The sequence below is a fragment of the Anaerofustis stercorihominis DSM 17244 genome, assembly GCF_000154825.1.
GTDB lineage: Bacteria > Bacillota > Clostridia > Eubacteriales > Anaerofustaceae > Anaerofustis > Anaerofustis stercorihominis.
In genome coordinates this window covers 345,844-461,186 of record NZ_DS560019.1, presented here as the reverse complement: position 1 = coordinate 461,186, position 115,343 = coordinate 345,844, and the positions used below count along the sequence as shown (strand labels likewise).

The 115,343-nt window shown below is 32.1% G+C and carries 124 protein-coding genes, 2 tRNA genes and 1 pseudogene (2 of these 127 only partly in view); 81 read left to right on the top strand and 46 right to left on the bottom strand.

The annotated features are described in order from the left end of the window. Both ANASTE_RS06930 and ANASTE_RS06925 read left to right on the top strand, forming a co-directional pair. Nucleotides 1-124, top strand: partial view of a PTS sugar transporter subunit IIA gene (locus ANASTE_RS06930; RefSeq protein ID WP_007050273.1) — the end only. The gene continues 356 nt to the left of window position 1, outside the view; the window shows 124 of its 480 coding nt (coding positions 357-480); its start codon lies off the left edge, out of view; the stop codon is at nt 122-124. A 55-nt stretch (nt 125-179) separates the two neighbouring features. After that, entirely contained in the window at nt 180-620 is a 441-nt protein-coding gene (locus ANASTE_RS06925) for a hypothetical protein (protein WP_007050272.1), read from the top strand. 152 nt (nt 621-772) lie between these two features. On the opposite strand, the gene ANASTE_RS06920 is transcribed toward ANASTE_RS06925, so the two are convergent. From ANASTE_RS06920 to ANASTE_RS06885, 8 genes are all read right to left on the bottom strand, one after another. Beyond that, nucleotides 773-1,570, bottom strand: coding sequence for a Cof-type HAD-IIB family hydrolase (locus ANASTE_RS06920; protein ID WP_007050271.1), 798 nt, complete (start codon nt 1,568-1,570; stop codon nt 773-775). Nucleotides 1,571-1,612: 42 nt separating this feature from the next. After that, nucleotides 1,613-1,897 (bottom strand): cupin domain-containing protein, encoded by a 285-nt coding sequence (locus ANASTE_RS06915; protein ID WP_007050270.1) that lies wholly within the window; start codon nt 1,895-1,897, stop codon nt 1,613-1,615. Between the two features lie 95 nt (nt 1,898-1,992). Further along, the gene (locus ANASTE_RS06910; protein ID WP_007050269.1) at nt 1,993-2,445 is read right to left on the bottom strand and encodes a PTS sugar transporter subunit IIA; all 453 of its coding nucleotides are present in this window, start codon (nt 2,443-2,445) and stop codon (nt 1,993-1,995) included. Between the two features lie 29 nt (nt 2,446-2,474). Next, nucleotides 2,475-3,110 (bottom strand): class II aldolase/adducin family protein, encoded by a 636-nt coding sequence (locus tag ANASTE_RS06905; protein WP_007050268.1) that lies wholly within the window; start codon nt 3,108-3,110, stop codon nt 2,475-2,477. A 35-nt stretch (nt 3,111-3,145) separates the two neighbouring features. Further along, complete coding sequence (locus ANASTE_RS06900) at nt 3,146-4,438, bottom strand: PTS transporter subunit IIC (RefSeq protein WP_007050267.1); 1,293 nt, start codon at nt 4,436-4,438, stop codon at nt 3,146-3,148. Between the two features lie 33 nt (nt 4,439-4,471). Beyond that, complete coding sequence (locus ANASTE_RS06895; RefSeq protein WP_007050266.1) at nt 4,472-4,789, bottom strand: PTS sugar transporter subunit IIB; 318 nt, start codon at nt 4,787-4,789, stop codon at nt 4,472-4,474. Nucleotides 4,790-4,808: 19 nt separating this feature from the next. Then, nucleotides 4,809-5,855: a zinc-dependent alcohol dehydrogenase gene (locus tag ANASTE_RS06890; RefSeq protein ID WP_007050265.1), complete on the bottom strand. Its 1,047-nt coding sequence runs from the start codon at nt 5,853-5,855 to the stop codon at nt 4,809-4,811. 35 nt (nt 5,856-5,890) lie between these two features. Next, nucleotides 5,891-8,041 (bottom strand): BglG family transcription antiterminator, encoded by a 2,151-nt coding sequence (locus ANASTE_RS06885; protein ID WP_007050264.1) that lies wholly within the window; start codon nt 8,039-8,041, stop codon nt 5,891-5,893. Nucleotides 8,042-8,339: 298 nt separating this feature from the next. Between ANASTE_RS06885 and ANASTE_RS06880 the strand changes: the two genes are divergently transcribed. After that, nucleotides 8,340-8,951: a KpsF/GutQ family sugar-phosphate isomerase gene (locus ANASTE_RS06880; protein ID WP_007050263.1), complete on the top strand. Its 612-nt coding sequence runs from the start codon at nt 8,340-8,342 to the stop codon at nt 8,949-8,951. A 70-nt stretch (nt 8,952-9,021) separates the two neighbouring features. Here ANASTE_RS06880 and mnmL read toward each other — a convergent pair whose 3' ends face one another. Further along, nucleotides 9,022-9,951 carry a tRNA modification radical SAM protein MnmL/YtqA gene (mnmL, locus tag ANASTE_RS06875; RefSeq protein ID WP_007050262.1) on the bottom strand — a complete coding sequence of 310 codons (930 nt, stop codon included), beginning with the start codon at nt 9,949-9,951 and terminating at the stop codon, nt 9,022-9,024. 345 nt (nt 9,952-10,296) lie between these two features. Here mnmL and rpe (ANASTE_RS06870) point away from each other — a divergent pair, with 345 nt between their 5' ends. The 12 genes from rpe (ANASTE_RS06870) (at nt 10,297) to ANASTE_RS12345 (ending at nt 20,124) form a co-directional block, all read left to right on the top strand. Further along, the gene (gene rpe / locus ANASTE_RS06870; RefSeq protein WP_007050261.1) at nt 10,297-10,944 is read left to right on the top strand and encodes a ribulose-phosphate 3-epimerase; all 648 of its coding nucleotides are present in this window, start codon (nt 10,297-10,299) and stop codon (nt 10,942-10,944) included. Nucleotides 10,945-10,997: 53 nt separating this feature from the next. Then, complete coding sequence (locus ANASTE_RS06865; protein WP_007050260.1) at nt 10,998-12,071, top strand: galactitol-1-phosphate 5-dehydrogenase; 1,074 nt, start codon at nt 10,998-11,000, stop codon at nt 12,069-12,071. Beyond that, nucleotides 12,071-12,550, top strand: coding sequence for an RpiB/LacA/LacB family sugar-phosphate isomerase (locus ANASTE_RS06860; protein ID WP_007050259.1), 480 nt, complete (start codon nt 12,071-12,073; stop codon nt 12,548-12,550). Before ANASTE_RS06865 ends, ANASTE_RS06860 begins: the two co-directional genes overlap by 1 nt. Before the next feature lie 124 nt (nt 12,551-12,674). After that, nucleotides 12,675-13,358, top strand: coding sequence for a ribulose-phosphate 3-epimerase (rpe, locus tag ANASTE_RS06855; RefSeq protein WP_007050258.1), 684 nt, complete (start codon nt 12,675-12,677; stop codon nt 13,356-13,358). A 1-nt stretch (nt 13,359) separates the two neighbouring features. Further along, nucleotides 13,360-14,034, top strand: a complete 675-nt coding sequence (gene rpe / locus ANASTE_RS06850; RefSeq protein WP_007050257.1) for a ribulose-phosphate 3-epimerase — start codon at nt 13,360-13,362, stop codon at nt 14,032-14,034. 19 nt (nt 14,035-14,053) lie between these two features. Further along, a complete protein-coding gene (locus ANASTE_RS06845) occupies nt 14,054-15,106 on the top strand; it encodes a zinc-dependent alcohol dehydrogenase (protein WP_007050256.1) in 1,053 nt (350 codons plus the stop codon). 219 nt (nt 15,107-15,325) lie between these two features. Next, entirely contained in the window at nt 15,326-16,087 is a 762-nt protein-coding gene (locus ANASTE_RS06840) for an SDR family NAD(P)-dependent oxidoreductase (protein WP_007050255.1), read from the top strand. A gap of 1 nt (nt 16,088) precedes the next feature. Beyond that, entirely contained in the window at nt 16,089-16,517 is a 429-nt protein-coding gene (locus ANASTE_RS06835) for a hypothetical protein (protein ID WP_007050254.1), read from the top strand. A gap of 324 nt (nt 16,518-16,841) precedes the next feature. Then, on the top strand, nt 16,842-17,126 hold the full coding sequence (locus tag ANASTE_RS06830) for a PTS sugar transporter subunit IIB (RefSeq protein WP_007050253.1): 285 nt from the start codon (nt 16,842-16,844) through the stop codon (nt 17,124-17,126). Nucleotides 17,127-17,216: 90 nt separating this feature from the next. Further along, the gene (locus tag ANASTE_RS06825; RefSeq protein ID WP_007050252.1) at nt 17,217-18,521 is read left to right on the top strand and encodes a PTS galactitol transporter subunit IIC; all 1,305 of its coding nucleotides are present in this window, start codon (nt 17,217-17,219) and stop codon (nt 18,519-18,521) included. A 197-nt stretch (nt 18,522-18,718) separates the two neighbouring features. Continuing rightward, nucleotides 18,719-18,795, top strand: a tRNA-Arg gene (locus ANASTE_RS06820). Nucleotides 18,796-18,933: 138 nt separating this feature from the next. After that, the gene (locus tag ANASTE_RS12345; RefSeq protein WP_007050251.1) at nt 18,934-20,124 is read left to right on the top strand and encodes a CHAP domain-containing protein; all 1,191 of its coding nucleotides are present in this window, start codon (nt 18,934-18,936) and stop codon (nt 20,122-20,124) included. A gap of 74 nt (nt 20,125-20,198) precedes the next feature. Here the strand turns inward: ANASTE_RS12345 and ANASTE_RS06810 are convergent, their stop codons facing one another. The 5 genes from ANASTE_RS06810 to ANASTE_RS06790 all read right to left on the bottom strand — a co-directional run bounded on the left by ANASTE_RS06810 (nt 20,199) and on the right by ANASTE_RS06790 (nt 23,242). After that, entirely contained in the window at nt 20,199-20,474 is a 276-nt protein-coding gene (locus tag ANASTE_RS06810; protein ID WP_007050250.1) for a hypothetical protein, read from the bottom strand. Between the two features lie 77 nt (nt 20,475-20,551). After that, entirely contained in the window at nt 20,552-21,370 is an 819-nt protein-coding gene (locus tag ANASTE_RS06805) for an SDR family NAD(P)-dependent oxidoreductase (RefSeq protein WP_007050249.1), read from the bottom strand. A gap of 17 nt (nt 21,371-21,387) precedes the next feature. Continuing rightward, nucleotides 21,388-22,140 (bottom strand): SDR family NAD(P)-dependent oxidoreductase, encoded by a 753-nt coding sequence (locus tag ANASTE_RS06800; RefSeq protein ID WP_007050248.1) that lies wholly within the window; start codon nt 22,138-22,140, stop codon nt 21,388-21,390. A 394-nt stretch (nt 22,141-22,534) separates the two neighbouring features. Continuing rightward, nucleotides 22,535-22,819, bottom strand: coding sequence for a PTS sugar transporter subunit IIB (locus tag ANASTE_RS06795; protein WP_007050247.1), 285 nt, complete (start codon nt 22,817-22,819; stop codon nt 22,535-22,537). A gap of 102 nt (nt 22,820-22,921) precedes the next feature. Beyond that, on the bottom strand, nt 22,922-23,242 hold the full coding sequence (locus ANASTE_RS06790) for a PTS sugar transporter subunit IIB (protein WP_007050246.1): 321 nt from the start codon (nt 23,240-23,242) through the stop codon (nt 22,922-22,924). 378 nt (nt 23,243-23,620) lie between these two features. Between ANASTE_RS06790 and ANASTE_RS06785 the strand changes: the two genes are divergently transcribed. From ANASTE_RS06785 to ANASTE_RS06725, 13 genes are all read left to right on the top strand, one after another. After that, nucleotides 23,621-23,695 (top strand) — tRNA-Arg (locus ANASTE_RS06785). An 18-nt stretch (nt 23,696-23,713) separates the two neighbouring features. After that, on the top strand, nt 23,714-24,556 hold the full coding sequence (locus ANASTE_RS11745; RefSeq protein WP_083781757.1) for a PIG-L family deacetylase: 843 nt from the start codon (nt 23,714-23,716) through the stop codon (nt 24,554-24,556). Between the two features lie 376 nt (nt 24,557-24,932). Further along, nucleotides 24,933-25,820 (top strand): hypothetical protein, encoded by an 888-nt coding sequence (locus ANASTE_RS06775; protein ID WP_039945302.1) that lies wholly within the window; start codon nt 24,933-24,935, stop codon nt 25,818-25,820. A gap of 378 nt (nt 25,821-26,198) precedes the next feature. After that, nucleotides 26,199-27,338, top strand: a complete 1,140-nt coding sequence (locus ANASTE_RS06770) for an ATP phosphoribosyltransferase regulatory subunit (protein WP_007050243.1) — start codon at nt 26,199-26,201, stop codon at nt 27,336-27,338. A 1-nt stretch (nt 27,339) separates the two neighbouring features. After that, nucleotides 27,340-27,966, top strand: a complete 627-nt coding sequence (gene hisG / locus ANASTE_RS06765; protein ID WP_007050242.1) for an ATP phosphoribosyltransferase — start codon at nt 27,340-27,342, stop codon at nt 27,964-27,966. Nucleotides 27,967-27,968: 2 nt separating this feature from the next. Further along, entirely contained in the window at nt 27,969-29,252 is a 1,284-nt protein-coding gene (hisD, locus tag ANASTE_RS06760) for a histidinol dehydrogenase (protein ID WP_007050241.1), read from the top strand. Beyond that, on the top strand, nt 29,252-30,310 hold the full coding sequence (gene hisC / locus ANASTE_RS06755) for a histidinol-phosphate transaminase (RefSeq protein WP_007050240.1): 1,059 nt from the start codon (nt 29,252-29,254) through the stop codon (nt 30,308-30,310). Before hisD ends, hisC begins: the two co-directional genes overlap by 1 nt. Beyond that, nucleotides 30,311-30,889: an imidazoleglycerol-phosphate dehydratase HisB gene (gene hisB, locus ANASTE_RS06750; protein WP_007050239.1), complete on the top strand. Its 579-nt coding sequence runs from the start codon at nt 30,311-30,313 to the stop codon at nt 30,887-30,889. It begins immediately after the preceding gene. Then, nucleotides 30,886-31,491, top strand: a complete 606-nt coding sequence (gene hisH, locus ANASTE_RS06745) for an imidazole glycerol phosphate synthase subunit HisH (protein ID WP_007050238.1) — start codon at nt 30,886-30,888, stop codon at nt 31,489-31,491. The genes hisB and hisH overlap by 4 nt, the downstream gene beginning before the upstream one ends. Nucleotides 31,492-31,494: 3 nt before the next feature. Next, nucleotides 31,495-32,199, top strand: coding sequence for a 1-(5-phosphoribosyl)-5-[(5-phosphoribosylamino)methylideneamino]imidazole-4-carboxamide isomerase (gene hisA / locus ANASTE_RS06740; protein ID WP_007050237.1), 705 nt, complete (start codon nt 31,495-31,497; stop codon nt 32,197-32,199). Then, nucleotides 32,193-32,948, top strand: coding sequence for an imidazole glycerol phosphate synthase subunit HisF (hisF, locus tag ANASTE_RS06735; RefSeq protein WP_007050236.1), 756 nt, complete (start codon nt 32,193-32,195; stop codon nt 32,946-32,948). Before hisA ends, hisF begins: the two co-directional genes overlap by 7 nt. Before the next feature lies 1 nt (nt 32,949). Continuing rightward, a complete protein-coding gene (hisIE, locus tag ANASTE_RS06730) occupies nt 32,950-33,591 on the top strand; it encodes a bifunctional phosphoribosyl-AMP cyclohydrolase/phosphoribosyl-ATP diphosphatase HisIE (RefSeq protein ID WP_007050235.1) in 642 nt (213 codons plus the stop codon). A 34-nt stretch (nt 33,592-33,625) separates the two neighbouring features. After that, complete coding sequence (locus ANASTE_RS06725; RefSeq protein ID WP_007050234.1) at nt 33,626-35,005, top strand: citrate/2-methylcitrate synthase; 1,380 nt, start codon at nt 33,626-33,628, stop codon at nt 35,003-35,005. Between the two features lie 78 nt (nt 35,006-35,083). Here the strand turns inward: ANASTE_RS06725 and ANASTE_RS06720 are convergent, their stop codons facing one another. Beyond that, entirely contained in the window at nt 35,084-37,003 is a 1,920-nt protein-coding gene (locus ANASTE_RS06720) for an ABC-F family ATP-binding cassette domain-containing protein (protein WP_039945714.1), read from the bottom strand. Nucleotides 37,004-37,007: 4 nt separating this feature from the next. After that, a complete protein-coding gene (locus ANASTE_RS06715) occupies nt 37,008-38,108 on the bottom strand; it encodes an LCP family protein (protein WP_007050232.1) in 1,101 nt (366 codons plus the stop codon). Nucleotides 38,109-38,274: 166 nt separating this feature from the next. On the opposite strand from ANASTE_RS06715, the gene ANASTE_RS06710 reads away from it, so the two are divergent. From ANASTE_RS06710 to ANASTE_RS06635, 16 genes are all read left to right on the top strand, one after another. Further along, nucleotides 38,275-38,898: a sugar transferase gene (locus ANASTE_RS06710; RefSeq protein ID WP_007050231.1), complete on the top strand. Its 624-nt coding sequence runs from the start codon at nt 38,275-38,277 to the stop codon at nt 38,896-38,898. A 13-nt stretch (nt 38,899-38,911) separates the two neighbouring features. Next, nucleotides 38,912-40,264 (top strand): HlyD family efflux transporter periplasmic adaptor subunit, encoded by a 1,353-nt coding sequence (locus tag ANASTE_RS06705; RefSeq protein WP_007050230.1) that lies wholly within the window; start codon nt 38,912-38,914, stop codon nt 40,262-40,264. An 11-nt stretch (nt 40,265-40,275) separates the two neighbouring features. After that, on the top strand, nt 40,276-40,965 hold the full coding sequence (locus ANASTE_RS06700) for a YggS family pyridoxal phosphate-dependent enzyme (RefSeq protein WP_039945296.1): 690 nt from the start codon (nt 40,276-40,278) through the stop codon (nt 40,963-40,965). A gap of 1 nt (nt 40,966) precedes the next feature. Next, on the top strand, nt 40,967-41,443 hold the full coding sequence (locus ANASTE_RS06695; protein WP_052294603.1) for a cell division protein SepF: 477 nt from the start codon (nt 40,967-40,969) through the stop codon (nt 41,441-41,443). Nucleotides 41,444-41,445: 2 nt separating this feature from the next. Then, the gene (locus ANASTE_RS06690; protein ID WP_007050227.1) at nt 41,446-42,189 is read left to right on the top strand and encodes a YlmH family RNA-binding protein; all 744 of its coding nucleotides are present in this window, start codon (nt 41,446-41,448) and stop codon (nt 42,187-42,189) included. A 10-nt stretch (nt 42,190-42,199) separates the two neighbouring features. After that, entirely contained in the window at nt 42,200-43,105 is a 906-nt protein-coding gene (locus ANASTE_RS06685; RefSeq protein ID WP_007050226.1) for an RluA family pseudouridine synthase, read from the top strand. Between the two features lie 81 nt (nt 43,106-43,186). Next, complete coding sequence (locus ANASTE_RS06680; RefSeq protein WP_007050225.1) at nt 43,187-44,080, top strand: tocopherol cyclase family protein; 894 nt, start codon at nt 43,187-43,189, stop codon at nt 44,078-44,080. A 151-nt stretch (nt 44,081-44,231) separates the two neighbouring features. Continuing rightward, complete coding sequence (gene spoIIIAA, locus ANASTE_RS06675) at nt 44,232-45,146, top strand: stage III sporulation protein AA (protein WP_007050224.1); 915 nt, start codon at nt 44,232-44,234, stop codon at nt 45,144-45,146. Then, on the top strand, nt 45,146-45,661 hold the full coding sequence (locus tag ANASTE_RS06670) for a stage III sporulation protein AB (protein WP_007050223.1): 516 nt from the start codon (nt 45,146-45,148) through the stop codon (nt 45,659-45,661). Before spoIIIAA ends, ANASTE_RS06670 begins: the two co-directional genes overlap by 1 nt. Nucleotides 45,662-45,673: 12 nt before the next feature. Next, nucleotides 45,674-45,871: a stage III sporulation protein AC gene (gene spoIIIAC / locus ANASTE_RS06665; protein WP_007050222.1), complete on the top strand. Its 198-nt coding sequence runs from the start codon at nt 45,674-45,676 to the stop codon at nt 45,869-45,871. Between the two features lies 1 nt (nt 45,872). Beyond that, nucleotides 45,873-46,256 carry a SpoIIIAC/SpoIIIAD family protein gene (locus tag ANASTE_RS06660; protein ID WP_007050221.1) on the top strand — a complete coding sequence of 128 codons (384 nt, stop codon included), beginning with the start codon at nt 45,873-45,875 and terminating at the stop codon, nt 46,254-46,256. Next, nucleotides 46,256-47,425 (top strand): stage III sporulation protein AE, encoded by a 1,170-nt coding sequence (locus ANASTE_RS06655; RefSeq protein ID WP_007050220.1) that lies wholly within the window; start codon nt 46,256-46,258, stop codon nt 47,423-47,425. Before ANASTE_RS06660 ends, ANASTE_RS06655 begins: the two co-directional genes overlap by 1 nt. Nucleotide 47,426: 1 nt before the next feature. Continuing rightward, entirely contained in the window at nt 47,427-47,933 is a 507-nt protein-coding gene (locus ANASTE_RS06650) for a stage III sporulation protein AF (protein WP_007050219.1), read from the top strand. After that, nucleotides 47,933-48,499 (top strand): hypothetical protein, encoded by a 567-nt coding sequence (locus ANASTE_RS06645; RefSeq protein WP_007050218.1) that lies wholly within the window; start codon nt 47,933-47,935, stop codon nt 48,497-48,499. The genes ANASTE_RS06650 and ANASTE_RS06645 overlap by 1 nt, the downstream gene beginning before the upstream one ends. A gap of 13 nt (nt 48,500-48,512) precedes the next feature. Then, nucleotides 48,513-49,154 carry a SpoIIIAH-like family protein gene (locus ANASTE_RS11425; protein ID WP_007050217.1) on the top strand — a complete coding sequence of 214 codons (642 nt, stop codon included), beginning with the start codon at nt 48,513-48,515 and terminating at the stop codon, nt 49,152-49,154. Between the two features lie 154 nt (nt 49,155-49,308). Then, nucleotides 49,309-49,473 (top strand): hypothetical protein, encoded by a 165-nt coding sequence (locus ANASTE_RS06635; RefSeq protein ID WP_007050216.1) that lies wholly within the window; start codon nt 49,309-49,311, stop codon nt 49,471-49,473. A 21-nt stretch (nt 49,474-49,494) separates the two neighbouring features. Here the strand turns inward: ANASTE_RS06635 and ANASTE_RS06630 are convergent, their stop codons facing one another. From ANASTE_RS06630 to ANASTE_RS06620, 3 genes are read right to left on the bottom strand one after another with little or no spacing between them, the layout of a single operon-like run. Then, nucleotides 49,495-50,418 carry a DMT family transporter gene (locus tag ANASTE_RS06630; protein ID WP_007050215.1) on the bottom strand — a complete coding sequence of 308 codons (924 nt, stop codon included), beginning with the start codon at nt 50,416-50,418 and terminating at the stop codon, nt 49,495-49,497. A 38-nt stretch (nt 50,419-50,456) separates the two neighbouring features. Further along, nucleotides 50,457-51,281: a 16S rRNA (cytidine(1402)-2'-O)-methyltransferase gene (rsmI, locus tag ANASTE_RS06625; protein WP_007050214.1), complete on the bottom strand. Its 825-nt coding sequence runs from the start codon at nt 51,279-51,281 to the stop codon at nt 50,457-50,459. 1 nt (nt 51,282) lies between these two features. Then, nucleotides 51,283-52,563: an adenylosuccinate synthase gene (locus ANASTE_RS06620; RefSeq protein ID WP_039945289.1), complete on the bottom strand. Its 1,281-nt coding sequence runs from the start codon at nt 52,561-52,563 to the stop codon at nt 51,283-51,285. A gap of 224 nt (nt 52,564-52,787) precedes the next feature. Between ANASTE_RS06620 and ANASTE_RS06615 the strand changes: the two genes are divergently transcribed. Next, nucleotides 52,788-53,576 carry an MBL fold metallo-hydrolase gene (locus ANASTE_RS06615; protein WP_198004106.1) on the top strand — a complete coding sequence of 263 codons (789 nt, stop codon included), beginning with the start codon at nt 52,788-52,790 and terminating at the stop codon, nt 53,574-53,576. 103 nt (nt 53,577-53,679) lie between these two features. On the opposite strand, the gene ANASTE_RS06610 is transcribed toward ANASTE_RS06615, so the two are convergent. The 5 genes and pseudogenes from ANASTE_RS06610 to ANASTE_RS06595 all read right to left on the bottom strand — a co-directional run bounded on the left by ANASTE_RS06610 (nt 53,680) and on the right by ANASTE_RS06595 (nt 56,113). Beyond that, entirely contained in the window at nt 53,680-54,219 is a 540-nt protein-coding gene (locus ANASTE_RS06610; RefSeq protein WP_007050211.1) for an acyltransferase, read from the bottom strand. Between the two features lie 38 nt (nt 54,220-54,257). Continuing rightward, nucleotides 54,258-54,635, bottom strand: a complete 378-nt coding sequence (locus ANASTE_RS06605; RefSeq protein WP_007050210.1) for an SdpI family protein — start codon at nt 54,633-54,635, stop codon at nt 54,258-54,260. A 54-nt stretch (nt 54,636-54,689) separates the two neighbouring features. After that, on the bottom strand, nt 54,690-55,337 hold the full coding sequence (locus ANASTE_RS12230; protein WP_007050209.1) for a VOC family protein: 648 nt from the start codon (nt 55,335-55,337) through the stop codon (nt 54,690-54,692). 111 nt (nt 55,338-55,448) lie between these two features. Then, a pseudogene (locus ANASTE_RS12400) lies at nt 55,449-55,748 on the bottom strand (Terminase-like family protein); the annotation flags it as partial. Nucleotides 55,749-55,780: 32 nt separating this feature from the next. After that, nucleotides 55,781-56,113, bottom strand: coding sequence for a hypothetical protein (locus ANASTE_RS06595; protein ID WP_007050208.1), 333 nt, complete (start codon nt 56,111-56,113; stop codon nt 55,781-55,783). Nucleotides 56,114-56,516: 403 nt separating this feature from the next. Between ANASTE_RS06595 and ANASTE_RS06590 the strand changes: the two genes are divergently transcribed. From ANASTE_RS06590 to ANASTE_RS06580, 3 genes are all read left to right on the top strand, one after another. Then, entirely contained in the window at nt 56,517-57,236 is a 720-nt protein-coding gene (locus ANASTE_RS06590) for an ABC transporter ATP-binding protein (RefSeq protein ID WP_007050207.1), read from the top strand. Between the two features lie 3 nt (nt 57,237-57,239). After that, entirely contained in the window at nt 57,240-58,157 is a 918-nt protein-coding gene (locus ANASTE_RS06585) for a SufB/SufD family protein (protein ID WP_007050206.1), read from the top strand. A 204-nt stretch (nt 58,158-58,361) separates the two neighbouring features. Beyond that, the gene (locus tag ANASTE_RS06580) at nt 58,362-59,285 is read left to right on the top strand and encodes a helix-turn-helix transcriptional regulator (protein WP_039945283.1); all 924 of its coding nucleotides are present in this window, start codon (nt 58,362-58,364) and stop codon (nt 59,283-59,285) included. A 47-nt stretch (nt 59,286-59,332) separates the two neighbouring features. On the opposite strand, the gene ANASTE_RS06575 is transcribed toward ANASTE_RS06580, so the two are convergent. Continuing rightward, entirely contained in the window at nt 59,333-59,821 is a 489-nt protein-coding gene (locus ANASTE_RS06575) for a phosphatase PAP2 family protein (protein ID WP_007050203.1), read from the bottom strand. Nucleotides 59,822-59,830: 9 nt separating this feature from the next. Further along, a complete protein-coding gene (uvrC, locus tag ANASTE_RS06570; RefSeq protein WP_007050202.1) occupies nt 59,831-61,699 on the bottom strand; it encodes an excinuclease ABC subunit UvrC in 1,869 nt (622 codons plus the stop codon). Between the two features lie 85 nt (nt 61,700-61,784). On the opposite strand from uvrC, the gene ANASTE_RS06565 reads away from it, so the two are divergent. Both ANASTE_RS06565 and ANASTE_RS06560 read left to right on the top strand, forming a co-directional pair. Then, the gene (locus ANASTE_RS06565) at nt 61,785-61,979 is read left to right on the top strand and encodes a hypothetical protein (RefSeq protein ID WP_007050201.1); all 195 of its coding nucleotides are present in this window, start codon (nt 61,785-61,787) and stop codon (nt 61,977-61,979) included. 58 nt (nt 61,980-62,037) lie between these two features. Beyond that, nucleotides 62,038-62,937: a DMT family transporter gene (locus ANASTE_RS06560; protein WP_148344972.1), complete on the top strand. Its 900-nt coding sequence runs from the start codon at nt 62,038-62,040 to the stop codon at nt 62,935-62,937. Between the two features lie 9 nt (nt 62,938-62,946). Here the strand turns inward: ANASTE_RS06560 and ANASTE_RS06555 are convergent, their stop codons facing one another. From ANASTE_RS06555 to hslO, 6 genes are read right to left on the bottom strand one after another with little or no spacing between them, the layout of a single operon-like run. Beyond that, nucleotides 62,947-63,774 (bottom strand): hypothetical protein, encoded by an 828-nt coding sequence (locus ANASTE_RS06555; RefSeq protein WP_007050199.1) that lies wholly within the window; start codon nt 63,772-63,774, stop codon nt 62,947-62,949. A gap of 30 nt (nt 63,775-63,804) precedes the next feature. Continuing rightward, nucleotides 63,805-64,374: a thymidine kinase gene (locus ANASTE_RS06550; RefSeq protein ID WP_007050198.1), complete on the bottom strand. Its 570-nt coding sequence runs from the start codon at nt 64,372-64,374 to the stop codon at nt 63,805-63,807. Between the two features lie 14 nt (nt 64,375-64,388). Beyond that, a complete protein-coding gene (locus tag ANASTE_RS06545) occupies nt 64,389-65,204 on the bottom strand; it encodes a hypothetical protein (RefSeq protein WP_007050197.1) in 816 nt (271 codons plus the stop codon). 13 nt (nt 65,205-65,217) lie between these two features. Beyond that, nucleotides 65,218-65,805 (bottom strand): hypothetical protein, encoded by a 588-nt coding sequence (locus ANASTE_RS06540; RefSeq protein WP_007050196.1) that lies wholly within the window; start codon nt 65,803-65,805, stop codon nt 65,218-65,220. 48 nt (nt 65,806-65,853) lie between these two features. Further along, a complete protein-coding gene (locus ANASTE_RS06535; RefSeq protein ID WP_007050195.1) occupies nt 65,854-66,678 on the bottom strand; it encodes a PHP domain-containing protein in 825 nt (274 codons plus the stop codon). 1 nt (nt 66,679) lies between these two features. Continuing rightward, complete coding sequence (hslO, locus tag ANASTE_RS06530) at nt 66,680-67,555, bottom strand: Hsp33 family molecular chaperone HslO (RefSeq protein WP_007050194.1); 876 nt, start codon at nt 67,553-67,555, stop codon at nt 66,680-66,682. A 156-nt stretch (nt 67,556-67,711) separates the two neighbouring features. On the opposite strand from hslO, the gene ANASTE_RS06525 reads away from it, so the two are divergent. Continuing rightward, nucleotides 67,712-68,713, top strand: a complete 1,002-nt coding sequence (locus ANASTE_RS06525) for a dipeptidase (protein WP_007050193.1) — start codon at nt 67,712-67,714, stop codon at nt 68,711-68,713. A 75-nt stretch (nt 68,714-68,788) separates the two neighbouring features. Here the strand turns inward: ANASTE_RS06525 and ANASTE_RS11420 are convergent, their stop codons facing one another. Genes ANASTE_RS11420 through ftsE form a run of 4 tightly spaced genes read right to left on the bottom strand, consistent with a single transcriptional unit; the run spans nt 68,789 to nt 72,832 of the window. Further along, nucleotides 68,789-69,937 (bottom strand): murein hydrolase activator EnvC family protein, encoded by a 1,149-nt coding sequence (locus ANASTE_RS11420; RefSeq protein ID WP_007050192.1) that lies wholly within the window; start codon nt 69,935-69,937, stop codon nt 68,789-68,791. A gap of 41 nt (nt 69,938-69,978) precedes the next feature. Further along, nucleotides 69,979-71,244, bottom strand: a complete 1,266-nt coding sequence (locus ANASTE_RS11415) for a murein hydrolase activator EnvC family protein (protein ID WP_007050191.1) — start codon at nt 71,242-71,244, stop codon at nt 69,979-69,981. A 9-nt stretch (nt 71,245-71,253) separates the two neighbouring features. Beyond that, nucleotides 71,254-72,135, bottom strand: a complete 882-nt coding sequence (gene ftsX, locus ANASTE_RS06510; RefSeq protein ID WP_052294602.1) for a permease-like cell division protein FtsX — start codon at nt 72,133-72,135, stop codon at nt 71,254-71,256. A 16-nt stretch (nt 72,136-72,151) separates the two neighbouring features. Further along, nucleotides 72,152-72,832 (bottom strand): cell division ATP-binding protein FtsE, encoded by a 681-nt coding sequence (gene ftsE / locus ANASTE_RS06505; protein WP_007050189.1) that lies wholly within the window; start codon nt 72,830-72,832, stop codon nt 72,152-72,154. Between the two features lie 383 nt (nt 72,833-73,215). Between ftsE and ANASTE_RS06500 the strand changes: the two genes are divergently transcribed. The 3 genes from ANASTE_RS06500 to ANASTE_RS06490 all read left to right on the top strand — a co-directional run bounded on the left by ANASTE_RS06500 (nt 73,216) and on the right by ANASTE_RS06490 (nt 76,429). Continuing rightward, nucleotides 73,216-73,917: a response regulator transcription factor gene (locus tag ANASTE_RS06500; RefSeq protein WP_007050187.1), complete on the top strand. Its 702-nt coding sequence runs from the start codon at nt 73,216-73,218 to the stop codon at nt 73,915-73,917. Next, a complete protein-coding gene (locus tag ANASTE_RS06495) occupies nt 73,892-75,910 on the top strand; it encodes a HAMP domain-containing sensor histidine kinase (protein WP_007050186.1) in 2,019 nt (672 codons plus the stop codon). Before ANASTE_RS06500 ends, ANASTE_RS06495 begins: the two co-directional genes overlap by 26 nt. A 129-nt stretch (nt 75,911-76,039) precedes the next feature. Next, a complete protein-coding gene (locus ANASTE_RS06490; protein WP_007050185.1) occupies nt 76,040-76,429 on the top strand; it encodes a hypothetical protein in 390 nt (129 codons plus the stop codon). Between the two features lie 48 nt (nt 76,430-76,477). Here ANASTE_RS06490 and ANASTE_RS06485 read toward each other — a convergent pair whose 3' ends face one another. Further along, complete coding sequence (locus ANASTE_RS06485) at nt 76,478-77,239, bottom strand: SDR family NAD(P)-dependent oxidoreductase (protein ID WP_007050184.1); 762 nt, start codon at nt 77,237-77,239, stop codon at nt 76,478-76,480. 145 nt (nt 77,240-77,384) lie between these two features. Beyond that, nucleotides 77,385-78,050 carry a Crp/Fnr family transcriptional regulator gene (locus tag ANASTE_RS06480; RefSeq protein ID WP_007050183.1) on the bottom strand — a complete coding sequence of 222 codons (666 nt, stop codon included), beginning with the start codon at nt 78,048-78,050 and terminating at the stop codon, nt 77,385-77,387. A gap of 147 nt (nt 78,051-78,197) precedes the next feature. Here ANASTE_RS06480 and trxA point away from each other — a divergent pair, with 147 nt between their 5' ends. From trxA to recA, 6 genes are all read left to right on the top strand, one after another. Next, on the top strand, nt 78,198-78,512 hold the full coding sequence (gene trxA, locus ANASTE_RS06475) for a thioredoxin (RefSeq protein WP_007050182.1): 315 nt from the start codon (nt 78,198-78,200) through the stop codon (nt 78,510-78,512). 374 nt (nt 78,513-78,886) lie between these two features. Beyond that, nucleotides 78,887-81,697, top strand: coding sequence for an excinuclease ABC subunit UvrA (gene uvrA / locus ANASTE_RS06470; RefSeq protein WP_039945274.1), 2,811 nt, complete (start codon nt 78,887-78,889; stop codon nt 81,695-81,697). Between the two features lie 526 nt (nt 81,698-82,223). After that, on the top strand, nt 82,224-84,071 hold the full coding sequence (locus tag ANASTE_RS06465) for a hypothetical protein (RefSeq protein ID WP_007050180.1): 1,848 nt from the start codon (nt 82,224-82,226) through the stop codon (nt 84,069-84,071). A gap of 123 nt (nt 84,072-84,194) precedes the next feature. After that, nucleotides 84,195-84,698 (top strand): DUF7601 domain-containing protein, encoded by a 504-nt coding sequence (locus ANASTE_RS06460; RefSeq protein ID WP_007050179.1) that lies wholly within the window; start codon nt 84,195-84,197, stop codon nt 84,696-84,698. 167 nt (nt 84,699-84,865) lie between these two features. Then, on the top strand, nt 84,866-86,101 hold the full coding sequence (locus ANASTE_RS06455) for a competence/damage-inducible protein A (protein WP_007050178.1): 1,236 nt from the start codon (nt 84,866-84,868) through the stop codon (nt 86,099-86,101). Nucleotides 86,102-86,171: 70 nt separating this feature from the next. Then, nucleotides 86,172-87,209: a recombinase RecA gene (gene recA, locus ANASTE_RS06450; RefSeq protein WP_039945271.1), complete on the top strand. Its 1,038-nt coding sequence runs from the start codon at nt 86,172-86,174 to the stop codon at nt 87,207-87,209. A gap of 30 nt (nt 87,210-87,239) precedes the next feature. Here recA and ANASTE_RS06445 read toward each other — a convergent pair whose 3' ends face one another. The 3 genes from ANASTE_RS06445 to ANASTE_RS06435 form a co-directional block, all read right to left on the bottom strand. Continuing rightward, a complete protein-coding gene (locus ANASTE_RS06445; protein WP_007050176.1) occupies nt 87,240-88,721 on the bottom strand; it encodes a hypothetical protein in 1,482 nt (493 codons plus the stop codon). 113 nt (nt 88,722-88,834) lie between these two features. Further along, the gene (argF, locus tag ANASTE_RS06440; RefSeq protein ID WP_007050175.1) at nt 88,835-89,842 is read right to left on the bottom strand and encodes an ornithine carbamoyltransferase; all 1,008 of its coding nucleotides are present in this window, start codon (nt 89,840-89,842) and stop codon (nt 88,835-88,837) included. Nucleotides 89,843-89,851: 9 nt separating this feature from the next. Further along, nucleotides 89,852-91,069: an arginine deiminase gene (locus tag ANASTE_RS06435; protein WP_007050174.1), complete on the bottom strand. Its 1,218-nt coding sequence runs from the start codon at nt 91,067-91,069 to the stop codon at nt 89,852-89,854. Between the two features lie 152 nt (nt 91,070-91,221). On the opposite strand from ANASTE_RS06435, the gene orr reads away from it, so the two are divergent. Together orr and ANASTE_RS06425 are read left to right on the top strand one after the other, a co-directional pair. Continuing rightward, nucleotides 91,222-92,286: an ornithine racemase Orr gene (orr, locus tag ANASTE_RS06430; RefSeq protein ID WP_007050173.1), complete on the top strand. Its 1,065-nt coding sequence runs from the start codon at nt 91,222-91,224 to the stop codon at nt 92,284-92,286. Between the two features lie 30 nt (nt 92,287-92,316). Then, on the top strand, nt 92,317-92,820 hold the full coding sequence (locus ANASTE_RS06425; protein ID WP_007050172.1) for a hypothetical protein: 504 nt from the start codon (nt 92,317-92,319) through the stop codon (nt 92,818-92,820). A gap of 28 nt (nt 92,821-92,848) precedes the next feature. On the opposite strand, the gene hemW is transcribed toward ANASTE_RS06425, so the two are convergent. Beyond that, on the bottom strand, nt 92,849-93,979 hold the full coding sequence (gene hemW, locus ANASTE_RS06420; RefSeq protein ID WP_007050171.1) for a radical SAM family heme chaperone HemW: 1,131 nt from the start codon (nt 93,977-93,979) through the stop codon (nt 92,849-92,851). Further along, entirely contained in the window at nt 93,972-95,777 is a 1,806-nt protein-coding gene (gene lepA / locus ANASTE_RS06415; protein ID WP_007050170.1) for a translation elongation factor 4, read from the bottom strand. The genes hemW and lepA overlap by 8 nt, the downstream gene beginning before the upstream one ends. A 457-nt stretch (nt 95,778-96,234) precedes the next feature. On the opposite strand from lepA, the gene ANASTE_RS06410 reads away from it, so the two are divergent. The 10 genes from ANASTE_RS06410 (at nt 96,235) to ANASTE_RS06365 (ending at nt 101,133) form a co-directional block, all read left to right on the top strand. After that, nucleotides 96,235-96,609, top strand: a complete 375-nt coding sequence (locus ANASTE_RS06410) for a GNAT family N-acetyltransferase (protein WP_007050169.1) — start codon at nt 96,235-96,237, stop codon at nt 96,607-96,609. Nucleotides 96,610-97,058: 449 nt separating this feature from the next. Next, entirely contained in the window at nt 97,059-97,529 is a 471-nt protein-coding gene (locus tag ANASTE_RS06405; RefSeq protein ID WP_039945268.1) for a cupin domain-containing protein, read from the top strand. A 3-nt stretch (nt 97,530-97,532) separates the two neighbouring features. After that, nucleotides 97,533-97,967: an OsmC family protein gene (locus ANASTE_RS06400; RefSeq protein WP_007050167.1), complete on the top strand. Its 435-nt coding sequence runs from the start codon at nt 97,533-97,535 to the stop codon at nt 97,965-97,967. A 227-nt stretch (nt 97,968-98,194) separates the two neighbouring features. Then, a complete protein-coding gene (gene rpmE / locus ANASTE_RS06395; protein WP_039945265.1) occupies nt 98,195-98,395 on the top strand; it encodes a 50S ribosomal protein L31 in 201 nt (66 codons plus the stop codon). 27 nt (nt 98,396-98,422) lie between these two features. Next, nucleotides 98,423-98,557 (top strand): 50S ribosomal protein L34, encoded by a 135-nt coding sequence (gene rpmH / locus ANASTE_RS06390; RefSeq protein WP_007050165.1) that lies wholly within the window; start codon nt 98,423-98,425, stop codon nt 98,555-98,557. 58 nt (nt 98,558-98,615) lie between these two features. Beyond that, nucleotides 98,616-98,981, top strand: a complete 366-nt coding sequence (rnpA, locus tag ANASTE_RS06385; protein ID WP_007050164.1) for a ribonuclease P protein component — start codon at nt 98,616-98,618, stop codon at nt 98,979-98,981. Continuing rightward, complete coding sequence (yidD, locus tag ANASTE_RS06380) at nt 98,953-99,174, top strand: membrane protein insertion efficiency factor YidD (protein WP_039945262.1); 222 nt, start codon at nt 98,953-98,955, stop codon at nt 99,172-99,174. Before rnpA ends, yidD begins: the two co-directional genes overlap by 29 nt. Nucleotides 99,175-99,191: 17 nt before the next feature. Next, nucleotides 99,192-99,956, top strand: a complete 765-nt coding sequence (locus ANASTE_RS06375; RefSeq protein WP_083781754.1) for a YidC/Oxa1 family membrane protein insertase — start codon at nt 99,192-99,194, stop codon at nt 99,954-99,956. After that, on the top strand, nt 99,956-100,567 hold the full coding sequence (jag, locus tag ANASTE_RS06370; protein WP_039945260.1) for an RNA-binding cell elongation regulator Jag/EloR: 612 nt from the start codon (nt 99,956-99,958) through the stop codon (nt 100,565-100,567). Before ANASTE_RS06375 ends, jag begins: the two co-directional genes overlap by 1 nt. Before the next feature lie 176 nt (nt 100,568-100,743). Continuing rightward, nucleotides 100,744-101,133 carry a hypothetical protein gene (locus ANASTE_RS06365; protein WP_039945257.1) on the top strand — a complete coding sequence of 130 codons (390 nt, stop codon included), beginning with the start codon at nt 100,744-100,746 and terminating at the stop codon, nt 101,131-101,133. Between the two features lie 18 nt (nt 101,134-101,151). Here ANASTE_RS06365 and rho read toward each other — a convergent pair whose 3' ends face one another. Then, the gene (gene rho, locus ANASTE_RS06360; protein WP_007050160.1) at nt 101,152-102,726 is read right to left on the bottom strand and encodes a transcription termination factor Rho; all 1,575 of its coding nucleotides are present in this window, start codon (nt 102,724-102,726) and stop codon (nt 101,152-101,154) included. Nucleotides 102,727-104,071: 1,345 nt separating this feature from the next. On the opposite strand from rho, the gene ANASTE_RS06355 reads away from it, so the two are divergent. Then, nucleotides 104,072-104,581 carry a hypothetical protein gene (locus ANASTE_RS06355; RefSeq protein WP_007050159.1) on the top strand — a complete coding sequence of 170 codons (510 nt, stop codon included), beginning with the start codon at nt 104,072-104,074 and terminating at the stop codon, nt 104,579-104,581. Continuing rightward, the gene (locus ANASTE_RS06350) at nt 104,553-106,526 is read left to right on the top strand and encodes a hypothetical protein (RefSeq protein ID WP_007050158.1); all 1,974 of its coding nucleotides are present in this window, start codon (nt 104,553-104,555) and stop codon (nt 106,524-106,526) included. The genes ANASTE_RS06355 and ANASTE_RS06350 overlap by 29 nt, the downstream gene beginning before the upstream one ends. 54 nt (nt 106,527-106,580) lie before the next feature. Here the strand turns inward: ANASTE_RS06350 and ANASTE_RS06345 are convergent, their stop codons facing one another. Both ANASTE_RS06345 and ANASTE_RS06340 read right to left on the bottom strand, forming a co-directional pair. Further along, entirely contained in the window at nt 106,581-107,129 is a 549-nt protein-coding gene (locus ANASTE_RS06345; RefSeq protein ID WP_007050157.1) for a Fe-S-containing hydro-lyase, read from the bottom strand. 1 nt (nt 107,130) lies between these two features. Next, nucleotides 107,131-107,973, bottom strand: a complete 843-nt coding sequence (locus tag ANASTE_RS06340; protein ID WP_007050156.1) for a fumarate hydratase — start codon at nt 107,971-107,973, stop codon at nt 107,131-107,133. Between the two features lie 136 nt (nt 107,974-108,109). Here ANASTE_RS06340 and ANASTE_RS06335 point away from each other — a divergent pair, with 136 nt between their 5' ends. The 7 genes from ANASTE_RS06335 to dnaK all read left to right on the top strand — a co-directional run. Next, the gene (locus tag ANASTE_RS06335; protein WP_007050155.1) at nt 108,110-108,823 is read left to right on the top strand and encodes a DNA alkylation repair protein; all 714 of its coding nucleotides are present in this window, start codon (nt 108,110-108,112) and stop codon (nt 108,821-108,823) included. A gap of 77 nt (nt 108,824-108,900) precedes the next feature. Continuing rightward, nucleotides 108,901-109,605, top strand: a complete 705-nt coding sequence (locus tag ANASTE_RS06330; protein ID WP_007050154.1) for an ABC transporter ATP-binding protein — start codon at nt 108,901-108,903, stop codon at nt 109,603-109,605. A gap of 254 nt (nt 109,606-109,859) precedes the next feature. Beyond that, nucleotides 109,860-111,263 (top strand): coiled-coil domain-containing protein, encoded by a 1,404-nt coding sequence (locus ANASTE_RS06325; protein ID WP_007050152.1) that lies wholly within the window; start codon nt 109,860-109,862, stop codon nt 111,261-111,263. Nucleotides 111,264-111,310: 47 nt separating this feature from the next. Then, nucleotides 111,311-112,972 carry an ABC transporter permease gene (locus ANASTE_RS06320; RefSeq protein ID WP_039945254.1) on the top strand — a complete coding sequence of 554 codons (1,662 nt, stop codon included), beginning with the start codon at nt 111,311-111,313 and terminating at the stop codon, nt 112,970-112,972. 312 nt (nt 112,973-113,284) lie between these two features. Beyond that, the gene (gene hrcA, locus ANASTE_RS06315) at nt 113,285-114,322 is read left to right on the top strand and encodes a heat-inducible transcriptional repressor HrcA (RefSeq protein ID WP_007050150.1); all 1,038 of its coding nucleotides are present in this window, start codon (nt 113,285-113,287) and stop codon (nt 114,320-114,322) included. Nucleotides 114,323-114,331: 9 nt separating this feature from the next. Further along, on the top strand, nt 114,332-114,958 hold the full coding sequence (gene grpE, locus ANASTE_RS06310; protein ID WP_007050149.1) for a nucleotide exchange factor GrpE: 627 nt from the start codon (nt 114,332-114,334) through the stop codon (nt 114,956-114,958). Between the two features lie 22 nt (nt 114,959-114,980). Beyond that, nucleotides 114,981-115,343, top strand: the beginning of a protein-coding gene (gene dnaK / locus ANASTE_RS06305) for a molecular chaperone DnaK (protein ID WP_007050148.1). Its footprint extends 1,494 nt past the window's final position; 363 of the gene's 1,857 nt are visible here — the first part of the coding sequence; the start codon lies at nt 114,981-114,983; its stop codon lies beyond the right edge, outside the window.

The window sequence follows — 115,343 nt, the reverse complement described above, 5'->3', positions numbered from 1 at the left end:
ACAAACAGTTATTTCTCTTATCCAACAAGAAGATAAACTAAAAGCGATTTACGAATCAAAAGATAAAGATTTGATTTTAAAAATTGTTGAAGAAGAATTAGCTAAACAAGCAGAAGAAGCGTAAGAAATTAATATAGTTAATTAGAGATTTTCTCTAGAAAAAAGGAGTTAGACGTATAATGTATTTAATAATAGTTGATTTTATGATGCACATGTCATTCGGTAAACATTTATATTTTATATATGAATGGCTGATTGAACATTTATATTTAGTAGGATTTGTAGGATTTTTATATGGGTGTGTACTGTTTTACGGTACCGTTTGTGCGAAAAAATACATACCTAAAGATTTTAATGATTTTGTATTTAGTGAAAGTGCAAAAATATTAAAACTTGATTCATCAATAAGTATAGATGATCTTTCAAAACAAATTTACACTAAGTGGGTTGAACATGTTCCAAATTTACCTAAGAAATATAAAGTTCCGACCAAAAAGGGTTTTTGGATTGAAACACCTACGGTAAAGACTTTGGAAGAAGATTTGAATATTAACAGACAAGCAATTGTTACGATGTTTAAATCCAATAAAAAAGAAGGCGAAGTAGCTGAAAGTAAATAAGTATTTATATTTATACTTTAAAATTTTTAATTTAATATCAACTACGAATACTTAATATGTTTTGATTGCTTTTTTATTATTAGTTAATAAGTATTTAATTTAAAAGAGAAAAATAAAATTTTATTTTTCTCTTTTTGTGTAAATATATTTAATTAAATGGAGCATTTAAGTATTTCTTTTATTATATGATAAACAGCATTTTGGTTATTCGAATATGGACTTATCATATCAGATACGTCTTTTAAATCTTTGCATGCATTCTTTACACATATACCAAGTCCCGCATTTTTCACCATTTCAATATCGTTTGTTTGATCTCCTATTGCAATAATATTCTTTTTGTCTATATTGTAACTATCCGCAATTATTTTTAATGCATTATATTTATTTACGCCTTTGGGGAAAATTTCTATCCAGTTCTTTTCTGATTGTGTAATGTTTATATCATATTTTTTAATTATATCAAAAATTTCATCATATTGTTTTTTATTGTTTATATAGCATGTAATTAAAATAGGTTCCTTTACATTTTTTAAGTTTATTTTTATTAAATCTTTGTCAGAATAAAAAACTTTTTCCTTCAGCATATCTGCATTAGTATTTATTTCATAGTAAAAGCCATCAGGACTTTGTACCCCTACAGAAGCATTTATATACCTAAGGTCATCAATAATATTATTAAAATCATTTTGATTTAATGTTTTTATTATTTTATGATCTTCTTTATAAGTATTGAAAATCAATCCTCCGTTACAGCATATATGATAATCATTGAAAGAACTGATCTTTTTCGCTATACTCCTTGTTGCACTCAGTCCTCTTCCGCTTGCTAATACAGTGATGATATTTTGTTTTTTGCACCAATTTAATGCTTTTAGATTTTCTTTTGTTATATTCTTATCATCATCCAATAAAGTTCCATCTAAATCAATCGCAATCAATTCATACATGATATTGCCCCAATTTGATAAATAAAAATATTTAAAATAATATTATGAATTGAAGTCATAGTCGAATATATAATACTTTTTCATATCTTCAGTGATTTTCCACTGACAGTCCCAATTCGTAGGGAATGTAACCAGGTCACCTTCTTTAAAAAAATATTCTGCAGATTCGTTTTTCCCTTTTACCGAAGCACTGCCTTTAATTATGAGACATGTTTCTTGTTTGTCTTTATATTCCCAATCGAATACGCCTTTTTTATGTTCCCATATTTCGCACTTTTTCATTATCTTTTTTTCTTTATCATTGGGTCTTCTTATCAATACTTTCATAAGTAATCTCCTTTTTAAAATATAAGCCCCAAGCAACAAACAAACTCAGGGCTTGATGCAAGCTGTAAATATAAAATATTTAGTAGATAAATATCTTATTCAACTTCTGTTATCCATTTTTTATAAAATAAATTTTTGACTTCATTTAAGTTTAGTTTTTTAGCTTTTTCAAGGAATGTTTTATCCTGAACGATATTTATAACAGCCTTTAATAAAGTCAACTGGTCTTCATTTCTTTTCAGTGCCATATTAAAAATAAACTGGGCATCTACTTTTTTTGTTGCATCTTCAATACTGTAAAACGATACCGGCTCTTTGAGCCTGAGAACACAAATAGCTTGTTTGTTTACATGGATCGCATCGGTATGCGGTATCGCAACCGGGATATGGCTATTAAGCCCTGTGGGAAATTTTATTTCCCTTTCTATACAAGCCTCATAAAAAGATGGTTTTACATAACCCTTTTTGTATAATTCATTAAAAGTTAAATTTATTGCATCTTTCCAGTTTTTTGCTTCTCCATCTATCACTATAACGTCATTAAGCATAATAACCACCTTTCCTTTAAAGTAATATATTATAGATTGTGGATCGCTTTTTCTTTTTGTTTTATCAGTTCATCCCAAATAGGGATATCAACGACTTTTCCGTTACCGATTTGCATAGCAAGTACCCAGGCTCTGAGAGTATTATCAACTGCTTCCAATACTTTAAAGGCTTTTTCAAGATCAGAACCGACGCAAAGGGCACCATGATTGCCAAGTAAAACTATATCATGGTATTTTATCTGCTCTTCAAGACCTTTGTAAATATCAGATGTCCCGCCTTTTCCCCAAGGCAGGCAAGGAATACCTCTCGTTAGAAGGAACTCTTCGTGACATTTGGGGTCGACTGTTTCTCCGAGCATTGAAAATGCGGTTAAATATACGCTGTGGCAGTGGATAACAGCGGTGCAGTCAGGGCGATATTGCAGTGCAGCCAAGTGCATTTTATATTCTGACGATTTCTTTACCGTTCCTTCCAACTGCTTTCCGTCCATATCCAAAACAGCGACTTCTTCTTCCGTCAGTGTAAGTTTTCTTGTTCCTGAAGGAGTAATAAATAATTTTCCCAAATTTCTGTCAATAATTGAAATGTTTCCTTGAAATGCATTTGTAAATCCTTTTTGTTCCAATAATTTTGAAATCCTGATTAATTCCTGTTTAGTATTCATTTTCTATACCTCTTTATTTAATATTATAATTCAAATTAAAATCCGCCGAATAATTTACCTATCAATCCAACCAGTACTACTTGTGTCTGTTGGAATCCTCCGCCTGTTATTAGAGGAGTCATCGAGTCGATTACGCCTACATCATGTGCTAATCGAGTTGCTATAGGAGCCATGAAGTTCAGACATAAGATAGTCCATGCCAAAAGGAATGTTCCCGCAAATATAGCTTTAGGTAAGTTCCCTTTTGATACGAATGCAGCTGCATGTCCGGACCATATCATTCCCCCAAATAAACCTATAGGGAAAAAGGTTATGTTAGGAAGTATGAATGCCAGTAAAATAGTTATAGGCATTAGAAACATAGTTACTATCATTCCGCATTTATCTCCAAGACCGATTGATACATCCATACCGATAAGAATATCAGCGTCTTCGCCTAGTTTCTTTTTCATAAATGACCTTGCTGCATTCGATAAAGGAACCAATCCGTCCATTAATAATGAAACCATTTTAGGCATTAATACGATTACGCTTGCTACACCTATTGCCATTGTAAGTATCGTTCCAAAACTTTGTTTTGTGATCAGTCCAAGCAGTCCTCCTACGAAGAAGCCGACTATTGATGGGGCTGTCCACGCAGTATATTTTTCATTTACATTGTTTATATCAAAATATAGTTTATTTAGACCGGGTATGAGGTCATATAATTTAGCACCGAGCCATGAAATAGGGTAGTGGGTGAGCTGAGTATCCAGTGTGGAGCAGGTGATACCTTTAGGCATATTGAAGTATCCCTGCCATGAAGTTGCGAGCTTGTCTCCGATTTTGCAGGCTACGACAGTTAAGAACAATCCTATGACTATGCCTAAAATATTTGCAACAAGAATTGAAGCTCCGAGTGATAATGCAACGTAGTATGTAACGGCAGAAGTCAATATCGCATTATAAAAATTCCATATATCTACATTTAGAGTTTTTACTACCTTAAATCTGACTAATATAAAGTTTAGTATAAAGCCTAATGGTATAAGCCATAATGCAAAGCTTGTAGACCACACCATGGATGCTATGCTGTCCCATCCTAAGTTGACGGTGGTAAATCCGGTACCCAGTTTTGTATAATAATCCGTCGAAGGTTGTACCGTCGTAACAAGCAAGTTTACCATTAAGTTGATACCTGCAAATCCAACACCTATCATCAATCCATTCTTAAATGAATCAACAAACTTCAATCCAAATATTATTCCTAAAATCGTTACAAAGAATGGCAGAATGATTGAACCGCCCATATCGAGTAAGAATTGAACCGCGTTTAATATAATATCCATTGTTTTCCTCCTTATTGAATTTTTAAGATGTTATTAATCTTCACTACTGATTTTTTTTAATATTTCTGTTAATTTTTCCTTTGTTTCTTCTTCTTCAAATCCTGTTATCAATGAAGCTACGGATAATGCCGGACAGCTTATATTTTCTTCATGGATAAAATTATTCCAGTTGCTTGATGTGAACAGTACTATATCAAAGGCATTTGATTTTGTTTCCGCTTCTTGTATCGTGCTTTTTGAAATGTCTATTGATACTCCCGCATTCTTAGCAATATCTTTAACTGCTGCTTCTGCATAAGATGATGTAGCTATTCCGCTTCCGCAGGCTACCAATATTTTTACTTTTTTCATTTTATATTCCTCCTTTCTTTTATAGAGTTTCGTCTGCTATTTTGATTAAATTTTTGATACCTATTTGATTTGAATGGTCTTCGAGAGATTGTATACAATTATCCAGTGTATAATTCCCAGTTATCATCACATCTCTTGGGATAAGTCCGTTCACGATAGAATCAAATGCCATTTGTATTTGTTGTAGTGTCGTATGGAACAGACCCTTGATTGTAAGTTCGGAGTAATGAAGTAGGGCGGTGTCTACTGTTATACTCGTTCCCGGAGCACATCCCGCAAATTCAAGTACCAATCCTCCTTTTCGTGCCATAGGTATTGTTAGTTCCCATGTCTTTGGGAGCCCTACCGCTTCAATCGCAACATCACAGCCTCTTTCGTTCGGTGTTAATGCTCTTACTGCCTTGATTTGATCCAGTTCTTCCGTAACATGGACAGTCCATTTAGCTCCCATTTTTTTTGCCATTTCTAATCTGAATTCGCTCATGTCACAGGCTATTACCTGTGCACCCATTGCTGATACATATCTTATTATCCCAAGCCCCAACGGTCCCGCTCCGTTTACGACTACATAGTCACCGAGTCTTACATTAGCCGCTTCTGCGCAGTGCATGGCACATGCCATAGGTTCCACTGCCGGCGCAAGTTCCAACGGAACATTGTTTGGAACTTTAAAAGTATTTTTTTCTAATATCTTTTTATCCACAGCTATGTATTCAGTCCATGTCCCTCCAAGCCTTGTCATGTTCGGACATATATTGCTTAAACCTTTTTTGCACCAGTAACAATTCCCGCAGGCTGTTGCGTCATGGGCTACTATTCTGTCTCCAACTTTAAAATCTTTACATTCTTCATCTACTTTGTAAACAAGTCCGCTTGCTTCATGGCCGAATATCGGATACTCTCCTTGACCTCTGTCTATTGCATAAGGTCGCTTATACCTCTTTACGTCCGTACCGCAGGTAGTAACGTAGCAAACTTTCATGATAAGTCCGCCTTTAGGGCATTTTGGCATTTCTCTCTCTTCGATCCTGATGTCATTTAGTCCGTAAAATATTGCCGCTTTCAAAATAATTCCTCCTTTATTTTTTATATTTTTATTGGCTATGATGAATATTGTTTTATTAAGTCCAGTATTTCATTTTTGTTCGTTGCATTTATTAGCACGCTTCTTGTGTTTTTGTTTTGTAATATATTGAATAACTGCATAAGAGCCTTCTTATAGGTATTCTCATTTACCAGAGACAGTGTTATCACAACTTTTACGGGGTCGTGTCTGGGAAATCCGAATATAACGGGTTTCTTCAGCGTCGTAATGGAAAACCCCAGCTTTTTACAGTATTTCCCCGGTGCTAAATGAGCGAGGACTATTCCCGGTACTATTACCATTTGAGGACCCATTTCCTCTATGCTTTTGATTATTGCGACTTTATACGCATCTGTTATAAAGTTTTTTTCTTCAAGTATTTTAGTTCCTTTGATTATTGCTTCCTGCCAGGTACCGCAGAGTTCATTAAGTCTTATAAATGACGGTGTGATCAAATCTTTTAAATTTATTTCACTTTCGTTCGTATATTCCGGTGCATTATTTCTGTTTTGATTTATAAGTTCCAATAATATTTCATACTGGAGCTGAAGTTTATTTACTTTGGGTCTGTACTTCATTGATATTTCTGCAATTTTTCCGGCAAGCTCCAATTGGCTATAATCGATTTTACTTTTGATAAATTTTGCCCTTAAATGTTTATTGATTTCTAAAAAGTCATTGTGGTTAAACATAGGACTTATTTTTATATATTCGTCTTTGCTTAAATTAGCAATTTCAACGGTACTTATTATGTAGTCAAAATTTTGGTTGTTTTTATCCAAATTTATTATTTCTCTTTGAGAAACGATTGCTTTTATTTCAACGCTAAACAATGAAGAAAGCTGCATTGCCACTACTTGTGCTGTTCCGTATCCGGATCCGCATACTACGATTGCCTTTGGCATATCCGTTTTTTCGTTTAGCTTACTGTGAAGTGCGGCTAAAAAGTGCATTGCTATATACGAAACTTCCTGCTCGTTGATTTCTTCCTTGCAGTACTCACTTAAATGTCTGCATACGATTTTTGTATTTCCCAGAAGGTCGGAATATTTCTGCTCCATTTCGGGATAAATGGGATTTAATATCCTTTTTTTATATTTGATTCTGTACACTGTAGGTATTAAATGCGTTATTAGACCGTCTATTACGTCCTCTTTCTTTTCTTTAAAATCCACTGCGTATAAATTGCCTATTTCTTCGACCATTTTTGTAGCAATATTTCTGATTATTATCGCTTCTGTCTCATTGAATTTGTATTTTGTGTTTTTTGTGATTACTTTTGCTCCAAGCAGATGTACTGTAAAGTAATAGATTTCTTCGCTTGGTATGGTTATAGTAAAACGAGTATTTATATTCTCTATGATTTGAGAAGTAAGTGTGTATTCAATGCTGTTATTTAAAGTTGTTTCTCCTGTGATTTCTTTTAATGAACAGTTCCTTGATACTCTGTACACGATTATTGATAAATGTATTAGGAGTGAAGAAAATGTTTCATCTGAAAATATTTCTCCCAGCTCTTTTTCAAGGTGTTGTATTTGTCCGATTAGGAATTCTCTGTCAAGATCTTTGAATAAATCATCAAGCAGTATCGTGTTTGCTCTTTCCTTTAAAGATATATTGCTTATGTAATTGATTACGTATGAAGGTGTTAATACTTCATCTGTCAGTTCTCTGTATAAAGCACGTCTTTTTATTTCATCGATTTGTATTGAAATTCCTTTTCCCGCTTTTTTTATAAGTTTTGTATTTTTATCTTCAAGCCATTTTTCTGCATTTTCCAAATCTTTCGTTATCGTACTTATTGAAGTCGATAATTCGTTTGATAATTTTTCTATAGATATATATCCGTTTCTCTTTAATAAATATCCGATTATGAACGAACACCTTTCTTCCGCCGAATACTTATATTCGTAAGGGTGTGATATATTCAAATAGTTATTATAAAAATCTTGAGATTGTTTGTTTTTTATGACTAATAATCCTTTTTTATAATCTCTGTAAAGAAATGAATATTTTTTATTTCTCAAATATTCTTCGATTTTATTTACGTTGTATCTGATTATTCTTTCGGAGCAGTCAAGTTCTTTGCTTAGACTCTTTACGGAGACATAATCGTCTTTCTCAAAAAGTGTTCTTAAAATTTTGAAACATCTGTTATTTAGTTCCATGTTTCCCACCTCTTATCTTTAAATTATCAAACACGTCTTTTCTGTTCAATCAAGTGCTGCATGTATTATTGTCAATTGTGATTTACAAAAATGAAGTTATATAAAGAATAAAATATTTATTGAAGTTAAGTAGGATAAAATAAGATTTATGTTTGTAAAATGTATTTTAATGAGGATAAATATACAAGTAATAAATATTATCGGTTATTTTTAGTATCGAAACGAAAGTTATTGAAAAAAGGTGTAATCATGAATATAATAAAGATGTATAAATAAATTAAACAAAGGATATATAATCATGGAAAAAAACGAGATTTTACAAAAAGGTAAAAAAGTTATTGAAATGGAAAGATATGAACTTGGAAGACTAATGGACAGTTTAGACGATAATTTCGTCAAAGCTGTGGATATGATAACCGAGTGCAAGGGCAAAATAATATTGACGGGTACAGGAAAATCGGGACTTATAAGCCGAAAGATAGCGGCTACTCTTTGCTGTACAGGAAAGCCTGCTTTTTTCCTAAGTGCATATAACTGTGAGAACGGGGATATCGGTGCTATACAGCCCAATGATTTGATTATTGCAATATCTAACAGCGGGGAAACAACTATTTTAAAAGAATTGGTAATCCCTTCGGCTAAGACTATAGGTGCAAAGGCTATCTGTTTAACGGGTAATACGGAATCCACACTTGCTAAATTATGTGATGTGGCGTTATACATAGGAGTAGAAAAAGAAGCTTGTCCTACAGGAGTAAATGCTACGACTTCAACAACGAACACTCTTGCTATGGGTGACGCTCTTGCTATGGTTAGTGAAGAAATAAGAGGTGTTACAAGAGAACAAGTACTTTTCTATCATCAAGGCGGAGCTTGGGGAGAAAAATTAAAAGACGAGTTTGAAAAATAGATACAAATGTATAATCAGTATTTTAAAAGCTGTTCACAAATTTGTGAGCAGCTTTTTTATTAAGAATAGTTTATTTTTGTTTGCATTTCTTCCCTTGATAAGCTTGTCTTACTTTAAATTCATGGTGAAGAGAGTTTAATACTGATTTCTTGTTTCCGCTCCATAAAGGAGCAATCAAGATCTTTTTTGGACCGTCTCCCGTAATCCTATGGATAACGATATTGTTTGATAAATGCTCAACGCAGTCTATCACAGTGTCTATATATTCTTCCATTGTATAGACTTCAAATTTATTCAATTCATACTCTTTTGCCAGATCAGTATCTTTTAAAACATGTAGGAGCTGAAGTTTGATTCCCTGGATGTCTTTATTGTTTAAATAATGTATAGTTTCAAGGATATCTTTTCTGGTTTCTCCCGGCAGACCGAGTATAGTATGAACTATTACTTCAATACCGCGTTTTCTCAGTTCTTTTACGGCACTATCAAAGCATGATAGCGGATATCCTCTTCTTATATACTCTGCAGTTTTCTCATTTATCGTTTGAAGTCCCAATTCTATCCAAATCGGTTTTATATTATTAAGCTCCTCTAATAGATCTAATGCCTCTTTATCGAGACAGTCGGGTCTTGTTGCTATGGAGAGTGCTACTATATTGGGGTGAGAAAGTGCTTCGGTATAAATCTTTCTTAAATAATCTGTCGGAGCATATGTATTCGTGTATGCCTGAAAATAAGCAATGAAATTTGACGCATTTGTTTTTTCCCTTAGTATTTCTGCCTGATTATTTATTTGGGTCGTTATATCATCAATACCCTTTCCCGCAAAATCTCCAGAACCTCCTTTGCTGCAAAAGATACATCCCCTTGTATCTATCTTTCCGTCTCTATTCGGACAAGTCATTCCTCCGTTTAAGGCTACTTTATATATTTTTTTGTTATATCGTTCTTTTAACATATAATCCAATGAATAATAAGGTTTTCCGTTCCAGTTTTTCATAATAAAATCCTCCTTGGATTTGTCTTAAAATATCATATCACTTCATATTTTTTATTACAATTATTTATTTGTTAAAAATGATAACGGTTTACAATTAAAAATTATATAAAATAGATAAAATTAAAATAAATTTTATTTATATATTGTAATTTTTTACTTATTTTTATAAAAAATAAGTAAAAGAAGCTTAGAAAAGTTATAGAAAATAGGCTTTTTATTTATAACGAAAGGCTTGTTTTATTTTTTTTAGTTTCTTTTGGAAAATAATGAAAAGTGCTTGAAAAATTTTCAGCAATGCTTATAATAAAGAGAAGAAACAAATAGAACAAAAGGAGAGAAGAAAAAATGGTAAAATTATCACCTTCAATATTCGGAGCTGATTTTGGAAGACTTAATGAACAAATCAAAGCAGTTGAAGACTGCAATGTAGAAATGTTACATATTGACGTAATGGATGGGAATTACGTTCCTAACATCGCTTTTGGTCCTGACCAAATTGCTATGCTCAGACCTCATACAGACTTATTCTTTGATGTACACATGATGGTTACAGAACCTGACAGATACATTGAAAGAATTGTTAAAGCAGGAGCACAGATGATAACTGTACATGCCGAAGCTACTACACATTTACACAGAAGTTTGATGCTTATTAAATCATTTGGCGTTAAATGCGGTGTTGTTCTTAACCCTGCAACTCCACCTGATGTACTTAAATATGTATTAGACGATATAGATATGGTTCTAGTTATGACAGTTAACCCAGGTGGCGGCGGTGGAGCTTTCAATCCGACTATGATTGAAAAAGTCAGAGAAATTAAAGAAATGATCGGCGACAGAGATATTGATATCCAAGTTGACGGAGGCGTAAACGCTGATAACGTTAAGTCACTTGTTGATGCCGGTGCGAACGTAATAGTAGCAGGTTCTTTTGCTTTTACAGGAGATGTTGCTAAGAACTTAGACGATTTAAGAAAAGCTGCAGATGCATAAATTTGATGTGTCAAGTTGTATTAATTTAAATATATAAGGAGAAAAGAAATAAAATGAAAGCTGCAAGATTATATGGAAAACAAGATTTAAGACTTGAAGAAGTTCCAATGCCTGAAGTTAAACCGGGCGAAGTTTTAATTAAAGTTAAAGCTGTTGGTATTTGTGGATCTGACCTTTCAAGATATACAAAATTAGGACCTAAATTCCCTGAAAAGGGTCCATTGGTATGGGGACATGAATTTAGCGGTGAAGTTGCCGAAGTTGGTGAAGGCGTAACAAGTTATAAAGCAGGAGATCATGTAACTGCATGTCCTGCACTTCCTTGTTTCGAATGCGAATACTGTAAAAAAGGTGAATATGCAAGATGTATGACTCTTGAAGTTATCGGTGCTGTTAGAGACGGTGCTTTTGCTGAGTACATCGCACTTCCTGAAAGAAACTTGGTTCCACTTCCTAAAAGTGTAAGTTTTGAACAAGCTGCTTTAATTGAACCAACTTGTGTATGTTTCCACGGTTTATATAAACTTAACATGCAACCCGGAGATGATGTAGCGGTTATGGGCTGCGGACCTATCGGTTTACTTGCTATTCAATCTGCAAAGGTATTTGGAGCTAAAAGAATAATTGCTATAGATATCATGGAAGAAAAACTTGAATGGGCTAAAGCTTGCGGAGCAACTGATGTGGTTCTTTCAAAAATCGATGATTACGATTCAGCTAGAAACGGTGTGCTTGATGTAACAAACGGCAGAGGCGTTGATGTTGTTATCGAATCAGGCGGTACTCCTGTAACATCCGCTCAAGTATTGGGTCTTGGATGTAAAGGTGCCAAAGTATTATACTTAGGTATCCCATACGGCGATATTACTATTCCAAGAGAATATTTTGAAAAAATCGGAAGAAGCGAACTTACAATCTACGGTGCTTGGAATGCTATTCAACAAGGTTTCCCTGGAAAACCATGGACAAGCGTAGTTGCTTTCCTTGAAAAAGGTATGCTAGACTTTTCTCCAATAATCACTCATAGATATCCTTTAGACGAAATTGAAGAAGTATTTAAGGCTAATTATGAAAGAAAAACATTATTTGGTAAGATTTTATTCTTCCCAGAAGGAGTAGAAAAATAATGGAAGGTCAATTTAAAACAATTGCGATCGGTTCTGATCATGCTGCAATAGAAGAAAGAAAATTACTTATTAAAGAATTGGAATCTTGGGGAATCAAGGTTATCGATAAAGGACCTGATGCGCCAAAACCTCCTGTTCAATTTTCTCAAATCGCTGAAGCGGTTGCTTTAGATGTAGTTAATGATGAAAAAGGTGAAACAGGCGGTATCTTAATGTGCGGCAACGGTGTTGGTATGTCTGTAGCTGCCAATAAAGTTCCCGGTGCAAGAGCTGCTGTTTGTAACGAATTATTCACAGCAAAATTTGCTAAGAGCGATACAAAATTAAACATCCTTACAATGGGTGCCAGAGTTATTGCGCCTAGACTAATGGCTGAAATAGCTAAAGTTTGGATCGAAACTGAATATTCAAAAGAACCAAGATTTACTGAAAGACTTGGCGTTATGGCTGAAATGGAAGCTAAATACAGAACTAAATAATTAATAAAAAATCGAAATCCTTCAGAAAGCAGCCTTTTCTTTGGGATTTCGTTTTTGTATTGACCTAAATATTAAATAATTGTATAATAAGACATGGTAAAAAATTAAGAAAGGACGTACTTATATGGATAAAATAGCAGCTTCGATAATGTGTGGAAATGCATTGGAATACGGTGATGAATTAGATGCACTAAAAGCCGCCGGAGTAGATATGATCCACTTTGACGTGATGGACGGAGAGTTTGTTAATAATATCGGTATGGGACTTTATATGCTTGAAGGTATGAAGAAACATAGCGATATGATTTTCGATGTTCATTTAATGGTTGTAGAACCTGATGTATACTATGAAAGAATTGCAGAAGCCGGTGCTGAATATATTTGTATTCACGCAGAAGCAGTAAAGCATTTACATAGAAGTATTTTAAGAATAAAAAAAGCAGGAGCTAAAGCAGGTGTTGTTTTAAATCCTTCAACTAATTTAAATGTTTTGAAAGAAGTAATAAAAGAAATCGATTTGGTATGCCTGATGACTGTTAACCCGGGCGGTTCGGGAGAAAAATTCATACAAAATCAATATAAAAAAATTGCAGATTTGAAAGAAATGAAGGAAAAATATAATCCTGATTTATTAATAGAAGTTGACGGTAATATCGGACCTGAAACTATTCCGGGATGTGCAAAAGCCGGTGCAGACGTTTATGTTTGCGGAACCAGTGCCATTTTTAAAGGTGACAGAGATTTATATAAACCTTTAACAAAAGAGATGAAAGATATTATACATAAAGCAGTAGGGGAGGACAAATAAGATGAATGATTTAAAAGTATCAGCTTCGATTATGTGCGGTAACCCTATGAAGTTTGGATGGGAATTAGACAAACTTGAAAAAGCCGGCGCCGATTTGATCCATTTTGACATGATGGACGGACATTATGTTGAAAATATTGCAATGGGTATTTATATGCTCGAACAAATGAAAAAAAGAACTTCAATACCTTTCGATGTTCATTTGGCAATGTTCCACCCTGAAAAACACATTGAAAAAATTGCAAGTATTTTAGATGAAAATGATTGTATTCACGTTCATCCGGAAAGTACAGTTCATATCCATAGAGTTTTAAGAGATATAAAGAGAATGGGAGTTAAAGCGGGAGTTGCCATAAATCCTGCAACTAACGAAGATTGTTTGGAATATCTTATCGATGATATAGACATGGTTTTGGCAATGACGGTTTCTCCCGGATTTGCGGGACAAAAGTTCATTAAGCAAACCCTTGGCAAAATAGAAAATATAAGAAAAATGGCTGATGACAGAAATCCCGATTTAATGATAGCAGTAGACGGGAATATAAACGCTGAAACCATTCCGGGATGTGTAAAAGCCGGAGCGGATGTATTGGTGGCAGGAACATCATCAATCTTTAAAGGTGATGATGCTGATTATAAAGAGCTTATTCAAAAAATGAAAGACTCTGTAAAATAAAAGAAAGAGGTAAATAATAATGAGTGAAATGATGAGAGGCTTATGCCTTAATGAGGACAGACAACTTGAACTTAGAGAGTTCCCTGTTCCTGAACCTAAAAGAGGATATGTTAGAGTTAAAGTAAAAAGAGGCGGTATCTGTGCTACAGATTTAGCATATTGGAAATTCGGTTCTGACAGATTAGGTGAATTACCTGTTATTATCGGACATGAAGGTTGTGGTGTCGTAGATAAATTAGGTGAAGATGCAGAAGGTGTTAAAGTAGGTGACAGAGTTGTTGTTATGACTACATATAAAGTATGTGGTAAATGCAGAAACTGTGCGGTAGGTAACACAAATGTATGTATTGAAAGATTGGGTATCGGTTCTAAAAAGAACGGTGTATTCGCTGAATATGTAGAAGTTCCTGCAACAAGCTGTATTCCAATGCCTGATAGTATGAGCTTTGAAGAAGGTGCGTTGATCGAAGTACTTGCTTGCGGTATCCATGCTGTTAGAGAAACAACTACTACACATGCTGATGAAGTTGTTGTAGTTTGCGGACCTGGTCCAATCGGTACACTTGCTGCTTTAGCTGCTAAAGCAAACAACTCGACAGTTATTTTAACAGGTATCAACCAAGATAAACATAGATTGGAAATCGCTAAAACATTAGGTATCGATTATTGTGTAAACCAACAAGAAGAAGATTTAAAAGCTCTTGTTATGGATTTAACAGACGGTTATGGTGCTGATGTTGTTGTTGAAGCATCAGGTGCTTATCCATCATTAAATACATGTCTTGATATCGTTAAGAAAACCGGTACAATTTCTCAAATGGGCGTATTCCACGGTCCATCTCCTGACTACTTAGATTTAGGTAGAATTCAAGAAAAAGAAATCAGAATCCAAGGTACACTTTCTCAAAAACCAACTGCTTGGAGAAGAGCTGTTGATTTAGTTGCTGCAGGTAAAATCAATATTAAACCATTAGTATCTGATGTTATGAAACTTGAAGATTGGGAAGAAGCTTTCAATAAAGCTGCTAACGTAACAGGATTTAAAGTATTATTCGATCCTGAAATGAAATAGTTTATAATAAACTAAATAATGTATTCAAGATAAGGTGGTTTATAACCACCTTATTTTTTAAAAATACAATAAAATAATCAAGAAAAGCCTAAGCAAAATTACTGTGTTACATATGTAATGATAAAAATAAAAAAATTACATAAGTAATTGACAACGGGAATATTATGTTATATAATACGTGATAGATAAAATTTTGTTATTTAGGAGAGTGAAATAAACATGGCTAAAAAAAATGTAGTTATTACAGGCGGAGCCAAAGGTATTGGTAAAGCTATTTGTGAAAAATTTGCTAAAGAAGGATATGATATCATAATTGTAGATTTTGATGAAGCTGGTATGCTTGAAACTAAGAAAGAATTAGAATCAAACGGAACAGTTGCTCATGCAGTTAAATGTGATATTTCAAATCTTGATAATGTTAAAGAAGTTGCTAAATTAGTTGAAAAAGAATATGGTTATTTAACTACTTTAGTTAACAACGCTGCAATTGCACCGGGCGGAGATCCAAAAGAAATCAGTTTAGATCCTGCAGTATTTGCCAGAACTATGAATATTAACGTAAACGGACCTTATAATATGATAATTTCTTTAATAGATCTATTATTAAAAGCTAAAGATAAAGATCAAGTTCCATCAGTAGTTAATGTTGCTTCAACAGCTGCATTCTCAGGCGGCGGCGGAAGTGTTGCTTACGCTGCAAGTAAAGGTGCTGTAGTTTCTATGACAAGAAGTATAGCTAGATTCTTTGGTGATACAGGTTTAAGAATCAATGCCGTAGCTCCGACTTTAATCATGACACCGCTTATGGCAGAAAGATTTAAAGATGATCCTCAAGGACTCGAAGACAGAAAGAAAACTGTTCCACTAGGAAGATTTATGGATGTTACGGAAGTAGCTGATATTGTTTATTTCTTAAATACACCATCATTTATTCACGGCGAAGTTGTTATTGCTGACGGCGGTAGGAGTTTAAGCGTTTAGTATGAGTGAAGAAAATAAAACATTAACTAATGATGAAGTTAATGTTACTGAAGAAGAAAATGATAATCTTCTCAGTGAAGACACAGTAGAAACAGTAGAAGAAGAAAAGGAATTTCATCTTGACCCTACCAGTGGTGAAGATAGAAGAAAAATACTTGCAAGTTATAAAAAAAGTCTAAGAAAAAGAGCGTTTTCTCCTTTAATAGGCGGAAATGTCGGCATTAATCCCATTGATTTGATGAAAGAGGAAGAGGCTCAAAAAGCTGCCAATAATCAAACTCTTGATATTTATGATCTGACGGAAAAAAGAATAGCCGATATGGAAAAAAAAGTATCTCAGGCTACTTTTATGGCAAGGCTTGCATTCGGTGTTGCTGTTTTCTCTCTTTTGATGCTGTTATTCTTATTAAGTGTTACAAAATTTGCTTAAAGAAGCTTAATTATAAGCTTCTTTTTTAGTTTATTAAAATTATATTAGAACTTTACTTTAACTTTAGTAATAAATTATAATAAACGTAATATATATTTACTATAGCTTTAATTAAGGAATTTAAGCCTATATAAAGGTTGACAAATTTTAGTTAAAGTATTATACTTAATACGTAACAAAGTTTCATTTGTGTGTAAATGTAACAGTTACATAATTTAAATTAATGAGATTTTAATAATCCATTGTGATGATTGACAATTTCATACTTAAAAACGGTTAGAATATTTTTTGAATGCTTACAACTTCAACCGGGGGTGATTAGAGATGAAAACAATATTAGTAGCCTGTGGAACAGCTATTGCTACATCTACAGTAGTTGCTAAAAAAGTTGAGAGACTTTGCGAACAAAACGATATTGAAGTAAAGACTGTTCAGTGTAAAGCTGCAGACGCTGCTTCAAGAGCAAATGAAATATTACCAGATTTGGTAATTGGTACATGTGATTTACCTGGCAACTTCCCTTGCAAGACACTCAATGGAAGAGCATTTTTAACAGGTATTAAACTTAAAGAATGTATCGATGAATTATTAGAAGTATTAAAAAATTAACTTCATTAGGTATTATACGAATTTTAAAAGTAAGCGAAAAAAATATTTAACATAGAAAACAAACAATTTTAATTTTAAAGGAGAAAAACAATGCAAGTTGTAACAAACGCGTTTAGTTATATTATAGACATGGGCGCATCAGTAATGATGCCAATCATCTTCACAATTTTAGGCTTAGTAATGGGTGCTAAATTCGGTGAAGCTTTAAGAGCTGGTATGACTTTCGGTGTTGGTTTCATCGGACTTAATGCTGTTATCGGTATTATGTCTTCTACAATTACACCGGTTGCACAAGCACTAGTAGATAACTTAAACTTCCCACTAACAACTATCGATGTTGGTTGGGCTGCAGGTTCTGCTATCGCATGGTCAACAGAAGCCGTACCTTTCGTATTCCTAGCAGTTATCATAACAAATATTATTATGATCGCTTTAGGTTGGACAAAAACAATGGACGTTGATATCTGGAATTACTGGCACGTATTATTCTCAGCATCAGCTATCCTTCTTGTATGTAAAGGAACAGCTTTAGCATGGGTATTCGCTATAGGTCAAGCAGTATTAATGATGGGTATAATCTTTATCGTAGCTGACTGGACACAAGCTGACTGTGTTGAAGTATTCGGTCTTGATGGTATCTCACTTCCACATATCCAATCAATGTGTAACTGTATCGTAACATATCCATTGGATAAATTATTAGGAATGATCCCTGGCGTAAAAGACATTCACTGGACAAGTGAAGGTATCGTAGAAAAGCTTGGTTTACTAGGTGAACCAATCATGATGGGCTTCATCATCGGTGGTTTCTTATCAGCATTATCTCAATTTACAGCTCCTGAAGTAAATGTAGGAACTGCAATTCAACAAATTCTAATCGTTGGTATGAATATCGCTGCTGTATTAGTTCTTATCCCTAGAATGGTTGCTCTATTAATGGAAGGTTTAATGCCAATCTCAGAAATGACACAAGCATTCCTTGAAAAGAGATTCCCAGGAAGAGAATTATACATCGGTCTTGATGCTGCCGTAGCTACAGGTCATCCATTCGTTATTTCATTAGGTCTATTAGCTATTCCTATTATCTTAGTAGAAGCAGTTATATTACCTTGGAATACAGTATTACCATTAGCTGACTTAGCTGCACTTCCATTCTACGTAATTTGTGCCGTATTACCTAACAAAGGTAACTTATTCAGAGGTTTAATAGAAGTAATTATTATGTGTATTATCTATCTAACATTCTCTACATATGCAGGTACAGTTATGACAAACTTAGCAGGTGCTGCTAACTTAACAGTTCCTGAAGGTGCTGCTCAATTATCAAACATCGCTCTTGGTGCTCAATGGATTACATGGTTCCCATTCATGTTAGCTAAAATGGTTTGTCTATAAAATATAATTTTATAGTATTACATTTATAACATTAAGAACTTAAAGTAAATTTTATTAAAATCTGATCACACCCATGAACCCTTACAATAGTAAGGGTTCTTTTTTATATTTGAAATATATATAATTTGTATTTTAACGGACCATTAAAATATTGCAATTTATATTAGTTTATGGTATATTATTTAAGTATTAAATATGCGCCCTTAGCTCAGCTGGATAGAGCGTTTGACTACGGATCAAAAGGCCGGGGGTTCGAATCTTCCAGGGCGCGCCATTTTGTAAAATTAACACCTTTAAGGGTGTTTTTATTTTTAGATTTTAAGTAGAATTAAGTCATAATTTGACAAAATACCAATAGTAGTATAATATAAATAAATAGAAACTATATGTAGTAATATATTTTGGAGAAAATATGAAGAAAAAAATTATTTCAACTGTTTTAACTATAATTTGTTTGATGACTTTTTTATGGACACCTGCGACAGTGAGTGCGAATAAGTCTACACAGCAAAAACTCAATGAAACACAAAAACAAATTAAAAATAAAAACTCTGATTTAAAAAGTGCTTCAAATGAAGCTGATAAGCTTTCAAAAGAAATCAAAAGTTTTGACAGTAAGATTTCTAAATTAAATCAGAATATTGAAGAGCAGGAAGATAAACGAAGCAAAGTAGAAAAATCTCTTTCAAAAGCTAAAGAAGAGTTAGAAAAAGCAAAGAAAGAAAAAGAAAAGTATAAAACAGTCTTTGATGAGAGAATGAAAGTAATGTATATGTATGGAGATACTGGCTACTTGGATATCATTTTTTCATCTGAAGGTATTTCTGATTTATTAAATAATATATCAAATTATAAAGACCTTGTAACTTATGACCAAAATATAATCAATAGACTTCAAAAGGCTGAAAATAAAATTTCTGCTGAAACTGCAAAAATTTCTGCAAATAAAAAAGAATTAGATGATTTGATTAAAAAACTTAAAACAAATAAAGAAGATTTGGATGTTTTGAAGGCTGCTAAAGATCGTCAATTAACTGATACGAATGAAGATCTAAGAGGCGTTAAGGAACAGCTTGATATATTGCAGAAAGAAGCTGATGAACTTAATGATAAGCTATATGAAGAAAATATGAAGAAGCAAAGTAATTACTCTAAAGGTGATCCGGGTACTTATGGTACCGGCAGAAAAGCCATATTAAATGTTGCAAGAGCGCAAATAGGGAATTACGGCGGACAGAAGTTTTGGAGTTGGTATGGCTTTAATTATAGAGTATCATGGTGTGCTTGTTTTGTCTCATGGTGTGCTAACCAAGCGGGGTATTTAAGATCGGGTACAATACCTAAGTTTTCTTATGTGGATAATGGCGCAAATTGGTTTAGATCCAGAGGAAGATGGCAGGGAAGGAATTATACTCCGAGAGGAGGAGATATTATTTTCTTTGACTGGGACGGTAATGGCGTCGGAAATCATGTCGGAATAGTTGAGAGTGTTAGCGGAGGAGTTGTGAATACAATAGAAGGTAATAGCTCTGATGCCTGCAGAAGAAGATCTTATTCTATTGGGTCATGGAATATAATGGGATATGGTGTTCCTAATTATTAATAGTGAATTTAATTGAATATTAAAATAAATATAAAAAAGCTCTGCTTATGCAGAGTCTTTTTTTGTTCATTTAATTATTTTAAGGCATTAATAGCATCAAAAAGTTTTTTTGCTCCCATTTGTGGGTAATTAAGAGCTAGTCCGTCTATTACAGGAATATCTGTATCAGGAACCTTTACACCTACTTTTACGATTGCTGCAGGATTTTCTGATGCGATTAATTCTTCGATGTTGTCTGTAATTACATTACATTTTACTACTTCTACGTCTTTTCCGCAATTTTTTTGAATTAAATCTTCAAATTTAGCAAATTTTGCATCTTTCATGCTTGCTGCTACTATAATTTTCATATTTTACTCTCCTTACGATTTTATCCTTTAATATTATAAATTAAATTTCATTTGATTTCAAGTGTTCTGATGTAAAATTAATATAAGTTGACTTTTGATGAAGACGGATTAAGTGTTTTTAGTCCTCCGTCAATATAAAGCACTTGTCCTGTCATATAATCAGATAAATCAGTTGCTAAAAATTCGATTACTTTCGCACAGTCTTCTGTAGTTCCAAGTCTTCCCATAGGTACTTTTTCAGTTAATTCTTTAAATTGTTCTTCAAAGTGTGCATCCCATTTAACCGTGTGTATGTAGCCCGGTGCAACCGCATTTACATTTACTCCGTAAGGCGCAAGTTCAAGAGCAAACATTCTTGTCAGAGCATCTACTCCGGCTTTTCCTGCAGAGTAATGTGCCTGAGTGATAAATAGTGGAACAGAACCTCCTACAGATGAAATATTTATTATTTTGCCGCTCTTTTGTGCTTTCATTTGCTTACCCGCATATTTGCAGAAAATAAAAGCAGATAAAAGATTTATATGTAGTGCGTGTACAAATTTGTCTGTTTCCATTTCTGTTGCAAGAGCAGGACCGGCTCCTCCCGTTCCGCCTACATTATTAATGAGAATATCAATATGTCCGAATTCTTTTATTACTTCTTCAATTACCATTTTTCCGAATTCATCATCTGTTGCATCACCTTCAAATGCCATTGACTTTCTTCCCAGTACTTCAATCTCTTCTTTTACTGTAGGAGCCAATACATCTTCTTCTTTGAATTTAGAGGCTTTTATGTCTAAATCCGTAATTACTACATCTGCTCCGAGCTTAGCAAGTCTTAAAGCGTATTCTCTTCCTATTCCTCTTGCTGCCCCTGTTATTAAGGCAACTTTTCCTAAAAGTTTCTCTTCCATTTTTTCTCCTTTTATAATTATCTTATTGTTCTGCCACCGTCAACGTGGATTTTTTGACCTGTTACATTACTTGACATATCACTGGCAAAGAATAGTACTGCTTGAGCAATTTCTGCTGGTTCTGAAAATTTTCTTAGAGGGATTTCGTTTGTAACTCTTTTTCTCTTTTCTTCGCTGAAAAATTCTCTGACCATATCTGTTTCTGTAGGTCCCGGAGCAACTATATTGCATCTTATTTTATTGATACCATGATTTTGTGCAACTGAGCGCATTAATAATTCAACACCAGCTTTACTCATTGCATAAGCGCCGTTTCCGCTGCTTGGCTGTTCTACTGCAGATGAAGAAATACTTACAATACTTCCGCCTGTTTTTTGTTCTTCCATTTGTTTTAATACCAGGGTTGTCATGTAATATGTTCCGTCCATATTTATTTGCATAAGTTTATGATATTCTTCGTTAGTTATATCCAGTATGCTGTTCTTAGAAAGACCCATACCCGAGTTATTTACCAAAATATCTATATGTCCAAATTCTTCTATTGTTTTATTAACCAAATTAACACAATCTTCATAGTTTGAAATATCCGCTTTTATTGTAATTGCTTTTGAGCCCATTTTTTCAATGGTTTCTTTTACTTCATTAGCTGATTTTTCACTTGAGCGATAATTAATAACCACATCTGCACGGTTTTTGCCAAAAAGCTCTGCTATTGCTTTTCCTATTCCTGTTCCCGCACCTGTTACAATTGCTACTTTTCCTTTTAACATTTTACTCTCCTTTGTGTCTTTTAAAGATTTTTAATTTGTAATAAATATAAATCCTTACATTTGTAACATATTATTATAAAAGTAATAATATGTCATGACTTTTTTTATATTCTATCATACTTAATATTGACATGTCAATAAACATAATTACCTTTATTAAATTTTTTAAATGATAATAACCTTTATATAATTATTTTACGAATTTTATAATTTTTAAAGATCAAAAACATAACTAAGATTAAAAGAAAAAGAGTGGATAATTTCTTATCCACTCTCAGTCTTAACATTTTAATAAAGTTACTTTTTTTATTTTTGGTTTATAGAATTGTTTTTCGTTCTTTTAAATAAATCTTTTTTTGTTCTCGTAATAAATACTTAAAAATAAAATAAAAAATTATTTAACAGCGTTTACTAAATCTTCTTTGAATTGTTTTAGGCCAACACCTGTAAGTAAGCATCTACCGTTAAGAAGTGGAGTATCACCGATGTCTCCAGGAATATCAGTAGTACCAACGATTACGTCTGGTTTGATAACTTTAACTTTTGAAGCAGTTTCAGCAGCTTTACATTGAACTGTTTTAACTTGAATACCAGCTTCTTTACAAATTCCTTCACATTTTTTTGCAGCTACTGTAGATGTAGCAATACCTGTTCCACATGCAACTAAAATAGTTTTCATATAATAAAATCCTCCGTTTAATTAAATAAATAATATAATTCTAACCTGCCCAAAATATGTACTTTTAAAGATTTATTTAAAGCAACTTTTATTACAAACGGTTTAACCGTTTTGTACCGAACTTGATTTAGAGCCCAATAATTTTACCATAGCTTCAAAGAATTCAAGTTTAAATTCTTTAATGCCAACCTCTGAAATCAACGCTTTTCCGTTAATGACGGGTATATCAAACTCCTCATTCATATTTGTAGTAGTAACTATAATATCAGGATCAATCATTTTTTTTCTGGCTTTTGCATCAGAGGTCTTGCATTGATATGTATCAATTTCTATGTTCTCATCTTTACATAACGACTTTAATTTTTCAGATGCTAAAGTCGATGTTGCGACACCGCTTCCGCATACAACTAATACAGTAATCATAATTATCCTTTCATACTACTTTTGCACAAAACTATTATATCATAAATACTTTTATTTGAAACAATAAAATTAGGATTTTTTGAAAAAAAGTTTCGTTATGTTACAATTGCTCACAAATAAAATTTATCATTATAATATTGTAAATATTTAATTTTATGCTCGTTCCTACACTTTGAATTTTAATATTATATTTACTTTTTTTCAATATGTTTTTAAAAGTTTTACTGTTATTTTAATGGTATTTTTGTTATATAAATTATATTGAAAATATAAAATAATTAATTTAATATAAAAAATACTTTTCTTAAATTTTTCTTAAAAATTCAATGTTCAGTTGATAGAATCCCTTATAAATGTTAGAATAAATAAGGTATCGGTGTGCCTGTAGCTTAATGGATAGAGCAAGCGGCTTCGGACCGTTTAGTGGGGGTTCGACTCCTCTCAGGTGCGCCATTGAAAGAAGAGGGAAAAATGAAACATAGTATTATCAAAAAAATAGGTATAATTATTTTTTCTTATATCCTCATTATTTGTGTTGCTTTTTATTTTTGCGATAGTATCAAGGAAAATCCGACAGTCAGATATTCCTTAAAATCAATCAGTGCAGGACTTGATTATGAACAAAGAATGTTTAAGGGGCATAGCGGTAAAAAAAGTGTAGAAAGAATAACCAAACCTTTTTTAACGAAAAAAGACCTTGATAAAATAGACTTAAAAAATGTAAATAAACTTATGATCGTGGCTCATCCAGATGACGAAACTTTATGGGGAGGCGTTCATCTCATAAAAGATAATTATTTGGTATTGTGTCTGACTAACGGAAAAGCGACAGGAAACGTAAGATATGATGAGATAAACAAAGTATTAAATAAAACTCACGATAAAGGAATTATACTATCTTATCCCGATGCTTATAAATTAGAAAGAGTCGATTGGGGTAAAGCCGGATTTATTCCTTATATAACCGAAGATATTAAAACAGTTCTTACATATAAAAAATGGGATGAAATAGTAACTCATAATCCTGAGGGTGAATATGGACATATACATCATATTTATACCAATAATATAACAACAAAAGTATATAAAAAATATATAAATAAAAATAACTTATATTATTTTACAAGATATTATAAAAAAGGTGATTTATTCAAAGTAGAAGATAAACTAAAAAAGCTTCCTCAGGCTGAAGTAGATGAAAAAATGGACTTGCTTGATTTATATGCTTCGCAGCCGGGTGCATTCGTTAAGTACGGCCAAATGATTAAATATGAGAAATTCATAAATGCAAAAGACTTTAAGAATTCAATATAGATATTGTTAAATAGTAAAATTATGTTATAATTATTAAAAATAAGATTTGCTTATGGAGGATAATATGAACGCTAAAAAAGCCATGGTTATTGTTGAAGGATTATTGGTAGTAGCATTAGCAATATGGGTATTTTTCTTAAAATAATATACAACTAAGAGGGTAATATGCTGATTTGCATATTACTTTTTTATAATATAACTTAATAATATAAACTTATAAAAATTTATATTAGATTAAGAGTATTTAAGAAATATCATAATAAAAATATACTTTATAATATATAATTTGATAATAACATGATATTAGATTAAATTGATGTGAATATATATTTATGTTTTAAAACAATATAGGATTTATTTAATGTGGGAGGAAATTATGATTAGTTTAAAAGAGATAAAAAGTCGTGCCGCCGAACTTCTTAAAAAGAATTTATGGCGACTTCTCGGTTGTGTGTTATTAGTATCTTTGGTTTCAATGGCTATATCTTATATAGGGACCAATATTTTCAGTGAGGTTCCATTGATGCAAATATTGATATACTTGATTAACTTATATGTGTCCACAGCCCTTGGGATAGGACTTTATAAGATTTTATTTAAGATAGATGACGAAAAGGATTTTAGTGTAACCGACTTGTTTTCATTTTTACCTAATGTAAAGGAATGCGTGCTTGTATATTTACTTCAGCTTTTACTTATTATTATAATAATAGCAATATCTATTTTACTGGGAATGATATTCTTTACAAGTGATTTTGTGAACATCTATAACTCATATCCTTTTATTTCCCGTAATATGATGGCAAATATAATTTTATCTATTTTTCCGAAGATATTGTTTTACGTTTTGATTGTTTCTGGAGTATCATTGGTATGTGATATTTTTCCGGCACTGTCTATGGGTATTGTTGCAAAAGAAGATGAAGGTTTAAAGAAAAATCTATTCAGTAATACTTTTTCTATTGGGTTTAAAAATATTAAAAACTATGTTTTATTGAATTTATGGTTTTTGTTATTGATCATTATTACTTGTATTCCTTTCTTTATTGCCCTTTTTGTAGGTGTAGGCAGTGAGAGTGGTTTTGGTGTTATACTTGTGATTTTGATTACGATACTTTGGGTAATATGCATTATAGGTCTGTCTTTATATTTTTCTTTAGCAATCGCTATTTTATTTAATAGGATCCTTAAAAATAATAATGACAACGATAATTTAATCGAATCTAAATCAGATTATGAGAATGATATAAATGAAAATTTATAAAAGATTTTAATAAATAAAAATAAAAGGACTTAAAAAGTCCTTTTTTATTTTTTATATGGAATTATTTATATTTAAATAATAATTTTAAAGGTAGTAAATTAAGTGAAATTCTTTATAAAAATAAGTGAATATTTATATTTTTAAGGAAAAATAAAGTTTTGTTTGCTAGAATTAAAATGAATAATTATAATATTTTGTTTATAAAAATTTTAAACCAAGTGTAATAATCAATCATAATTATATCTATAGTTGAATAATTATTTAAAATTAAAAAATAGATTTAATTTTCAGAATTTTTTTAATTCTTATTTTCCTAAGTGGGTAAATATGGTATAATAAATTAATTATACTTATTAGTCTTTGACTGGGAGGTTTAGTATGTTACATAGAGAAGATAACACACAAAAAAAATACGCATTTTTAAAAGATACGCTAAGTATGTTTTATAAAAAATATGGTTATGAGCAGATAACTATACCTATGTTTATGCCATATGAATTATATAAAAAATTTAATTTTTCACATCAGAATGAGGAATTGAAATTAATAGACGGAAACGGAAATATTTTGGTGATAAGAGCTGATGCTACTTTCCATGTTTTAAAGACAGTCTCAACACTTAAAAGCAAGGAAAATGAAAAATATTTTTATGAAGCAAAAGTATTCAGAAATATGAATAAAGATTATACTTTAGATGAAATCAATCAAACCGGAGTAGAATGTTTTTTAAAGGAAAGCGATATCGTGGACAGCGATATCATAGCGCTTGCAATAAACAGCCTTTTTGCCCTTGGTATTAAAGATATAAGACTTGATTTATCACATGCCGATTTTGTATATGCATTGATTGAGGAAATCGACGAAATCAAAAAAGATGAGGTAGAGATAGTCCATAAATTTATTGAACAAAAAAACAGAGATGATTTAATAAGTTATCTCGACAAGAAAAATGTTGATATAAAATATAAAGATAAGTTAATTGATATTTGTATGCTTTTCGGAGATTTTGAAGAAGTCATAAATAAAGCAAGAACCATAGCAATAAATGATAAGATGAACGATGCACTTGATAAAATAGAGGGCGTTTATAATATTTTAAAACTTTATGATTTGGATAAATATGTTTATCTTGATTTGGGCTTTACAAATGCTATGAATTATTACAGCGGTATCATGTTTAAAGTGTATTCCATAGATGCCGGAGGAGAAATCATAAACGGTGGAAGATATGACAGACTTGCAAGGAAAATTGCGGGAAGAAGCGGAGCCTGCGGGTTCAGTCAAAATCTTGATTTGACAGCTCAGATTTTATCTGATAACAATGATGATTTCTTCAGTGTCGATTATTTGATTTACTCTATCAAAGAAGACATAAAAAAAGGAATCGATATGTCAAAACAGTTAAGAGCTAAGGGATATAACGTTTCTTTAATGGAAGGTAAAAATTTCAAAGTTGTCGACAGAAAAAAGAACAGGAATTTAAAAAGAGAAGAAATCGTGAATTTGATAGGAGAATAAAATGATTAAAATAGCAGTAGCAAAAGGAAGAGTAGCTAAACAAGCTATTAAATTATTTAAAGAGTTTGGTATTACTTTTTCCGAATTTGATTTAAACAGAAAATTGATTTTAAACAGTGATGACGGAAGTGTCCAAATGGTTCTTGTTAAACCGAGCGATACGCCTATATATGTTGAAACCGGAGTTTGTGATTGCGGTATTGTAGGTAAAGATATTTTACTTGAAGATAACCCTGATGTATATAGATTGTTTCCTTTAAATATAGGTAGATGTAAGATGTGTGTGGCAGGATTTAAAGGCACCGATATAAGAAATATGAAACAGATCGTTGCGGCTTCAAAGTTTGTAAATACAGCTAAAGAATACTTTGACGGTCTTGGAATCAAGGCAAAGATCATAAAGATAAACGGTTCTGTTGAACTTGCCCCTCTGCTTAATATGTCGGATGTAATAGTTGATATAGTTGAAAGCGGGGTAACTTTAAAGGAAAACGGGCTTAATGTGCTTGAAGAAATTTTTGATATATATTCTGTTTTTATAGTTAATAAGGCCAGCCTTAAAATGAAACATTCATCTTTAAAGCCTTTTATAGAGAACTTGCAGAAGGCAAGCGATAGGATGGTGTAGAGATGAATATAGTAGATTTAAGAAACGAAAAAAATATTTTAAGTGTTGTCAAAGAAAAGCTTCAAAGACATGGGAATAAGTTAAACGAAGTAGAAAAGTTAGTTGAAAATATAATAATAGATGTAAAAGAAAATAAAGATAAAGCCTTACTTAGAATGATGAAAGACTTTGATAAAGTAGAAGTTGAAAGTCTTAAAGTAGATAAAGAAGACATAAAAAAGGCTTATGAAAATGTTGATAAGGATTTTCTTGAAGTATTAAAAGAGAGTAAGGATAATATAGAAAAGTATCATAAAAATCAAAAGTATTCTCATTTTGATATGGATGAGGGAAGAAAAAGACTTACGCAAAAAGTCACACCTATCGAAAGAGTAGGGCTTTACATACCCGGAGGCAAAAGCCCTTATCCTTCCACCGTACTGATGAATGCGGTTCCCGCAAAAGTAGCGGGAGTAAAAGAAATAGCTTTGATAACGCCTCCTAATAAAGAAGGCAAAGTCAATGAAAACATATTGGCAGCAGCGTATCTTTGCGGTGTGGATGAAATTTATTTGTCGGGAGGTGCGGGTGCCATAGCCGCTCTTGCCTACGGTACCGAAACCATTAAACCTGTCTATAAAATATGCGGACCGGGAAATTTATTTGTTGCAGAGGCAAAGAGAAAAGTTTACGGAGATGTTGATATAGACATGTTGGCAGGCCCAAGTGAAGTCCTTGTTATTGCCGATGAAAAATCTGATCCGAAATTTGTAGCGGCTGATTTATTATCTCAGGCAGAACACGATGAAAATGCGGCTTGTATTCTTGTTACGACGTCAGAGGATTTAGCAGGTAAAGTAAAAGAAGAAGTTAATAACCAGCTTAAAGAATTATCTAAAGTTGATATCGCAACTAAATCGGTTGAAAATTATGGAATAATATTTGTCGTTGATAATATTGATGAAGCTTTCGAAGTTTCCAATGAAATTGCTCCGGAACATTTAGAATTATCTTTGGAAGAACCTTTTGATTATATAGATAAAGTACAAAATGCCGGAACAGTATTCATGGGAGAATATACTCCCGAGCCTGTAGGGGATTATTTTGCAGGTTCCAATCATACTATCCCTACATCTGGAAAAGCAAAATTTTATTCTCCGCTTTCAACATATGACTTTTTAAAAAGGACGAGCATAGTATACTATTCAAAAGAAGAGCTTACAAAACAAAAGGATAAGATAATAAAATTTGCAAATAAAGAGGGGCTAACCGCTCATGCAAAAGCCATTGAAAGGAGATTTGAATAATGAGCATTAAGGACTTGGTAGTGCCGGCTTTAAAAGATTATGAGTATTATAAAGCTGCGGGACAGGACTATAGAATAATTTTAAATGCTAATGAACATTATCAAAATTTCCTCGGAACAAAACTTCAGGATGATTTTATCGACAGAATGAAGAGTATAGATATAAACAGATATCCTGACCCTTATGCCAATAGACTCAGAGAAAAGTATGCTAGCCTTATTGGTGTAGCTTCGGAGAATTTGATTGCTACATCGGGTTCCGATGAAGGAATAACAATAATAAATAATACTTTTATGGATAAAGATGATATTGCCATAAGTTATGAGCCTACATTTTCCATGTATAAACAAGCTGCTATTTTAGCCAAAGGTAAATATATAGGTCTTAATAGTGATAAAGAAGATTTATCTCCCGATATAGATAAATTGATTGAAGAAGCAAATAAAAATAATGCAAAGATAGTTTACATATGTACTCCGAATAATCCAACGGGATATTTATATTCAAAAGACGAAATAAAAAAAGTAATAGATAATACCAAAGGGCTTGTGATTATTGATGAAGCATATATTCACTTTGCGGAAGATGACAATATGGATTTGCTTAATTACAGTGACAGAGTCATTATTTTAAGGACTTTGTCAAAGGCATTCAGCGGAGCGGGGCTTAGAGTAGGTTTTATTGTTGCAAATAAGGAAATAATAAACTTTTTATTTGCCGCAAAGGCACCTTATAATCTATCCGTTACCTCGCAGACAGCGGGAGAAGTTCTCGTAGATAATCATGAACTTATAGAAGAAGAATTAAAGGTTATAAAAAAAGAAAGAGACAGAATAGTAAATGTTCTGAAAAATTATAAAGATATCCTTATACTTCCACTTAATGCAAATTTTATAACGATAAAAACCGAAAAAGCAAAAAAACTGTATGAAGAATGTGAAAAAAGAAGTATCTCCATAAGGTCTTACGGAGATGAACTTGAAAATGTAGTAAGAATCACTGTAGGAAGTAAAGAAGAAAATAATGAAGTAATAGATGTGATAAAGGAGGTTTTCTAAATGAGGTCAAGTTTTGAACACAGAGTAACCAAAGAAACAGATATTGAAGTAAATCTTAATTTAGACGGAAGCGGTGTCGTTTATTCCGATACGGGTGTGGGATTTTTTAATCATATGATAGATTTACTTGCAAGTCACTCTAAATTCGATATTGATATTAAAGCAAAAGGTGACTTTGAAGTTGATAATCATCATACCGTAGAGGATATTGGGATTGTTCTTGGGAAATGTTTTAAAGAAGCGATTTCGGATAAGAGAGGCATCAACAGGTATTCGACCTTCTTTGTTCCTATGGATGAAGTCTTGGCAAGAGTATGTGTGGATGTGAGCGGAAGAGGCTATCTTGTTTATGAAAATCCATTTACGGTCGAAAGAATAGGTGATTTTGAGACAGAAATACTTGAAGACTTTTTATATGCATTTTGTATAAATGCGGGTATCAATTTAAATATCAAAGTACTGGACAAGGGAAATAATCATCATATGTGTGAAGCTATTTTTAAAGCTTTGGCAAGAGCTTTAAGAGAGGCAACTGCAATTGTCGGTGATGATATCCCTTCAAGCAAAGGTGTATTATGATAGGAATAATCGATTACGGTGCGGGTAACCTCAGAAATGTATATAACACTTTAAGCAGGCTTGGTTATGAAAGTGTAATCACTAATGATACAGAAGTTTTAAAAAACTGTGAAAAGCTGATTATACCCGGAGTAGGCGCTTTTGAAGACGGGATGAAGGGGCTTAGAGAAAATAATCTTATTTCATTCTTGAACGATTGGGTAAAGGACGGTAAATATCTTCTCGGTATATGTCTCGGAATGCAGCTTCTGTTTGATAAAAGCTATGAAATGGGCGAACATGACGGTCTTGGTTTTATAAAAGGCGATGTCGTACCCTTTGATATCCCAAAGAGTTATAAAGTTCCTCATATGGGGTGGAACGAGCTTATTATAAATCAAACTGACAATATCGTAAAAGATGTAAATAATGGCGAATATGTATATTTTGTTCATTCTTACCATGCGGATAAGATGAATGATGAAGATTTGATTGCTTACAGCGAATACCATTATAACGTTCCGGCAGTAGTAAGACACGGAAACGTAATAGGAATGCAGTTTCATCCGGAAAAAAGCGATAAAACAGGTACAAAATTACTTTTAAATTACTTAGGAGAATAATATATGATAATATTTCCTGCAATAGATATAAGAGACAATAAATGTGTAAGACTTTCTCAGGGGGATTATGATAAACAAACCGTTTACTTTGATAACCCTTTTACCGTAGCGGAGGATTTTGAAAAAAGAGGTGTAAAGTATCTTCATATCGTAGACCTTGATGCTGCGTTGATAGGGAAGCTTACTAATTTCGATATTATAAAAAAGATTATCACGGATACAAATATGCTCATCGAAGTCGGCGGCGGTATAAGAGGAGAAGAACAAATCAAGAAATATGTTGATATAGGTGTGGACAGAGTATCTATAGGAACAAAAGCAGTCAAAGATTTTGCATTCCTAAAAGAAATGTCTGAAAAGTACCCATATAAAATAAGTCTGTCTTTAGATGTAAAAGACGAATATGTCTATATAAAAGGCTGGAGTGAAAACAGCGGGATTTTGATTTGGGATTATCTTGATAAAATAAAGGATTTGCCTCTTACCGGTATAGTTGTGACTGATATTAAAAAGGACGGTATGCTTAGCGGGCCGAGCTTTGAATTGTATAGAAAGCTTAAAAAAGCAACGAAGCATAATATAGTTGTATCGGGCGGCGTATCTTCACTTGATGATATCAATAAATTAAAAGAAGATGATACTTACGGAGTGATAGTAGGTAAAGCTTTATATGAAAATAAGTTTAGTGTAGAGGATATAATATGTTAGCAAAAAGAATTATACCATGCCTTGATGTTGACCACGGCAGAGTGGTAAAGGGTAAACAATTTGCGAATATAAAAGATGTGGATGACCCCGTTAAATTAGGTAAAAGATATTCCGAGCTGGGTGCAGACGAACTGGTATTTTACGATATTACCGCTTCAAGCGATGAAAGAGATATATTTATACATACCGTAGAGGATATAGCAAAAGAAGTCTCCATTCCTTTTACTATCGGAGGCGGAATAAGAACAGTCGAAGACTTTAGAAAAGTACTGCTTGCCGGTGCGGATAAAGTAAGCGTCAATTCCAGTGCCGTTACTAATCCAAGTATAATTTCCGACGGCGCCAAAAGATTTGGTTCTCAGTGTGTTGTTTTATCTATAGATGCAAAGAGAAATGATAAAAACAGCTGGGATGTTTATGTAAAAGGCGGAAGAGAAAATACATATATAGACGCTGTTGAGTGGGCTAAAAAAGGCGAAGATTTGGGCGCCGGAGAAATTTGTATCAATTCCATAGATACCGACGGAGTGAAAAATGGTTTTGACCTTGAACTTATAGAAAAATTAAATAGTATTTTATCCATTCCTATCATTGCCTCAGGCGGAGCAGGAAGAATGGAGCATTTTCTTGAGGTATTAAAATCTGGTGCAGACGCTGCTTTGGCAGCCAGTGTATTTCATTTTGGGGAAATAGATATTATGGAGCTTAAAGAGTATTTAAAAGATAATAGTATAGAAATGAGGTTGTGAAATGGATTTTAAAGATTTTAAACTTGATGATAGCGGACTTCTGCCTGTTATCGTTCAGAATTATAAAACGGGGAAAGTATTGATGCTCGGATATATGAATGAAGAAGCTTATAATAACACTCTTAAGACGGGTAAGGTAAACTTTTATTCAAGGAGTAGAAAGACACAGTGGCTTAAAGGTGAGACAAGCGGGAACTTTTTAAATGTCGTTAGCATAAAATCCGACTGTGATAACGATACTTTGCTTGTTAATGCTGATCCTGTGGGACCTACCTGTCATACCGGCAGTGAAAGCTGTTTCTTTAACGATATAGTAAAATCAGATAAAGAAGAGAGTGCACAAATTTTATTTACGCTTCAGGATACTATCAATCAAAGAAAAGAAGATATAAAGAAATTAGAAAAAATGCCTACCAAATATGAAGGTTCATATACACAGTATTTACTTATAGAAGGAACCGATAAGATTTGCAAAAAAATAGGCGAAGAGAGTGCGGAAACTATAATTGCCGCGAAGAATGATGATAAAGAAGAAATCATATGTGAAGCCAGTGATTTGATATATCACTTATTAGTATTATTAAATGACAGAGGAGTAAAAATAGAGGATATTTTTAGTAAACTTAACAACAGACATAAATAAATTTAAATTTAGAGAATAACAAAGGAGGGTGTAAATGAAACATAAAGATACAGAAATCAACTTTTCGGATATAACACCTGAAATCAAAGATTTAAGCAAGACGTGCTTGAATAATTGTTATATAGAAAAAGATCTATATGCAATTCACAATGTAAACAGAGGACTTAGAGATGTTAACGGTGTAGGTGTATTAACAGGGCTTACGGAGATTTCCGATGTTTGCGGAAGTGAGATTGTAGACGGAAAAAAAGTTTCGGTCGAGGGATATTTAAGATATAGAGGTATTCCTATCGAATCATTGGTTGACGGATTTTTGGAAGATAACAGATTTGGTTTTGAAGAAGTTACATATTTGCTTTTGGCAGGCAAACAGCCAAACAAAAAAGAACTTGAGGCTTTTACCAGTCAGATTGCAAAATATAGATCATTGCCGCCTTCTTTTGTAAGAGATATAATCATGAAGGCTCCCAGTATAGATGTAATGAATACAATGGCAAGGAGCGTCCTTACATTATATTCTTATGACGAAAATCCGGATGATATATCGATACAAAATGTGTTGAGGCAGTGTATGCATCTTATATCCATATTCCCAATGATAGCTGTTTACGGTTATCAATCAAGCATACATTATCATCAAGGTGAAAGCTTATACATTCATCCACCTAAACCGGAGTTATCAACTGCCGAAAATATACTCCATATGCTTAGACCGGATTCTAAATATACTACTCTTGAAGCAAGGATTTTAGACCTTGCACTTGTACTTCATGCGGAGCATGGCGGAGGTAATAACTCGTCATTTACCATGCATGTCGTTTCATCTTCCGGAACAGATACATATTCTGCCGTTGGTGCGGCTTTAGCGTCACTTAAAGGACCTAAACACGGCGGTGCAAATGTTAAGGTAGTAAATATGTTTGAAGAAATAAAAGCTAATGTAAAAGATTGGGAAGATGATGAGGAAGTAAGTTCTTATTTAAATAAGATACTTGACAAGAAAGCTTTCGATAAACAGGGACTTATCTACGGTGTTGGTCATGGTATTTATTCTACTTCCGATCCGAGAGCTCTTATATTTAAGTATTTCGTTGAAAGGTTATCTGAAGAAAAAGGGCTTACCGATGAATTTAAGTTGTATGAAAGAGTCGAAAGACTTGCTCCCGATATAATCAAAGGCAAATTTAAAACATACAAAGATATTTGTGCAAATATTGACTTTTACAGTGGATTTGTTTATAAAATGCTTGGGATACCAAAGGAATTGTTCACGCCTTTGTTTGCAATAGCGAGAATTTCCGGCTGGTCTGCTCATAGGCTTGAAGAACTTATTAATGCGGGAAAAATCATAAGACCTGCTTATATGAATGTTCAGCCTAAGACAGAATATATCCCTTTGGATAAAAGGAAATAAATAATTAATTCAACGGTTTAGATGATAGCATATAAAATTAAATAATTATAAATAAAAAAGAGCAGAAATCTGCTCTTTTTATTCTTTGTCATTTTCGAGTATTTCCGTAATCTCAAGCCATCTTAGTTCTTTTTCCTCGAGTAGATTTTGGATATCATTTAATCTTAAAGATACTTTTTCGACTTTTCCTTCATTGCTGAAGAAGTCGGGATCGTTCATTTTTACCGCAATTTCTTCTTTGTCGCTTTCCAGTTTATCCATTAAAAGTTCTATATCTTTAAGTTCTTTTTCATATGCTGTTCTTTTATTGTTGCTGAGCTTTGAAGTATTTCTATTATCTTTATTCTCTTCTTTTTTTACTTCTAAAGTTTTTTCTTTTATTTTTGTATTGATTATACTTTCTTTTTCCATTGCATAATCATAATTTCCGTCGTATACTTTGATGTCTTTTCCCGTCAAATACATTATTCTGTTACAAATTTTATTTAGATAATATCTGTCATGAGATACGCTTATCACTGCACCGTTATAAGATAGAAGCGCGTCTTCCAATATTTCTTTTGTTTCTATATCCAAGTGATTTGTGGGTTCATCGAGTATTAAAACATTTGATTCTTTCATCATCAGTTTTGCTATGGCTACTCTGCTTTTCTCTCCGCCGGATAATGTGGAAATCTTTTTATTTATATCGTCTCCCGAGAACATCATACATCCCAAAATGTTCCTTATTTCTCCGTCATCTGCTCCGGTTGATCTTCTCAGCTCTTCTATTATTGTCAAACTGCCGTCTAAGTCGTTATGTTCCTGTTCGAAATATAATACTTGGCATTTTGGATTTTTCTTTATAAGTCCGTTATTTTCTTTGAGTATTCCCGTAATCAGCTTTAAAAAGGTCGATTTCCCCGTTGCATTTCTGCCGCAAATCCCAAGTCTGTCTGTACTGCCTATTGTGATATTAAAATCATTAAATAACTTTTTATTTTCGGTATAGCCAAATTTCAACCCCTCTACAGTTATGGCTTTTTTACTGACCATTGGCGTATATCTAAATCTTATGTGAGAGTTTTTTGAGGTATATGGTTTATCTACTTTTTCTATTTTATCGAGCATTTTCTCTCTGCTTCTTGCTCTTTTTACGCTTTTTTCTCTGTTAAATTGTTTTAATGTCTTTATTACTTCTTCTTGTTTTTTAATTTCTGCCTGTTGTTTTTTATAGGCATGTTCTTCGCTTATAAGTCTTTGTTTCTTCTTATAAATGTAATCTGAATAATTCCCGCTATATATATAGCATTCTTTGTTTTCTATTTCCACTATTTTATTTGTAAATCTATCTAAAAAATATCTGTCGTGACTTACAACTATGACTGTGGATTTAACTGAAGATAAAAAATTTTCCAGCCATGTAATACTGCTTGTGTCGAGATAATTTGTAGGCTCATCGAGTATCAAGACTTCCGGAGAAGAAACGAGTAGTTTTGCAAGAGCTACTCTCATCTTTTGTCCGCCGGATAAAGTAGATATTTTTTTATTAAAGTCACTTTCACTGTAACCAAGTCCTTTAATAATTCCTACCATTAAACTTTTATACTTATATCCGTCCATATCTTCGAATTCTGTTATAAGTTCATGGTATTGCTCATTTAACTTATTAAGTTTTTCTTTATCTTTTTCAAAATCTATAAGCATAGAAATATTTTCTATTTCTTCTTCTTTTTTTGTGTATTTTTCTGCTCCTAATAGTACTTCATTATAAATATTATTATCTAAGTTTAGGTTTAAGTCCTGTCTTAAAAAGCCTATCTTATCTTTGTCTATTTTGGATAGATGTCCTGTATAATCCTCATCCAAACCCATTATAATATTAAGTAAGGTGGTCTTGCCGGCTCCGTTACGACCGACAATGCCCACCTTATCTTTATCGTTTATCATAAGTGAATTAATAGTAAATAAGTGTTCGCTTCCAAAGCTTTTATTTAAACTATTTATATTAATCTGCATTTTATTATTTATCACTCCTTGGATCCTGTGATAGTTGTTCAGCATCTATATTAAATAGATCCTTTATAAATGTGACTCTTTCAGGTTGATTTACTATCCAGTATGATACTCCTCCGAGATTTCCGAAGTTCCCCGGTAATGTAAAAGTCTGTAGGTCATCTATGTTGAAGTCTTTAAATGAGAAGCCTAAAGACGCTATCTGTGCAAATTTTAAATCTGTTTCGACCATATCCTGAACGAGGTTGTAAATTTGCGGGATTTTTGAAAAACTTTTTTGTCTCTTGAATTCATTGAAAATAGCCTTCATTATTTTTTGCTGGATGGCTACTCTTCCTATATCTCCGTCGGGATATGCACGGTATCTGCTGTAATATAAAAGCTGCTCCCCGTTTAACTTTTGTTTGCCTTCTTTGATTTTAATACTTGAATAATCATGTCCGTTTTTTGCATATAGATTTTGATGAACATCGATGGTCACACCGCCCATTACATCTGCGATTTTAGGGAGTGCATCCATATCGATACCGAGGTAATAATCTATTTGAACTCCTCCAAGTACGTCACTGACTGTATTTTCTAAATATGTAACACCGGTATTAAACATTTTTGTTTGATCCTGTTTTTCCGATTCGCTCAGACCTAAACTGGCATAGTAAAAACATGAGTTAACTTTATCTCTTCCCGATGTGTTATATATATTTACTCTGCTGTCTCTGGGAACGGAAACCAGTTTGATTGTTTTTTTGTTTGTGTTTATGCTTGCAAGCATTATTGTATCCGGTCTGAATATCGTTTCTTTTTTGCTTCTGCTTTCGTTTTTATCTATACCGAATATGAGGATATTCATCGTATCCGCTAGTTTTTCTGAGTTGTTTAGCTTTGTTTTATCACTAAATCTTGTATATTTTGCACTTTGCATAGGATTTTCGTTCAATATATCATATCCCAAGGTCTTTGCAAATCCAAGTCCGCTGGAGGTTAAAATTATGGCTAATGCCAAGATTACGACTATTATATTTTTCTTTCCCTGATTGCTTAGCCCTTTAGTTTTTTTCTTAGTTCTTTTTAATGTTTTTTTTGGTTTTATTGCTTTATTTTGCTTCATTTTATTCTCCAAAAAAGATTTTATAATTTATTATTATAGCATAAAATACGACGTTATCTATTATAATTTTAATGTTTTTGTAAGCATTTAATAAATATTTGTAAAAAGTATAAGAAAATGATATAATAAATAATCAGCTAATTATTACTTTTGTAAAGGAATAACTATGGAAAAAGTAAGTAAAGAAAAAATTAAAAAATATAAAAATTCCATATTTATTAAAAGGCTCATAGATATAATATGCGCTTTACTGCTTAGTGTAGCTTTTATTGTTCCGGGAGTAGTAATTGCTATTATTGTTAAAATATCCGATGGTGGAAGTGTTTTTTTCGTTCAAGAAAGAGTTGGCAGAAACGGGAGGCATTTTAATATAATAAAATTCAGGACTATGAGAGAAGGCAGTGACAAAGAAGAAGCCAAATTACTTAAAAAATCGAGGAACGGTTTTGTTCAGATAAAACAAGATCCCAGAGTTACGGAGTTTGGAAGATTTTTAAGAAAGACAAGCTTTGATGAAATCCCTCAGCTTATAAATGTTTTAAAGGGAGATATGAGTTTGATAGGTCCCAGACCTTTTATCCCTATCGAAACGGATTTACTGGATGAAAATGAAAAACAAAGATGTATAGCATATCCCGGACTTACCGGACTTGCTCAATTAAAAGGAAGAAGCAAGCTTAATATACATGATGTCGTAAAGTTGGATATTGAATATATTAATAATTACTCTATATTTTTAGACCTTAAAATTCTTTTTTCCACTATTTTTGTAGTGCTAAAAGGAATATAAGGAGGTATTTAAAGTGCAAAATAAAAACATAAACAGAAATAGATTACCCCAAAATAATAAACCAATAAAAAAAGAACGAAAAAAAAGTTTTATCAGAAAACGATATAAAGAAATAATAATCATATCAGCTATTTTAGTCTTTTTTTTATTTTCCGTTTTTCATACAGAGGATACTGTAATACTTAATTCACAGAAACATATTACGACGGAAACTGCCGAAAGCTACATCTTTACAAATTCTGAATATGTGGACTTAAAGGAGACCACGCCCATAAAATTTACGGTTAAAGAGGGACAGAAGGTAGGCTCAAATACGAAGCTTTCTTCAAGTTATAAAATAAAAACCAATAAATATATAAATGATGCGATAAAAGTAATAGACTGGAGGCTTAAAAATAAGTCATATGAAAGCAGGGAAGTTTTTTTTAGAGACCTTAGCGAGCTAGAGGAAAAAATAACAAGTACTCAGGATAAATACGACAATGCCAAGAGTTCAAATAATACTACCAGTATAAATAAATATGGAGCTTCCTTAACAAAATTAAAAGATAAGAAGAATATGATGCAGAAATCCATGAAATATATTTTTGCAGATTCTGCCACTCTTAAAAAAATAAAGAGTGAACTCAAGAGTAAAAAATCTTCAAAGAATAAATCCCTTACTATTTCAAATTTGAATTTTTCATTTACGGGAAATATATATTTTTCCAGAACGGGATATGAAGAAGTCCTTAATACCAATGTAATGGGAGCTTTAAGTAAGGATTATTTTGATTATTTAAAGGGATTTAAACCACCAAGTACTAAAGATGATAAATCTATTATAAAAATCGTAAACAATCAATGTGCTTATGTATGTGCGGTCGTTAATAAAGATACATATGTCGAAGGGGAAAAAGAGGCAAAAAAATATAATAAATCCGTGAAGAAAAATCATGATTTAAAAACAGACGGAGAATATTATGATTATCTTTTAACGAGAGTTGATATGCTTATTACTTATCCTACAATCAAATTTGAAGATAACGATGAAGTCTTGGATGAAGGTTACCTTATTAATTCTATGGATTACGGAGATGATAAAAAAGTTTTGGTTATATGTTTAAAAGATGCTTTTGATCATTTGATAAACGTAGATAAAACAAAACTTAATATTCATACGAATGAAGTAAATGTTTTTACAATACCGAAAAGTGCTATAATTGAAGATGGAAGTAAAAAGTATGTTTATGCACTTACAAGCGGAAATTTTAAGGAGCTTGTGGAGGTTAAAGTATATGAAGAAGGTTTTAAAAACGTACTTTTAAAACCTAGTGAAAATCCGAGACTAAGTAATAATATGGAAGTTATAACTAATCCTGATTAGGAGGTATGAAAATGAGTATAAAAGATAATTTGGATAAGATATTAAATAACATAAAAACATCCGGTGATAACAGTGCTTTTAACGAGAATGTAAAATTACTTGCGGTAACAAAATTTAGGACTAATGAAGAGATCAAAGAAGTTATCGATTACGGAATAAAAGACCTTGGTGAAAATAAAGTAAAAGAATTTTTGGGAAAATATGAATATTTTAAAGGACAGAATATAAATTGGCATTTTATAGGTCATTTGCAAAGAAACAAAGTAAAAGATATTGTCGGTAAAGTTCATCTCATACATTCTGTCGATTCCATTCGTTTAATGGAAGAGATAAATAAGCAAAGTGAGAAAAAAGATATTATTACAAATATTTTGATAGAATTCAATATAGGCAAAGAAGAAAATAAATATGGGTTTGATGAAAGTGAAGTAGAAGAAGCTTTCAATAAATCCATTGAGTTTAAAAATATAAATGTTATGGGGGTTATGTGCATGGCTCCGTTTACAAAAGATAAAGATGTTTTAGTGAATGTTTTTAGAAAGTTAAGAAAAATTTATGATAATTGTAGAAATATGTATAATAAATGTGATAATATAAACTTATCTGTAATATCTATGGGGATGTCAAATGATTATCAAGTCGCCATAGATGAAGGTAGTAATATTGTCCGTATAGGGACAAGTATATTTGAAGGAGAATAAAATGGGATTTAACGATTTTATAGGTGAATTAGGCGAAAAGATTGTAGGGAAAGATGAATATTACGAAGACGAATACTATGAAGAAGATGATTACTATGATGATGAACCTAGAAAAGGCGGATTATTTGGTAAAAAATCTTCAGTAAGAACTGAAAGCGCACCTGTTGCGACACATGCTGCTTCAACGGTTATGCTTGTTGAACCGAGAACTTTTAATGACGCACCATTGGTTTGCGATAAATTAAAAGGCGGGATTACTGTTGTAGTAAATATGGATAAAGTAGAAAATGAAGATGCTAAAAAAATATTTGACTTCTTAAGCGGTGCCGTTTATGTACTTGGCGCAAGTATGAAGAGAATTGCTCAAAATGTGTTTATTTTAGCTCCTTACGGCGTTGAAGTAGAAACACAGGAAAGACCAAACGATTCTTATAATACATCAACACGTTCCAGAGATTTATGGGAGTATGAAGACTAAATATGGGCGAATATGAATTTTTCATATCCAGAATAGAAGATATGGCACTTTTATCCGATAAAAAAGGTGGAAGTGTCTTTTCTAGTTTCTTGGATCCTTCCGACCAAATGGTTGGCGGAAGAGAAATCGGCAGATATAAAGGTAAAGACTGTTCATTCTTTGGCGGTCACATATATACTGAAAGAAAGATAATGAGTATATTTAAGGAAGGACATGAGCCTGAGGAAAGTGAATATCCGATTAAAGTATTAAAATCAAAGGAAGCTCTTGATGTAAGACATCAGGACGTCTTGGGTTCTATACTTTCTTTAAGTGTAGATAGGTCTAAAGTGGGAGATATTAATATACTTGATGATCATATAGAGATTTTTGTTTATGATACAATAAGTGAATTTTTAGTAAGTGAACTGACTAAAATAGGCGGGAACAATGTAACCTTCTATGAATGTGATATAAATGAAGCCAGTGTGATAGAACCTAAATTTAAAGAGCTTAATATTATAGTTCCTTCCATGAGGCTTGACGCTGTTATAGGTAATATATTTAAGCTATCCAGAAATGAAGCTAATATGTTTGTAAAGGGCGGCAAAGTCAAAATAAATCATAATCAGGTTTCTAAACCTGCCATGACTGTAAAGGTTGGGGATATGATATCAGTAAGGACGAAAGGCAGAGCTATTGTAGACAGCGAGAGCGGTCAGACTAAAAAAGGCAATACTAAATTGCTGGTTAAAAAATTTGTATAAGCAGGTTTAAATGGAAATAAAAGAATTTATTGTGACAGAAGAAAAACAGAATATAAGATGCGATAAATTTTTATCCGATAAATTGGAAGACTTTTCAAGGGAAAGTTTAAAAAAACTTTTCAAGGAAGGAGAGGTCTTTCTTAATGATGAAAAAGTCAAGCCGTCAAGAAAATTGATTGCCGGTGAAAGGGTTAAAGTCAATTTGCCTGAACCTGAAGTTTTAGATGTTATAGCTGAAAATATACCTATAAATATAGTATATGAAGACGAAGATGTGGTGATAGTGGATAAGCCTCAGGGAATGGTCGTACATCCCGCTAACGGAAATCACTCGGGAACACTCGTGAATGCTTTAATGTATCATGTGAAAGATTTATCTTCTATTAACGGAGTTATAAGACCCGGAATAGTTCATAGGATAGATAAAGATACTTCGGGGCTACTTATAATTGCGAAGAACGATAATGCTCATAATCATTTGGCGGTACAGTTTAAGGAGCATTCTATCAATAGAAGGTATAAAACCATATGTCATGGGATAATACATGAAAATTCAGGGACGATAGACGCACCTATCGGAAGAGATAAGATAAAAAGAAAAGAGATGTGTGTAACGCAGAGTAATTCCAAGAGAGCAGTAACTCATTTTGACGTAATTAAGCGATATGATAAATATACGTTTTTAGATGTTCATTTGGAAACCGGACGTACTCATCAAATAAGAGTTCATCTTAAATATATTTCTCATCCCGTTATAGGGGACAAAGTATATGGATTTAATAGTCAAATAGACAGACCTTTTAAAGGACAGCTGCTCCATGCCTATAAACTAGGATTTATTCATCCCAAAACGAATGAATATATGGAGTTTAACAGTGAGCTGCCGGATTATTTTTATGAATTACTTGACAGATGATTATAAGAAGCTCAAATTGAGCTTCTTTTTTTATGTTTAAAATACCAATAAGCCGTTAATAATTTCACAAAGGAGATAATTATGGGAACATACATTAATTTTCATGGTGAATATAAAACTAGATCTTATTTTGAAGGATGGTATTTAAAACATCAGACAGATGATTTTATGATAAGTTTCATACCCTCTTTTCATATTGATGGTGACGGGAATAAATTTGCAATGATTCAGGTAATAACAGAGGATAAAACCTATAAAGTAAAATATGATATAACTGAGTTTAAGACATATAAAAGAGACTTCTACGTCAAAGTCGGGAAAAGTGAATTTTCGAGGGAAGGTATAATATTAGATATTGATGCTGAGGATTTGAAGATAAAAGGAGGTATATCTTACGGAGAGTTTTCGCCTCTTATTTATAATATAATGGGACCTTTTAAATATGTTCCTTTTATGCAGTGCTCACATGATGTTTTAAGTATGCATCATTCGATAAAAGGCAATTTAAATATAAACGGAAAAGTCATAAATTTTGACGGCGGCAGAGGTTATATAGAAAAAGATTTTGGTTCATCTTTTCCCGAGAGATATATTTGGACTCAATGCGGTTTTGATTACGGCGGAAATAATTCAATTATGTTTTCCGTAGCCGATATACCAATACTTAATTACGGTTTTGAAGGACTTATAGGTGTCATTCATTATAAAGACAGGGAATATCGGTTTGCTACCTATTTAGGTGCTAAAGTGGTTTATAAGACAAATGACAGCTTGATTGTAAAACAAGGAAAATACAAGTTTTATATGAAAGTTTTAAATTTCCCTAATTTGGATTTGGATGCTCCGGTGTCGGGTAAAATGGACAGGATAATAAGGGAAGGGCTCAAGTGCAAAGTAAATTATAAATTGATAGGTCCTGAGAAGTTAATATTCGATGTTATAAATGAAAATGCAAGCGTTGAATGGGAATTATAAAAGCTATAGTTTTTCTATAGCTTTTTTTATATTCACTTAAAGTAAAAATATACTTAAAACTTAAAAAAGTTAAAGTAAACCTCCAGCTTTTCTCAAATACGACAACACAAAGAAGTATAGTAATACTAAATTAAAGTAAAGGACAAGTTATATGAATACTAATAAACTTCCAAAGGAAATTATAGATATTCTGCCTGATGAAATACTTAAAGTTATTGATGAAGTAAATATTCATGATGAAATAGAAGAAATAAGATTAAGACTTAACAGAAATATACATATAGTCGGTTCAAAAGAGGATATTTTAATTCCCTACGATGTTAAAAAAGAAGATATAGAAGGTATATTAAATTTAGCTACAAATTATTCTTTTTATGCCAATGAAGATAGTTTGCTCAAAGGGTTTATTACAATCAAAGGCGGGCACAGGATAGGTTTTTCAGGAAGCGTGATAATGGAGGATAACAAAGTCATAGGGCTTAGGAATATAAATTCACTCAATATAAGGATTTCTAGGCAAATAATAGGTGCCAGTAATTTAGTTTTAAACTATATTTTAAATAAAGGAGAAGTCTACAATACTTTGATAATATCTCCTCCTAAAGTCGGTAAAACGACATTACTTCGCGATATTTCCAGGGTAATATCCACTAATAAGGGAGATTTTGTCGGAAAAAGAGTATGTATCGTGGATGAGAGAAAAGAAATTGCAAGTCTTCATGATGGAGTAAATGAACTTAATATCGGGGATAAGACTGATGTACTTGAAGGGATAAATAAAAGTGACGGCATGAATATGTTAGTAAGAGCCATGTCCCCCGAAGTTATAATAACCGATGAAATAGGAAAAATAGATGATATTTCTGCGCTTGAAAATTCTGTTTTAAGCGGGGTCAAAGTAATCTCTTCCGCGCACGGTAAAGATATGAAAGATATTTTAAGGAAGGATAATTTCGTTTCCATAATAAAAAAGAAAATTTTTAACAGATATATATTCTTATCCATAGAACATGGAGAGAGATATATTAAAGAAATCTATAACGAAAAGCTAGAGAGGTTGATGTGATGTATATTAAATTACCGGGTATGGTTTGTTTGTTTATATTCAGTGTTTTATTTTCAAGAAGTATAACCAGGAAAATAAAAAACAGACTTCTTGAACTTGAAGAAATAAATAGGATCTTAAATGATTTTATAGTAAGTATAAATGTCGGATTATATGATGTTAACTTTCTTATTACTGAGGCAATTAAAATCACAAAGACTACATATCATGATTTTTTGAGAGACGTAAAAACTACTATGATCAAAAAAGATTTGAGTGATTTTTCTGCGATTTGGTTTGAATGTTTAAATAATCATAAGTTCAACATTTCCAGAGAAGAAATGATTTTGCTTGAAAATATCGGAGTCAGTTTATCTTTTAATGATAAAAACAGAATGGTAAAACAGCTTACTTTAATTCAGTCCGGTTTGACGGAAGCAATAAAAAAAGCTAGAGAAGACAGGGACAGCAAAGTAAGTTTATACGAAAAAATGGGGGTGTTGTTCGGTAGTTTTTTGGTAGTAATTTTTATTTAAGGAGAAGCAGATATGCAGATAGATATTATTTTTAAAATAGCGGGAATAGGTTTTATAGTTGCGGTTTTAAGTATAATCTTAAAGAAAAGTGACAGGGATGATATGGCTACCATGGTAGCTTTAGCGGGAATTATAGTTGTTCTTATGCTGGTAGTAAATATGGTAAATGACTTTTTCGGTACGGTAAAAACGATGTTCGGGTTGTACTGATATGGATATTGTAAAAATAGCTATGATAGGGATATTGGGATCTGTTATAAGCTTATTTTTCATAAAAGATAATAAAGAATATGCACTGTTTATTTCAATAATTGCGGGAATTATAATCTTAGGTTTTGCCATAAAATATCTTTATGCGGTAATAGATGTTGTAAATACATATTCTGTTAAAGCAAATGTGGACATGCTTAATATAAAAGCCATATTTAAGATAATTGCCATAGCTTATATAGGTCAGTTTTCAAGTGAACTCTGTCTGGATAGCGGAAATAAGACTTTAAGTACCAAGATAGGTTTCTTTACAAAAATAATGATACTATACTTTTCTCTTCCTTTGATTATAAGTTTATTTTCTTATATTGAGGAAGTGATTTGATGAAAAGGTTATTTGCTTTAATATGTTGCTTTGTTGTTTTTATATCTATCCCAGCTTTAGGATACTGTGAAAACAGTAACGGCAGAAATAGCGAGCAGGATTACGGAGCCTTAGTAGATAGTGTCTATGAAAAGGGACAGCTTTATAAATTGGATCTATATACCAATGACAATAATTTTTATGAACTTTTTAACTACGGGAATATAAAAAATTTTATAAGTGATGTTGTAAGCGGTAATTATTCCTTTGATTATAATGACTTTATAAATGCTTTAAAAGATTTATTTTTTATGACATTAAGAGAAAGCATATCCATACTTCTAACTTTTATAGCACTGTCTATATTTTTAAGTCTTATCAACCTTCTCAATACTTCTTTTATGAATAAGGAGATAAGTGATGTAGCATTTTTTGGTATCTACTTGGTTCTGGTCGCACTTATAGTAAAGACTTTTTTCAATATAGTTACCATAGCTTACTCTCTTATAAAAGCAATCACAGGTTTTATGAACGTACTTCTTCCCATAATAATAATCCTTATGAATTTGAGCGGGAATGTATTTTCGGGAAATATAATAAGTATCAGTTTGGTATTTATAATCAACTTTTTTGCATCGGCGATGACTTATTTTGTAATACCGACTTTAAGTTTTGGTTTTATCCTTAGCATAATGGACAACCTCTTGACAGATATAAATATTTCATATTTGGTATCGTTCATTAAACAAGGTGTACTTTTTATAATGGGATTGTTCTCGGTACTTTTTGTAGGTATCTTGAGCATTCAAGGCAGCTTGTTTTCATCTCTTGACAGTCTTTCCGTTAAGACTGCGAAGTTTGCTGTGAGTAAGTTAGTTCCGGTTCTCGGTTCTCTTATATCCGACAGTGCGGATACGGTAATAGGATTTGTAAAGGTGATTAAAAATTCCGTAGGACTGATTGGCGTTTTGATACTTATATCGCTTTTGCTGATACCTTTTATGCACATGTTGTGTTCCATAGTCACATTGAAAATATCTGCATTTTTAAGTGAGCCTTTGACCGATCCTAGGGTAAGTAAAGCCTTGAATGATGCTTCAACTTTTTTAAGTTTGATATTTGCATGCTTCTTGGTTGTAGCGGTACTTTTTATAATGCTTATTGGAATAATAGCAATGCTGGGAGGGTAAGATGGCTGATTTTGCAAAGAATTTTTTATATTTGATAATGGTAATAAGCATATTAAGGCTGCTTTCTCCTTCAAAAGAATATGACAAATATATTAAGTTTTTTATATCTTTACTTCTCGTGGTATCCATTTTGGCTCCCATATTGACCATAGTTAAAAAAGGTGAGTTTTCTTCTCTCTTAAACGATAGTTATGTGAGGATAGATACGTTTGAAAGTCAGATCAATGAAGGGGTAATTGATACTGACAGCTTAATAATAGATGAATATAAAAATAAGCTGAACGATAGTATAAATGGAATAATAAAGAAGAAATATTATATAGATTCTAAAGTAAGTGTAAGGATAAATGAGGATCAAAACAGTGATATGTACGGGGATATTAAAGAAATTGATATTACTTTAAATGAAAATGACATAAAAAAGAAAGATAAGATAAAAAGTTATTTAAGTAAAACATATTTAGTGGACTTAAATAATATAAATATTAAGACAGGAAGTGTAGGGTAATGGATAAAGATAAACTAAGCGGTATCATTAATAATTTTATTAAGGGTGAAGATAAAAATAAATCTTTACTCATAATACTTCTGGTAATCGGACTTTGTTTAATATTATTTTCTTCTTTATTCTCGTCTTCCGATAATAAAGATAAAAAAGAGACTTCTAAGGAATTATCTTCAAGTGAATATAAATTGAGCTTGGAAAAGAGTATTGAAGAAACTTTAAGTAAAGTAAGCGGGGTAGGGAATGTAAAAGTCACTATAACTCTCGACGGAGAAATAGAAAAGAATATTGCTTATAATGAAAGCAACTCTACAAGTACTTCCGGAAGCGGTGATGCAAATACTAATGACAGCAGTAATTCTTCAAAGGATGCCGTTATGGTAAGAGATGGTTCCAATGAAAGTCCATTTACGACTAAGGATAAATATCCCGAAGTTGTGGGAGTTGTTATTGTGGCAAGCGGAGCGGGCAATAAGACGGTTCAGTATTACATAACCAAAAGTGTAGAGGCGTTACTTAGCTTGCCTAGTTATAAAGTGGTAGTTTTACCAAGTAAAGAAAATATATAAGGAGAATGGGGTTATGAATAAAATCAAGAAAAAAAATGCAGTTTTGGTGGGGCTGGTTACGTGTTTACTGGTTATCAGCATTGCCAACTATACATTGTTTTATAAGGGGGACAGTTCATCTGTAGCTAATGTAAATAATAATGAACCAAGCAATGCTACACTTGTTTCTAATATAAGCGAGGATGATGTACTCAGCGGTAATGCAGAATTGTCGGATGAATTTTTCAGTGAATATAGACTCAACAGAGATAAGATAAGAAGTCAGAATTTGGAAGCTCTTCAAAATATCGCAAAGGATTCTTCGGCTGATAAGAACATAGTTAAGGAAGCGGTTGAAGAAAGTGTAGCGATTTCAAAGTTGTCGGAAACCGAGCTTGTAGTGGAAAATTTAATCAAATCTAAAGGGTTTGATGATGCTATAGTAATTATCCATGAAGGGTATGCTAATGTAATTGTGGACGCAGATGAACTGAGTCCCGCAGATGCTTCCAAAGTTCAAAATATAGTAAATAAAGAATGTAAAATAGATATTTCCAAAATAACCATTGCAACAAGCAATACAAAAAAGGACGATAAAGATGATAAGACAGATACAAATGAAAAAACAAAAGAAAATACTGGTGAAAGCAGTGCAAGTATGAATAAAAGTATATAAAAGGAGAGAAAATCTCCTTTTTTAATATATTTCTACATAATACGACAAAATACGACTATATATTATTTTATCATATTTACGAGATAATGGTAAAATTTGGTAGTATAATATATTATAAGATATCGGAGTTTAGTATGTGCATGGGAGGATAGTTATGAAACCATTAAAAGCAAAAGTTAGTATTACTCTGGATGAACAAATTATTAAAGATATTAAGAAGTTAGCAGAGTTAGACGACAGGTCATTTTCTCAGTATATTAACATTGTTTTAAACAAGCATTTACTGGAACGAAACATGGGTAAAAAGAAGAAGTCATAAAAAACGCCTTAAGGCGTTTTTTTATTCCCTGTTTACCATATATATCCCTATACAAACCAATATCAAAGAAATCATACCAAGGATATTGAATACATTTCCTTCTTTTAATAATACTGCAGATAGTATTACACCGCATACCGGGTTTAAAAATCCAAAGACCGCAACTTTTCCTACGGGATTATATTTAAGGAGTATTGACCATAGTGAATAAGCAACAGCTGATATAAGAGCCATATATATCAAAAGAAGCGTAGAATTCAAATTAAAACCGCTTACTTTCCCTCCCGTAAATATTCCTATCAATATCATTACTATTCCGCCCAAAATAAATTGATATCCGCTTAAAACCACAGGCTGTTCATTTTTTGAATATTCTTTTACGAGTATGGAAGATAATGCATACATTACCGCGGACATGAATATAAGACCTTCTCCGCTTAATTTCATGTTTATGTCTAAACTCGCTCCATTTAAATTTATTATAACGACTCCCATAAACCCTATAATACAACCAAGCATTTTTTTGATCGTAAGATTTTCATGTTTTAACATCAAGGAAGGGATTAGTATAGCTAAAAAAACATTTGAAGCTTCTATTATGGAAGCCTTGACTCCCGTTGTATTTGCGAGCCCTACGTAAAAACAAACATACTGAAGGACTGTTTGGACCATTGATAGTTTAAATATAGATTTGTAAGATTCTTTTTTAGGAATTAAAAGCTTTTTGGAAATGATACTTCCAATTATAATAGTGATGATTCCCGCAAGTGTGAACCTTAATCCCGCAAAAAGCATTTGGCTTGCCGTATCGGCTGAGGCGATATTAAAAAGCTTATATCCAATCTTGATTGACGGAAATGCGCTTCCCCATAAAATGCAGCATATGGATGCCAGTAAACATATTACAATCGGTTTTGTTAAAAAGGTTTCTTTTGTCTTATTCATATTTTCCTCTCGATATAAAAAAGCCCTATATTTGGGCTTTATTTTTTCATTAAATAATTATATAACTCTCTTTTGTTTAAATTGTTTTCTTTCGCTAATTTCTTTATTAAATCTTTAGGATGTTCACCCTTTTGAATTTCCATATCAAATATTTGTTTTGCTTCCTCTTTTGTAAGTAATTTTTTTTCTTCCTTATTTCCTTCCACCACAATGACAAATTCGCCTTTGATTTCCATATCATTTAACATGGCAATCAATTCTTTCGGCGTTCCTCTGTACGTAGTTTCGTGAAGTTTTGTGATTTCTTTTGATATAGCGGTTTTCCTGTCACCTAAAACATTGTCAATAGCTTTTATCATATCAATCAATTCGTAAGGAGAAGAATAAAAAATCAAAGTTTTATCAAAATCTTTTAATGTGTTTAATTTTTCTTCTTTTTTATTATTCTTTTTAGGTAAAAATCCTATAAATAAAAATTCTTCACTGTTAAATCCGGATAATATGAGAGCCGGCAGAAGTGCATTTGCTCCCGGAACAACGGTAAATTTAATATCGTTTTCTATCAATTCTTTTACGAGTATGTTTCCCGGATCCGAGATTAAAGGTGTTCCCGCGTCTGAAATCAAAGCCAAAGTTTTGTTTTCATTTATCAAGGAAAGAATATAATCTATTCTTTCCTTTTCGTTAAATTTATGATAGCTAATCAGCTTATTTTTAATTTCAAAATGATTTAATAATTTTATTGAATGTCTTGTATCTTCACATAAGATAACATCTACTTCTTTTAAGACCTTTATAGCTCTGAAGGTCATATCTTCGAGATTACCGATCGGTGTTGATACTATATATACTTTATCTTCCATATTATAAATATTGTTGTCTTATAATTGTATCTTCTCTGTCAGGTCCCACCGATACTATACCAATCGGAACTTCACAAAGTTCTTCAACTCTGTTTACATATTTTTTTGCATTTTCAGGCAGTTTGTCAAAATCTCTGATTTGTGAAATATCTTCATTCCATCCTTCAAATTCTTCATAAACAGGCTCACATTCTCCCAGAACGGTAAGTTCTGCAGGGAAGTCCGTGATTATTTCATCTTTGTATTTATATCCAACACAAAGTTTTATTTTTTCCATTCCCGTAAGAGTATCGAGTTTTGTGAATACTATGCTTGTAAGAGAATTTACTCTTACGGCAAATTTAAGTATTACCGCGTCGAGCCAGCCGCATCTTCTCGGTCTTCCCGTTGTAGTACCGTATTCATAGCCTTTTTCTCTTAGATAGTCTCCGTCTTCATCAAATAATTCAGTAGGGAACGGTCCTTTTCCTACTCTTGTTGTATAAGCCTTAGCGATACCGCATACATCATCGATATAAGCAGGGCCTATGCCCGAACCGATACATGCTCCGGCTGCTGTTGGATGAGATGATGTAACATAAGGATATGTTCCGAAGTCTATATCGAGAAGTGTTGCCTGTGCACCTTCAAATAATACTTTTTTACCTTTTTTGATGTAATCATAAATAATAACCGTAGCGTCATCTACGTACTGTCTTATAATATCCGCACATTTATTGTACTCATCAAAAATATCTTCGAATTTTAACGCTTCTCCGCCGTAAACTTCCACTATTTCTTTATTTACAGCTTCAAGATTGATTTTTAATTTTTCTTCAAATAGAGGTGTATCTATTAAATCACAAATCCTGATACCGCTTCTTTTGATTTTATCTGTGTAAGCAGGTCCGATACCTCTTTTTGTTGTTCCTATATCGTTTTTACCAAGTGATTTTTCTATTAATTCATCAAGCACTCTGTGATAAGGCATAATTACCTGCGCTCTTTTATCAATGATAAGTTTATCGAATTTGACCCCTTGTTCTTTTAGTGTGTTCATTTCCTTAACTAACCATGTAGGGTCAACTACCATTCCTGCGCCAATAATTGATGGTTTATCCTGGATAACACCTGAAGGAATAACATGTAACTTATATGTAATGCCGTTTGCTATAACTGTATGTCCCGCATTGTTCCCGCCTGAACTTCTTACAACTATATCGCATCTGTCTGTAAAGTAATCTGTTATTTTACCTTTTCCTTCGTCGCCCCATTGTGAACCGACTACTACTAAATTTCCCATCATAATACCTCCTAGTACTTTATAACGACACTTTATTTTACCCCATTTGGTATATATAATCAATACTAAAATCCTTATTTTACTTACTTTTCACGCTGTCTATCTGAATTTTCAGAACTTAATTGATAAGCAAACTATTTAATATCATAATTGCCAAAATATGATATAATTATTTATATCGAATGAAGGTGTATATTATGAGGATTACTGTTCTAAATGAAAATATGGTATATAGAAAAAAACTTATAGCCGAGCATGGTCTCTCTTTACTGGTTGAGACTGGTGATAAAAGGATATTGATGGATACGGGGCAGAGCGATGTATTTATAAAAAATGCAGAAATGCTCGGTATTGATTTAAATGATTTGGATGCGATAATTATTTCTCATGGACATTATGACCATGGGGGAGGACTTGATTATCTAAATGAAATAGATAATATACCAAGTATTTATATTAGTGAAAAAGCATTGATTCCAAAGTTCAGTATAAATAAAAAGAATAATAAATATTATTTTAATGGGATTGAAGTAAATGATAATATAAAAAAACATTTTCATTATATTTATAATAAGGAAGAAATCTTTAAAGGAATATATTTAGTAAATAATATACCTTATAAGAATGATTTTGAAAATAAACCGAGTGGATTTTATTTAAAGCAAAATAATAAGATGTCTATGGATTTAATGTATGATGAACAAATATTAGTAATTGAGACTTCCAAAGGCTTATCTTTATTTATGGGATGTTCTCATATGGGAGTGATGAATGCCATATCCTATATAAAAGATATGTTTAAAGGTAAAAAAATATATTCTTTATTTGCCGGCATGCATTTAATAAATGCAGATAAGGATAGGATTGATAAAACGATAGGTATGCTTAAGAAAGAAAATATCGACTATATTATGCCTTGTCACTGCACGGGATATAAGGTATCTGCTAAAATCAGTGAAGAATTTGAAGATAATTATGTTGAAGTTCAGTGCGGTAGCGTTATAGAAATATAAAAAGGATACATATGTATCCTTTTTATATTTTTGTTCTGTTTTTTAACTGCAACTGAAAATTGTTTTGTGAACGGAATGAAAGTTATGTAATATAAATATTTTATTAAAATTTATCCGGGTCTAGCTTTTTAATAAGTTTCGCAGGATTGCCCGCAACCATAGTATTTGCTTCGACATCATGTGTTACGACACTTCCCGCTCCGACTATAGCGTTTTCTCCTATTGTTATTCCCGGAAGTATGATAGATCCTGCTCCGATCCATGCATTTTTCTTTATATGTACGTCTTTTATCGTTAATACGGGTCTGTCGTAAAAATCATGATTATTTGTGATAATTGAAACGTTCATTGCTATTTGTGCATCATCATCGATATAAATATTGCCTGCAGACATACACTTAAAATAAGCATTTATTGAAACATTGTTACCGATATGAATATTTTCTGCAAGATTTATATAAATAGGTGGTGCGATATAACAGTTTTCTCCAAGTCCTCCGGTAAACAATTTTTTTAAAAGTAAATCATATTCATCTGAAAACGGCAATGTGTTGTTTAGTTTGAATAAAATGTCCGTTGTTCTTTTTGCGGAGTTGGCTCTTTCTTCGTTTGGAATTCTTAAATCAAGTCTTTTTTCTTTCATAATACATACCTCCACTGATTATTGCTTCTTACTAAATATTATTTTCTGTTTCCGTTACTGTCAAATGTTTCTTTTAATTTTTTCTCTACGTAAAATATAGGTGTTATCAAAACAATCAATTGAATGGACTCATTTACGATAGTTACATTGCCTAAAAAATCATCACTTTTACCTATTGTAAATATTGAAGCTATAATTGATAAAACTAATAACACAATACCTAATTTATACCATATATCTCCGAATAGCTTATGAGCATACGTCCATGTATCTTCATTTTTCATCGACATTGATGTTCTGTATCCGAAAGCCATATTGATTGTCTTTGGTATATTTTTAGTAAATAATTTCTCGAAGATTATCATAATTATAGGCAGCAATAAATTCATTAATAGCATGAATATCCAAAATCCCATTATATTATCCTTTTTATTTTATTATACTTGAAAATGCAGATATAAATAAATGATTTATAAATATTTTTTAGTTTTTTTCTTTCTTTTTATTGCCTCATTTTTATATGTTTCAATCCTTTTTTCTTTAACAGTCTTTTTACTCTTGTCAGAGTGATAATATATTAATCCGTATCCAACCGCATCGTATGCATGATCATTTTTATCGTCAGCCACGACCTCCGGGTTTCCCTCTTCTTCCATTAAATCTTTAAATGTTTCAATGAACGTTTTACACGACTTAAAAACTTGAAACTTTGCATAATCGGTATCTGTATTTTTATCATTTATTGGTTTTAAATATTCATGAAAAGTGCTTTTCCTGAGTTCCCTAGATGTTATAGCTTTGGTAAACGGAACGGTAAAGCCTCCTTGTCTATAATAATCAATGAGGGTTTTCCCGCTTATATCCCTATGATGTTTATTGAAAGCGTCGAGCCCTGCGACACATACTTCAATATCCTCTGTTTCTTCTTTTATTTCACCGTTTTCATCGACATAAGGTTTTGTCATCATTTCCATTGCATTTTTACCTTGTTCTGAATACGGGATCCTTATATCTGTGTGTTTTCTCGTATATTCTCTGTAAAGATAAACTATCCCGTCTTCGCTTATCGTAAACCATGCAAAGTAAAAAGGGTCTGCATATCCGTTATCCACAGCCATCCATCTTACCCAGTGTTTTGGTATTTCAAAGTCATCTACGATATGTATTCCTTCGTCAAATTCTGGAAAGGCTCTACCTTCATATATATCCCAGTCACCTTCTAAATATGCTTTTCTCTTAGCTTCGGGCAGATTTTCAAGTCTTCTTATATATTTAGGGTCATTTTCCGTTAAGATTTTATTATCATATACTCTTGCAGGTATAAATTTTATTTTATTCCCGTTTTTTTTGTCTTCATATATTTTTTTACCATAGTCAGTAGATGTTATATATCTTGCTTTTACCCAAGCATGACCGATATTGCCCGGATTTGCCGTAGCTCTGAAAAATGTCGGGTATCCTTTGGGACTTCTAAGACACGACAGTAATATCTGTACCCATTCCTCTTCAAAGTGAGTAAGTTCATCTATTCCGATATAATCAATACTTCTTCCGTCATATCTTATGGCGTCATTATAATTGGATACGAATCTGAAAATATTTTACTTTCATTGATTAATGTTGCGATTTTTTTTGACGCATTATATTTATATATTATACTCGGTACTTTATTGAACCATTCACTTATAAGATTTGCCTCCAAATCATCATAGGTTTTTCTGAAGAGGTATATTGTGCTTTTCTTATATATAAGTGCATATTTAAGTGCGTCCATTACTAAAGCACAGCTTTTGCCTCCTCCTTTTGCTCCTCCGTATAATACTTCTTCCTCACTGCTTTTGTGAAAAATTTTTTGTTTTTCGTTTTCTTCATAATCTATCGTTACTTCTTTCATTTTATCCTCCTCATATTAGTAAAATTTTATCAAAATGGGTAAAATAAAAATTAATGAGTTTTTAAATTCAAAAGGGGATAGATAAGTGACTGCGGGCGCGGAATCTGCGTCAGCAGGCGTAGTGCCCGCAAAGGTAAATATTATTGTAAATATACAATAACCGGAGTATAATAATCAGAGAATTTATTTAATAAAATTAATAGCAATTTTTAAAATATTCTGAAAATATTTCACGATTTTTGCTAATAAATCGGGTCGAAATCTCATATTTTTTAAATTAATACTCCTTCGGTAGGAAATAATCTTTTTTTATGTAAAAGTATGTGATATACTATCTTAATAAAAAAGATGTAAAATTAAGGAAATAATTTATTATATATAGTTAAGGAAAGGAATTAAGAAAATGTTAAAGCTAGAACATGTTAAATGGAAAGCAGAAGACGGCGAAGAAATCATAAAAGATATAGATTTAAATATTGAAAGCGGTAAACTTGTTGTTGTTACAGGGCCGAATGGGGGAGGAAAGACTACTCTCGCAAAACTTATTGCAGGGATTGAACAAGTTACTTCAGGTAAGGTTATATTAGATGGTAAAGATATCACAAATGAAGATATAACCACTCGTGCAAAAGAAGGTATTGCATATGCATTCCAGCAGCCTGTTAAGTTTAAAGGACTTACCGTAAGAGATATTTTAAAACTTTCTGCGGGAAAAGATCTCGAAGAGGGGGAGGCTTGTGCTCTTTTAAGTAAAGTAGGACTTTGTGCCGAAGAATATATCGACAGAGAACTAAACGACTCTTTATCCGGAGGGGAAAGTAAAAGGATAGAAATTGCGGGAGTGCTTGCCAGAGATGCAAAACTTCTTATATTTGATGAGCCGGAAGCAGGTATAGACCTTTGGAGTTTTTCTAAATTAGTTGAAACTTTTGAAATTTTAAGAAAAAGAAATAAAGGGACTTTGCTTATTATTTCTCATCAAGAGAGGATTTTATCGATAGCTGATGAGATCATAGTTATTTCGGGCGGAAAAGTCAGAGATATGGGAAGCAGAGAAAAGATACTTCCTACATTGTTTAAAGAAGAAAGGGCAAATATGTGTCCTAAGGAAAAGGAGCTATAGATCATGAATAAGACAACAGAACAGATATTACGTGTAGTTTCCGGCTTTACAGGCAAATTCGAAGGTGCATTTAATATACGAGAAGACGGAAAATGTGCGGGAAGGCAGTCAAGCAAAAATATTAAAATCGAATCAAAAGAAGACGGTCCCGGACTTGTTATTCATATAAAACCAAATACCAAAGATGAAAAAGTTTATATTCCGGCTTGCGTAACACACGGAGCTGTGGATGACCTTGTATATAATGATTTTTATGTAGGTGAAAATGCAGATGTAACCATAGTTGCGGGCTGTGGAGTTCACACAGATGACGGTCATGATGCAAGACATAACGGTATTCATAGATTTTTCTTGGAAGAAAATGCTCATGTATTATATGAAGAAAAACATATTGCAACCGGAAAAGGCGGCGGTCTTAAAAGAATAGACCCTGTAACGGACGTAAATCTAAAAAAAGGTGCAGTCCTTGAAATGGATACTATCCAGCTTGAGGGCGTTGACAGTTCTATACGTAAAACAAGCGGTGTATTGGAAGAAGGTGCAAAGCTTCTCGTCAGAGAACGTATAATGACTGACGGAGAAGAAAAGGCAAGGACAGATTTTGATGTAGTGTTAAAGGGCGAAAATTCCAAAGTAGATTTGATTTCCCGTTCTGTAGCTAAGGGGAATTCTTATCAGGAATTCAATTCTAAAATTAACGGAGAGACAAAATGTAAGGGACACTCCGAGTGTGATGCGATATTGGTTGATAACGGTTCGGTATCTGCTTCACCTTCTTTGATAGCTTCTGATATTGATGCTGAACTTATCCATGAAGCTGCGATAGGAAAAATTGCGGGAGAACAAATCCTTAAGCTTCAAAGTTTGGGGCTTACAAAAGAAGAAGCGGAACAAAAAATTATATCCGGCTTTTTAAAATAGTACTTACAAAAAAGAGATGTAACATCATCTCTTTTTTATTATTTAAAAGTTTTAGTGTAAATATAGCTGTTAATTTGTATAATGTATATATAATTAACATGGCTGCAACCGGAAGTTTACAAAAAAACTTGTAGTTGCAATCAAAAGTTGGTAGAAAATAATTCATTCAGACAGTATCATTAGGGCAGAAAGAAGGTGGATAAAATGAATTTCAACACAAACTTACAAAACTTAAGAAAGATACATAACTTATCCCAAGAACAGCTTGCGGAAAAACTTGATGTATCAAGACAGGCCGTATCAAAATGGGAAAACGGTACATCATATCCCGAAATGGATAAATTACTTATTTTATGTGATATATTCTCCCTTAATATGGACGAACTTGTAAAAGGAAATATATCTTTGGATGATAATAGTTTTAAGGAAGATAAGGCTCTGTATGAGAATGCTCAAAATAAGTTTTCTAAAATGATAACCCTAGGAGTATTCTTGATTCTTCTTGGTGTAACGATAATGAGTATGTCCGATGGATTGATTAACGGAGGAAACTTCTTTATAAATACCTTTAGTTCAATATCTACTATATTATTTTTTATTTTGGTTACGATAGCGGTATTCATATTTGTTTATTTTGGGATCAATCATGCTCATTTCGTAGAAGAACACCCTTATTTTGACGATTTCTATACAAAAGAAGAAAAGAGTGCTTATAACAGATTATTTGCCGGAATGATGGCTGTAGGGGTGGGTATCATATTGGTTGCCGTTACTATTCTGGTAGGCGTTGAGGAAATCTTAAAAACCGATGTAGATGATATCCCTGCTGCTATCGGGTTGTTTATGTTTATGATAACAATAGCTGTAAGTATATTTACATACTTTGGAATGCAAAAGGCTAAATATGATATAAATGACTATAATAAAGAAAATAAACATCATGATATATACTCACCTGAAAAGAATTCACTTATAGGCAAAGTTTCGGGAGTAATAATGCTTATTGCTACTTTTATATATTTAAGCTTGGGCTTTATTTGGAACTTATGGCATCCCGGCTGGGTCGTATTTCCTTTAGGTGGCGTGCTTTGTGCTATAGCTACGATAATTATTGGTGATGATAAATAAAAACATGAAATCAATAAAAAAGAACCTTTCTTAAATAGGGTTCTTTTTTATATGAGCATACCTATCAATGCACTCAATATTCCTATTAACGCTCCGACAGACACGTCTTTTATAAAATGTACTCCGCCGATAACTCTTATAATTGCAAGCAATACGCCTAATATAATGATTAGCGTTCCGTAAGGAATATATATAAATAAGCCGGAAGTTCCTATTACAAATGCGGAAAATACATGTCTGCTGGGAAATGATTTGCCTTTTGTATCTTTGTTGAGTATCGGTTTTATATCAAATATTTCATATGGTCTTTTTGCATCAAATACTTTCCTAAATATACTTAATAGCATAAAGGGAATTAGAGTAGAAAGTATAAGTCTGATTACACCATGAACATTAATAAAAACAATAATTATAAATATGGGGAATGATATAAATATCAGATTTGTTACTATTTTATCTATTATATTGAGAAAACTTTTCTTATTTTTATCTTTATAAAAGGGTTCATATAATTTTAAATAAAATTCTTTATTCATATATATTACCTAATCGTTTTTAAAATGGTCCTTGACTTTTTTTGCAAGTTCCTCATTCATTCCGTCTACTTTAACTATTTCTTCAATAGATGCATTTTTTAGTTCTTCCATATTTTTAAAATGCTTTAAAAGGTTCCTGCATTTGACCTTTCCGATCCCTTCAATTTCTTCAAGCGTAGTTTTAAGAAAGCTTTTGCTTCTTAGGTTTTTATGATAATCAATAGCAAATCTATGGACTTCTTCGCTTATATCGTTTAATAGTTTTCCGGCAAATTCGAAGTCTCTTATATTTCTTGCTTCTTCATTGTTTTTTACTACTTCTTTTAACTTATGTTTATTGTTTTTCCCAAGTCCCAAAACTTTTATATTAAAATCAAATGTGTCTACTACATTTTTGACCGCATTTACATGACCTATGCCTCCGTCGACAAAAATTACATCAGGAAGAGGTAAAAATCTTGGGTTATCATCATTTTGTTTGAGTTCTTTCTGTGCTCTGTTCAGCCTTCTGAATACCACTTCTACCATACTTCCGTAATCATTTGGACCTTCTATAGATTTGACTTTAAATTTTCTATATGCTTTATAATTTCTTTTTGCTCCGTCAAATACTACCATGACTCCTACGCTGTCCACACCCGAAGTATTGGATATATCATATGCCTCATATCTGAAATTGCCTTCTTTGCTGATATTTGCGTATTTATTTATTTCTTCAACGGCTTTCTTTTCCATCAATGCTTTTTGTTTTTCTTTTCCTATTATATTTTCAAGATTTAATTTTGCATTGTCAGTGGCAAGCTTTAATAGTTTTTTCTTTTCTCCTTTTACAGGTACTTTTATTTCTACTTTTTTAGATTTTAGATTTGTAAGCAGATCCTTAATATTATCTATATCTTCAAATTCTTTTTCAACTAAAATCAAAGGGGGGATAAACGGTGTATTGGTATAGAACTGTTTTATGAATGCGGCCAACACTTCGCTTACATCTTTTTCATTCTGACCTTTTAATATATAATTTTCTCTGCCTACTATCTTTTTATCTCTTAGGGCATAAACTTGTACACAAGCCATATCTTCTGCCATGGCAAGCCCTAAAATATCCATATTGTCCGCATTGGCATTTGATACGTTCTGTTCGCTTTTTAGACCTCTGATTGCAAAAATCTTGTCTCTGACCTTTCCTGCATTTTCAAAGTCAAGGTTCTCGCTGTAGCCGTTCATTTTGTTTTCAAGGCTTTGAATTATCTTAGATGTCTTTCCGTTCAGTATATCTATTATTTCTTTTATATAACGGTTATACAGCTTTGTATCTATATTGCCCTGACATACTCCAAGGCACTGCCCTATATGATAATTTAAGCAAACATTGCCTTTTTTGACTCCGCTTTTAAGTTCTTTTTTACACATAGCTATAGGGTATAACTCATTTATGGTACTCACTGCTTTTTTTGCATATGTTGCATTTGCATAAGGTCCGAAGTATTTATTCCCGTCATTTATATATTTTCTTGTGACGAATAATTTGGGATACTCATCTTTTATCGTTATCTTAATATATGGATAAGTTTTATCATCACGCATTAAAATATTATAGTATGGTCTATACTTCTTTATTAAGTTACATTCCAGTATTAATGCTTCCATTTCGTTATTGGTTATTATATATTCAAAGTCTGCAATGTTTTCAACCATTTTTAAAACTTTTGGTGTATGATTGGAATTTTTTCTGAAATATTGGGTTACTCTATTTTTAAGTACCTTAGCTTTGCCAACATAAATAATAGTGCCGTTTTCGTCTTTCATAAGATAAACGCCGCTGTTTTCGGGGAGTAATTTGATTTTATTATTTAAATTTTTGCTGTATGCTTTACTCATAAAATTTTCACCTATGTATCTTGCTTTTTACACCAAGTTATTATATCATATAACTTGTTTAATTTAAATAAATCGGGAGTATGACATGAAAACTAAATTTAATGAACTTAAAGTCAGTAATGATAAATACGATGTCTATGTAACACAAAAAGTATTTTTTGGATATACCTTAAAAAAATTTTTAAAAGGAACCTTTTACGATATAGTTCAGAAAATCGATATAAACGAAAATCTTTCAAATGAAGAATTAGAACAGATCGCCTACGGCATGCTTGATTAAACAGAGTTTAGCTCTTGTTTTTTTTATAATTTTATTTTATTATGCATATACTATATTTATGGATAATAAGAAAAAAGGATACTTAGCGACTTTACTCATGAGTTTAATCATGGGTATGCAATATATTTTTATCAAAGATTTAGTGAAACTTTCAAATAATAATGTATTTTTAGTATTAAGCTCAAGATTTTTTGTAGCTTTTATCGTAATGCTTATTATATTCCTTATAAAGAAAAGACCTATCGACTTATCTTTTAAACATAAAGAAATGTTTAAATTATCTTTTTATAATCCCGTTGTTAATTTCTCTTTTCAGACTATTGGAGTTATGATGTGTCCCGTTACAACAGTAAGTGTTCTTATTGCTTTGATACCGATAGCAAATGTTATTGTAAGCTATTTTATGCTACACGAAAAGCTTACGATCAAACAGGCTTCCTGCATGGCGATATGTATTGCAGGAACTATTATAGCCAGTGTGTCTTCTTCCGTTAATAATAACTACCATTTTGCTATAATAGGCGCAGCGTTGATAATAATGTCCATATTCTCGAGGGCAATATATCAGGGAAAGTTTAAACAAATCGGAAAAGATGTGGATTTGAACGATGTTTGTTTTTATCAAATATACTATGGATTTATAATATTTTTGATCATATTACTGGTATTTATGTTCCTTTCTCCTACTCATCAAATAATATCCGTAATAAGAAATATTGATTTTATTTACGGGATCTTGTATCTTGCACTACTTGCTACAATTGCAGTATTTTATTTAAATAACTTTGCTGTGAAAAATATCAGCGTTATAAGTGTAGGGCTTATGAATAATGTTACTGTTTTGGTTTCGACACTTGCGGGAATAATATTCTTATCGGAAACTTTTAGTTATATTCAAGGTATAGGACTTATCATGATATTGATAGGAAGTTTACTGTATTACCATACTAAAAAATAAAAGAAGCAATTATGCTTCTTTTTTTAATATTACTTTTCTTATATTGTCTATAGTATTTTTATGCTTTATTTTTTTTACTTCCTCGCCAAATGCGTACGTTTTAATGATTTCCAGGTCTTTATAATTATTATCTTCCGGTACAAATATATCTTTATTCAATATCATAAAATTTGCATAATAATTTTCGTTGATAATACCCATATCATTTAAATGTTCGGCTTCTTTTGCCTCAATATACAATTCTTTTTTTATTGCGAGGTACGGATACATATTTTCTTCTATTGATTTTTTTACTTTGTTTAACGGGTCTAAATCTGGGAAATGTTCCGCTGCATTTATTATGGTGTCATTATTAATGAGCCTTCTGTTTGATTTTTTCTTTAAATATTTGATAGTACTGTGATGGATCAAATATTCATTTACTCTGTTATTTACACTTTCAGAGTAATTATCTTCTTTTAAAATAATCGTGCTTATACCCTTATTAAGCAAATAATCATTACATTCGGATAATATTTGCTTCTGCGTCTTACTGTCTAAATTACCGAAATAAACTTCTGCTTCTCCCAATGTATTAAACTTTAAATATTTATTATATTTAAATAAAAGAAGAGGAAGCATATAGACATCTTTTACTATAAATGAAGGTATTACAGTTTGATTATATAAATTAATCATTTTACCTACGTCATTTTTTAAGTCTATTTCATCCTCTACATAATTTTCTTTATATAATTTTACAATTTTTCCATCTTTTATTAACATACTTCTGTATATATCATATGGATTTTCAAAAGTATGGATATTCCCATTATAAACTAGGACGTCAAAGTACATGGACTTCCTCCTTTAAATTGATATGTACGTTTATAATTTGGGATTTCCATAGCACTTTCTGCAAACCGGTATGTAGTTTTGATTATCGCCTATTTGAATTTGTTTGCCTGAATAATTGGGTTTGCCGTCAATTATCCTTAAATTCATTGTAGCTTTTTTATTGCAGAACCAGCAGACTGTTTTTATTTCTTCAATTTTGTCTGCATATATAAGTAGATTTATACTTCCTTCAAATAAATTGTTTTGTGAGTCGTTTTTAAGTCCGTAGACTATAACCGGTATATCCATATAATCCACGATTTGAGTAAGATCAAGAACGTGCTGTCCTGTTAGAAATTGACCTTCGTCGATAACTATGCAGTGTATTTCTTCTTCCTGCATTTGTACGATTTGTTTAAAATCAGTATTTTCGTTGAAAGTCATCGCTTCTCTTTTTAAGCCTATCCTTGAACCTACAAAGCCCTCTCCGTATCTGTCATCGAGTTCCGAAGTAAATATCAATACGTTTTTACCTTGTTCTTCATAGTTGTGGGCTATTTTTAATACTTCTATTGATTTTCCTGCATTCATAGTTGAATATCTAAAGTATAATTGTGCCATTGTTTTCTCCGTTTTTACATGTTTATGTTATTGAATATTTCATATTTTGTATAATCAAAATCAATTGCTTTTGCATTTATTTTTCTGGCTAATATATTATATTCTTTGTCTATATCCAAATCATTTAAAGATTGTCTTACTTTATCTTCTCCTATGGATAAGTCGATTACATTTTGAATGTATTTTTGATAGTTTATATTATTGGTGTCTTTAAATTTTTTTAAATATGAATTATTAGAAGTTATTATATTTCCGGATGAGTCTTTTTTTGTATATGATATTTTGCTGATCTTATTATTTTCATAAGTGACCTTTAGTGTTGCATCATATCCGTTTTTGTCATATTTATAGTTTTGTGCGGTATATGTTGTTGCGAAATCAACATAGTTGATATTATTTTTCCCATTTTTTATGCTCTTTAAACCTTCACTCAGTAATTCGTTATATGTTTTATAAACATATTCAAAGTCTTGATTTGTGTTCTTTACATTATCTTGATTTTGAAGGACAGCAGTATTTAAAGTTTTAATATAAAACCATGTTTCGTTATTATTGTTATCGCTCAAATATAATGTTCCGTTAGTTGATAAATAATTAAAATATATACTGGTTAATATTTTATTTTTGACGGTAAGTTTCATATAAGGAGCTTTTGAATCATTATCAAATTTTTCTGCAAATATATAATAATTTCCGTCTACATACTCATGTTTTACTTTGAAATCTTTTATTTTTCCGCTGTCTCTGTCATTTACATTATTTTTACCGCAGGCAGTAAAAATTACTAAAGTTAATATAAGAGCGAGTAGGATAGAAAAAAGTTTTTTCATTTTATATCCTTATTTAAAAGAAATAAATATATCTTTCTTTACTTTCTAAAAACATTTCTTCATATTCACCCATAATATCACTTGAAAATAATTCTATTGCGTCAACTATCTCATCATTACTTCTCAGTATGAGCGGGGGAGATACTGTATACTTCTTATTTACATATATTCCCGAAACATCAAGGAATTCTATATCGTCCGGATTTTTTACTTCTATATTTTCTTTGTTTATATTATCAAGTTCTTTCTTAACGGCTTTAGCCAAGGAAATCGAAGCATCTCTTGGACTTAGCTTTTTTAAGTCATAACCGCTCGCCATTTCAAAGAACAAGTCATTAAATACCTTGTCACATTCTTCTTTCGAATAATCGAAATCATCTAATTCCTCTTCCCAAATAGTATTTTTAAGCCATAACCCCAAAAATACTTCAAGGGGAGTAAATTCTTTATCTTTTCTTGCAATATATATATTTACTCCGCTCCCGTATCCTTCATTTGAAATATATGTTATTCTTTTTATCTTAAGTTTATTTGCTTTCATAAATGAAGAAACAATGATTTCTTTGTTTTCTTCTAATTTTGCTAATTCTCCTAATAACATGATCGTCTCCTTTTTTTATATTATTTTTATTATAGTATAGTTTTTTTATTATTTTGTCATATTTTTATGAAAATTTATTATTTGTTCTAAATATTTATCGGTTAAATAAGCACTTGCAATTTTATTTTTTCCTTTTGTCTTTACTCCGTGAAAATCGCTTCCTCCGCTTATTAAAAGGTTCCTTTCAATAGCTAAATCATAAAAATACTGTCTTTGTTCATTTGAGTGTTTGGGATAAAATACTTCTATCCCGTTTAGACCATAATCCAATATTTCATTATAGTTGTCAACATCTTTAATTAATCCGGGATGAGCCAAGAAGCTTATTCCGCCTGTATTTTTAATTAGTTCTACAGCTTCGGGGATCGTAACTTTTTCATTCTTTACGAAACAAGGCATATCATCTCCAATATATTTAGCAAATGCTTCCTCGGTATTTTTTACGTATTTAAGCTTAACCATTTCTCTCGCAATATGCATCCTGCCTACCGAGGCATCATCAGTATCTTTTTTTATATTGTCATAATCAATTGTTATATTTTCTTTGGCACTTAGTTTTTTTATTATTTCCCTTGCTCTGTTTTTTCGTTTGTTTCTTAAATAAGTCAATTTGTTATTTAATTCTTTGTTTTTATCGTCTATAAAATATCCTAAAATATGAACGCTTTTGTTTTTGTATGTTGTAGAAAATTCTATTCCTTTAATGATTTTTATGTCATAATTATCTTTAAAATTTTCAAAGGCTCCAATTGTGTCATGGTCGGTAATTGCCAATGTATCTACACCCCTAGCTTTACACATAGGTATAAGCTCGTCTATGGTGTTCGATCCATCAGACATTATTGTATGCACATGTAAATCCGCTTTAGACATTTTAGACCTCTTTAATCAATTCTGAAAGTTCTTTTTCGTTTAAGTGATATTCTTTACCACAGAAATGGCATTTTAAAGTAATACCATGATCTTCCTTTAGTATATTTTTTAATTCTTCTTTTCCCAGAGCTAAAATCACTTTTTCTATTTTTTCCTTCGAACAGTTGCATTTATAAACTACATTTTCTTTTCCCGTAATTTCAACTTCGCTGTCGTCGAAAATATATCTTATTATATCTTCGGGAGTTTTGCCTTCGCTAAGTAATGTAGTCATGTATTCTAACCCTTTTATTTTTTCTTCCAAATATCTGATATCTTCTTCCATTGCATCCGGAAGAAGTTGTATGATCAGTCCTCCAGCTTCTTTCACGAAGAAATCTTTATTGTCTACGAGTACCCCCAGTGAGACAACGCTTGGGGTTTGTTCGCTCATTGCGAAGTAATATGTGTAATCTTCCGCTATTTCTCCGCTGACTAAATTTATTTCTCCCACATAGGGGTCTCTTAGCCCCATATCTTTGATCACTTTTAAAGTTCCGTTTCCGACTATCTTTTTTACATCTAATTTTCCTATATCATTTAAATAAATTCCTGTATTAGGATTTATTATATCGCATTTTATTTCGCCTTTTGGGTTTGCCGTAACGGTTACTTTTTTTATCTCTCCGTCACAGTCAATAATGCTCGTAACCATATCATTGTCGTTTTTCATTGTATAACCGATTAATCCAGTAGCCATTAAACTTCTTCCCGCACATGCTGTTGCATTAGGGCTTGAGTTGTGGATTTTTCTCATTTCTTCAACTGTATCTTTTGCTGTTATAACAAAAAATATAATAGGTTTATTTTTAAGATTTCCTCTGATCATATAGTCCATTTTATTTTCACCTCGTTTAAGTAAGTATACTATGTTTATCTTTTTTTTTCAATTTATGTTTTATTTTAGTATGGATTTTATGTATTATAATAAGGGGCGCGGAATCTGCATAGCAGGCGCAGTGCCCCGAAGAATTTATGGATTTGAGGATTTATAATGAAACTGATAGATTTGCACTGTGATACTTTTTCAAGAATGTATGAAAATAATATTTTAAATGTAGAAAATAATGATCTGCATATAGATTTGAATAAACTTATAAAGGCTGATTCCTATCTCCAGGTCTTTGCTTTATTTGATAATAAAGATAAAACCGATTATAAATTAGAAGAATTTAATAAACTCATAGACTTTGCATTTGATTTAATAGATAAAAATAAAGGCAAGTATAATTTAATAAAAAACTATAATGATATTGAAGATACCCATAAACAGCATGTCTTGATTTCCGTAGAAGATATGGGGAGTGTCGACGGCAGTTTTGAAAATATTAAGTATTATTATGACAGAGGGATTCGTATAGGAACTTTAACATGGAATTATGAAAATACATTGGGATTTCCAAATACTATGGATAGTTCATTAGGTCTTAAGAAATTTGGGAAAGAAGCGGTAGAATATATGAATGAACTCGGAATAATAGTTGACGTTTCGCACTTAAATGACGGAGGGTTCTATGACGTCTCGGATATAACTAAAAAGCCTTTTATCTCTTCTCATTCATGTTCACGTGAATTATGCAATCATACACGAAATTTAAAAGATGATATGATTAGAATAATTGCAGATAAGGGTGGAGTTATTGGTATAAATTTTTATAGTTTATTTTTAAATGAACAAATTTCGGGAGCGACAAAAGAAGAATTGGAGCTTTTGATAAAAAATAAAAATTATGAAAAATTAGATGAAATAATAGGTAAACAAGTTAGTAAAAATGAGGATATAGTAAAGCACCTATCTCATATTAAAAATATCGGAGGCAGTGATGTGATAGCTTTCGGTAGCGATTTTGACGGTATAAGCTGCAGTCTTGAAATGAAAGATATTTCAGGAGTCCCTTCATTGATTCCTTTACTTGAAAAAGCAGGGTTTACAGGTACTGAAATAGAGAAATTATATTATAAGAATACTCTTAGATTGTTTAGTGATTGTCTTTAATATAAAATATATATTTAATAAAAGTTTATATTACAAAATAAGAATAAAAAAAGAAAAGCATGTTGCTTTTCTTTTTTACAACCAATTTCTTGGATTTTGCGTTACTCCGTTTGCATGAACTTCAAAGTGACAATGAGGTCCTGTAGAATATCCGGTACTGCCCCCGTATGCTACAGTTTGTCCTCTCCTTACCTTTTGTCCAACGGATACTTTTACACTTGAGTTATGTCCCAGTAGAATGGTTACATGTTTTCCTTTTATTAGTCCCGCATCTATTCCTACGGCGTATCCATATCCGCCATACCAGCCTGCAATAGTAACCCTTCCGTTTGCAGGTGCAACGACACTATCACCATAACTTAAACCGATATCCATTCCCGCATGGTATTTATAAACCCCTGATATAGGATGATACCTGTAACCCTGTTCACTTGTAACATAATAATTACCTGGAGTAGGCCAACCCAGTGAACCATTTCCTGTATTATATATTTCATTTGTTGAGGAACCGCTTTGAGATGCTAATTTATTGCTAAGTTCATTTTGTTCCGCTTCAAGTTTTTCAACTTCTTTTTTTAGGTCTTTAATATCGCCTTTTACATTTGCAAGCTGTGCATTTTTAGCTATTTTTAATGTATCTAAATCATCTTTATTTGAATTTAATTTAGAAATTAAATCTTCTAATTCTTTTTTTTCTTTTGCGATCTTATCTGTTTTTGTTTGTATTTGTTTTTCAACATCTTGAAGTTTTTTTACTATATTTTGATCATAGCTTACAAGTTCCTGGACAGTTATTACCTTGCTTATCAAATCAGAGAAATTTTCTGAAGAAAAAATCAAATCAAGATATCCGGTGTCTCCGTACATATACATGACTTCCATTCTTTCTTTTAAAAGATCTTGATATTTTTTTCTTTCTTCTTTGGCTTTTTTTAGTTCTTTTTTTGCTTTTTCTAAAGATTTTTCCACTTTCGATTTATTGGATTCTTGTTCTTCTATTTTCTTTTCTAGTTTTTCAATTTTTGTATCATAGCTTTCTATTTGATTAGATAAATCATCTGCTTTACTTTTTGAACTATCAAGACTATCTTTTTTGTCTTCAAGTTTATTTTCTACATCTTTTAATTTTTGTTTAGTACTTTTTGCTGTTACGGTACTTTGCGTGAGGGGTAGGGTAAAAACACAAATAAACACTAATATTAATGATAGTATTCTTTTTTTCATTTTACTCTCCTGTCATTTTCAATAAATTTTTTATTTTTGTGCTAAATATTTACATAATTTAATGGATCTACAGCATATCCGTTTTTATATACTGCAAAATGTAAATGCGGACCGGTGGAGATCCCTGTACTTCCGCTGTAGGAAACAACCTGGCCTCTTTTTACTTTTTGTCCTGTTGATACCTTTAGAGAACTGTTATGAGCCAACAGTACCGTTATATGATCCCCGTTTATGTTACCGCAGTCTATAGATACCGCATATCCATATCCTCCGTTCCATCCGGAATAAGTGACTTTTCCGTTTGCGGGAGCTCTTACTGGAGTTCCCGTACTTACACCTATATCAACTGCTCCATGGTTTGTGCTGGCACCTGCGGTCGGTTGGTCTCTATGACCAAAATAACTGGTTATGTTATAATGTCCAGGAACCGGCCATGAAAGAACACCGTCTTTACTGCTTGAACTTGAGCCTCCGCCGGAACTGCTTCCCCCTGTATTGCCGCCGGAATTCCCGTTTCCTTTATCTTTATCCTTGTCATCCTTATCTTTTGAACTGTCATTTCCATTATTGTAATTTACATTGGTTGAGGCTGCACTTTGTGCCGCTATCTTACTGTCCAAATCGGATTTTTCTTTTTCCAGACTAGCTATTTGCTTCTTTAAATCGTCAATTGTACCATTTACATTTTTTAATTCTGAGTTTTTTGCGATTTTTAAGGTATTTAAATCGTCTTTATTTTTAGCTAAACTTTTTATAGTAGTATCAAGCTCTTTTTTGCTACTGGATATTTTAGTAGTTTTAGTTTTAATATCATTTTCTGTATCTTGTAATTTAGATATAATATTTCGGTCATAGCTTACTAAAGACTGAACTGTTATTATTTTACTGATTAAATCAGAGAAATCGGTTGAGGAAAATATCAAATCAAGATAACCCATGTTTCCGTACATATACATGGTCTCCATTCTCTCTTTTAATGCATCTTGATATTTTTTTCTTTTCTCTTTTGCATCTTTTAATTCTTCTTTAGTTCTAATTAAATCTTTCTCTAATGTTGATTGCTTTTTTTCTTGTGCGCTGATGGTATTTGACAACTCAGATATTTTGCTGTCAACATCTTTGATTTCTCCGGATAAATTATCCGAAGTGTTTTTTTCATTATTTAAATTGTTTTTTTTACTGTCTATTTTACTTTTGACGTCGTTTAACTTTTCTTTATCTGTCTTTGCATTTACAGTATTAAATGTAAATGGGGTTGTGAATACAAATGATAATACTAATAAAATTGATACTATTTTTTTATTCATGGCTGTTACCTATACATCTAAGAATTTCCTAATCGAGAAAGCACTTCCTGCTGCACCTATGATTATTCCGTAAACGATAAATAATAATGTTACTTGTCCCATTATTATTCCCGGAGGTGCTATTCCGCTTCCTAGAGGAAGTCCCGTTCCTCCGCCTTGAATAAATCCGATTACATAGTAGTAAATATTTCTTATTATTAGGATAGATACGCTGGAACCCAAAAGTCCGAGGATACTTCCTTCTATTAAAAATGGGAATCTTATAAACCAGTCCGTGGCACCTACGTATTTCATAACCGTAATGTCATTTCTTCTTGCATAAACAGTTAATTTAATGGTGTTATAAATGATAAATATACTCACTATACTTAGAACTATAAATATCACTATACAAACCACACTGGCCATATCGTTAAATTTAAGAAGGTTATCAACAACTTCTTCGCCGTAAACGACATCTTTTACTCCTGAAATATCCTTTGAGTAAGAATACATGTCTTTTAGCTTTGTAGAATCAGTTACTTTAACTATGTAAGATTCTGGAAGAGGATTGTTTTTCCCTTCATATCCGTTTAATAAATAGGATTTATCTCCAAAATCCTGTTTGAAATTTGTAAGAGCATCGTTTTTAGATTCATAAGTTACACTTTTACATAAACTATTTTTTTCTATATTTGTTTTTACACTATCTTTTTGTGCTTGGGTCAGTCCGTCATTAAGATAAACTTTAAGCTCTAAATTGTTTTCAATTTCACCTGTCATAAAGTTTAAATTTAATGCAAAAACGAGGAATACTCCGATAATGATAAGTGCGGCGACTACTGATAAAACAGATGCTACACTCATCAAAGAGTTTCTTTTGATATTTTGAAAAGAGTCTCTTATGAACACCTTTATAGTTGATAATTTAATTGTTATATCCTCCTTTTCTGTCTCCGATTATTTTTCCGTCTTTTAAAAGCACTACTCTTCTTTGCATAGCGTCGACTATTGTTTTATCGTGTGTTGCTATAAGTAAAGTAGTTCCTCTTCTGTTAATGTCATGAAGAAGTTTCATTATCCCTATTGAGGTATGAGGGTCTAAGTTACCGGTAGGTTCATCGCATATAAGTATCTTTGGATTATTTATGATACTTCTTGCAATGGCTACTCTCTGCTGTTCCCCCCCTGATAATTGATTGGGATATTTTCTGGCTTTATCTTTAAGTCCAACCATTTTTAAAACATTTGGGACCCTTTTATGTATTTTATCGGGTTTATGCTGCATAACTTCCATTGCAAAAGCAACATTTTCGTATACAGTCCTGTTTTCCAGAAGTCTGTAATCTTGAAATACTACGCCTACATGCCTTCTTAAAAATGGGACTTGTTTGTTCGTTAAGTTGTTTAAATCATATCCCGCAACGGAGATGTCTCCGTAAGTTGGAGATATTTCTTTTAATATAAGTTTTAAAAGTGACGATTTTCCGGCTCCGCTTTTTCCGACAATAAATAAAAACTCGCCCTTATCAACATTTAAATTAATGTCTTTAAGTGCAGCTTCTTCTCCGCCTTCATATATTAATGATACATTATTTAAAGTAATCATACTTACTCCTATTCTAAATTTAAATAAATACTAAAAATACACATCTAAATATTACACTTTTAATATATTAATAAATAATTAAATAAATTTAGATGTTTTATTAAAACATTATAGCATATTTTGTCGTATTATCAATTATTTTGTCATTTTTTAATAATAGACAGCATCCATTTTATGGCATATATAGGTATATTTTCAAAAATATTAAAGAAAAGAAACAATATGTTGAAGATCAAGTGAAGGATATGTGGATTTATGGCTTTATAAGGAAATAAAATAAAATTATATTATGATATAATATTAATGAAATATTAATAATTTCCATAAAGAATATTAAATATTATGGTTTATAATTTATTTAACACTTGATTAGGGGGAAGACCATGGGTAAATATAATATTTTAGTAGTAGATGACGATAAAGAAATAGTAAAAGCAATAAATATATATCTTTCCAATGAAGGCTATAACATATTTGAAGCTTATGATGGATATGAAGCATTAAGTGTTTTAGAAAAGGAAGAAATCCACTTGATAGTTCTCGACATAATGATGCCCAAATTGGATGGTATAGCAACCATAACTAAAGTTAGGGAAAAACAAAATGTTCCGGTCATATTTTTGTCTGCAAAATCCGAAGATACCGATAAGATAATAGGCCTAAATATCGGTGCCGACGATTACGTAACTAAGCCTTTTAATCCTTTGGAACTTATTGCGAGAGTTAAATCTTTGATTAGGAGATATACGATACTAGGTAATATGAGTGAAAAAGAAGCTGATAATATATTGACCACCGGTGGACTCAGCTTAAATGAAGATACTACAGAGGTGACTGTTGACGGAGAAGAGGTAAAACTTACGAGTACTGAATTTAAAATACTGAAGCTTTTGATGTCCAGACCTAATAAAGTGTTTTCTATGGAGGAAATATATGAAAAAGTTTGGGGAGAGCTTTCTTATATGACTGATAATACCGTAGCGGTACATGTAAGGCATATAAGAGAAAAGATAGAAATAGATCCTAAAAATCCAAAATATTTAAAGGTGGTGTGGGGAATTGGATATAAAATTGAAAAACATTAAGGAGAATAAAAGTCTACTTAATCATATACTTTTAATAATAGCAATATTTATTATATTTAGTTTTGCTGTTAATAACGGAAATAAAGTTATTTTAAATAAATCGTATCAGATGTTCGGTAACCATGCATATCTTACATCTTCCGATTACGGTTATAAACTGGATGAAATACATGCTTATTTAAATAATGCTTTATACAGAGAATATCAGGAGGTGCATGATGGGGATCCTAAAGCGGATCTGCAAAAAACCGTTGCGTCTATGTCGCCAAAGTTGAGAGGTGAACTAAAAGCTAACGTAATAGGCAGTTACGGACCTGAAGTTTCTTATTTTATAATGGATAACAATACGGATATTGTATATAGCAATTCAGGTGCAAAAAGTGATTCTGAATTTGAAAAAGAATATAATAAAGATGGTTATACTTTCATAAACACAAGAAGCAATGTTACAACCACATATGTAAACGGAAAAAAAGAACTTCTTAATGTTTCATATAATTTGACTAATAATTTTGATATGTATGATGATAATAATTCATATCTTCAGACTAAGGTACTACCTCCGACTGTGTTGTTGGCGGTAAACCATGATTTTACAGCCGGAGGTTATTTTAAAGATAGCTATGATGTTTATAAATCCGACGCTGTATGGTCAACTATAGGTTTTGTCTTTTCATCTTTTTTATTGTTATATTTACTGATAATTATAAAAAAGAAATATGGAATAAGGGAAACTCTTGATGTTATAGGACAGATATTTAATAAGGTTTTTCTTGAAATCAAATTGTTTATGGCATACTTTATTTATGGTAATTTTTCCAGTATCAACGGTACGATCGCAGCAATACTGTTTATATTTTGTCTTTACTGTGCGGCAATGTATGATAATGAAAATTTATTGAACGTATCTTTATATAAAAAGGTAATGGAAATATATAAGAGTAATCAGGTATTTAAACCGTTCAGTAAGAAAGTTCAGTCAAGAATGGTTAACGGTATTACTAGATGTGTTGTTTCCGGAGGGATTTTAATGCTTGCTTTTCTTCTTATAGCCATGGGGATATCCGGACCTTATGAACAGTTGTATGCACTCATAATTGTCGTTTCTTTTATATATTTGCTGTATTCGATATTCAGATTGTATTCATCTTCAATAAAAAGTGTAAAAGATATAGAAGATGTGTATAACTATACAGAAACTCTGGGGCTCGGACATTTTAATGAAAATATTTATTTAAGCGATAACAGTTATTTTAAAGAAATTGAATATAACTTGAATGCACTTAACGAACACATTAAAGAAGCAGTTGAGGAACAAGTAAAAAGCGAAAAAATGAAGAGTGAGCTGGTAACAAATGTTTCTCATGATTTAAAGACCCCTCTTACATCAATCATAAATTATGTTGATTTAATGAAGAGAGAAGATATAAAACCGGAAATAGCGAAGGAATATTTGGAAATATTAGACAGTAAATCTCAAAAGTTAAAAAAATTGGTAGAGGATATATTTGATATATCTAAGGCTACGAGCGGGAATATAGAACTTCATAATACAAATATAAATTTAAAGAGCTTGATAAATCAAAGTATAAGTGAATTTAGTGACAGTATTAATGAAAATGACCTTGAAGTTAGAGTAAATGTGGATGATGACGTTTATGTTTATGCTGACGGAGAAAGACTTGGAAGGGTTCTTGAGAATCTTATTCAAAATTCGGTCAAATATTCTCTCAAAGGAACAAGGATATATATAGATTTGGAAAAAGACGGTCCTAGTATAACAATAATCAATATTTCAAATTACGAAATGGATTTTACAAGTGATGAAATATTAACCAGATTTGCAAGAGCGGATAAAGCAAGAGATCTTGAAGGTTTTGGGTTGGGGCTTTCCATTGTTCAAAGTTTTACCGGACTGATGGGGATTGACTTTAGTGTTACTATAGATAAAGATTTATTTAAAGCAAGACTTGATTTCAAAAATAATAAATAAAGTATAAGACGACATCAATATTTTGATGCCGTCTTTTTTTATTAAATATGTAATTAATATTAATATTTATTTTAATTGGTTTTTATATGTTATAATCTGTTTTATAAATTATAATTTAAGAGGTCAGTAATGGATAAGTTTTTATTTATTGTTTTATTTGTAGTTACATCATTAGGTATTGCATTTATAAAAATCAAAGAATATTATTTATATAAAATATGCACCAAAAGCGCTTATGCTAAAGTAATTTCCATTAAATCATCTTATGGGAATAATAAAAAAATCGCAAGTGCTGTTTTAACATATAAAGTAGACGAAAATTTTATTAATGTAAAAAACAGCTTGGATTTAAACAGTGAAATGATAAAGAAAGATGATGTCATTGAAATTTTATATAGTCCAAGAAAGCCGGGTCAAAATGTGTGTTTTAAGAGAGAACTGCAAACTTCAAGGATGTTTTTGATTTTTCCTATATGGGTATTAACATTGATAGCTTTAATAGTTTCTTTCATTATTTAGATTATATAATAATAAAAAGCGGATAATAATCCGCTTTTTTTGTTTTTATTATTTTGCGTAAGTCCTAGCCCCGTCCATTAGTATTACTTCGCCGCTTATGTATGATGCCATTTCACTTGAAAGGAATGCTGTCATATAAGCTACATCTTCCGGTTCTCCGAGTCTTCCGACAGGTACCGTAGCTATTTTTTTCTTTAACATTTCATCATCGAACTTATTTAACAGTTCTGTCTTGATAAGAGAAATTGCAAGTGTATTACATCTTATGTTTTCAGGTCCGTACTGTACTGCCATATATCTCGTAAGTCCCAATAAGCCGGCTTTTGATGCGGAGTATTGAGGGCCTCCTCCCATTCCCGAATACATTGCAGAAGAACCTATATTTATTATGCTTCCCCCTCCTGCTTCTTTAAGGAGATCTAATCCTCCTGCCATGATAGAATAAAATGAACCATATAAATTTGATTTTAATACGGTATCCAAATATTCCGGAGTAAGTTCATCTATTTCTACTACCTTTGAACCTCCCGCATTGTTTACTATTATATCCAGTTTGCCAAATTTTTCTTTAATATCATTTAAAGTTTCTTTCATTTGGTCAAAGTTTCCGACATCGCATTTATAACAGTAAGCTTCTCTACCTAAAGCTTCTATTTCTTTAACTACCCCATTTGCTGCTTCATCTCTTGATAAATAAGTGAATGCAATGTCCGCTCCGCACTCGGCAAGAGCAAGACAGATGGCTCTTCCTACACCTCTGCTGCCGCCTGTAAGAAATGCTTTCTTTCCTGTTAAGTCAATTTTTAACATAATTATTTCTCCTTAAACTTTGTATATTCTATAAGATAAAGTTTATCACAACTTAAATATAATGTAAATTAGGATTTAGCTAAAAAATGCGGGCACTACGCCTGCTAAAGCAGATTCCGCGCCCGCCGTTTTATTATAAAATCAATTAATCGGAGAGTTTTATAAGTTCATCTTCATTTAATATTTCGATACCGCCTCTGAAAAGTTTTATGATATCGTTACTTTCAAAGTGTTTGAGCATCCTGCTTACCACTTCTCTTGCACTTCCCAAATGATTTGCTATTTCTTCATGAGTCATTTTTATTTTATCATTTTCATCTCTGTGGAAAAGAAGGAATTCCGCAAGTCTGGAATCGAATTTTTTAAATAATACTTGTTCTAAAATCCACATTACATCTGATAACCTTGAAGACATAATGCTATTAACATACTTTGACATCTCGATATAATTATTAGCTATATCTTTATAAATATGTGTAGGTAAAATAGCTACTTTTGTATCCTCCATTGCTTCAATGAATATATCAAATGTTATATCTTTCATCACGCATGAAGCAGACATTAAGCATATATCATTATCCATCAAATAATATAAACTAAGCTCTCTCCCGTTTTCCGAAATCATATATGCTCTGAGCTTACCGCTTAAAATGAATATAAGTCCCGTACATGTTACGGAGTTGTCGTGAACAGTTTCGCCTTTTTTATATGTCTTATGTTTTAATTCTTTTAATATAGTGTTTTGACATTCACTTTTTAGGTCATCCCAAAAGGGAAGGAATTCTTTCATATTGAAATTGTAATCATTCATATTTTTTACCGCCTTATTATATATTCTATAATTATTATTCTTATTTGTCCATTATGACTTTATATTTTCCTTATGTGACTTTGTCACAGTCTTTTATTTTTTATTTGAATATAATATAAACAAATAACAGGAAAGAGGTAAGAAAAAATGAGTGTAATAGATTTAACAAATAAGACTTTCAAGGAAGAGATAAATGATAATAGATTGGTGATAGTAGATTTTTGGGCTCCTTGGTGCGGACCATGCAGTGCTTTTTCTCCGGTAATAGATGAAGTGTCAGAAGAAAGAAATGATATAAAAGTATGCAAGGTCAATGTAGATGATGAAAGGATGCTTGCTATGAAGAATAAGGTAATGTCAATACCTACACTTTTGATGTATAAAGACGGCAAACAAGTGAAAAGAACTCAAGGTGCCATGACAAAACAAGAGCTTTTAGAAGTTATCGACCAAGTACAATAAATAATATATAAACCTTTAAAATTAAATTGTTTGAAAAAAGAGCGGAAGCTCTTTTTTTGTTAGAATTAAAATTAAGTCTAGTCAACTGTATTTTTAAATTATAATATTTTAAGTTAAATATAAATGATTTATGATTTATTAAAGGAAGTAATCGATAAAAAAATAAAGGTTTATTGTAAATTTTAAAATGTTTATTGAGTATTGAAAGGGCTATATAATAAAGTTTTTTAAGATTAAAAGAAAGATTATTAAAATCTTTCTTTTTTGTTTAAATATCTAAGGTATATTATGTAAAACCGAACAAATTTTCTAAAAATTTGTTGTTATTTTAAAAAATTTGTGATAATATCATATTAATGTTTAAGGAGGGTATTATGACAGACAAAATTGTTATAAGAGGCGCTAGAGAAAACAATCTTAAAAATATAGATTTAACCATACCGAGAGATAAGCTGATAGTTTTTACCGGACTTTCCGGTTCGGGGAAATCATCTCTTGCTTTTGATACAATATATGCCGAAGGACAGAGAAGATATGTTGAAAGCCTTTCCGCATATGCAAGAATGTTCCTCGGTCAAACAAATAAACCTGACGTTGATAATATTGAGGGACTCAGTCCGTCTATTTCCATAGATCAAAAAACCACAAACCGTAATCCTCGTTCTACCGTAGGAACGGTAACCGAAATATATGATTACTTCAGACTTTTATTTGCGAGAATAGGGACGCCTTATTGTCCTAAATGCGGTAAGAAAATAGAGAGTCAAAGTATAGATACTATAATAGACGATATTCTATCTATGGAAGAAGGGACTAAGATACAAATATTGGCTCCCGTTATAAGAGGGGAAAAGGGAACTCATAAAAACTTTCTTACTCATCTTAAAAAAGAAGGTTATCTCAGAGTATTTATAGACGGAGGGCTTTATGACCTTGATGATGAAATAAAACTTCCCAAGAATAAAAAACATGATATAAGCGTTGTAATAGACAGACTCAAAGTTAGAGATAAGATAAAATCGAGACTTAACGATTCTGTGGAAACCGCTCTTAATTTGAGCGAGGGGCTTGTTATATGTAAAACCGATGACGAGGAAAAATTATATTCTGAGAAATTTGCCTGCATGGACTGCGGTATCGCAATGGATAAACCTGAACCGAGAAGTTTTTCATTCAACTCACCTTTTGGTATGTGTATGGAATGTAACGGTATCGGATATCATCAAACAATAGACCCGGACCTTGTTATTCCCGATAAAAGTATTTCTATAAATGAAGGGGCATTATCCAATTTTGTAAGCAGTGACGATAGCACTTACTATTCAGTGATTGTCAAAACTTTGGTAGAGAAATATAATTTCTCCATGGATAAACCTTTGGAAGAAGCGAGCGATGAATTTATGGATGCACTTCTTTACGGAGATAAAGATAAAATCAAAATCGGATTTAATTCTCACTTCGGAGGATACAAGGAAAGAGAAATAGTTTTTGAAGGAATAGTAAATAATTTAGAAAGAAGATACTTTGAAAGCAGCAGTGAATATGTAAAGGCTAAATTCTCAAAATTTTTGTCTAATATCACTTGCAGTGCCTGTAAAGGAAAGAGGCTAAACGATAATTCCCTAAGCGTCAAAATAAATGGGATTAACATTATCGAACTCACAGAAATGTCAATAAGAGACTGTAAAAAATTTATAGATAATTTGGTCCTTAACGAAAATGAAGCTAAAATAGCGGAACTTGTGCTCAGAGAAATAAAATCCAGACTTGGATTTTTAAATGATGTTGGACTAAGTTATCTTACTTTGGACAGAGCAGCCTCTACTTTGTCAGGAGGAGAAAGCCAAAGAATAAGGCTTGCTACTCAAATAGGTTCAAAGCTTACAGGTGTATTATATGTTCTTGATGAACCGAGTATAGGGCTGCATCAAAGAGACAATGAAATGCTTTTAAATACTTTAAGAGAGCTTACCGATATAGGTAATACCGTTATCGTCGTAGAGCACGATGAAGATACGATGAGAGAAGCGGATCATATAGTTGATATCGGTCCCGGAGCGGGGATTCACGGCGGAGAAGTAATAGCTAACGGTCCTTTAGAAGAAATAATAGATAACAAAAATTCTATAACTGCGGATTATTTGTCAGGCAGGAAAAAGATAGATGTTCCAAAAGAAAGACAAAAAGGCAACGGACAGTATCTTGAAATTATCGGTGCCAGAGAAAATAATTTAAAGAATATTGATGTAAAATTTGAGCTTGGGAATATGACTTGTGTTACCGGAGTTTCGGGTTCGGGAAAAAGTACTTTGATCAATGAAATACTATTCAAAGCTTTAAGAAAAAAACTTTTGGGTTCCGTAGAAAAGTCTGGAAAACATAAGGAAATAAAAGGCTGGGAAAATCTTGATAAGATAATAGATATAGACCAGTCTCCTATAGGACGTACGCCGAGATCCAATCCTGCTACTTATACAGGAATGTTTGATCTTATAAGAGATGTTTTTGCTTCGACAAATGAAGCAAAAATGAGAGGTTATAAAAAAGGTCGTTTCAGCTTTAATGTAAAAGGCGGAAGATGTGAGCACTGTAAAGGTGACGGTATTATCAAAATAGAAATGCATTTTCTTCCCGATGTGTATGTTCCTTGTGAGGTTTGCAAAGGTCATAGATATAACGATGAAACACTTCAAATTAAATATAAGGGAAAGAATATTTCGGAGGTACTGGATATGAGTGTCGAAGAAGCTTTGACGTTCTTTGAAAATATTCCATCCATTAAATCCAAAGTACAGACTTTATATGATGTTGGGCTTGGATATATCAAACTCGGACAGCCTTCTACTACTCTTTCCGGAGGAGAGGCTCAAAGGATTAAGCTTGCAACTTATCTGTCAAAAAGACAAACAGGCAAAACTTTGTATATTTTGGACGAACCTACCACAGGGCTTCATATGGAAGATGTTAAGAAACTACTCGAAGTCCTTTACAGACTCAGAGAGGGCGGAAATACAATCCTAATAATAGAACATAATCTTGATGTTATAAAATGTGCGGATTATCTGATCGATTTAGGTCCCGAAGGAGGAGATGGAGGCGGAACTGTGATTGCTACGGGTACTCCGGAAGAGGTAGCAAAAGTCAAAGAAAGCTATACCGGACAGTTTTTAAAGAAAATATTATAAATATAAATAACACCCTAATATTATTTGGGGTGTTTTTTTGTTTACGATGTTTGATTTTTGAACTTTTAAATTACCTTTATTTATAGCAATATAAGATAGCTATATACTAACCTTAACAGATATGTATTGTTTATTGTAAATTATATTTGTTATAATGAAAAAAACAATATAATATTATTATTGACAAAACGTTACAAAAATTACACTTTTTGTAACGTTAGATTTCAATACACATTGAATTGATATTTGTATCAAATTGTATTTATATTTGGATAAAACGAGTAATCAAATAGTATTTGAGTAAATGTATTAATTCTTTACAAAAAGTGTAGATTTTGTATCTAAAAAAATATTGATAAAACAAATTAAAACTTTTATAAAATGAAGTAAAAAAATAAATATTAATACAAATCTTTTGAGTTTTGTATTAATATTTATACTTTAATTGATAAAATTATTAGTTACAAAAAGTACACTTTTTATAACTAAATAATTTCATATATATATAAAAAAAGGAGATTTGACTATGAAAATTATGCGTCTAAAAATTATGATAAATCTATTATTAATTACTTTTCTTTCATTATTTTTATTTGTCGGGAATGCTTTATATGCGGGAGAAAATAAAAATATATATGAAATTACGGATTTTAATTCTTTAATTGATAATATCAATAATTCAAACGGGAACGTTGAGCTAAAAATAAAAGGTGATATCCCTATAACAGAAACGATCATAATACCAAAAGATAAAAATATAATTTTAAGCGGAGACGGTACTCTTGTAAGAGATAATGGTTTTGTAAGCTCAGAGCCAACATTGATTTCCATTGAAAAGGGCGGCAGTTTAACAATAGACGGCATTACAATAGACGGTAATAATATACCTGTTCATTTTAGTCACGAAAAGGGTAGTTTAGTAGATTGTAAAGGGACTTTTAAATTGGAAAAAGGAAAGCTGTACAGGTCTGTAAGTTCTGGTTATTGGAGCAGTACCATAAATATATCCGGCAGTGATGCAGAAATGATAATGAACGGGGGCAGTATTGAAAATAATACTGTTGCAAATACCGACATCAGCGGGAACGCAACTCAATATTGCGGTATTGTCGGCGTTTATAAAGGCGGTCGTTTTGAACTCAATAACGGAAGCATAAATGATAACATTTTGGATATAAATGATACGATGAATACGGCTGCTGTATATGTAACACCTGAATTTTTTGGAAGCTCTTCCGCAGATTCTTATTTTAAAATGACGGGGGGAGAAATACTAAACAATGCAGCAAATTTCGGAGCTGTACTTGTTGGAACAGCCGGACAGCCGTCTTATAAAAATGAAGCACACTTTACAATGGATGGAGGAATTATAAAGGGTAATAAATCCGTCACAGCCATAGGCAGCGGAACTAATCCTGCCGGAGGTTACGGGGGAGGTGTTATGGTCAATGTGAGCGGGAATTTTACTTTAAATAAAGGAACTATAAGTAATAATACTTCAAGGATGGGTGCCGGAGTATGTGTAAATGACGGATATGTAAGCCATGGAGCTATGGACGGGGGAATCGATCATAATGCTTGGATAAATCAGTTTCATTGTCCAGGCTCTTTTACAATGAACGGAGGAACAATAGAGACTAATATCAGTAAGAACTATATTTTAGGTGATGACGGCTGCGGAGGAGGCGTGTATGTATCCTCAAATAAAGTTGTTTTAAACGGTGGTGTAATACAAAACAATAAAGCGGAAAGACAAGGCGGGGGGATATATGTCGGGTCCGTTCCATATCTCTTAAAAATGAATGATGTAGTAATAACGGAAAATAATGCGGATTTCGGAGGAGGTTTATGGTTCTGCCCTACAGGAACTGTTGAAATCGCCGTTAAAAACGGTGGTGCGGTATTTGATAATGCTGCAAAAACAGCAGGTGATGATTTTATGGGCGAAAATAAAAGTGAAGAGGAACAAAAAAAATATTATGCATATTTGTCAAGCAGAATGCTTGGGGGCGGTAAAACAACTTGGTATGAAGATAGTGAGAATGCAAGGTTTAAAGAAACCGAAAACCCGATAGAAATGTCTGAAACCAATAAAAATATGCCGGTAAAAGAAAATATATATCTTCACTCTAAAGCATCTCAAGGAGCAAAAGATCTTGCCAACAAGGAGAAAAAGCTGATTATAAAAAATAACGAAGCAACAAAAGGCGGCGGTGTCGGCTCAAATGGAGCAATTAAGATAGGTCAAAGGGATAATGATGAACTGTCATTAAGAGTAGAAAAAAGCTTTGCAGATGATTATCCCGATAATTTAAAACCGGATATAATAAAAATATATTTAACGATTGACGGTGTTAAAGTAGATCATATTTAATTAACAAAAGAAAATGGATATAAAGGCTCTTTTACTCATCTTCCTAATGTAGGAAATGTATTAAAAAAATATAACATAGTTGAAGAGGATTTAGACTTATCAATACCTGTTTACGGTGATGCTGTGTTAAACGGAAAAACAATTACCATTAAGTTGATAAACCGATTAAATAACGAACGGGACGAAGGTGATTTAAGTGTATCAAAAACCGTCATTGGAAAGGATATAGACACTTCGAAAAGATTTAAATTCATTGTAACGCTTAATGATAAATCAATAAACGGTAATTACGGTGATATGGAATTTAAAAACGGTGTTTCTTCTTTTGAACTGAAACATGGACAAAGTAAAATTGCTAAAGGACTTCCTTTGAGTGTGAAATATTCCGTAAAAGAAAGCAATTATAATGGATATAAAGTAAAATCTATTAATAGTACCGGTGAGATTAATAATAAAATTTCTAATGTGAAGTTTGAAAATCATAAGATAAGTAAGGGTTCATCTGTAAAAAATTCTCCTGAAACGGGAGATGATAATAATTTATATATGTATATAATCTTACTTGCTGCTTCCGTAATAATGATATCGATAGTATCATTTACTATTAATAAAAATAATACTAAATAATAGTATATAAATTTCAGGATTAAAAAATAGGCTCATTTCTCATATGAGTCTATTTTTATTCTTTAATTTATTATGGTTTTTACTTTGAAATGGGATTATTAAGATGTATAATTAATGGGAATGATATTTTTATTGAACAATAAATTTTATTTATATAAGGAGATATTATGAAAGCAACAATACTTTGTATAGGTGATGAAGTTTTATGCGGAGATGTTTTGAATTCTAACGGAACTTTTTTTGCAAAAGAACTCACGGAAATAGGAATAGAAGTTGTAAAGCATGTAGTAGTCAGTGATGATGAAGATATGGTGGAGGGTGCATTTAATGATGCGGTAAATATAAGTGATTTGATTATTACTACAGGAGGTCTGGGACCTACTCTTGACGATATGACAAAAGAGGCGATAGCTAAAGTTACAGGAAGACCTTTGGAAGAAAATGCGGAAGCCAGACATCATGTCGAAACTTATTTTAAAAATAAGGAAAAGGATTTTGTTTTAACTCCAAATAATTTCAGGCAGGCATTATTTCCAAAAGGAGCAAAGATATTGAGTAATGACAGAGGAACGGCACCGGGAGCACTTCTTGAAATTGACGATAAAATGATTATAATGCTTCCCGGACCTCCAAGGGAAAATACTCATATGTACAACAAACATATCAAGGAATATTTGATGAATAAATTAAATAAATTCTTTGCCGTAAAAGACTATATGACTGCGGGAATAGGAGAGTCTGAAATAGAGTACAGAATGAGAGATTTGCTTCCGGATTTAGACGGGGTCAATGTAAATACATATTTTAATGATAGCGGTGTTAAAGTAAAAGCGGTATCAAAGGCCGATAATTTAAAACATGCCGTTGAAAATCTGGATAAAATAGATGATATTATAATGAACAACTTTAAAGAATATATCTATTCGGTTAAAGGAGAAACTTTGCCTCAAAAATTTGTTGCCTTGCTTAAAAGTATGGGGCTTACATTTTCTTGTGCGGAGTCCTGTACGGGCGGGCTTCTTGCAAGTTATTTAACGGAAATCCCAGGGGTAAGCGAAGTATTCATGGGCAGTGCCGTTACCTATACCAATGAGATAAAGCATTCTCTTTTGGGAGTTAAAAACGAAACCTTGAAGAAATACGGAGCGGTGAGTTCTCAGTGCGTTGAAGAGATGGCTCTTGGTTGTGCTGAAAGGTTTAATTCCGATGTTGCAATATCCATAAGCGGGATTGCCGGACCGGACGGAGGTACTCCCGAAAAGCCTGTAGGAACGGTTTATATGGGATTTTATTATAAGGGAGAAGTTACTTACACTAAATATAATATAACCGGGGAAAGAAAAAGAGTTCAAATGCGAAGTGCATATTATTCACTTAATAATATGTTAAAAATAATGCAATAAATTGTTGACTAATCTCAAAACTAAATGTATAATTAAATAAGAACAAATGTTTGAAAGGAAAGTCAAAGTAATGAATCCAGATAAAGAAAAAGCCTTAGAGCTTGCAATGAGAAATATAGAAAGCAACTTTGGAAAAGGTGCGGTAATGAAATTAGGCGATAAACCTGCGGTTACCATAGATGCTATTTCAACATCATCTATTTCCCTTGATGCGGCCCTTGGTGTGGGAGGACTTCCAAGAGGAAGGATAATCGAAGTATACGGTCCCGAATCTTCAGGTAAGACAACCGTTGCCTTACATGTTGTAGCGGAAGCACAAAAGGCGGGAGGGGTCGCTGCATTCATTGATGCGGAACATGCTCTTGATCCTATTTATGCGGAAGCTTTGGGTGTTAATATAGACGAACTAATCGTATCTCAGCCGGATACGGGAGAACAGGCTTTGGAAATCACTGAAGCTCTTGTAAGGAGTGCTGCTGTAGATGTAGTGGTTGTGGACTCTGTAGCTGCCCTTGTTCCAAAAGCGGAAATAGAAGGTGATATGGGGGATAGTCATGTAGGTTTACAGGCAAGACTCATGTCTCAGGCTCTTAGAAAATTAGCCGGTGCGATAAATAAATCAAATACCACGGCAGTTTTTATAAATCAGCTTAGAGAAAAAGTTGGTATCATGTTTGGTAATCCGGAAGTTACTCCGGGAGGTAGAGCATTAAAGTTCTATTCCTCTGTAAGACTCGAAGTAAGAAGGATAGATTCTATTAAAAACGGTCAGGAAATAATAGGTAACAGGACGAAAGTCAAAGTAGTTAAAAATAAAGTAGCTCCTCCTTTTAAAATCGCTGAATTTGATATAATGTACGGTAAAGGTATTTCCAGAGAAGGCGATATAGTGGATATGGCGGCTAAGTACGGAATAATCAAAAAAGCCGGTGCTTGGTATTCCTATAATGATGAGAAAATAGGACAAGGAAGAGATAAAGCAAAACAATTCCTTGCAGATAATCCGGAAATTGCAGAACATATAGAAAAGTTGGTATTGGATGAAGTTTTGGGCAGGAATAAAGAAGAAGAGCCTGAATCTGCCGATACCGTAAAAGCCGAAGAATAAAAAAAAGAACAGCTTTTGCTGTTCTTTTTTTTATTCTTTTGTTGTTTTTTGAATTCTTGTAATTATAATTAATATAAAAAACAAAGATGAAAATAATATTAAAATCCAATTTTTCATGTCGTTATTATCTCTTGTTTCGGGATTTTCAGGTTGTATGTTATTATTACTTTTATTTCTTTTTTTAATAGTTTCTTTATTTGTAGTAACATTGCTATTATTACTATCATTACTATTATTGCTATCATTATCAATGTTCTCGGTGTCGGTTATTATTTTTACGGTCGTTATGCTGCTTGCTTCGCTAGTAAGTCCGTATTCATTTCTCTTTGTTCTGGTTATAATGTCGTAGGTTTCCCCATTTTTATATATACCTTTGAATATACCACTATCTTGCCATTTGCTGTAATTATCTTCTCCCGACTTCGATATGGCATATTCCTGTCCGTCAATTTTTTCTACTTTAATTTCGCTTTCATTTGCAGAGATAAATTGCGGAGCATCCGGAGTAGCGTTTTTTATTATAGCAATTGTTTGAGTATCGCTGTCTTCAGTTACTCTGTTATCTCCGATATTGACTATCATCAAATTTTTTAACTTATTTAGGTGTTCTTCACTAAATTCTATTTTATCTGTAATGCTTGTTATAAAACTTTTACCGTCATCCAATGAATACTTCCAATTTGATGAAGTGTTTATTAATGAAAGATCATTATATGAAAGTGTCGCAGTTGGAACGGATAATTTTATTTTATCTTTTACGGTGTTTCCTTCGGAGAATATGCCATTTGTTATAATAATGTCTTGCTCCACGTATGAATCTTTACCGCTACCGATTCCCTGAGACCTTTTACCGCCTTGGGCATCAATATATCCTCCGTTTATTATTATTTTCTTTACTTTTGTGCCGTTTCCTCCGCCTATTCCTGCAGAGCCGTATCCTGCTCTTGCGGTTATATGTCCTCCGTTTATGATTATCGTTCCCGCATCTAAAAGATTTCTTCCCAAATATTTATGATGAGCACCGATAGCTGCGGCAGCATTCCCATTTCCCACGCTGTTTGTTGCACAGTATACATTTAAATTTCCGGTGCTTTTCTCTGAAAATTCTATCGTAGCATTTGGTGCAACATAAATAGATGCTATTTGAGAGTCTCCTCTATATCCTATTTCGTTATCACCTTGTAATGATATAATTGTTTTCCCTGAATTTATTGCTACCTTATCAGAACCATGTAATATTTTTAAATCCTTAAATGTTATATTTACATCTTTAGACGTTTCTATTATTAAAGAATTGCTGTTGCTTTCTCCGGTTATTTGATATCCGTTGGGATTTAACTTATCCTCAATTACGATATTATCTTGAGTTATTTGAGTGTCTGTTATATTTATAGATCCTTTTGAAATATCAAGAAGTGTTTGTTCTTTTGCAAGAGCTGTTGTTGGATATATGCAAAATATTATACTGATAACTATAAAAACACATAGTGTTTTACTAATTTTGTTATTCAATTTATATTCTCCTTCTTGATTTTCTTTTTATATAATAATTATTATATTTTATAAATTTCTCAGATTACAGAAAGTTGTATTAATTACTCCTTTTTTATAATGATGTCTGAGTTTTACTTATATAATTTATCAGATAAAGTCGCGCACATTACCGCTTTTATTGTATGAGCTCTGTTTTCCGCCTCGTCGAATACTTTTGAATGTTTGCTTCTGAATACTTCGTCCGTTACTTCCATTTCTTTAAGTCCGTATTTTTCGTAAACATCTCTTCCCACTTCAGTATTTAAATCGTGGAAAGATGGAAGACAATGCAGGAATATAACATTTTCATTTCCTGTCTTCTTAAGCATTTCCATGTTTACTTGATAATCTTTTAAAAGTTCAATTCTTTCCGCAAATTTGTCTTCTTCTCCCATGGATACCCATATATCAGTATATAGGGCATCACTGTCCTTAACTGCTTTATCGATATCATCGGTAATTAAAATAGTGCAGCCGTTTTCTTTTGCTATTATTTCCATTTCTTTTACTAGGTCTTCATCAGGCCAAAGTGATTTTGGTGCCGCTGCGGCAAAGTTGATACCAAGCTTTGCACATCCTATAAGTAATGAATTAGAAACATTGTTTCTTGCATCTCCGACATAAGTAAGTTTCATATCATTATTATTATCTTTGTTTATATGCTCGTACATTGTTAAAACGTCTGCCAATAGTTGTGTCGGATGATATAAATCCGTAAGTCCGTTCCATACGGGTACACCTGAGTATTTTGCTAAATCTTCTACGGTTTCTTGTTTAAATCCTCTGAATTCAATTCCGTCAAACATTCTACCCAGTACATTCGCAGTATCCTCAAGAGATTCTTTTTTACCCATTTGAGAGTTTGTTAAAAATGTTACATGCGCACCTTCATCGTAAGCGGCGGTTTCAAACGCACATCTTGTTCTGGTTGATGTTTTTTCAAACAATAAAACAATATTTTTACCTTCCAGTAAATCTCCCTTTTCGCCTCTTTTTTTCTTGGCTTTTAGCTCCTTTGCTAAATCAAGTAAATATTTTATTTCTTCAGTCGTATAATCTTTAAGTGTTAAAAAACTTCTTCCTTTTAAATTTATGCTCATTTATTCCTCCTAAAAATCTATATCTTCTCTTACCAAAGGCATGCTCATACATCTTGGGCCGCCTCTTCCTCTTACTAATTCACTTCCTTCTATTGAAAGTACTTTAATGCCGTTTCTGTCTAAAATTTCATTAGATATTTCATTTCTGTTGTATGTGATGACTACTCCCGGAGAAATAGCCAGTGTATTGGTGCTGTCGTTCCATTGTTCCCTTGCTGAAATAACACTGCTGCTGCCTCCGCTTTTTATTAATTTTACACTTGGCAGATTAAGTGCTTTTGCAAGTGCTGTTTTTAAATTCTCTTCAGCTTCGTATTTAAGTGTGGATTTCCCTCCTGATGTAATGGTTATGACTTCTATATCGTTTAGTATATTAGGGAATATTACAAACTTATCATAGTCGACCATTGTAAATACGGTATCAAGGTGCATAAAAGCTCTCTCATGAGGTATTTTAACCGCTAAAACTTTTTTTACTCCGCTGTTTGAATTCAATAAGTTTGAAGCTAGTTTGTCTATTCCTTCCAATGAAGTTCTCTCGGAAAATCCGATAAGTACACATTCTTTGCTTAATATAAGTACATCTCCGCCTTCCAAGCTCATCTTTTCTTCTTTGTTATCGAAGTAAACGGGTACTCCTGAAAAGTCGGGATGGTATTTATATATAAGTCTTACAATCAAACTTTCTCTTCTTCTTATAGGTGTTTTCATCCTGCTGAGTGCGACGCCGTTTTTTATTACCACACCGACATCTCTCATAAAATATAGGTTTGGTATCGGTTTAAAATAGTAAGGATATTTATCCTGCATATAATCTGATAATGTCACTCTGCTTGATTTGACTTCGCTTTCGCTTAGCCCCGCAATTATACATCTTATTAACTCTTTGTTATCTAAGCTTAATAAAAATTCTCTGAGTCCGTTTATAGTGATATTGTCATACTGAACTTCTTCCAAAGCTAACTCTACAAGTTCTTTTTTAGCCTGCTCATTATTGTTTATTACTTCCAATAGACAATCTGTCACAAATAATACTTCAGTTCCCGTTTCTTTTAAAACTTTGGCAAAACCGTCATGTTCTTTTCTCATTCTGCTCATCCAAGGGATATCATCGAATAATACTTCTTTTAAATCCTCCGGAGTAATCCTGTCAAGTTCAAAGCCCGGTCTATGAAGCAAAATTTTATTAAGTTTTCCAATTTCACTGTTAATTGATAATTTATCCATAATAACCTACTTTTTTATAATTTTTTTGTTATAATTGTTATAGTGTGTTTTCTTATACACCGAGTGCATAATATCAAGTTATATATTACCACATTATGCCTTTGTAGTAAAATAAATAAATGAAAAATATTATCATATAAAGGAGAAATTTTATGTTTCCAAAAATAAAAATTGACTTACATGGGATTAGAGAAAATACAACAAGAGTATGTGATAAATGTAAGAGTATTGGAATAGATGTGACTGCTATAACAAAAGTATTTTTAGCAGATGAAAATATAGCGGAATGTTTGGTTACGGGAGGGACTACAGCACTGGGAGATTCGAGAATAGAAAATCTTAAAAACTTAGGTTGCTTTAATATGGAAAAGTGGCTGGTTAGGATCCCCATGGAAAGTGAAATCGAAGATGTTATAAAATATAGTGACGTATCGCTTAACAGCGAGATAAAGACTATCAGACTTCTTAATAAAGAAGCTTATAAACAGGATACCACTCATAAGGTAATATTGATGGCAGACCTCGGAGATTTAAGAGAGGGCTATTTCAGTACGGATGATTTACTTAGTGATGTAGACAAAGTGCTTCAAATGAAGAATATAGAGCTTTATGGGATAGGGACTAATCTAACATGTTTTGGAGCTATTATCCCTCGTCCGGAAACACTTCAAAAACTGGTCAAAATAAAAGAGAGAATAGAAAACGACTTTGATATAGAATTAAAGGTAGTTTCTGGAGGGAACTCAAGCTCTTATACTTTAGTCGATAGAGGAGAAATGATTGACGGTATAAATAGTTTGAGACTTGGAGAAGTTATCCTACTCGGTAATGAAACCAGCTACGGGACACCTGTAGAGGGACTTCATCATGATAATTTTATTTTGGAAGCACAAATCGTTGAACTTAAAGAAAAACCTTCCGTTCCTATCGGGGAAATAGGGATTGATGCTTTTGGGAATAAACCCGAATTTGTAAATAAAGGAACGATGAAAAGAGCGATTATTGCTGTGGGTAAACAGGATGTAAGGATTGATGGTATGACACCTGTTGACAGTGATATTGAGATCCTTGGCGCGAGCAGTGACCATACGATTTTAGACTTAACAAATGTAAATAAGATATATAAGTTAGGCGATACTGTTTCATTTAAATTGGATTATGGTGCTACCCTTGCCGCAATGACAAGTAAATACGTAGATAAAGAGTATATTGATTAGTATAAAGATTAAGATTGGAAATAATAAAAAATGGCAATGGATATGTTAAAAATTTTTTTATGGTCATATCTACCCGGAATACTTTCAGTTTCTATTGCTTCAGGTTCTTATACCGATTATCTCTATCATAAATATGGAAAACCGGTTAAAGATAAATATATCAATAGAAATCCTAAAATTGAAGATCCATTATGGAAAAGACCTCTAAGGTTAAATTATGAAAAAAGATATCCTTTATCGTCAAAAAGAAGAAAAAGATTTTTATATTTTTTATTTCTTACTAGGATGAATTATATTATAACAAATATATTTACAGTTGTAATGTTTTTATGTATGGTTTTCGGGCTCGGTACATATGATACCCTAGTGGATATTGCTGTACTAAAAATGTTAATTATTGATGGATTTTGTATATTATGTTGCATTCCTTTTGGATTAATAGTTTATGTTATATGCCTTGTTATTGATATATGGTTTGATAGTGATACTTCATCGGGTTCTTCTCATCATATGATTGATATTTGGTGGGGATAAAATAAAAAAGAACACTTTTGTGTTCTTTTTAAATAAACTCAACCATAACAGTATTTGCAAAATCCAATCCCTTGTAAGTAAGGCGAAAATGATTATCTTCTATAGTAACTAAATTATGATTTTTAAGATTTTCAATTTTATCTTTATAAGTATCAGTGAAGTCTATATTAAATTTTTTATTTATTTTATCAATATCAATCCCTTTTATTTTTCTTAGCCCAAGCATAATATACTCTCCTATAAGGTCTTTTATATTTAGCTGAGTTTTTTCCATTATTGGAAGAGTATCATTATTTAAGTCATTTATATAATCTTTGATATTGGATTTATTTGTCTTTCTGATATTATTATTAAATCCCGAAGCATTGCTTCCAAATCCGATATAATCTTCAAAGTCCCAGCAACTCATATTGTGTCTGCTTTCATAGCCTTTTTTTGCAAAGTTTGATATCTCATATTGCTCATAATCGTATTCTTTTAATTTGTTTATACAGTAGTGATACATCTTCCTGTCCAGTGTGTCATCTATGATTATATTATTTTTTCTATAATTATCATATAGCTTTGTTCCTTCTTCCAGTATTAATGAATATGTAGATATGTGAGAAGGACTTATCATAATTACTTCTTCCAAACTGTCAATAAAATCGTTTAAAGTTTCATTTGGAAGTGAAAACATCAAATCCACATTTATATTATCAAATCCGGCGCTTTTACAAAGTTCGTAAGATGATAGGAATTTTTCGTATGTGTGTATCCTTCCTATTTTCTTTAATGTATCATTATTTGCGGATTGAAGTCCCATGCTTATTCTGTTAAAGCCTGCTATTTTATAGTTTTCCAGTTTTTCATCCGTTATGCTTTCCGGATTTGCCTCGATAGTAATCTCCGCGTCTTTATTTATGTTGAATTCACTTTTTAATATATCCATTATATCAACTATGTATTTGCTGTCTACATAGCTGGGTGTTCCTCCGCCAAAATAAACAGTAGAGATTTCTCTACTGTTTATTTCATCTTTTCTTAGGATTATTTCTTTTTTTAATGATTTGTAATATTCATTTATTAAATCTTCGTTATTTGCAAACGACGCAAAATCACAATAATAACATTTGTGTTTGCAAAAAGGTGTATGAACGTATATAGATATGTTATTCATCTAACTTAAGTACTGCTGTAAATGCTTCCTGAGGTACCTCGACTTTACCCACCTGACGCATTTTCTTTTTCCCTTCTTTTTGTTTTTCAAGAAGTTTTTTCTTTCTTGTTATATCCCCGCCATAGCACTTGGAAAGGACGTCTTTTCTGAGAGCTCTTACGGTTTCTCTCGCAATGACTTTTCCGCCTATTGCAGCTTGAATAGGTATTTCAAACATCTGTCTTGGGATTTCTTCTTTTAATTTTTTGACTATTTGTCTTCCTCTTGTCTGTGCTTTTTCTCTGTGAACGATAAAGGACAATGCATCGACTATTTCTCCGTTTAGTAATATATCCAGCTTTACAAGGTCTGCTTTTCTGTAATCCAAAAGTTCATAGTCCAATGAAGCATAACCTTTCGTTCTTGATTTTAGAGTATCGAAGAAGTCATATATTATTTCATTTAAAGGCATTTCGTATTTTAAGTTTACTCTGTTTTCATCTATATAATCCATGGTTTTATATATGCCTCTTTTACCTTGGCATATTTCCATGACCGCTCCCACATATTCGCTTGGAAGCATTATGTTTGCGTCAACAAAAGGTTCTTCCATGAAACTGATTTCGGGAACAGGAGGAAGGTTGGTAGGGTTGTCTACTTTTAATTCGCTTCCGTCTGTTTTCGTTACATGGTAAATAACACTTGGAGTAGTCGTTACTATATCCAAATTGTATTCTCTGTCAATTCTTTGCTGTGTTACTTCCAAATGGAGCAGTCCTAAAAATCCGCATCTGAAACCAAATCCCAATGCGACCGATGTTTCCGGTTCATATAATAATGAAGCGTCGTTCAATTTAAGTTTTCCCAGTGCTTCTTTTAAATCTTCGTATTTGCTTCCGTCCGCGGGATAGATCCCGCAGTATACCATAGGGGTGATACTTTTATAACCCGGCAGAGGTTCTTTTGCAGGATTTTCTTCATCCATTATGGTATCCCCGACTCTTGTGTCAGCTACATTTTTTATGCTCGCACATATATAACCGACATCTCCGCTTTCGAGTTTATTTGTAGGTGTTAATGTACTTGTAAAGATACCCACTTCTTCAACTTCGAAAGTTTTTCCCGTTGCATAGAATTTTATTTTTGTCCCCTTTTTTATTTCTCCGTCTACTATCCTGGTGCTTATAACGACTCCTTTGTATTGGTCGTAATAAGAATCGAATATAAGTCCTCTTAAAGGTTCTTTGTTTTTTTTCTCAGGGGGAGGAACATCTCTTACTATTGCTTCCAGAACATCATCTATATTTAAGCCTTCTTTAGCCGAAATAAGAGGAGCTTCATCTGCAGGAAGACCTATATAATCTTCAATTTCTCTTCTTGCCATTTCCGGATCTGCACTCGGTAGGTCGATTTTATTTATTACCGGGATTATTTCCAAATCATTTTCAAGTGCTAAATATACATTTGCCATTGTCTGTGCCTGAATTCCCTGAGTTGCGTCCACTATCAATATGGCTCCTTCGCATGCTGCAAGGGAGCGGGATACTTCATAAGTAAAGTCCACATGCCCCGGAGTGTCGATTAAATTCAAATAATACTCTTCTCCGTCTTTTGCATGATAAACGAGCCTTACTGCCTGAAGCTTTATAGTAATACCTCTTTCCTGTTCAAGGTCCATTTTATCCAAGACTTGACTTGTCATTTCTCTTTTGGAAATAAGTCCTGTCTTTTCTATTAATCTGTCGGCTAAAGTTGATTTACCGTGATCTATATGAGCTATTATACAAAAATTTCTTGTTCTTTCTTGTTTTGTTTTCATTCTTCACCTTTTTAAATAATAATGTTAATAAATTTTACCACAAATTTATTATAAGTAAAAGTATCATAAAATAAAATACATTATATTTTTGTTATTTTAAATATAAATATTTTTATATATGTTTATACTTTTTTATAAAATCTCTTTTGCAATGATGTTTTATATTTGTTGTTAATTATATTTATAATGTATATAAGTAATGTAAAATATTAAATTTAATTTCTAAACCGACAAAATGGTTAATTGGCTTATAAATATTATTCTCCATTGAGACTTGTATAGGTATGGTATAATAAAAAAATAAAGAATTATTTAAAATATATATAATAACCGAAAACGGATTATATTTAAATGGAGTGACAAATCGGTATTTGCTGATAATAGAATTGTAGATGTATTTATGTTTTTTCATTATAAATACATTAATAAATAAAATAAATTTTGAGGGAGTGTTATTATGAAATATATAGTTGATGATAAAAAATTAGATGCAGAACTATTTGTTTCTTTTGCCAATAAAGTTTGGCAAGGAGATTATGATATAAAAGAAACACAAAAGGCATTAGAGAAAACAATTAATATCACTGCATATAACGATAATAAACTCGTTGGATGTATCAGGATATTATCTGACGGTTATTACTTTGGTACGATAACGGAATTACTGGTACTACCGGAGTTTCAACATAAAGGTATTGGCAGTAGATTATTGAACCTTGCAAAAGAAAATGCTCCTACAATGCTATATTTCGGTGCTCAGCCAGGTGTAGAGGAGTTTTATGAAAAGAACGGCTGTGAAAAGGGGATGCAGTCTTATATTATTAAAAAATAGAGTTTTTTTATAATATAAGTACTTTGTATATTTTATTGATTGATAAAATAAAAAAAGAATATCATGTAAGTGATACGGATAATGATGGACAAATATCTGTTGTTACTGATGATAAAATACTAATGTTACTTACATAAGTAATAGAGTACATATATTTAAAGCATTATATACACCAAAGAGTATCAAGTTTATTTGTTTTTGTTTTCTTATGAACATTTAAGATATATTTTTTTATTAATCAAATGCAAGATGAAATATGTTTTGTGGATTAACTTTCTATAGTTAAGTTTGATTGACTTTTATTTTTCCTTATGATAAGGTTTACTTAGCGATTTGTATGAGTTCGTAAATCAGGCTGAAATTCATATTTGATGAGCATTTATGTAATTAGTCATATATTAGAAAAATATAGTCAAGTTCATTTATTAAAAATAAAAGGAGGTAAAATTATGGGCTTTCATAAAGAAAATGATTTTAATTGGGAAGGTATAGAAAAAGTAGACTATAAGACCGCTTCTACAGATGGACCTATAAGCTTTAATAAAACCGACAGGCATACATTGGTAGGTGACGGACAGAATACTTCTTTTCATACAAGATATTTCGAATGTGACGGAGGAGGGTATTCTTCTCTTGAAAAACATGCTCATGTCCATGTTGTGATTGCGGCAAGAGGAAAAGGTGTGGTTATAGTAGATGATGAAGTATACGAAGTAAAGCCTCACGATTTGATTGTCATTCCTCCTTGGGCAAAACATCAGCTTGTAAATGCTTCCGAAACAGAGCCTTTTGGTTTTTTCTGTATAGTTGATGCCGATAGAGACAGGTTCCAAACTCTTACAAGAGAAGAAGTGGCGGAAATGCAGAAAAACGAAAAGGTTGCAAAAGCAATCAGAGTTCATGAAAAATACTGGGGTTAAGATATGGCGGTTTTAAAATATAGCATAAAAGCAGAAAATGAAGGATATGCAAAGACAAGAGTCAAAGCAAGGAACTTTGAATTTATTATTGACGAACCTCAAAATGCAGGAGGTGAGGACGCCGGTCCCACACCTGTGGAATATTTGATCGGTGCTTTGGCGGGATGTCTTGGAGTTGTTTGTAATAAGGTTGCAAAAGAAATGGATATTAAAATAAATTCTCTTAATATCGATATAGAAGGTGAGCTCGATACCGATAGGTTCGAAGGTAAAAATACCGACAAGAGGAGTGGGTATAGAGAGATAAGAGTAAATATAATAGCAGACATCGATGCAGACAGTGCTAAAAAATATCAATGGATAAAAGCTGTCAAAGAAAGGTGTCCGGTGAGTGATAATATCTCTAATCAAACTCCGGTTAAAATCAAGCTTTCATAGGTAGACGTATATGATTTTAATATATTAAAGAAAAATAATAATAAGCCGAAATCAATATTTTTATTCGAAAATTTCATAATTTAAGTTTATTAAACTAAAATTTATTAAAAATTAAAAAAAACATTTGCAATATAGAAAAAAAAATAGTATACTTATTAGGCTACGAATATAGTGAAGAATATAAAATTATTTTTTTATATAATAATTTGTCAAAAGGGGTGAAAGAGATGAAAGAAGGAATCCATCCAAAATATGGTAAATGCAAAGTAACTTGCGCTTGTGGAAATACTTTTGAAACAGGTTCTGTAAAAGACGAAATCCGTGTTGAAATTTGTTCAAAATGTCATCCATTCTATACTGGTAAACAAAAACTTGTTGATACAGGCGGTAGAGTTGATAGATTTAAGAAAAGATATAATATGGACTAAATATAATATAGAAGGAGGCATTATTTTATGAAAAGAACGTTTCAGCCAAATAATCATAAAAGAAAGAAAAATCATGGTTTCAGAAGCAGAATGTCTACTCCAGGCGGAAAAAATGTAATCAGAAACAGAAGAAAAAAAGGTAGAAAACAATTATCTGCTTAGATATTAACTGCTAGGGCTACTTAATGTAGCCTTTTTTTATATATGATAGGATTAAATCATGCAAAGATTAAAAAAAAGTATTGATTTTAAAAAAGTTTATAATAATAAAAAATCCATTGCAAACAGGCATTTGGTGTTTTATACTTTAAAAACCGAGAATGAAAGCAGGATCGGTTTTTCAATCAGCAAAAAAGTAGGCAATGCAGTAATAAGGAATAAAATAAAAAGGCGTCTTAGAGAAATTTCTAGGTTAAATGCATACCAAATAAAGGACGGCTATGATATAATATGCATTGTCAGAGTTTATGCTAAGGATATTGACTATAATACATTAAATAATTCTTTTTTACATTTGGTAAAAAAAGCCGGATTGTTTTTGGGAGATGATTATAAAAATGGCAAAGATAATGACGGGAATAGTTAGGTTCTATCAAAAAAATATTTCGGGACTTAAAAGGCCTTGTTGTAAGTATATTCCAACTTGCTCGAATTATGCACTGGAAGCATATGAAAAACATGGTTTTATAAAAGGTACTATTCTTAGTATATATCGAATTCTTAGGTGTAACCCTTTTTCAAAGGGGGGCTATGACCCTGTCCCTGAGAAATTTCTATAGGAGGAAAAAAAGAAAGTATGTCGTATTTATATATGCTGTTTGGTAAAGTATTGCTTTTTATCTATAATTTCGTTGGAAGTTATGGATTAGCTATCATTCTTTTCGCTTTATTTGCGAAATTGATACTTTTGCCAATATCATACAAACAAATCAAATCAACACAGATTATGAAAGTAATCAATCCTGAAGTTCAGAAAGTTCAGGAGAAATTTAAGAATGATAAAGCGAAGCAAGGGGAGGAAATGTGGAAAGTATATGAAAAATACAACTACAATCCTATGAGCGGATGTCTTCCGTTATTCCTGCAGTTTCCGATTATCATCGGTTTATTTGGGGTAATCAGACAACCTGAAGCTTACGTTTTTATAGATGGTATGAAACATGTTTCAATGTCTTTTTTATGGATCAAAGATATAAGTGTTTCTGCACTTGATATAGCTAGAGCAAACGGATTTGCACTTCCTACATTTCTTGCTATGATTATTCCGCTTATTAACGTTATTGCTACATATATACAGCAAAAGCAAGCAACTGCAAATCAAGCTACCGAAATGGGTGGCACTATGCAGATGATGAATAATATGATGACATTAATGATCGGTTGGATGTCGCTTACATTTCCCGGAGCGTTATCGATTTACTGGGCATCTACTACTATTCTTGGGATATTGCAAACGGAGATTATGTATAAATTTATGCCGATAACTGCCGAATCACTGCATGTTAAACCAGTAAGTAATTATACGGAGGTACCAAGTGGAAAAAAGAAAAAAAAGACGTAATAGGAAAAGGTAAAACTATAGAAGAAGCTGTAAGCGATGCTCTAAACAAAATAGGGGCTTCCAGCGAAGATGTTACTACTAAAGTGCTTGAAGTACCTACTTCGGGATTTATGGGTATAGGTGCAAAAGGTGCAAAAGTAGAAGTGACTTTGATTGATAAATCTGATGAGATTGCTAAGGATTTCTTAAAAGATGTATTAAAGACTATGGGGATTAACGCATTGATTTCTGTTGATTTTGATGAAGAAGATAACAATATGTTTATTAAATTAGATCTTGATAATATGGGTATCTTGATCGGTAAACATGGTCAGACTTTGGATTCACTTCAGTATTTGACAAGCCTTGTCGTAAATAAAAATTCTGAAGAATACATAAGAGTTATTCTAGATATAAATAACTACAGAGAAAAGAGAAAGACAACTTTGGAAAATCTTGCAGATAAACTTGCAGATAAAGCTATCAGAAGAAGAACTAATGTGGAACTTGAGCCTATGAACCCTTATGAAAGAAGGATCATTCATTCTTATCTACAGGGAAGAGAAGGTATAACCACTTATTCTGTGGACGAAGGTATAAATAGACATTTGATAATAGAATACAAAGGTTAATGAAAATGCTGCTTTATGCAGCATTTTTTATTTTGTTCACTATAATTTATCCTTATGAAGTCAGTTGATTTAATCCTATAAAATAGTATTGTTTATTTGTTGTAACTATATTGAAAACTATTCATATTATATGTATAATCATGTATAATTATGCCGATAAAGTAAAGAGGCTCTGCATGAGTAATAAATTATATCTAAATAAAATATTGTCAATTACATCAACAAATAAAATTGATTATTTATACGATGAAGTATTTTTTGTGAATTATTTTATTTTTAGACTTAAAAATTATAATATGGCAGATAAAGTATTGATTGAAAAGTATAAAAAAAACGGAGATATTGAAAATTTATATTCATATTTTATTGTCAGTAATAAAGATAATAAAAAATTATTTCCCCGATACATCATAATAATTGACAGGAACGGTGAAGGCGGAGTTCATGTATACGAAGATACATTTTTTATGCATGATGATAAATTACATGACAATATTTCTTTGTACCGAACCATAATGAAAAAAATCTTTGAAATATTTTTCAGAACGAAAATAAAAGGAGTATAAATAATGATTTATACTCCTTTATATTATTTCTATTTTTTTAGTACATATATTTATAAAGTCTTTGTTGTTCCTTGTTTTTTTCATTAAATTGATTACTCTTTCCGATAAATCCAAACTGTCAAGAGAATTCCTTCTGAGCATATTTGCACAGTTTAACTCTTCTTCGTTTAAAAGTAAATCTTCTCTTCTTGCTCCTGATTTTATTATATCTATTGCCGGGAATACTCTTCTCCTTGCTAAATCTCTGTCGAGTATCAGTTCCATATTACCTGTTCCTTTAAATTCTTCGAAGATGACATCATCCATTCTGCTGCCTGTATCTACAAGTGCGGTTGCTAATATGGTAAGGCTGCCTCCGCCTTCTATATTTCTTGCGGCGCCGAAGAACTTTTTAGGATAATATAAACTTTCAGGGTCCAGCCCTCCCGATAATGTCCTGCCCGAAGATGGTACGACTAAATTGTTTGCTCTTGTAAATCTGGTTAAGCTGTCCATGAGTATAACAACATCTTCGCCTACTTCTACCAGTCTTTTTGCTCTGTCTAAGACCATTTCCGCTGCTTTAATGTGATTCGTCGGATTTTGGTCAAATGTAGAAAAGACCACATCCGAGTCTATGCTTCTTTGTATATCCGTAACTTCTTCCGGTCTTTCATCTATTAGGAGTACGATCAAATGGATTTTGGGATGATTTTTTCTTATTGCTTTTGCAATTTGTTTTAATAAAATGGTCTTGCCTGCTTTGGGAGCCGCAACGATGAGCCCTCTTTGACCTTTTCCCACCGGAGAGAATACATCTATGAGTCTGGTAGAAATTATATTATTTTCTGTTTCTAAGGTTATTCTTTCATTTGGAAATATTGGCACCAATCTTTCGAAGTCTGTTCTCCCGACTATAGTTTCCGGGTCTTTGCCGTTTACTTTTTCCACATATAAAAGAGCATCAAATTTTTCTCCTTCTGAAGAAAGTCTTATTTTCCCTTTTACCAGATCTCCTGCTTTAAGTTTATATTTTCTGATATGCTGAGGAGCGACATATATATCATTATCTCCCTGCAGATAGTTATTGGTTCTTAAAAAGCCATATCCGTCTGAGAGGATATCCAGAACACCTTCATGTGATTCGGAATATAATGTCATATCCTTTTCATCGTTCTTTTGAAGTTTCCTTTTTTCTTCTTTTAAGATATCGCTTGTTTTTCTTCCGTTTACACCCTCCAAGAATAACATCGCATAATATTTCTCGCCTTCTTTGGGCGGACGAACTTTCCCTGATAAAACATCGCCGCTTTTTATTTTAAACCTTTGAACCTGGCTTGCCGCAACATAAACGGCGTCTTCCGGTTTTTTCATGTCTTTGGGTCTTAAAAAACCGAAGCCTTCGGGAAGGACCTGAACCTCTCCCTCCATATTGAAACTGTTTGAAATAGGGTCTTTTAATTTAGAATACTTTTTTGTGTTGTCCTTGTCCTTTTCTAAGATCAAATCTATAATTTCTGCTTTTTTAAGACCTGTGGTTTTTTCTATACCGAGTTCTTTGGCTTTTTCTTTAAGTTCCGCGACTTTTAAATTGTTTAAGTCTTCACTATTCATTTGTTACCTCCGAGAAAATGAAACGAATAAAATCATTTAGATGTTTTAAAATAAAATAAATTGTTAAAGAGACTAAATTGAAATAATTCTATTAGATATTTTACTATGGTTAGATGAATAAATCAATTAAAAGTAATTATTTTTTATTTATTTAATATAATATAAAAAAGACGGAGACTAAGAAAAATGTGGGTTGGAATAACATTTAATAAAATATTGTTTTATTTTGTATTTTTGGTTTTATTATACTTTATAACAAAGAAGTTTATTTTAAAAAGATAAATAGTCTCAAACCCTTGATTTTTCAAGAGGTAATCTTTATTTAATAAATAAATGATTAATATTCTAATGTTTTTTTAATCAAAAAAGGCCATTTTTTTCTTTTATATTTCACATAAGAGACAAGAGGCTGTCAACATAGGGTTATATACTTAAGGCTGTAAAACAGATAAGGTTTTACAAACAATTTCCCCTTTAATTTTAGAATGTTATGATTTTCTTTAAAATTAGGAAAAATAATCCTTTATAAGGAAGAAATAAATAACAAAGAAAAAAGACCGCAAGGTCTTTTTTCTTTTGTAAAAAACAAGTTATATATTATCATTATTAATAATAAGATAAAAATCCTATATTAGTTTTTAATTTTGTTTTGAATATATTCTATCGTAATTCATTATAAGATATTATCCGAAATATGTTTTTGCTATAAAAGCATGAATTATAAATAATATTTAAAATTTTATTTTATCAGTAATGTATTAATGATTATTTTTAGGAATTAAATTAGTAATTTAAGAGAGTAATACTTAATTTATTAAATCGGTTTTTTATTTATCTTTTATTTTTTATGAGTCAAAAAACGTTAAAGCTTTTTAAACTTTTCACATTAAAAACAATGGTATGTCAATTTTTAATTGTATACTTATGTTGTAAAAAGTTTTAGAAACTTTTTCATAATTTCCCCTAAATGGTATGTAAAGAAATTTCATATCATTCCCTCATTTTATCAAAAAAAGAACCCCGTTAACGGGGCTCTTTTTTTGTATTTTCATTTTATTAAAATTTTTAACAATATATTAAGAGACGATTATTAAAGGACGTCCTTAAAAAATTCTTAGAAATAATAAGATTTTTTGGTAAAAAAGGTTTACTTTGTGTAACAAAACAAAATTTTGTATAAATAACAAATAAAATTGATTTTTATGTCATAAATACGTTGTTTATTGCATAAATATATTTATTAAATGCTTATATTCATTATATATTTTCTGTTACAAAAAGTAAGCTTTATGTAACAATTTCTTTGCATTATATATTTAAAATATTATAAAGGAGAAATTATTAAATGAAGAATCACTTAAAAAAGGGTATAAGCTTAGCTGTTACTTTAATGATGGTTGTTTCTTTACTTCCTGCTTATGTCTTTGCGGATGACGTAAAAGACTGCGGTGAGGGTAATCATGTATGGAATAAAGAATATACTGTCGATCAAAAAGCTGCTTGTACTGCTGACGGAGAGGAGTCCATTCACTGTAGTGTCTGTGACAAAGTAGATGAGGATAGTAAAAAAACTATTCCTGCAACAGGTCATAATTTTGAACAAAAGGTAATAAAGGAAGCAACTTGTACAGAAAACGGCGAAGAAGGTCTTGTTTGTACGAATGAAGGTTGTGATGTCGTTCTTAATAAGACAACTATCTCTGCTACCGGTCATAAGTACGGGGATCCTGTAGTTGTTGAACCTACTTGTACAGAAGCTGGTACATCTACAAAGACATGCACTGTTTGCGGTAATAAAGATGTGACTACAACACCTGCTTTGGATCATGACTGGGAAAGCGAAAAAAACAGTTGACAAAGAAGCAACATGTACGGAAGCGGGCAGCAAATCTATACATTGCAGCAGATGCGATGAAACAAAAGACGCTGAAACCATTCCTATGATTGAACATACATACGGAGACGAAACGCTTACAAAGGCTCCTACATGTACTGTAGGTACTCAAACTTATAAGGTTTGTACCGTTTGCGGACATGAAAATATATTATCTACTGCATCAGACGAATTGGGTCATGACTGGGAAAGCGAAAAAACAGTTGATCAAGAACCTACATGTTTGGCAGTGGGCAGCAAATCTACACATTGCAGCAGATGTAGTGAAACAAAGGATAGTGAAGAAATTGCTAAACTTGATCATAGTTATTCCGATGAATGGACAGTTGATAAGGAAGCGACTTGCAAAGAAGCAGGAAGCAAATCTCATCACTGTACTACTCCGGGCTGTACAGAAAAATCCGATGTTACGGAAATAGAAAAGACTGATGATCATATATATCCTGAAGAATGGACGATTGATGAAGAAGCAACTTGTACGAAAGTTGGTTCCAAGAGCAAGACTTGCAGTGTTTGCAGTAATAAGATAGAAGAAGAAATCCCTATGATCGAACATGATTATAAGGAAAATATAGTTAAAGCCGCAACATGTACGGAAGCTGGAGAAAAGAATTTAAAATGCAGCGTATGTGATGATGTAAAGGAAAATTCTACGGAAGCTATCCCTGCACTTGGACATAAATACGAAGAAAAAACAGAAGCTGCAACATGTACTAAAGACGGCAAGACATATAAAGAATGCAGCGTATGCGGAGATAAGGTAGATGAAGTTATCATTCCCGCAACGGGACATGACTGGGGTGAATATGTGGTAACAGACCCTACATGTACAGATGCGGGTAAAAAGGAAAGAGTCTGCAAGACATGCGGTGAAGAAGACAAAGCTTATGAAATCCCTGCTATGGGACATAAATATGCAGAAGATTTTACCGTTGATAAAGAAGCGACTTGTACTGAAGCGGGAAGCAAATCAAAACACTGCTCAAGATGTGACGATAAGACTGAGGTTACATCAATAGACGTTTTAGGTCATGATTATGCAGAGGCGTATACAGTAGATACAGAACCTACATGTACAGAAAACGGAAGTGAATCACAGCACTGTTCAAGATGTGATTCTACACAAAACAGCAGAGATATTAATGCTACCGGACATAGTTATGCCGACAAATACACTATAGTAAAAGAAGCTACATGTACGGATAAAGGCTTGATGGCTCAAAAATGTGAAAAATGTGATGCATATCAAAATGAAGTTGCAACAAAAGCATTGGGACATGATTACAGCGATGAATTTACTGTTGATGTAAGTGCTACATGTTCAAAAGAAGGACTTAAATCTAAACATTGTTCAAGATGTGAAAGTGTAACCGAAGAAACAGTAATCCCTAAGAATGACGTTCACAATTACGGTGCATGGGAAACAGCATTGGCTCCTACATGTACTACAAATGGTGCAAATGCAAGATTTTGTTCTGACTGCCATAAGATGGATAAAGTCGTTGTAAAAGCATTGGGACATAAATGGAACAAAGGTTATACGGTAGATAAAAAAGCAACATATACAGCTAAAGGCTCTAAATCTATACATTGCTCAAGATGTAATGCCAAGACAAAAGTTACATCAATACCAATGTTAAAACTTTCCAAAGTTTCATCATTTAAAGTAAAAGCCGGTAAAAAATACGCGGTTGTATCTTTCGGTAAAGTTAAAGGAGCTACAAAATATGAACTTTATCGTTCGACTAAAAAGGGCAGCGGTTATAAAAAAGTTGCCACATTAAAATCTACAAAATATACAAATAAGAAATTAAAATCTAAGAAGACTTATTACTATAAAGTAAGAGCTGTTGCGGGAAGCAATAAGGGAAGCTTCAGCAAGGTTCTAAAAGTAAAAGTTAAATAATAAAATTATTAAAATAAAAAAGACCTCATTTTCATTGGGGTCTTTTTTTATTATTTATTTCCGATACTTTATCATTTCGGTTTTATAAAGATTATTTCCTTTTGCGTCTATTGCGACGATCAAAGGGAAACCTTCCACGTAAAGCTCTCTTACGGCTTCAGAAAGGAGATTGGGGTAAGCAATGAGCTTTGCTTTTTTTATGCATTTTTTTATAATAGCTCCGCAGCCGCCCACTGCCGCCAAATATACCGCTCCGTTTTCTTTTAAGGCATTTTCCACTTCATCGTTTCTTTCGCCTTTTCCTATTATGAGCTTAAGTCCTTTTTCAAGGAGTAAAGGAGTGTATTTATCCATTCTTGCGGATGTTGTGGGACCGCATGAACCTATTACTTCTCCCGGCTTCTCCGGGCAGGGACCCGCATAATATATACACGCGCCTTTTATATCAAAGGGAAGTTCTTCGCCTTTTTCGATCGTTTCGATCATTTCTTTATGAGCTGCGTCTCTCGCCGTATATATGGTTCCCGTTAAATATATTTTATCTCCTGCATTTAAGTTAAATATTTCTTCGTCGGTCAAAGGTAATGTTATTTTCTTTTCCATATCATATCTCCGTTTGTGTATGTCTCGATACGTGACATCCTATATTTACACTTATCGGAAGTCCCGCTATATGGGTAGGGTAAGTTAAAATATTTACCCCTAAAGCTGTTGTCGTTCCTCCAAGTCCACCCGGACCTATCCCAAGATTATTTATCTTTGTATATAATTCTTCTTCCATTTCAGCGTAAAAGGGATCTTCATTTTTATGATTTATATCTAAAAGCAATGCTTCTTTTGCCATAAGTGCGGATTTTTCCATGGTTCCGCCTATTCCTATTCCTATTATCATCGGAGGGCAAGGCTTACTTCCCGCATTCTTTACCGTGTCTAAAATAAAATTTACTACACCTTCATAACCGTCGGCGGGTTTTAGCATTTTCGTTGCTCCGCAGTTTTCACTGCCGAAACCTTTTGGCATTACTTTGATATTTACCTTATCTCCCTTTACTATATTATAATATATGATTCCCGGAGTGTTGTCTTTTGTATTTTCTCTTCTAAGCGGACAGCCGACTACGCTTTTTCTGAAATATCCTTCTTCGTAAGCTTCTCTTATTGCTTCGTTTATTTCATCATAAATATAGTTGCCTTTAAATACAACTTCCTGTCCGACCTCCAAAAAAACGATACACATCCCCGTATCTTGGCAAATAGGACAGTTCTCTCTTGCCGCGACTTTTATGTTCTCGTTTATTACATTTAAAAGTCCTTTTCCTATTTCCGATTTTTCTTCTTTTTCTTTTTTGATCAGCTCGTTTTTTATATCCGGACAGAGGAATATATTCGCTTTTAATATCAAATCTTTTACTGTTTTTCTTACTAAACCGGTATCTATTTCTCTCATAATAACCTCTGAAATTTATTATATTTTTTAGTATATCACAGCAGAAAAATATTTTCTACTTGTGAAATAAAGTAATAGTAAAAATTTTGATTTGTTATATAATTGATTTAAATATACTTAATAAAGGGGAAGCGTTATGAATAGTAATGAAATAATCAATGAGCTTAAAAAAATGAGTGATGAAAAGTATAAGAAAAATATTATTAAACTGGGTATTCCCGAAGACAGATGTATAGGTGTTCCTATGGCGGATTTAAGGAAATTTAGTAAGAATATTAAAAAGGATAACGACCTTGCAAGAGAACTTTGGATAAGCGGATATCACGAGGCTATGCTTTTATCTGTTTTGATAATGGATAAAAAGTCAGTCACGCTTGAATATATAGAAGAAATAATGAATGATGTCATTTCTTGGGATTTATGTGATCACTTATGCAAGAATATAATCATTAAAATAAAAGGATATGAAGATCTTATATATAAATGGAGCAGCAGTGAAAAACTATATTATAAAAGGGCTGCATTTACTCTTATTGCTTCTTATGTTATTCATAATAAAAAAGCTGATGATGAAGCTCTAAATAAAATGCTTCAAATAATAGAAGAAAACAGCGATGATGACAGGGAACATGTAAAAAAGGCAGTGTTGTGGGCACTTAAAGAAATCGGTAAAAAAGATATGGAGTGGAAAGATAAATCAGCAAAAGTATCAAATAAATTGATATTATCAGGCATAAAATCAAAAGTATGGATCGGGAATAATGCTTTGAAAGAATTAAATACATTGGTTAAAGTCGAAGGGCGGACAAGGCTTATTTCCAATAAATCAAAAATGGGAAGTAATGTTTGATTTTTCTTATTAAAATACATATGAAAATGTTTAAATTGATAGTATAATATTTATAAGTAAAAAGGCAGGGGTTTTATATGTCAGATAATATTATATTTAAAAATGTAAGTAAGATTTACGGCAGCGGAGAAAATACCACGACGGCTCTTAATAATGTAAGCTTTGAAATAGAAAAAGGTAAATTTACGATTATCGTAGGTCAAAGCGGTGCGGGCAAAACGACTCTTCTCAATCTTCTTGGAGGGATGGATTCTATAACCGATGGGAGTATTATTGTAGGAGGTAAAGATATAAGTTCATTTAATGAAAAAGAACTTACAACATACCGAAGATATGATGTAGGTTTTGTTTTTCAGTTTTATAATTTAGTACAAAATCTTACCGCAAAGGAAAATATAGAGCTTGCCACTGAAATATCAAACTCCGAAATATCAGCCGAGAAAGCACTGGAAGATGTAGGGCTTTTAAACAGAAAAGATAACTTTCCTTCTCAGCTTTCGGGAGGAGAACAGCAGAGGGTATCTATAGCAAGGGCATTGGCAAAAAATCCGAAGCTGCTTTTATGTGACGAACCTACGGGAGCTCTCGATTATAAGACGGGAAAGTCCATACTAAAACTTTTGCAAGATATATGTTTTATGAACAATATCCCCGTTATAGTCGTGACTCATAATCTTGCACTCATGTCAATGGCTGATAAGATAATCAAAGTAAAAAACGGAGAAATAAGCGATATAATCATAAACGAAAATGTTAAAAATGTAGAGGATATTGAATGGTAAATATGGTTTCGACTTTAAGGTCGACCAATATTTTTCCGAAGGCAAAAATATTGGATAAAACCCTTCCATTCAAACGCCATGGAGGCTTTTTACGTAGTCGGATTTTATATAAAAATCTACCCGATTTTTATATAAACGACTACTACCCCGACCCGCATATTTTTCATTATATAGTTTTAAAGAGCATTTTTAATTATCAAATAGTTTAATGCTAAATTATAAAGTAAATATTATATTTATAGAAAAGGTAAATAATGAAGACTTTATTAAAAGACTTATTCAGAGAAATCAAGACAACTAAAAACAGATTTATTTCAATCCTATTGATCACGTTATTAGGTGTTTGTTTTTTTGTGGGTTTAAGAGTTATCGGTCCTCAGATGGAATTTACCGCGGATAAATATTTTAAAGATACAAATCTATATGATATTAATTTTATGTCTACATATGGCTTTAATAAAAAAGATGTTGAAGCGATAAAAAATGACAGGAATACAAAAGATATATTTGCAACGTATTCTACTGAATTATTATTAAAACATGGTGATGACGGTATAGTTGCAAAAGCTTTTGGAATGCCGAACTATAAAGACATAAATATGATGAAATATGAACTTATTAAGGGGACATATCCCAATAAGGATGATGAATGCGTTATTTCCGATAATTATATGGAGTTTAAAGGCTATAAATTAGGTGATGTGCTAACTGTTGAAGAGCATTCCGGAGCAAAATTAAAAGTTAAAAAATTAAAGATCGTAGGCAGTGCTTCTTGGTCTTATTATATTACCGATGATGATTACGGTTCTTCCACACTTGGCAACGGGAGTATAGATACATTTTTGATTTTAAATAAAAATTCTTTTGACAGCAGCGTATATACTGATTTGTATATTACCCTAAATAATTTAGATAAAGTAAATTGTTTCAGTGAAGAATATGAAAATATAATAGATAATTATAAAGATAATATAAAAAAAGTAACCGATGATAGAGGTAAAGAAAGATTACAGGAAGAAAAAGATAAGGCTTATAAGAAGATAAAAAAATCGGAAGATAAGTTAAATAAGAAGAAAAAAGAAACCAATGATAAATTAAATAAAGCTAAAAAGACATTGGATGATAGTAAGGCAAAATTAACTAAAAGTGAAAATGAATTAAAAAGTACTAAAAAAGATACTAAATCAAAGTTGGAAAAGGCAAAGAGGGATTTAGATAAGGCAAAAAAAGAAATACCCGCTAATGAAAAGAAATTAAAAAAAGCAAAAGAAGAAGTAACTAAGGCGAGAAAAGAATTTGAACAAGGTAAGTTACAGTTTGAACAATACGTCGCAGGTCTGACTGCGCAGGAAAAGGAATATCTGAAAGATGTACTAGATAAAAAACAGAAAGAGCTTGACATTGCGGAAGCTAAAATATTAAAAAGCGAAAACCAAATCAAATCTTCCCAAAAAGAATTGATAAAGGCAAAAGAAAAAGTAAAACAGGGATATAAAGATTTAGAAAAACAAAGAAACAAAGCGGATTCGGAATTCAAAAAAGCGGAAAAGCAAATTAAAGAGGGCAGAGAAAAATTAAATAAAGGTTATAGAGATTATAATAAAAATAAAGCAAAGGTTGATAATGAATTTATAAAAGCAGAAAATAAAATAAGGTAAAGCTAAAGAAAAAAGTCGATGATTTAAAAGAAGTAAAATGGTATACATTGGGCAGAACCGCAAATGAAAGTTATTTCAGCTATTCTGAGAACTCAAAGAAAATAACATCGGTAGCAAAAGTGTTCCCAGCAATATTCTTTTTGGTTGCTGCTTTGGTTTGTTTGACGACAATGACTAGAATGGTAGAGGAAAAAAGAACGGAACTTGGTATTTTAAAGGCTCTTGGTTTCGGTAAATGGGCTGTAAGTATGAAGTTTATCGTATATGCGTTTTCAGCCAGCTTTATAGGCAGTGTGATAGGTCTTATAATCGGATTTACCTTCGTACCTAAGATGATTTATAATGCGTATAGGATACTTTATAAAACACCTAATCTGATAACCGTGGTTTATCCTTCATATATTGCTTTATCATTATTTATAGGTGTCATGTGTACGGTACTAAGTGCATATTTTGCATGTAATAGTGACCTTAAAGAAGTAAGTGCCAGTTTGCTTAGACCTAAAGTAATGAAAAGCGGAAGAAAAACCTTCCTGGAAAGGATACCAGCTGTATGGAATAAGATAAGCTTTAAATGGAAAATAACAATACGAAATTTGGTAAGGTATAAAAAGCGTCTTATTATGAGCGTAGTGGGTATAGGGGCATGCTGCGGACTCTTGATAGCGGGATTTGGACTTAGGTATTCCATATCCGGTATTGTTGACTTGCAGTATAACAAAGTATGGAATTATAATATGGAAACGTCTTTGGATACCGATATAACGGTTAAAGAGCTTAATGATATAAGGAGTACATTCAATAAAGATAAGGAAATAAAAGACAGTAAGTTATTTTATAAGGACACCTATAATGTGGAAGGAAAGAAAAAAGACTACTCATTTTCTTTGATGGTTCCCATAGATAAAAGTGCGGTCAACGATTATATCTATTTAAACGATTATGAGTCGGATAAAACCGTTCAAATGCCGAAAAGCGGGGTTATAATTACAAGCAGGCTCAGTGAAATAGCAGGTATCAAAAAAGGCGATATAATAAAAATCAAAAATATGGATGATAAAGAGTTTGAAGTCCCTGTTGTAAATATAATCAATAACTATGTTTATCATTATATGTTTTTAAGTGAAGAATATTATAAATCTACAATGAATGAGGATTTAACTCCAAATTTGATTTTATCGAGATTGGCTCATAATGATGAAGCTACTTATGATAATATAAGTAAAGATTTGCTTAAAGATAAAAATATCAATAGCATCAACTTTAATAAAAGGCAGGCGGATAACTTCGCAGAACAGCTGGACAGTTTGGATTTTGTTATAGTTGTTATAATTATTGCTGCTGGCATGCTTGCATTTGTCGTAATGTTTAACTTGGATAATATAAATGTAAGCGAGAGGATAAGAGAGATCGCAACTATAAAAGTGCTCGGTTTTTATAATAATGAAGTAAACTTTTATATAGTAAGAGAAAATATAATACTTAATATTTTGGGTATTATAGTAGGCTGTATAGTAGGAAAGTACTTTCATATTTACCTTATGAATACAGTAGCCGTAGATTTTGTTCAGTTTTATAAAGGTATTTTGTTCTCGAGTTATATATATGGGATAGTTTTAACGATAGTATTTGCGTTTGTTGTCAATCTGTTCCTGAAAAAGACTTTGAAAAAAATCAATATGGTCGAATCACTTAAAAGTGTGGAATAAAAGAGAAGTTTTACTTCTCTTTTTTATATTGCTATTTAATAATATAAATTAATAAAATTTAAGATTTTCTTCCTATTTTTCTTTCTTTTTTAGTTTTTATTTGATAAATTAATATGTATTCTTTTGTGGTTTATAGGGTAAATATAGTAAAGAATATTCAGTGTTCTTTATTTAAAATAAGGTAAAGATTAAAATATAATTAAAAATGAAAATTAATTTTATAATCTATTGACAAAGTATTTCCTTGGTGGTATATTTATGACAGTGTTAGCACTCAGGTTTGAGGAGTGCTAATAAGAAGGAGAAAGGAAAATGAACTGGGACGATAGAAAATTTAATATTTTAAGAGCTATCATAAATGATTATATCAAAACAGCCGAGCCTGTAGGTTCAAGGACCTTGGAGAAAAAGTACAATCTCGGGGTATCTTCGGCAACTATCAGAAATGAAATGTCGGACCTTGAAGAAATGGGATTTTTAATAAAACCTCATACTTCTGCCGGAAGAATTCCTTCTACCAGTGCATATAGATTATATGTTGATAACTTCATGAAAAAGAATGCTTTGGAGTCTGAAATCAGAGAGGCTGTCAGAGCAGAATATGATAATTATATGCTCGAACTTAATAATACGATAGAAAAAACTTTGAATATACTTACTAAAATGACCAATTACACATCACTAGTCATGGCACCGCGATTATCTTCTCTTAATGTAAAAGATGTTAAGATTGTTTATATAGAAGAAGATAGGGTAATGCTTATAGTAGTTACCAAAGAAGGGCTGATAAAAAATTCTGAAATAAGGCTTAAAACTTATGTCACACTTGAAGAGATAGAAAGAATAAATAATGCTCTCACCACTATAATAAAGAACAGACCTGCGAACGAAGCCGTCAACTTATTAAGTGAATTGGTTGAGGGATTAAGTGAGACGGAAAACAGGATACTTTCGGAAATAATGCCGGTATTCAGAAGTTTGGTTGAAAATACCAATTCTTCAAAGATATATGCCAGAGGAGTCAGTAAGATACTAAACTTTCCCGAATTCGGGGATATAGAAAGGGCAAAGCATTTTATAGATTCGGTTAACAGTAAAGAGGCGCTTGAAAGTGCTATTTCTGTTGATAGTGACGATAGTGATATCCATATAGTGATAGGAAATGAAAATAAAGTCGAGGACTTTAACGATTGTTCTATTATTACCGCAAATTATAAGCTAAACGGTAAAACGGTAGGAACTATAGGTGTTATCGGACCGACAAGGATGAATTATGATTACGCAGTCTCGACACTTGATTTTTTAAGTGATGAGCTTACCAAGCATATTACAAAAATTTTTAAAAAGTGAGGTAACTAAATGAGTAATGATAATATTAAAGATATAAATGAACTTAGAAAAGAAAAAGAAGAGAGAGAAAAGAAAAAAAATATGAATAAAGATGAGAAAAAGGATGTTAATCAGGAAGAAGTGACGGAAGAAACAGCTGAAGAAGTTAAGGACAGCGTAGAGGAAAGTAAACCTGAAGAAAAAGAGGAAGTCAAGGAAGAAAGCATGGAAGAAAAATATGATAAATTAAATGACAGTTATATGAGACTCTTGGCTGACTTTGATAATTACAAAAAAAGAGCAAGTAAAGATAAAGAAGCTATGATCATATATTCAACATCTAAGTTTGCGGAAGGTTTGTTTCCTATAATTGATAATTTTAAAAGGGCTTTGGATAGTGAAGCAGATAAAAAAAGCGGTTTCTATGAAGGTGTAAATATGATATTTACACAGCTAACTGAATTACTTAAAAATGAAGGTATAGAAACAATAGAAGCTCTTGATGAAAAATTCGATCCAAATAAACACTATGCGGTAGCGGTGGAAAAATTGGACGATAAAGAAGATGATATCATTCTTGAAGTTTTTCAAGATGGATATATATACAAAGAAAAAGTCTTAAGACCGAGTATGGTCAAGGTAAATAAGTTAAAATAAAGGAATAAGGAGAGTAAGAAAGATGAGTAAAGAAAAGATTATAGGTATCGATTTAGGTACTACAAATTCATGTGTATCAGTATTGGAAGGCGGCGAAGCCGTTGTTATAGCAAATGCGGAAGGTGCAAGAACTACACCATCAGTAGTTGCATTTACAAATGACGGAGAAAGACTAATAGGTCAAGTTGCTAAAAACCAAGCAGTAACAAACCCGGAAAAGACAGTTGCTTCAATAAAGAGACATATGGGAAGCGATTATAAAGTTGATATCGAAGGCAAGAAATATACACCACAGGAAATTTCTGCTTTTGTACTTCAAAAACTTAAAAAAGATGCAGAAAGTTATTTGGGACAAACAGTTTCTAAAGCAGTTATTACTGTTCCT

Excerpts from the sequence above, each read along its gene's own strand:
- ANASTE_RS06925 (WP_007050272.1), top strand. The coding sequence starts at position 180 with ATGTATTTAATAATAGTTGATTTTATGATGCACATGTCATTCGGTAAA.
- ANASTE_RS06920 (WP_007050271.1), bottom strand. The coding sequence starts at position 1,570 with ATGTATGAATTGATTGCGATTGATTTAGATGGAACTTTATTGGATGAT.
- ANASTE_RS06915 (WP_007050270.1), bottom strand. The coding sequence starts at position 1,897 with ATGAAAGTATTGATAAGAAGACCCAATGATAAAGAAAAAAAGATAATG.
- ANASTE_RS06910 (WP_007050269.1), bottom strand. The coding sequence starts at position 2,445 with ATGCTTAATGACGTTATAGTGATAGATGGAGAAGCAAAAAACTGGAAA.
- ANASTE_RS06905 (WP_007050268.1), bottom strand. The coding sequence starts at position 3,110 with ATGAATACTAAACAGGAATTAATCAGGATTTCAAAATTATTGGAACAA.
- ANASTE_RS06900 (WP_007050267.1), bottom strand. The coding sequence starts at position 4,438 with ATGGATATTATATTAAACGCGGTTCAATTCTTACTCGATATGGGCGGT.
- ANASTE_RS06895 (WP_007050266.1), bottom strand. The coding sequence starts at position 4,789 with ATGAAAAAAGTAAAAATATTGGTAGCCTGCGGAAGCGGAATAGCTACA.
- ANASTE_RS06885 (WP_007050264.1), bottom strand. The coding sequence starts at position 8,041 with ATGGAACTAAATAACAGATGTTTCAAAATTTTAAGAACACTTTTTGAG.
- ANASTE_RS06880 (WP_007050263.1), top strand. The coding sequence starts at position 8,340 with ATGGAAAAAAACGAGATTTTACAAAAAGGTAAAAAAGTTATTGAAATG.
- mnmL (WP_007050262.1), bottom strand. The coding sequence starts at position 9,951 with ATGAAAAACTGGAACGGAAAACCTTATTATTCATTGGATTATATGTTA.
- rpe (WP_007050261.1), top strand. The coding sequence starts at position 10,297 with ATGGTAAAATTATCACCTTCAATATTCGGAGCTGATTTTGGAAGACTT.
- ANASTE_RS06865 (WP_007050260.1), top strand. The coding sequence starts at position 10,998 with ATGAAAGCTGCAAGATTATATGGAAAACAAGATTTAAGACTTGAAGAA.
- ANASTE_RS06860 (WP_007050259.1), top strand. The coding sequence starts at position 12,071 with ATGGAAGGTCAATTTAAAACAATTGCGATCGGTTCTGATCATGCTGCA.
- rpe (WP_007050258.1), top strand. The coding sequence starts at position 12,675 with ATGGATAAAATAGCAGCTTCGATAATGTGTGGAAATGCATTGGAATAC.
- rpe (WP_007050257.1), top strand. The coding sequence starts at position 13,360 with ATGAATGATTTAAAAGTATCAGCTTCGATTATGTGCGGTAACCCTATG.
- ANASTE_RS06845 (WP_007050256.1), top strand. The coding sequence starts at position 14,054 with ATGAGTGAAATGATGAGAGGCTTATGCCTTAATGAGGACAGACAACTT.
- ANASTE_RS06840 (WP_007050255.1), top strand. The coding sequence starts at position 15,326 with ATGGCTAAAAAAAATGTAGTTATTACAGGCGGAGCCAAAGGTATTGGT.
- ANASTE_RS06835 (WP_007050254.1), top strand. The coding sequence starts at position 16,089 with ATGAGTGAAGAAAATAAAACATTAACTAATGATGAAGTTAATGTTACT.
- ANASTE_RS06830 (WP_007050253.1), top strand. The coding sequence starts at position 16,842 with ATGAAAACAATATTAGTAGCCTGTGGAACAGCTATTGCTACATCTACA.
- ANASTE_RS06825 (WP_007050252.1), top strand. The coding sequence starts at position 17,217 with ATGCAAGTTGTAACAAACGCGTTTAGTTATATTATAGACATGGGCGCA.
- ANASTE_RS12345 (WP_007050251.1), top strand. The coding sequence starts at position 18,934 with ATGAAGAAAAAAATTATTTCAACTGTTTTAACTATAATTTGTTTGATG.
- ANASTE_RS06810 (WP_007050250.1), bottom strand. The coding sequence starts at position 20,474 with ATGAAAATTATAGTAGCAGCAAGCATGAAAGATGCAAAATTTGCTAAA.
- ANASTE_RS06805 (WP_007050249.1), bottom strand. The coding sequence starts at position 21,370 with ATGGAAGAGAAACTTTTAGGAAAAGTTGCCTTAATAACAGGGGCAGCA.
- ANASTE_RS06800 (WP_007050248.1), bottom strand. The coding sequence starts at position 22,140 with ATGTTAAAAGGAAAAGTAGCAATTGTAACAGGTGCGGGAACAGGAATA.
- ANASTE_RS06795 (WP_007050247.1), bottom strand. The coding sequence starts at position 22,819 with ATGAAAACTATTTTAGTTGCATGTGGAACAGGTATTGCTACATCTACA.
- ANASTE_RS06790 (WP_007050246.1), bottom strand. The coding sequence starts at position 23,242 with ATGATTACTGTATTAGTTGTATGCGGAAGCGGTGTCGCAACATCGACT.
- ANASTE_RS11745 (WP_083781757.1), top strand. The coding sequence starts at position 23,714 with ATGAAACATAGTATTATCAAAAAAATAGGTATAATTATTTTTTCTTAT.
- ANASTE_RS06775 (WP_039945302.1), top strand. The coding sequence starts at position 24,933 with ATGATTAGTTTAAAAGAGATAAAAAGTCGTGCCGCCGAACTTCTTAAA.
- ANASTE_RS06770 (WP_007050243.1), top strand. The coding sequence starts at position 26,199 with ATGTTACATAGAGAAGATAACACACAAAAAAAATACGCATTTTTAAAA.
- hisG (WP_007050242.1), top strand. The coding sequence starts at position 27,340 with ATGATTAAAATAGCAGTAGCAAAAGGAAGAGTAGCTAAACAAGCTATT.
- hisD (WP_007050241.1), top strand. The coding sequence starts at position 27,969 with ATGAATATAGTAGATTTAAGAAACGAAAAAAATATTTTAAGTGTTGTC.
- hisC (WP_007050240.1), top strand. The coding sequence starts at position 29,252 with ATGAGCATTAAGGACTTGGTAGTGCCGGCTTTAAAAGATTATGAGTAT.
- hisB (WP_007050239.1), top strand. The coding sequence starts at position 30,311 with ATGAGGTCAAGTTTTGAACACAGAGTAACCAAAGAAACAGATATTGAA.
- hisH (WP_007050238.1), top strand. The coding sequence starts at position 30,886 with ATGATAGGAATAATCGATTACGGTGCGGGTAACCTCAGAAATGTATAT.
- hisA (WP_007050237.1), top strand. The coding sequence starts at position 31,495 with ATGATAATATTTCCTGCAATAGATATAAGAGACAATAAATGTGTAAGA.
- hisF (WP_007050236.1), top strand. The coding sequence starts at position 32,193 with ATGTTAGCAAAAAGAATTATACCATGCCTTGATGTTGACCACGGCAGA.
- hisIE (WP_007050235.1), top strand. The coding sequence starts at position 32,950 with ATGGATTTTAAAGATTTTAAACTTGATGATAGCGGACTTCTGCCTGTT.
- ANASTE_RS06725 (WP_007050234.1), top strand. The coding sequence starts at position 33,626 with ATGAAACATAAAGATACAGAAATCAACTTTTCGGATATAACACCTGAA.
- ANASTE_RS06720 (WP_039945714.1), bottom strand. The coding sequence starts at position 37,003 with ATGCAGATTAATATAAATAGTTTAAATAAAAGCTTTGGAAGCGAACAC.
- ANASTE_RS06715 (WP_007050232.1), bottom strand. The coding sequence starts at position 38,108 with ATGAAGCAAAATAAAGCAATAAAACCAAAAAAAACATTAAAAAGAACT.
- ANASTE_RS06710 (WP_007050231.1), top strand. The coding sequence starts at position 38,275 with ATGGAAAAAGTAAGTAAAGAAAAAATTAAAAAATATAAAAATTCCATA.
- ANASTE_RS06700 (WP_039945296.1), top strand. The coding sequence starts at position 40,276 with ATGAGTATAAAAGATAATTTGGATAAGATATTAAATAACATAAAAACA.
- ANASTE_RS06695 (WP_052294603.1), top strand. The coding sequence starts at position 40,967 with ATGGGATTTAACGATTTTATAGGTGAATTAGGCGAAAAGATTGTAGGG.
- ANASTE_RS06690 (WP_007050227.1), top strand. The coding sequence starts at position 41,446 with ATGGGCGAATATGAATTTTTCATATCCAGAATAGAAGATATGGCACTT.
- ANASTE_RS06685 (WP_007050226.1), top strand. The coding sequence starts at position 42,200 with ATGGAAATAAAAGAATTTATTGTGACAGAAGAAAAACAGAATATAAGA.
- ANASTE_RS06680 (WP_007050225.1), top strand. The coding sequence starts at position 43,187 with ATGGGAACATACATTAATTTTCATGGTGAATATAAAACTAGATCTTAT.
- spoIIIAA (WP_007050224.1), top strand. The coding sequence starts at position 44,232 with ATGAATACTAATAAACTTCCAAAGGAAATTATAGATATTCTGCCTGAT.
- ANASTE_RS06670 (WP_007050223.1), top strand. The coding sequence starts at position 45,146 with ATGTATATTAAATTACCGGGTATGGTTTGTTTGTTTATATTCAGTGTT.
- spoIIIAC (WP_007050222.1), top strand. The coding sequence starts at position 45,674 with ATGCAGATAGATATTATTTTTAAAATAGCGGGAATAGGTTTTATAGTT.
- ANASTE_RS06660 (WP_007050221.1), top strand. The coding sequence starts at position 45,873 with ATGGATATTGTAAAAATAGCTATGATAGGGATATTGGGATCTGTTATA.
- ANASTE_RS06655 (WP_007050220.1), top strand. The coding sequence starts at position 46,256 with ATGAAAAGGTTATTTGCTTTAATATGTTGCTTTGTTGTTTTTATATCT.
- ANASTE_RS06650 (WP_007050219.1), top strand. The coding sequence starts at position 47,427 with ATGGCTGATTTTGCAAAGAATTTTTTATATTTGATAATGGTAATAAGC.
- ANASTE_RS06645 (WP_007050218.1), top strand. The coding sequence starts at position 47,933 with ATGGATAAAGATAAACTAAGCGGTATCATTAATAATTTTATTAAGGGT.
- ANASTE_RS11425 (WP_007050217.1), top strand. The coding sequence starts at position 48,513 with ATGAATAAAATCAAGAAAAAAAATGCAGTTTTGGTGGGGCTGGTTACG.
- ANASTE_RS06635 (WP_007050216.1), top strand. The coding sequence starts at position 49,309 with ATGAAACCATTAAAAGCAAAAGTTAGTATTACTCTGGATGAACAAATT.
- ANASTE_RS06630 (WP_007050215.1), bottom strand. The coding sequence starts at position 50,418 with ATGAATAAGACAAAAGAAACCTTTTTAACAAAACCGATTGTAATATGT.
- rsmI (WP_007050214.1), bottom strand. The coding sequence starts at position 51,281 with ATGGAAGATAAAGTATATATAGTATCAACACCGATCGGTAATCTCGAA.
- ANASTE_RS06620 (WP_039945289.1), bottom strand. The coding sequence starts at position 52,563 with ATGGGAAATTTAGTAGTAGTCGGTTCACAATGGGGCGACGAAGGAAAA.
- ANASTE_RS06615 (WP_198004106.1), top strand. The coding sequence starts at position 52,788 with ATGGTATATAGAAAAAAACTTATAGCCGAGCATGGTCTCTCTTTACTG.
- ANASTE_RS06610 (WP_007050211.1), bottom strand. The coding sequence starts at position 54,219 with ATGAAAGAAAAAAGACTTGATTTAAGAATTCCAAACGAAGAAAGAGCC.
- ANASTE_RS06605 (WP_007050210.1), bottom strand. The coding sequence starts at position 54,635 with ATGGGATTTTGGATATTCATGCTATTAATGAATTTATTGCTGCCTATA.
- ANASTE_RS12230 (WP_007050209.1), bottom strand. The coding sequence starts at position 55,337 with ATGGCTGTGGATAACGGATATGCAGACCCTTTTTACTTTGCATGGTTT.
- ANASTE_RS06595 (WP_007050208.1), bottom strand. The coding sequence starts at position 56,113 with ATGAAAGAAGTAACGATAGATTATGAAGAAAACGAAAAACAAAAAATT.
- ANASTE_RS06590 (WP_007050207.1), top strand. The coding sequence starts at position 56,517 with ATGTTAAAGCTAGAACATGTTAAATGGAAAGCAGAAGACGGCGAAGAA.
- ANASTE_RS06585 (WP_007050206.1), top strand. The coding sequence starts at position 57,240 with ATGAATAAGACAACAGAACAGATATTACGTGTAGTTTCCGGCTTTACA.
- ANASTE_RS06580 (WP_039945283.1), top strand. The coding sequence starts at position 58,362 with ATGAATTTCAACACAAACTTACAAAACTTAAGAAAGATACATAACTTA.
- ANASTE_RS06575 (WP_007050203.1), bottom strand. The coding sequence starts at position 59,821 with ATGAATAAAGAATTTTATTTAAAATTATATGAACCCTTTTATAAAGAT.
- uvrC (WP_007050202.1), bottom strand. The coding sequence starts at position 61,699 with ATGAGTAAAGCATACAGCAAAAATTTAAATAATAAAATCAAATTACTC.
- ANASTE_RS06565 (WP_007050201.1), top strand. The coding sequence starts at position 61,785 with ATGAAAACTAAATTTAATGAACTTAAAGTCAGTAATGATAAATACGAT.
- ANASTE_RS06560 (WP_148344972.1), top strand. The coding sequence starts at position 62,038 with ATGGATAATAAGAAAAAAGGATACTTAGCGACTTTACTCATGAGTTTA.
- ANASTE_RS06555 (WP_007050199.1), bottom strand. The coding sequence starts at position 63,774 with ATGTACTTTGACGTCCTAGTTTATAATGGGAATATCCATACTTTTGAA.
- ANASTE_RS06550 (WP_007050198.1), bottom strand. The coding sequence starts at position 64,374 with ATGGCACAATTATACTTTAGATATTCAACTATGAATGCAGGAAAATCA.
- ANASTE_RS06545 (WP_007050197.1), bottom strand. The coding sequence starts at position 65,204 with ATGAAAAAACTTTTTTCTATCCTACTCGCTCTTATATTAACTTTAGTA.
- ANASTE_RS06540 (WP_007050196.1), bottom strand. The coding sequence starts at position 65,805 with ATGTTATTAGGAGAATTAGCAAAATTAGAAGAAAACAAAGAAATCATT.
- ANASTE_RS06535 (WP_007050195.1), bottom strand. The coding sequence starts at position 66,678 with ATGTCTAAAGCGGATTTACATGTGCATACAATAATGTCTGATGGATCG.
- hslO (WP_007050194.1), bottom strand. The coding sequence starts at position 67,555 with ATGGACTATATGATCAGAGGAAATCTTAAAAATAAACCTATTATATTT.
- ANASTE_RS06525 (WP_007050193.1), top strand. The coding sequence starts at position 67,712 with ATGAAACTGATAGATTTGCACTGTGATACTTTTTCAAGAATGTATGAA.
- ANASTE_RS11420 (WP_007050192.1), bottom strand. The coding sequence starts at position 69,937 with ATGAAAAAAAGAATACTATCATTAATATTAGTGTTTATTTGTGTTTTT.
- ANASTE_RS11415 (WP_007050191.1), bottom strand. The coding sequence starts at position 71,244 with ATGAATAAAAAAATAGTATCAATTTTATTAGTATTATCATTTGTATTC.
- ftsE (WP_007050189.1), bottom strand. The coding sequence starts at position 72,832 with ATGATTACTTTAAATAATGTATCATTAATATATGAAGGCGGAGAAGAA.
- ANASTE_RS06500 (WP_007050187.1), top strand. The coding sequence starts at position 73,216 with ATGGGTAAATATAATATTTTAGTAGTAGATGACGATAAAGAAATAGTA.
- ANASTE_RS06490 (WP_007050185.1), top strand. The coding sequence starts at position 76,040 with ATGGATAAGTTTTTATTTATTGTTTTATTTGTAGTTACATCATTAGGT.
- ANASTE_RS06485 (WP_007050184.1), bottom strand. The coding sequence starts at position 77,239 with ATGTTAAAAATTGACTTAACAGGAAAGAAAGCATTTCTTACAGGCGGC.
- ANASTE_RS06480 (WP_007050183.1), bottom strand. The coding sequence starts at position 78,050 with ATGAATGATTACAATTTCAATATGAAAGAATTCCTTCCCTTTTGGGAT.
- trxA (WP_007050182.1), top strand. The coding sequence starts at position 78,198 with ATGAGTGTAATAGATTTAACAAATAAGACTTTCAAGGAAGAGATAAAT.
- uvrA (WP_039945274.1), top strand. The coding sequence starts at position 78,887 with ATGACAGACAAAATTGTTATAAGAGGCGCTAGAGAAAACAATCTTAAA.
- ANASTE_RS06465 (WP_007050180.1), top strand. The coding sequence starts at position 82,224 with ATGAAAATTATGCGTCTAAAAATTATGATAAATCTATTATTAATTACT.
- ANASTE_RS06455 (WP_007050178.1), top strand. The coding sequence starts at position 84,866 with ATGAAAGCAACAATACTTTGTATAGGTGATGAAGTTTTATGCGGAGAT.
- recA (WP_039945271.1), top strand. The coding sequence starts at position 86,172 with ATGAATCCAGATAAAGAAAAAGCCTTAGAGCTTGCAATGAGAAATATA.
- argF (WP_007050175.1), bottom strand. The coding sequence starts at position 89,842 with ATGAGCATAAATTTAAAAGGAAGAAGTTTTTTAACACTTAAAGATTAT.
- ANASTE_RS06435 (WP_007050174.1), bottom strand. The coding sequence starts at position 91,069 with ATGGATAAATTATCAATTAACAGTGAAATTGGAAAACTTAATAAAATT.
- orr (WP_007050173.1), top strand. The coding sequence starts at position 91,222 with ATGTTTCCAAAAATAAAAATTGACTTACATGGGATTAGAGAAAATACA.
- ANASTE_RS06425 (WP_007050172.1), top strand. The coding sequence starts at position 92,317 with ATGGCAATGGATATGTTAAAAATTTTTTTATGGTCATATCTACCCGGA.
- hemW (WP_007050171.1), bottom strand. The coding sequence starts at position 93,979 with ATGAATAACATATCTATATACGTTCATACACCTTTTTGCAAACACAAA.
- lepA (WP_007050170.1), bottom strand. The coding sequence starts at position 95,777 with ATGAAAACAAAACAAGAAAGAACAAGAAATTTTTGTATAATAGCTCAT.
- ANASTE_RS06410 (WP_007050169.1), top strand. The coding sequence starts at position 96,235 with ATGAAATATATAGTTGATGATAAAAAATTAGATGCAGAACTATTTGTT.
- ANASTE_RS06405 (WP_039945268.1), top strand. The coding sequence starts at position 97,059 with ATGGGCTTTCATAAAGAAAATGATTTTAATTGGGAAGGTATAGAAAAA.
- ANASTE_RS06400 (WP_007050167.1), top strand. The coding sequence starts at position 97,533 with ATGGCGGTTTTAAAATATAGCATAAAAGCAGAAAATGAAGGATATGCA.
- rpmE (WP_039945265.1), top strand. The coding sequence starts at position 98,195 with ATGAAAGAAGGAATCCATCCAAAATATGGTAAATGCAAAGTAACTTGC.
- rpmH (WP_007050165.1), top strand. The coding sequence starts at position 98,423 with ATGAAAAGAACGTTTCAGCCAAATAATCATAAAAGAAAGAAAAATCAT.
- rnpA (WP_007050164.1), top strand. The coding sequence starts at position 98,616 with ATGCAAAGATTAAAAAAAAGTATTGATTTTAAAAAAGTTTATAATAAT.
- yidD (WP_039945262.1), top strand. The coding sequence starts at position 98,953 with ATGGCAAAGATAATGACGGGAATAGTTAGGTTCTATCAAAAAAATATT.
- ANASTE_RS06375 (WP_083781754.1), top strand. The coding sequence starts at position 99,192 with ATGTCGTATTTATATATGCTGTTTGGTAAAGTATTGCTTTTTATCTAT.
- ANASTE_RS06365 (WP_039945257.1), top strand. The coding sequence starts at position 100,744 with ATGAGTAATAAATTATATCTAAATAAAATATTGTCAATTACATCAACA.
- rho (WP_007050160.1), bottom strand. The coding sequence starts at position 102,726 with ATGAATAGTGAAGACTTAAACAATTTAAAAGTCGCGGAACTTAAAGAA.
- ANASTE_RS06355 (WP_007050159.1), top strand. The coding sequence starts at position 104,072 with ATGAAGAATCACTTAAAAAAGGGTATAAGCTTAGCTGTTACTTTAATG.
- ANASTE_RS06350 (WP_007050158.1), top strand. The coding sequence starts at position 104,553 with ATGACTGGGAAAGCGAAAAAAACAGTTGACAAAGAAGCAACATGTACG.
- ANASTE_RS06345 (WP_007050157.1), bottom strand. The coding sequence starts at position 107,129 with ATGGAAAAGAAAATAACATTACCTTTGACCGACGAAGAAATATTTAAC.
- ANASTE_RS06340 (WP_007050156.1), bottom strand. The coding sequence starts at position 107,973 with ATGAGAGAAATAGATACCGGTTTAGTAAGAAAAACAGTAAAAGATTTG.
- ANASTE_RS06335 (WP_007050155.1), top strand. The coding sequence starts at position 108,110 with ATGAATAGTAATGAAATAATCAATGAGCTTAAAAAAATGAGTGATGAA.
- ANASTE_RS06330 (WP_007050154.1), top strand. The coding sequence starts at position 108,901 with ATGTCAGATAATATTATATTTAAAAATGTAAGTAAGATTTACGGCAGC.
- ANASTE_RS06325 (WP_007050152.1), top strand. The coding sequence starts at position 109,860 with ATGAAGACTTTATTAAAAGACTTATTCAGAGAAATCAAGACAACTAAA.
- hrcA (WP_007050150.1), top strand. The coding sequence starts at position 113,285 with ATGAACTGGGACGATAGAAAATTTAATATTTTAAGAGCTATCATAAAT.
- grpE (WP_007050149.1), top strand. The coding sequence starts at position 114,332 with ATGAGTAATGATAATATTAAAGATATAAATGAACTTAGAAAAGAAAAA.